The 92,789-nt window shown below is 59.9% G+C and carries 54 protein-coding genes, 1 tRNA gene and 2 pseudogenes; 38 read left to right on the top strand and 19 right to left on the bottom strand.

Features of this window, described 5'->3' with window-relative positions; translation table 11 throughout:
* Nucleotides 1–215: 215 nt before the first annotated feature.
* Complete coding sequence (locus ACILSL_RS15425; protein WP_395732938.1) at nucleotides 216–995, bottom strand: SDR family NAD(P)-dependent oxidoreductase; 780 nt, start codon at nucleotides 993–995, stop codon at nucleotides 216–218.
* Between the two features lie 52 nt (nucleotides 996–1,047).
* Here ACILSL_RS15425 and ACILSL_RS15420 point away from each other — a divergent pair, with 52 nt between their 5' ends.
* From ACILSL_RS15420 to ACILSL_RS15410, 3 genes are read left to right on the top strand one after another with little or no spacing between them, the layout of a single operon-like run.
* Nucleotides 1,048–2,502 carry a sulfatase gene (locus ACILSL_RS15420; protein ID WP_395732937.1) on the top strand — a complete coding sequence of 485 codons (1,455 nt, stop codon included), beginning with the start codon at nucleotides 1,048–1,050 and terminating at the stop codon, nucleotides 2,500–2,502.
* 22 nt (nucleotides 2,503–2,524) lie between these two features.
* A complete protein-coding gene (locus ACILSL_RS15415; RefSeq protein ID WP_395732936.1) occupies nucleotides 2,525–3,895 on the top strand; it encodes a neutral/alkaline non-lysosomal ceramidase N-terminal domain-containing protein in 1,371 nt (456 codons plus the stop codon).
* A gap of 15 nt (nucleotides 3,896–3,910) precedes the next feature.
* Nucleotides 3,911–4,486, top strand: coding sequence for a hypothetical protein (locus tag ACILSL_RS15410; RefSeq protein ID WP_395732935.1), 576 nt, complete (start codon nucleotides 3,911–3,913; stop codon nucleotides 4,484–4,486).
* A gap of 1 nt (nucleotide 4,487) precedes the next feature.
* On the opposite strand, the gene ACILSL_RS15405 is transcribed toward ACILSL_RS15410, so the two are convergent.
* The gene (locus ACILSL_RS15405) at nucleotides 4,488–5,468 is read right to left on the bottom strand and encodes a DUF3500 domain-containing protein (protein ID WP_395732934.1); all 981 of its coding nucleotides are present in this window, start codon (nucleotides 5,466–5,468) and stop codon (nucleotides 4,488–4,490) included.
* 212 nt (nucleotides 5,469–5,680) lie between these two features.
* Here ACILSL_RS15405 and ACILSL_RS15400 point away from each other — a divergent pair, with 212 nt between their 5' ends.
* Together ACILSL_RS15400 and ACILSL_RS15395 are read left to right on the top strand one after the other, a co-directional pair.
* Nucleotides 5,681–6,937, top strand: coding sequence for an NAD(P)/FAD-dependent oxidoreductase (locus ACILSL_RS15400; protein WP_395732933.1), 1,257 nt, complete (start codon nucleotides 5,681–5,683; stop codon nucleotides 6,935–6,937).
* Nucleotides 6,938–6,995: 58 nt separating this feature from the next.
* Nucleotides 6,996–7,598: an SHD1 domain-containing protein gene (locus ACILSL_RS15395; protein WP_395732932.1), complete on the top strand. Its 603-nt coding sequence runs from the start codon at nucleotides 6,996–6,998 to the stop codon at nucleotides 7,596–7,598.
* Between the two features lie 20 nt (nucleotides 7,599–7,618).
* Here the strand turns inward: ACILSL_RS15395 and ACILSL_RS15390 are convergent, their stop codons facing one another.
* Nucleotides 7,619–8,008: a hypothetical protein gene (locus ACILSL_RS15390; RefSeq protein ID WP_395732931.1), complete on the bottom strand. Its 390-nt coding sequence runs from the start codon at nucleotides 8,006–8,008 to the stop codon at nucleotides 7,619–7,621.
* 105 nt (nucleotides 8,009–8,113) lie between these two features.
* Here ACILSL_RS15390 and ACILSL_RS15385 point away from each other — a divergent pair, with 105 nt between their 5' ends.
* Complete coding sequence (locus ACILSL_RS15385) at nucleotides 8,114–9,655, top strand: cryptochrome/photolyase family protein (protein ID WP_395732930.1); 1,542 nt, start codon at nucleotides 8,114–8,116, stop codon at nucleotides 9,653–9,655.
* Nucleotides 9,656–9,709: 54 nt separating this feature from the next.
* Here the strand turns inward: ACILSL_RS15385 and ACILSL_RS15380 are convergent, their stop codons facing one another.
* Together ACILSL_RS15380 and ACILSL_RS15375 are read right to left on the bottom strand one after the other, a co-directional pair.
* Nucleotides 9,710–11,173 carry a DUF1501 domain-containing protein gene (locus tag ACILSL_RS15380; protein WP_395732929.1) on the bottom strand — a complete coding sequence of 488 codons (1,464 nt, stop codon included), beginning with the start codon at nucleotides 11,171–11,173 and terminating at the stop codon, nucleotides 9,710–9,712.
* Nucleotides 11,166–14,081: a PSD1 and planctomycete cytochrome C domain-containing protein gene (locus tag ACILSL_RS15375; protein WP_395732928.1), complete on the bottom strand. Its 2,916-nt coding sequence runs from the start codon at nucleotides 14,079–14,081 to the stop codon at nucleotides 11,166–11,168. The genes ACILSL_RS15380 and ACILSL_RS15375 overlap by 8 nt, the downstream gene beginning before the upstream one ends.
* Nucleotides 14,082–14,184: 103 nt before the next feature.
* Here ACILSL_RS15375 and ACILSL_RS15370 point away from each other — a divergent pair.
* The 8 genes and pseudogenes from ACILSL_RS15370 (at nucleotide 14,185) to ACILSL_RS15335 (ending at nucleotide 19,532) form a co-directional block, all read left to right on the top strand.
* Nucleotides 14,185–14,657, top strand: a pseudogene (locus ACILSL_RS15370) (TspO/MBR family protein).
* Nucleotides 14,654–15,472, top strand: a complete 819-nt coding sequence (locus ACILSL_RS15365; RefSeq protein ID WP_395732927.1) for an oxidoreductase — start codon at nucleotides 14,654–14,656, stop codon at nucleotides 15,470–15,472. The pseudogene ACILSL_RS15370 and the gene ACILSL_RS15365 overlap by 4 nt, the downstream one beginning before the upstream one ends.
* A 2-nt stretch (nucleotides 15,473–15,474) precedes the next feature.
* Nucleotides 15,475–15,954, top strand: a complete 480-nt coding sequence (locus tag ACILSL_RS15360) for a hypothetical protein (protein ID WP_395732926.1) — start codon at nucleotides 15,475–15,477, stop codon at nucleotides 15,952–15,954.
* 48 nt (nucleotides 15,955–16,002) lie between these two features.
* A complete protein-coding gene (locus ACILSL_RS15355) occupies nucleotides 16,003–17,058 on the top strand; it encodes a hypothetical protein (RefSeq protein WP_395732925.1) in 1,056 nt (351 codons plus the stop codon).
* A gap of 75 nt (nucleotides 17,059–17,133) precedes the next feature.
* On the top strand, nucleotides 17,134–17,664 hold the full coding sequence (locus ACILSL_RS15350) for an RNA polymerase sigma factor (protein ID WP_395732924.1): 531 nt from the start codon (nucleotides 17,134–17,136) through the stop codon (nucleotides 17,662–17,664).
* Nucleotides 17,648–17,995 carry a hypothetical protein gene (locus ACILSL_RS15345; RefSeq protein WP_395732923.1) on the top strand — a complete coding sequence of 116 codons (348 nt, stop codon included), beginning with the start codon at nucleotides 17,648–17,650 and terminating at the stop codon, nucleotides 17,993–17,995. Before ACILSL_RS15350 ends, ACILSL_RS15345 begins: the two co-directional genes overlap by 17 nt.
* A complete protein-coding gene (locus tag ACILSL_RS15340; RefSeq protein WP_395732922.1) occupies nucleotides 17,992–18,831 on the top strand; it encodes a Spy/CpxP family protein refolding chaperone in 840 nt (279 codons plus the stop codon). The genes ACILSL_RS15345 and ACILSL_RS15340 overlap by 4 nt, the downstream gene beginning before the upstream one ends.
* A 245-nt stretch (nucleotides 18,832–19,076) precedes the next feature.
* Nucleotides 19,077–19,532: an RNA recognition motif domain-containing protein gene (locus ACILSL_RS15335; protein WP_395732921.1), complete on the top strand. Its 456-nt coding sequence runs from the start codon at nucleotides 19,077–19,079 to the stop codon at nucleotides 19,530–19,532.
* Between the two features lie 46 nt (nucleotides 19,533–19,578).
* Here ACILSL_RS15335 and ACILSL_RS15330 read toward each other — a convergent pair whose 3' ends face one another.
* On the bottom strand, nucleotides 19,579–20,877 hold the full coding sequence (locus tag ACILSL_RS15330) for an MFS transporter (protein WP_395732920.1): 1,299 nt from the start codon (nucleotides 20,875–20,877) through the stop codon (nucleotides 19,579–19,581).
* Nucleotides 20,878–21,027: 150 nt separating this feature from the next.
* Here ACILSL_RS15330 and ACILSL_RS15325 point away from each other — a divergent pair, with 150 nt between their 5' ends.
* The 6 genes from ACILSL_RS15325 to ACILSL_RS15300 all read left to right on the top strand — a co-directional run bounded on the left by ACILSL_RS15325 (nucleotide 21,028) and on the right by ACILSL_RS15300 (nucleotide 55,515).
* Nucleotides 21,028–21,888 carry a hypothetical protein gene (locus ACILSL_RS15325; RefSeq protein ID WP_395732919.1) on the top strand — a complete coding sequence of 287 codons (861 nt, stop codon included), beginning with the start codon at nucleotides 21,028–21,030 and terminating at the stop codon, nucleotides 21,886–21,888.
* Between the two features lie 389 nt (nucleotides 21,889–22,277).
* Nucleotides 22,278–50,987 carry an autotransporter-associated beta strand repeat-containing protein gene (locus ACILSL_RS15320; RefSeq protein WP_395732918.1) on the top strand — a complete coding sequence of 9,570 codons (28,710 nt, stop codon included), beginning with the start codon at nucleotides 22,278–22,280 and terminating at the stop codon, nucleotides 50,985–50,987.
* A gap of 211 nt (nucleotides 50,988–51,198) precedes the next feature.
* Nucleotides 51,199–52,752 (top strand): Gfo/Idh/MocA family protein, encoded by a 1,554-nt coding sequence (locus tag ACILSL_RS15315; protein WP_395732917.1) that lies wholly within the window; start codon nucleotides 51,199–51,201, stop codon nucleotides 52,750–52,752.
* A gap of 101 nt (nucleotides 52,753–52,853) precedes the next feature.
* Nucleotides 52,854–53,216 carry a DUF4870 domain-containing protein gene (locus ACILSL_RS15310; RefSeq protein ID WP_395732916.1) on the top strand — a complete coding sequence of 121 codons (363 nt, stop codon included), beginning with the start codon at nucleotides 52,854–52,856 and terminating at the stop codon, nucleotides 53,214–53,216.
* Between the two features lie 65 nt (nucleotides 53,217–53,281).
* A complete protein-coding gene (locus tag ACILSL_RS15305) occupies nucleotides 53,282–53,782 on the top strand; it encodes a hypothetical protein (protein WP_395732915.1) in 501 nt (166 codons plus the stop codon).
* A gap of 11 nt (nucleotides 53,783–53,793) precedes the next feature.
* A complete protein-coding gene (locus ACILSL_RS15300; protein WP_395732914.1) occupies nucleotides 53,794–55,515 on the top strand; it encodes a prenyltransferase/squalene oxidase repeat-containing protein in 1,722 nt (573 codons plus the stop codon).
* Nucleotide 55,516: 1 nt separating this feature from the next.
* Here ACILSL_RS15300 and ACILSL_RS15295 read toward each other — a convergent pair whose 3' ends face one another.
* From ACILSL_RS15295 to ACILSL_RS15285, 3 genes are all read right to left on the bottom strand, one after another.
* Nucleotides 55,517–60,499: a DNA repair ATPase gene (locus ACILSL_RS15295; protein WP_395732913.1), complete on the bottom strand. Its 4,983-nt coding sequence runs from the start codon at nucleotides 60,497–60,499 to the stop codon at nucleotides 55,517–55,519.
* A 179-nt stretch (nucleotides 60,500–60,678) separates the two neighbouring features.
* Entirely contained in the window at nucleotides 60,679–62,763 is a 2,085-nt protein-coding gene (locus ACILSL_RS15290; protein ID WP_395732912.1) for a flotillin family protein, read from the bottom strand.
* Between the two features lie 24 nt (nucleotides 62,764–62,787).
* Complete coding sequence (locus ACILSL_RS15285) at nucleotides 62,788–63,450, bottom strand: hypothetical protein (RefSeq protein ID WP_395732911.1); 663 nt, start codon at nucleotides 63,448–63,450, stop codon at nucleotides 62,788–62,790.
* Between the two features lie 363 nt (nucleotides 63,451–63,813).
* Here ACILSL_RS15285 and ACILSL_RS15280 point away from each other — a divergent pair, with 363 nt between their 5' ends.
* On the top strand, nucleotides 63,814–64,056 hold the full coding sequence (locus ACILSL_RS15280) for a DNA-binding protein (RefSeq protein ID WP_184344133.1): 243 nt from the start codon (nucleotides 63,814–63,816) through the stop codon (nucleotides 64,054–64,056).
* 106 nt (nucleotides 64,057–64,162) lie between these two features.
* On the opposite strand, the gene ACILSL_RS15275 is transcribed toward ACILSL_RS15280, so the two are convergent.
* Both ACILSL_RS15275 and upp read right to left on the bottom strand, forming a co-directional pair.
* Nucleotides 64,163–65,089 carry a metallophosphoesterase family protein gene (locus tag ACILSL_RS15275; RefSeq protein ID WP_395732910.1) on the bottom strand — a complete coding sequence of 309 codons (927 nt, stop codon included), beginning with the start codon at nucleotides 65,087–65,089 and terminating at the stop codon, nucleotides 64,163–64,165.
* Between the two features lie 57 nt (nucleotides 65,090–65,146).
* Nucleotides 65,147–65,833, bottom strand: a complete 687-nt coding sequence (gene upp / locus ACILSL_RS15270; protein WP_395732909.1) for a uracil phosphoribosyltransferase — start codon at nucleotides 65,831–65,833, stop codon at nucleotides 65,147–65,149.
* Nucleotides 65,834–65,847: 14 nt separating this feature from the next.
* Here upp and ACILSL_RS15265 point away from each other — a divergent pair, with 14 nt between their 5' ends.
* Nucleotides 65,848–66,336, top strand: coding sequence for a hypothetical protein (locus ACILSL_RS15265; protein ID WP_395732908.1), 489 nt, complete (start codon nucleotides 65,848–65,850; stop codon nucleotides 66,334–66,336).
* A 6-nt stretch (nucleotides 66,337–66,342) separates the two neighbouring features.
* Here ACILSL_RS15265 and ACILSL_RS15260 read toward each other — a convergent pair whose 3' ends face one another.
* Together ACILSL_RS15260 and ACILSL_RS15255 are read right to left on the bottom strand one after the other, a co-directional pair.
* Complete coding sequence (locus ACILSL_RS15260; protein WP_395732939.1) at nucleotides 66,343–66,999, bottom strand: DedA family protein; 657 nt, start codon at nucleotides 66,997–66,999, stop codon at nucleotides 66,343–66,345.
* 130 nt (nucleotides 67,000–67,129) lie between these two features.
* Nucleotides 67,130–67,906, bottom strand: a complete 777-nt coding sequence (locus tag ACILSL_RS15255; protein WP_395732907.1) for a hypothetical protein — start codon at nucleotides 67,904–67,906, stop codon at nucleotides 67,130–67,132.
* Between the two features lie 127 nt (nucleotides 67,907–68,033).
* On the opposite strand from ACILSL_RS15255, the gene ACILSL_RS15250 reads away from it, so the two are divergent.
* From ACILSL_RS15250 to ACILSL_RS15205, 10 genes are all read left to right on the top strand, one after another.
* Complete coding sequence (locus tag ACILSL_RS15250; RefSeq protein WP_395732906.1) at nucleotides 68,034–68,519, top strand: phage regulatory CII family protein; 486 nt, start codon at nucleotides 68,034–68,036, stop codon at nucleotides 68,517–68,519.
* Between the two features lie 21 nt (nucleotides 68,520–68,540).
* The gene (locus tag ACILSL_RS15245; protein ID WP_395732905.1) at nucleotides 68,541–68,909 is read left to right on the top strand and encodes a cupin domain-containing protein; all 369 of its coding nucleotides are present in this window, start codon (nucleotides 68,541–68,543) and stop codon (nucleotides 68,907–68,909) included.
* 68 nt (nucleotides 68,910–68,977) lie between these two features.
* Nucleotides 68,978–69,133, top strand: a complete 156-nt coding sequence (locus ACILSL_RS15240) for a hypothetical protein (RefSeq protein WP_395732904.1) — start codon at nucleotides 68,978–68,980, stop codon at nucleotides 69,131–69,133.
* 190 nt (nucleotides 69,134–69,323) lie between these two features.
* A complete protein-coding gene (locus tag ACILSL_RS15235; protein WP_395732903.1) occupies nucleotides 69,324–69,779 on the top strand; it encodes a hypothetical protein in 456 nt (151 codons plus the stop codon).
* Between the two features lie 369 nt (nucleotides 69,780–70,148).
* Nucleotides 70,149–70,403 carry an acyl carrier protein gene (locus tag ACILSL_RS15230; RefSeq protein ID WP_395732902.1) on the top strand — a complete coding sequence of 85 codons (255 nt, stop codon included), beginning with the start codon at nucleotides 70,149–70,151 and terminating at the stop codon, nucleotides 70,401–70,403.
* 65 nt (nucleotides 70,404–70,468) lie between these two features.
* Nucleotides 70,469–71,650, top strand: coding sequence for an acyl-CoA dehydrogenase family protein (locus tag ACILSL_RS15225; RefSeq protein WP_395732901.1), 1,182 nt, complete (start codon nucleotides 70,469–70,471; stop codon nucleotides 71,648–71,650).
* A 3-nt stretch (nucleotides 71,651–71,653) separates the two neighbouring features.
* On the top strand, nucleotides 71,654–72,589 hold the full coding sequence (locus ACILSL_RS15220) for an amino acid--[acyl-carrier-protein] ligase (protein WP_395732900.1): 936 nt from the start codon (nucleotides 71,654–71,656) through the stop codon (nucleotides 72,587–72,589).
* Nucleotides 72,586–73,563 (top strand): DUF1839 family protein, encoded by a 978-nt coding sequence (locus tag ACILSL_RS15215; RefSeq protein ID WP_395732899.1) that lies wholly within the window; start codon nucleotides 72,586–72,588, stop codon nucleotides 73,561–73,563. The genes ACILSL_RS15220 and ACILSL_RS15215 overlap by 4 nt, the downstream gene beginning before the upstream one ends.
* A gap of 5 nt (nucleotides 73,564–73,568) precedes the next feature.
* Nucleotides 73,569–76,073 carry a glycosyl hydrolase 2 galactose-binding domain-containing protein gene (locus ACILSL_RS15210; RefSeq protein WP_395732898.1) on the top strand — a complete coding sequence of 835 codons (2,505 nt, stop codon included), beginning with the start codon at nucleotides 73,569–73,571 and terminating at the stop codon, nucleotides 76,071–76,073.
* Nucleotides 76,063–77,952 (top strand): alpha/beta fold hydrolase, encoded by a 1,890-nt coding sequence (locus tag ACILSL_RS15205; RefSeq protein WP_395732897.1) that lies wholly within the window; start codon nucleotides 76,063–76,065, stop codon nucleotides 77,950–77,952. Before ACILSL_RS15210 ends, ACILSL_RS15205 begins: the two co-directional genes overlap by 11 nt.
* 278 nt (nucleotides 77,953–78,230) lie before the next feature.
* Here the strand turns inward: ACILSL_RS15205 and ACILSL_RS15200 are convergent.
* Nucleotides 78,231–78,307 (bottom strand) — tRNA-Met (locus ACILSL_RS15200).
* A gap of 112 nt (nucleotides 78,308–78,419) precedes the next feature.
* On the opposite strand from ACILSL_RS15200, the gene ACILSL_RS15195 reads away from it, so the two are divergent.
* The 6 genes from ACILSL_RS15195 to ACILSL_RS15170 all read left to right on the top strand — a co-directional run bounded on the left by ACILSL_RS15195 (nucleotide 78,420) and on the right by ACILSL_RS15170 (nucleotide 87,274).
* On the top strand, nucleotides 78,420–79,238 hold the full coding sequence (locus tag ACILSL_RS15195) for a DUF1080 domain-containing protein (RefSeq protein ID WP_395732896.1): 819 nt from the start codon (nucleotides 78,420–78,422) through the stop codon (nucleotides 79,236–79,238).
* 257 nt (nucleotides 79,239–79,495) lie between these two features.
* On the top strand, nucleotides 79,496–80,563 hold the full coding sequence (locus ACILSL_RS15190; RefSeq protein ID WP_395732895.1) for a polysaccharide deacetylase family protein: 1,068 nt from the start codon (nucleotides 79,496–79,498) through the stop codon (nucleotides 80,561–80,563).
* Entirely contained in the window at nucleotides 80,560–81,816 is a 1,257-nt protein-coding gene (locus tag ACILSL_RS15185; protein ID WP_395732894.1) for a glycosyltransferase, read from the top strand. The genes ACILSL_RS15190 and ACILSL_RS15185 overlap by 4 nt, the downstream gene beginning before the upstream one ends.
* A complete protein-coding gene (locus tag ACILSL_RS15180; protein WP_395732893.1) occupies nucleotides 81,813–83,564 on the top strand; it encodes a hypothetical protein in 1,752 nt (583 codons plus the stop codon). Before ACILSL_RS15185 ends, ACILSL_RS15180 begins: the two co-directional genes overlap by 4 nt.
* Nucleotides 83,565–83,572: 8 nt before the next feature.
* On the top strand, nucleotides 83,573–84,799 hold the full coding sequence (locus ACILSL_RS15175; RefSeq protein ID WP_395732892.1) for a GNAT family N-acetyltransferase: 1,227 nt from the start codon (nucleotides 83,573–83,575) through the stop codon (nucleotides 84,797–84,799).
* 9 nt (nucleotides 84,800–84,808) lie between these two features.
* A complete protein-coding gene (locus ACILSL_RS15170) occupies nucleotides 84,809–87,274 on the top strand; it encodes an exopolysaccharide transport family protein (protein WP_395732891.1) in 2,466 nt (821 codons plus the stop codon).
* 6 nt (nucleotides 87,275–87,280) lie between these two features.
* Here the strand turns inward: ACILSL_RS15170 and ACILSL_RS15165 are convergent, their stop codons facing one another.
* The 5 genes and pseudogenes from ACILSL_RS15165 to ACILSL_RS15145 form a co-directional block, all read right to left on the bottom strand.
* Entirely contained in the window at nucleotides 87,281–87,739 is a 459-nt protein-coding gene (locus tag ACILSL_RS15165; RefSeq protein WP_395732890.1) for a PH domain-containing protein, read from the bottom strand.
* A gap of 34 nt (nucleotides 87,740–87,773) precedes the next feature.
* The gene (locus ACILSL_RS15160) at nucleotides 87,774–88,244 is read right to left on the bottom strand and encodes a hypothetical protein (RefSeq protein ID WP_395732889.1); all 471 of its coding nucleotides are present in this window, start codon (nucleotides 88,242–88,244) and stop codon (nucleotides 87,774–87,776) included.
* Nucleotides 88,241–89,227 (bottom strand): ATP/GTP-binding protein, encoded by a 987-nt coding sequence (locus ACILSL_RS15155; RefSeq protein ID WP_395732888.1) that lies wholly within the window; start codon nucleotides 89,225–89,227, stop codon nucleotides 88,241–88,243. Before ACILSL_RS15155 ends, ACILSL_RS15160 begins: the two co-directional genes overlap by 4 nt.
* A 195-nt stretch (nucleotides 89,228–89,422) precedes the next feature.
* Nucleotides 89,423–92,166, bottom strand: a pseudogene (gene acnA, locus ACILSL_RS15150) (aconitate hydratase AcnA).
* 322 nt (nucleotides 92,167–92,488) lie between these two features.
* Nucleotides 92,489–92,789 (bottom strand): hypothetical protein (locus ACILSL_RS15145; protein ID WP_395732887.1); only part of this gene is annotated, 301 nt, incomplete at its 5' end.

Genomic DNA, 92,789 nt, shown 5'->3' with positions numbered 1-92,789 from the left:
GGGCTTGGGCGGGGAAGGGGGGATTTCGGAGATCAACGAGCCTTGCTCATCAATCGTCAATCGTGCGTGCCCATGGTGTCTTGGAGACGGAGGATTGATGATTGAAGAGCCATCGAGTTTTGATTTTTGAAGTATGAGCCGGAGGGTTGAATTTAAACGCGAATGTCGGGAGGAATGACCGCGAATTAACGCGAATCAGAAGAGGGGCTGAAGTTTCACCACAGAAGCTTGCCTCCGTCGATGACGAGGAGGCTGCCGGTCATGTAGCTGCTGGCGTCGCTGGCGAGGTAGAGCGCCAGCGGGCCGATCTCTTCGGGGCTGCCCCAGCGGCCCATGGGGATGCTGGTGGCGACTTCGCCTTCGAACTCGGGGCGCTCGCCGATCCAGCGTTTGTTGGCGTCGGTCATGAAGGGGCCGGGGGCGATGGCGTTGACGGTGATGCCGTGGGCGGCCCAGTCGGCGGCGACGGCTTTGGTGAACATGGTGAGCGCGCCTTTGGAGGTCTCGTAACTGCGGCCACGCATGGCTTTGCCGGGCCAGAGGGCGTTGATGGAGGCGATGTTGATGATGCGGCCCCAGCGGCGCGGGATCATCGCGCCGCCGATGCGTTTGGTGAGGATGAAGGCCTGGGTGAGATTAAGATCGAGGATGCGCTGCCAGTCCTCCAGCGGGAGGTCCTCGGTGGGGGTGTTGATGCGGCGGCCACCGACGTTGTTGATGAGGATGTCGATGGGTGGGTGATCATGGAGGAGGGTGTCGCAGAGGCGCTCTGCTTCCTCGGGTTTGGAGAGATCGGCCTGGATCGAAGTGACATGCAAATCCTCGCTGCAAAGCTCCTCGCAGGCGGTGTGCAGCTGCGCTGCATTTGAACCGGCGATGATGATCTCGGCTCCGGCTTCGCCGAGGGCGCGTGCCATTTCCAGGCCGAGGCCGCGAGAGCCGCCGGTGATGAGGGCGCGGCGGCCGGTGAGATTGAAGCGGTCGAAGATGGGCATGGAACAAAGAATCGGCGGAGTGAAACGACTCTTTCAGGCGTTTCATCCCACTATGATGCGATTCATTCTCCCGGTGTTGTTTTTGGGGCTGACGTGCAGTCTGCACTCGAAGCAGCCAAACATCCTCTGGCTGGTGGGCGAGAACCTCTCGCATGACCTCGGCTGCTACGGTGCGAAGAATGTGCATACGCCCAATCTGGACCGGCTGGCGCAGGAGGGCTTGCGTTTTACAAATGTGTTTTCGACGAATCCGGCCTGCGCGCCGAGCCGCAGCGCCTTCATGCTGGGAATGTACCAGACCACGACGGACACGCATCATATGCGGTCGCATCGGAGCGATGATTTCAAGCTGCCGCCGGGTGTGCGGCCCATGACGCACCGGCTGCAGGATGCGGGCTACACGACGGCGAACCTCAAGACCATCGGGGAGAAAGCTGTGGGCACGGGCAAGCTGGACCTGAACTTTGTGAACGAGGGGCCGATCTATCAGACGGATGACTGGAGCGCGCTGAAGGCAAAGCAGCCGTTTTTTGCGCAGATCAATTCACACGAGGTGGAGTATGACATCTACGATCGACAGAGCGCCAAGAAGGAGCGTGTGGAGTGGGTGGGCGAGCGTGAGCATGTGAAGCATGCCAAGCCGGAGAATGTCACGCCGCCACCTTACTACCCGGATCATCCGCTCGTGCGCGAGGAGTGGGCGCGGTATCTGAACTCCGTCTCGGGCATGGATGTGCGCATTGGGTGGGTGCTGGATCAACTGAGGAAGGACGGCCTGGAGGACGACACGATTGTCATTTTCTTTGCCGACAACGGACGGCTGGACCCACGTGGCATCCACTGGTGTTATGACAGCGGCCTGCGCGTGCCGATGATCATCAAGTGGCCGAAGAATCATCCGGCTCCGGAGGGCTGCACGGCGGGGAGTGTGAATGAGCAGATCGTCAGCCTGATCGATGTGACGGCGACGACGCTTGATTTTGCCGGGATTGCCAAGCCTCGGCTGATGCAGGGGCGTGTGATTCTGGGGCCGCATGCGGAAGGTCCGCGCACCTATGCTTTTGCCGCGCGTGATCGGATTGATGAAACGGTGCAGCGCATCCGCTCGGTGCATGACGCGAGGTTTCACTACATCCGCACGTACACGAACGGGCCCACGTTTGCGTCACTGAACCGGTATAAGGAGAAGTGCTTTCCCATCCTGCCGCTGATGCGTGAGATGCAGGCGCGAGGCGAGCTGAAAGGCCCGCCGCTGGAGCTGATGCAGCGCAGAGGGCCGTGCGAGGAGCTGTATGATTCAAAAGAGGATCCAGATGAGATCCACGACTTGAGCGGTTCGAAGAAACCAGAGCACAGGGAGGCGCTTGCGCGGCTGCGGGCTGCGCTGGACACTTGGATCGTTGAGACGGGTGACCGAGGAGCCATTCCAGAAGCGCCAGAAGTGCGTGCGCCGTTTGAGAAGGAGATGGACGCGTGGTTTGGCACGCCGGATTGGGCCAAGAAATGAGGCGGAGGTGCGTACCTGTGCCATGACCACACGCCTCCTCGCATGCTGCCTGCTTTTCGTTTCCCCAATCCAAGCAGGTGATTTTCGTGTGGGGGCCGCGAGGGTGGAGATCACGCCGAAGGATGGGACGCCGCTGGGCGGGTTCTACAAGTTTCGGGGTTCGGAGGGTGTGCTGGATCCGCTGTATGCGAAGACGCTGGTGTTTGAAAAGGACGGCGTGCATGCGGCCATCGTGGTGCTGGATCTCTCGGGCACGGTGAGGCCGCTGGTGGCGGCGGCGAGGAAGGCGATTCAGGAACAGTGCGGGATCGAGGGTGATCATGTGATGATCTCCGGCACGCACACGCATTCCGGGCCGCAGCAGCCGCGTGGATCGCTGATGGATGACATCACGAAGGTGAACTCGCCACCGGGGGTGGCCTACATCAGCTCGTTGCCGGGATTGATTGCGCATTCGGTGAAAGAGGCGAAGGCGAAGCTCACGCCCGCGAAGGCTGCGGTGGCGGTGGGAAAGGCCGAGGGGATCAGCTTCAATCGTCGCGTGCTGCGGGAGGGGGTGAAGGAGGCGATCTGGCAGCCGAAGAAGATTGATCCGGCGACGGAAAAGCCGGCGGGGCCGGTGGATCCTGAAGTGGGTGTGGTGGCTTTTCATGGCGCGGGTGCGGATGCGGCCCCGCTGGGTGCGCTGCTGAACTTTGCCATGCATCCCACCTCCGTGGGCGCAGGCACGAAGATCTCGGCGGATTATCCCGGGGTGTTTACGAAGCTTGTCAGCGAGCGACATGGACCAGGCATGATTTCGGTGTTTGCGAATGGCTGCTGCGGCAACATCAACCACCGGGACTACATCAACGGAAAGCGGCGCACCACGCTGGAGCTGGGCACCGCGCTGGCGGATGCGACGGATGCTGCGTGGGCGAGCCTGAAGGCTGTCAGCACCTTCGCGCCGCGTGTACGTTCGGAGCAGGTCACGCTGCAGCGGCGCAGCTTCACGCCGGAGCAGATCGCGAAGGCGAAGGACATGGCGGCGAACATGTTCACGAAGAATTTTGGTACTGTGCCGATGGCGGAGACCGTGTGCATCCTTGAGACGGTGGAGAAGCAGAACGTGCCGCTGCTGGCGGAGGTGCAGGTGATCGCGCTGAGTGATGAGCTCGCGATTGTGGCGCTGCCGGGAGAGATTTTTGTGGAGCTGGGGTTGGCGCTGAAGAAGGCCTCGCCATTTAAGACCACGCTGATCGCGGAGCTGGCGAACGGGAGTGTGGGGTATGTGCCGAACCGTGAGGCGTATCAGCAGGGGAACTATGAAATTGTCAGCGCGCGTGGGGAAGTGGGAAGCGGGGAGAAGCTGGTGGAGGTGGCGCTGCGGCTGCTAGGTGAGGTGAAGAAGTGACCTCCGCGTCCAAGCATGTATGCTGTTGCCATGATTCCTTCGGTCACCAGCTTGAACCAATCTAAAGTCTGGATGGCACGACCTCCCACTGTGCGGGTGGTGGGGCAGCGAGTGGAGATGTTTCAAAAAGGCAGGTGGTGGGTGCCTCCGGTACAATGTGGCCTCACGCTGGCAGCGATTTGGCTGCTGTTTGACCATTATTCACTTCCTCAAACCTTCGTAGAACTGTTCATCGGCCTGGCGGGTTTGTTCATCATCATCACCCTCATAATGGCTTTTTGGTTTTGGAAGGAGGGGCCGATTTTGGTTTTTGACGGTGAAAACGAAACCCTGTCGATTCCTGGGCATCGCCTTGCAGTCCCCGTTTCTGCGCTGGAGAATTTTCACCTGCGAGAAATGCAATGTCCCGATGGCGAGGGAGATTATTTGGCAACTGTTCTCGTGTTGGACTCAGAAACATCGCAGGCGCCATACTGCGTGTATGTGTGGCGCGGTGCCAAGCTGAAGGCAGCGTGGCTGCATTTCCGCAGCGAAGTGGAAAAGAGGATGAGCCAGCCCACGCTGCGGATTCAGGGTGCAGGCGCGACGTAACTCACGCCGCCTTCGGCTCCCGGATATGCGCCCAGCAGTGGACGTGGGGATCGCCGCGAAAGAACCAGACCATGTGGGGGCCTTCGATCTGCCAGACGTCCCAGATGCCGTCTTTGCCGACGTCCTGGTTTTTGAAGAAGGCCATGTGGAGATTGTCGTAGCCGCCGGCTTCGATGTACTTCATGGACTCTTCGCGTTCGGACTGGCGGAAGGGTTTCAATAGATCGGCGATGACTTTTTTGACGAGGTCTTTCTGGTCGGCGCTGAGTTCAGAGAGGGGGATGCCTTCGAGGCCTTTGGTTTTGCCGGTGAGCTTGACGGTGTCGTTGCCGTCTTCGTCGCGGGATTCGCCGAGGAGGGCGAGTTCGCGCTGCTTGCCGTCGAGGGCCTGAAAGACGTCGTTGGCGCGCTTGGCCTGATACCAGTAGGCGTTGCCGGGGTGGTCGGGCTTTTCATTGAAGCCCTGGGCGGCATGGCCGTAGAAGATGGGGCCGCCGAAGGCAGCGCCTTTTTCGCTGTCGCCATCGCAACGGCGGGTGCAGTGGCGGCCGGTGAGGACGAACTCGAACTGACTGGTGCCGGGCTCGCCAAAGAGAGCGATGGAGGCGCTGCCGAAGCCGCCGTCGCCTTTGTTGTCCTGATCAAACTGGCGCCAGACTTCGGCTTTGTACTCGTCGCTGTGGAGCTTGTCGAAGATCTCGCGCACGAGGTCCTGCTGATCGGGCTTGAGGACGTCGCGGATTTTCTGCGGGGTGATGTGCCAGTTGTTGTCCACCTTGAGGCGGCGGGGATCGCTCCAGGCGAAGCAGAGGGTTTTGCGCTGGGCCTCATCCATGCTGCCGTAGAGCTGCTGAACGAGGGTTTCGGAGGTGGCAGGGGAGCTGGCACCGAAGGCGGAGCCAAGGAGGCCCGCGGCAGCGACCTGTGCGCTGCGGGTGATGAAGTCGCGGCGGCTGGCCGAGGGAGTGTGGAGCGTGTTCATGGCTGGTTTGTATCAAACGGCGGATGGAGTGGAAAGTTTTGTTTTAGCAGCGCAGGGATCTATCGCTGTACGGCATCAAAACGATGCCAAAGGAGTATGGACGGCATGGGAACAGGCGTCGTATTACTGTGAAGAAGCCCCTGAAAACCAGCAGTTCCGGCTGGCGTTTGGAGGTGACTTTTTGCCAACCCAGTTAAAATTTCCAGCATTCCATGAACACCGAATACGAAGTCATCATCATCGGCGGCGGCCCGGCCGGCACCAGTACGGCAGCCATCCTCGCAGAGTACGGCCATAAAGTGCTGGTGATCGAGCGCGAGAAGTTTCCTCGGTACCATGTGGGGGAGTCGTTGATCCCGTTCACCTTTGGACCGCTGGAGCGGCTGGGGCTGATCCCGACGATGAAGAAGTCGCACTTCATGAAGAAGTTCAGCGTGAGCTTTGTGCAGCCGGATGGGAGGCGCTCGCAGCCCTTCTATTTTTACAATCGCTATGACCGTGAGACGGTGGCGCAGACGTGGCAGGTGATGCGCTCTGAGTTTGACCAGATGCTGATGGAGCATGCCCGCGGCAAGGGAGCCACGGTGAGGGAGGAGACGACGGTGACACAGCTGCTCAAGAACGACAGCGGCCGGGTGATCGGCGTGGCGGTGAAGAACAAGGATGGCACGGAGGAACACCTGCTGGCGAAGCTGGTGATCGACGCCTCGGGCAAGGAGGCGTTTGCCTCGGTGCGCGAGGGCTGGCGCGTTGGGGATCCGTATTTGAACAAGGTGGCGGTGTGGACGTACTACAAGGGCTCGAAGCGTGAGGCGGGCCTGGACGAAGGTGCGACGACGATCGCCTTCGTGCCGGACAAGGGCTGGTTCTGGCACATCCCCATGCACAATGACATGGTGAGCGTGGGGGTCGTGGCTGAAGGCAAGTATCTGAGCCGCGATGGCGTGAAGGATCCGAAGGCGATGTTTGAGCGTGAGATTGGCGAGAACCAGTGGATCAAGGATCACCTTTCGACGGGAGTTTCCACGGGTGAATACTGGATCACGAGCGAGTATTCACGGCACTCGAAGTATGGTGCATCGCCGGGCCTGCTGCTGGTGGGAGATGCGTTTGCGTTTCTGGATCCGGTCTTCAGCAGCGGGGTGATGCTGGCGCTGAAGAGCGGCGTGCTGGCAGGAGATGCGGTGCATGAGGCGCTGGTGGCGGGAGATCTTTCGCCGGAGCGCTTTACCGAATACGCGGAGTTCATGCGCCAGGGAATCGATAACATGCGCAAGCTGGTGTATGCCTTCTACAACCCGAGCTTTTCCTTCAAGGATGTGGTGATGAAGTATCCGGATGCCGGTGACGAGATCACCGACTGCCTGTCAGGGGATGTGAACAAGGACTATTCCTCGCTGTGGACGAAGATTCGTGAGTTCTCCCCGATACCTGACATCCTGCCCTATGGGGTGCCGATGGCGGCGTGAGGGGATAAAATAATTCCTTCTGCAACTTTTTCGTGGCGGCAGGTTTTATGCCACCGCCATGAAAACGCTGATATTGCACACCTGCCTGGCGCTGTGCGCTCTCACTATCCTGCAAGCCCGCACCTGGACGGAGGCGCAGACTGGGAGGACATTGGAGGCTGATTTTGTCCAAGTGCAGGATGGCTCTGTGATCGTCCGAACGACGAATGGCGGGACTTTGCAGCTCCCTCTGGGGCGCCTGAGCGAGGCGGACCAGACGTTTGTGAAAGAGCAGGTGCCGGCAAAGCCAGTGGAGAAGGAGCCCGGCAAGGAGGACGTGAAGAAGCAGCTGATGGGCACCTGGGACGGATACATGGCGGACAGCGACGGCTCGCGGCATGGCGACATCCGGCTTGTCATCACGGGAGACAAGATCACCGCCTCCAATCCGCAGGGCGACCGAGAGATGGGGGCGGGAACGTACAAGATCACCGGCAAGCGGATCGATGCCACCGGTACGGAAGGGCAGTTTGCCGGGAAAAAGTATGAGGGCATCTTTGATCTCGACGGCAAGACCCTGAAGTGGTGCTCAGCGAACGACCGCCCGAGTTCCAGCCGTCCCACCAAGATGCAAACCGATCCACAGGCCGGCCAGTTTCTGATGGTGCTGGAGAAAAAGTGACGTGCCGGCCAGGGAAGGGTTCACCGGGAAGGCAGGGCTTTCGCGCTCCCGACCGAAAGTAGAAAGACGGCGATGAGGCCCGCGCCGGTGGCGTTCTCCCTGAGCGTGGGCGGGAAGATGAGCAGGTAGCCGGCGCTTTTCACGAGAGCGGAGAAACTGGAGACGCAGAAGGGCATCAGAAAGAGGCGAAAGGTGACCCAGCGGTCCGGCCAGACCCAGCGGCCGGAAGCCTGGGTCTGGGTGCTGATGAGCAGCGCGGCGCCGATGATGCCACTGAGGCCGACGGAGGTGAGCCAGATGCGGGGGGTGCTGTCGAAGTGGTTCACAATGCTGAGCGCCCACCAGATGAAGTAGCACCAGAGGATGGTGCGGCCGGTGGAGAGGTTTTGCAGGTAGCGGATCAGAGGCATGGCGGGAGAGGCTTCCTATGAAGCGCATCCGAGCAGGGGGCAAATACGAAGGCCAGACATGATGGTGCGGCCAGAGCACCGCAGGGTACGTAATGCGCATGCGCCATGCCATCCCGACCCCGACTTGTGCTATTGCTGGGAGACCAGCTAGATCTTCACTCCGCCGCTTTTGACGGCTTTGATCCGCAGCGGGATGTGGTGTGGATGGCGGAGGTGGCGGCGGAGTCCACCAAGGTGTGGAGTGTGAAGGCGCGCATCGCGGTTTTTCTCGCGGCCATGCGGCATTTCCGTGAGGCGCTGCGGGAGAAAGGGTGGCGAGTGGTTTACCATGAGATGGGAGCGTATGGGGATTTTGCAGAAGCGTTGCGCGCCAGTGTGATTGAACTGCAGCCTTCTGCTCTCGTGATGGTGCAGGCGGGGGAGTGGGGCGTGCAGCGTGATCTGGAGGCGGCCGCTGCGGAACTGGGGGTGGCTTTGGAGGTGCGGGAGGACCGCCACTTTCTCTGCACTGCGGCGGAGTTTGCGGAGCATGCCAAGGGGCGAAAGCAGCTGCGGATGGAGTTCTTTTACCGTGAGATGCGCCAGCGTACTGGGGTGCTGATGGAGAATGGGAAGCCGACGGGCGGGCAGTGGAATTATGATCAGGACAACCGTGGTGCTTTTGGCAAAGAAGGGCCGGATCTGCTGCGTGTGCCGCCGAGGAAGTTCGTGCCGGATGAGATCACGCGGGAGGTCATTGCGCTGGTGGAGGAGCGTTTTGCGAAGCACCCCGGAACGCTGAAGGATTTCGACTGGCCGGTGACGGCGGCGCAGAGTGTGGAGGCGCTGGAGGATTTCATCGCGCATCGGCTGGCGCAGTTTGGGCAGTACCAAGATGCGATGTGGGTGAATGAGCCGTGGCTGTATCATTCACGGTTGAGCGCAGCGATGAACCTGAAGCTGCTGGACCCGAGGCTGGTGATCGCGGCGGCGGAAAAGGCGTGGCGTGAAGGCAAGGCACCGCTGGCGGGGGTGGAGGGATTCATCCGGCAGATCCTGGGCTGGCGGGAGTATGTGCGCGGGATCTACTGGCTGAAGATGCCGGGGTATGTGCGACTGAATGAAATGCAGGCGCACGAGGCGCTGCCGGGTTTTTACTGGACGGGGGAGACGGACATGAACTGCCTGCGGGATGCTCTTTCACAGACGCTCCGCTACGGCTACGCGCACCACATTCAGCGGCTGATGGTGACGGGATTGTTTGCGCTGCTCTACGGGGTGGATCCGTATCAGGTGCACGAGTGGTATCTGGCGGTGTATGTGGATGCGGTGGAGTGGGTGGAGTTGCCGAACACGCTGGGCATGAGCCAGTATGGGGACGGCGGCCTGATGGCCAGCAAGCCGTATGTGGCGAGCGGCAAATACATCCAGCGGATGAGCAACTACTGCAAGGGGTGCAAGTATGATCCGGCGCAGGCGACGGGGGCGAAGGCGTGCCCTTTTACGACGCTGTACTGGGAATATCTGCTGCAGCATGAGGTGAGGCTGCGGGGGAATCAGAGGATGGCGATGCAGCTCAAGAATCTGGGGCGACTGAGTGCGGAGCAGAGAGGGGAGATTCAGGAGCAGGCGCGGCGGGTGCGGGAGGGGTGCGGTGGGACAGTGTGATTGCGAGCTGAAGGATCGAGGACGAGTTCGAGTAGGAGGACGAGGACGATCTGGCTAGGCGAGCACGTCCTTCACCACCTTCGCAGGTTCCACGCCAGTGAGGCGGAAGTCGAGGCCTTGGGCGCGGAAGGTGAAGCGTTCGTGGTCGATGCCGAGCTGGTGCATGACGGTGGCATGGAGATCGCGGACGTGGACGGGGTTTTCGGCGACGTTGTAGCTGAAGTCGTCGGTGGCACCGTAAGTGATGCCGGGCTTGATGCCGCCGCCGGCCATCCACATGGTGAAGCAGCGGGGATGGTGATCGCGTCCGGCTTCGGGGCTGTCCCACTTGCCCTGACCGGCGACGCCGCGGCCGAATTCGCCGCCCCAGAGCACGAGGGTGTCGTCGAGCAGGCCGCGCTGCTTGAGGTCTTTGATGAGGGCGGCGCTGGGCTGGTCGGTATCGCGACAGCGGGCGGTGCACCAGCTTGGCAGGCGGCTGTGGTGATCCCAGTCGGGATGGAAGAGCTGGATGAAGCGGACGCCGCGCTCGGCGAGGCGGCGGGCGAGGATGCAGTTGGCCGCGTAGCTGCCGGCACGGCGGGAATCGGGGCCGTACATTTCGAAGACGTGATCGGGTTCGTCGCCGAGGTCGGTCAGCTCGGGTACGCTGGCCTGCATGCGGTAGGCCATTTCGTACTGGCGGATGCGGGTGGTGATTTCGGGGTCCTGGGTTTGCTCAAAACGCATCTGATTGAGCTCGGCGAGACCGTCGAGCATGCCACGGCGCAGGTGGCGCGGGAGGCCTGCGGGATCGGTGAGGTAGAGGACTGGGTCTTTGGAGTTGCGGAGCTTCACGCCTTGGTAGCGCGAGGGGAGGAAACCGCTGCCCCAGTAGTGGTCATAAAGCGGCTGGTCGCTGGGGCGCTGCATCTTGGAGATGAGCACGAGGTAGTCGGGCAGGTTGCGGTTCAGGCTGCCGAGTCCGTAGCTGACCCAGGAGCCGAGACTCGGGCGACCAGGGAGCTGATGGCCGGTGAGGAATTGCGTCATCGCTGGGGCGTGATTGATCTGATCTGTCGTCATCGACTTGATGAAGCAGAGGTCATCGGCCACGCCCTGGAGATGAGGGAGCCATTCGCTGATGGTGGCACCGCTTTGGCCGCAGCGGGAGAACTTGGTGAGGCCGGGCAGGATGAGCTGCTTCTGACCTGAAGTCATCGTGGTGAGGCGCTGGCCCTGGCGAACGGATTCCGGCAGCTCTTTGCCCGCCCAGGGCATCAGGCCGGGCTTGTGGTCGTAAAGTTCGAGCTGTGAGGGGCCGCCTGAATGGGTGAGGAAGATGACGCGCTTGGCCTTGGGAGCGAAATGGGGAAGGGAGGGAAGGCCGGTGGTTTCCAGAGACTGAGCGGCATTGGAATGCCGCGCTCCCAGGGTTTCCTGCTGGGCCATCGAGTGGAGGGCCATGGCACCGACGGATACGCCGGTGCATTGACCGAGGAAGTAGCGCCGGGTGGTGTTGAGGGAGGATTCACTCATGGGTGATGGCTTCGTCGAGGTTGAGGACCAGGCTGGCGACCAGGGTGTGCGCGGCGAGTTCGGGTGTGGTTTGCAGCTTGCGGGCGTCTTCGGGATGGGCGCGATAGTGAGCGAGGGCGCGGTCGAGTTCGCGCTGGAGAACTGCGAGTTCTTTGGGGGCGGCATCACGACTGAGGACGGACTGGTAGAGGAGCTGGAGACGGTCTGAGGATGGTGAGCCAAGCATGCGTTTGGCGAGGGCGCGGGAGGCTTCCATCATGGTCTCGTCATTGAGGAGGGTGAGGGCTTGCAGCGGGGTGTTGGTGCGGGTCATGGCGACTTCGCAGACGCGGCGCTGGGCGCTGTCGAAGAGGAAGGTGGGGGCGATGCTGCGACGCCAGAAGGCGTACAAGCTGCGGCGGTGCTGAGCCGCGCCCTGGCTGGGCTCATAGGTGAAGCGGCCCATGAAGATCTCCTCCCACACGCCTTCGGGCTGGTAAGGGCGCACGGGTGGGCCGCCGAGGGCGGGATTGAGCAGGCCGGAGGAGGCGAGCGCGGCATCGCGGATCATCCAGGCGGGCAGGCGGAAGCGGGGGCCGCGTGAGAGGAGGAGGTTTTGAGGATCGGAAGGAGAGGTGTGGTCGGAGGACTGCTGGTAGGTCTCGCTGGTGACGATGAGCTTGATGAGTTTCTTCACGTCCCAGCCGTTCTCCATGAAATCGACGGCGAGCCAGTCGAGCAGCTCGGGGTGGGAGGGGCGCTGGCCTTGCAGGCCGAAATCATCGGGGGTGCGGACGAGCCCTGCCCCGAAGAGCATCTGCCAGACTTGATTTACGAAGACGCGGGCGGTGAGCGGGTTGTCTTTGGAAGTGAGCCACTTCGCGAGACCGATGCGGTCCTTCACGGTGCCTGCGGGCCAGGGGGCGATGGCGGCGGGGACATCGCGCTGGACGACATCGCCTTTTTTGTCCCAGACGCCGCGCACGAGGACGTGGGTGTCGCGTGGTTCTTTGCGCTGGGCGAGCACCATGACGTTGAGTTTGCCGGCGGCGGCCTGCACTTCCTTGAGCTGGGCATTGGCGCGATCGAGTGAGGCCTTCGCGAGTTGGTAAGGTTCGTGATCTTCCAGGAATTGATCGAGCAAGCGGTGGCGGTCGGGTTTGCCAGCGACGAGCTGGTCGAGGGGTGTGGGGCCGAGTTCGCGCACGGCGGGGCCGGGCTGATCCGTGGCGGAAACGCGGAAGCTGGCGATGTTGGCGTCGCCGTTGGTGGAGCGGTGGCGAAGTTCGAAGATGAGTTCCTCATCACTTTCGAGCACGAGTGGTTCGGCGAGGCCGTAGAGGGCGGTGTGCGGCTGATCTTTGGGGAAGCCTTTGGTGGTCCAGCCGTTGCGGGGATCATCGTCGAGGGTGCCTTTGACATCGCCGTATTCGCGGGCCTTGGCTTCGGTCTTGGTATCGGCGACGGCGTATTTGACAAGGATGTCGCGGATCTGGGAGCTGCCCTTGCGGCGAACCTGGACCTTGATGTCGGTGAGGATGAATTCGCCGTCCTTGCCGCGTGAGAGCGCGCCGTTTTGCGGCAGCACTTCGAGTTTCAGGCCGGTGAGGCGGGGGAGATGGAGGGCTGAGATGAGGCGGTAATCGTCCTGTTTGGGATTGGGGCCGCTGACGGTAATGGTGCCGTCTGTGGACTGAGCGAGTTTGGAGCCTTCCTGGGATTCGACTGCGCCGTGGAGGATGTGCCAGGCCTGGAAGCCGCCTTTTACGGCGGTCTGATGCTCCGCGAGCCATTGCTCGAAGGGTTTGGCGGCGTCTGCTTTGGCTTTGGCTTCGATGGGTTTGCGGGCATCGACGAGTTTTTGGGCTTCATCCACGGCGCGTTTGGCGTGAGGCGACTGGTAGCTCAGGTAGGGCTTGGCAGCCGTGCCGGCGGCACCGTCTTCGTCGATGCTGTTGAAGAAGGCGTGGAGGCTGTAGTAGTCGTGCTGGGAGATGGGATCGAATTTGTGCGAGTGGCACTGGGTGCAGCCGAGGGTGAGGCCCAGCCAGACGGTGCCCATGGTGTTTACGCGGTCGATGACGTAGTCGATGCGGGACTCTTCTTTGTCGCGACCGCCTTCGCCGTTGGTCATGTGATTGCGGTGGAAGCAGGTGGCGAGTTTTTGCTCGGGCGTGGCATTGGGGAGGAGGTCGCCGGCGAACTGCTCAAGCGTGAACTGGTCGAAGGGTTTGTTGGCATTGAAGGACTCGACCACGTAGTCGCGCCAGGGCCAGTTGGTGCGGGAGGCGTCGGACTGGAAGCCATCGGTGTCTGCGTAGCGCGCGGCATCCAGCCAGTTCATGGCCATGCGCTCGCCGAAGTGGGGGGAGGCGAGGAGGCTGTCGATGGTTTGACCTGATGCCGGAGGGAGGCCGGTGAGATCGAAGGAGAGGCGGCGGAGGAGAGTATGAGCGGGGGCTTTGGGGGAGAGCTTGAGGCCTTCTTGGGCGAGGCGGGCTTTGACGAAAAAATCCACGGGATGGCCTTCGACTTTGGCTTTCACGGGTTTTTCGAGGGACCAGTGTTTGCCCCACTTTGCGCCCTCGGCGATCCAGCGTTTCAGGAGCGCGACCTGCTCGGGCTTGAGGGCGGGCTTGTGGGACTTCGGGGGCGGCATGATCTCCTCGGGATCCGTGGTGACGATGCGAGCCATGAAATCGCCGGATTTGAGCACTTCGCGTGCGCCTTCGGGAGTGTCGAGGCGGAGGTCGGCTTTGCGATGGCCGGCGTCCTGGCCGTGGCAGGAGAGGCAGTTGTCCGAGAGCAGCGGCATGACCTCGCGGCTGAAGCTCACCGGGTCCGCATGGGCGGAGAGGGGGAGGGCAAGGAGGAGCAGCAGATGTTTCGGCATGAGACGCAGCATGCAGAAACCAACGCGGCTGGACATGCAAGGTGCAGGCATCTGCTATGGAGAATCCTGAGATTTTTGCGCGGGACAGCCTGCGTAAAAGCAGGCGAGAGGGCGGCGAGCGGCGTAACCGAGGGCAGTTATGAGCACCTCGACCTCCAAACCACGCAGCGGCCTCGCTCTGGCGGGCTTTATTTTTGTCACCTTCTGCGCGCCGCTGCTGAGCGTGGGCTCCATGCCGGGCGTGTGGTATGCGGCTCTGCAAAAGCCGTCATGGAATCCGCCGGCGTGGTTGTTTGGCCCGGCGTGGACGCTGCTGTACACGCTGATGGCGATCGCAGCGTGGCTGGTGTGGAAGCGGGTGGGCTTTTCACGGCCGCTGGGGCTGTATTTTGTGCAACTGGCGCTGAATGCAGCGTGGACGCCGATTTTCTTTGGGGCGCATCAGCTGGGCTGGGCGCTGGCTGAAATCGTGCTGCTGTGGAGCGCGATTCTGGCGCTGCTGAGCTTTCGTCGTGGAACAGGGCAGCCGGATGGCTGTTTGTGCCGTATTTGGCGTGGGTCACGTTTGCGACGGCCTTGAACTTTACACTTTGGAAATTGAATCCCGCATGAATCAAAAAAAATGGCTGATCACAGGATGTTCGAGCGGCTTTGGCCGGGCGATTGCGGAGGCGGCGCTGGCGGCGGGGCAGCGAGTGATCGCCACAGCACGGGATGTGCGGAGCATCGCGGATCTGGAGCGGGCGGGAAGCTGTGAGGTAATGGCGCTGGACATCACGGATGCGGAGAACGTGCGCGAGGTGATGGCAGCAGCGGGAGCGCTGGATGTGATCGTGAACAACGCGGGGTATGGTCTGATCGGTGCGGTGGAGGAGTGCGGCGACGAGCAGATCCGCCGCAGCGTGGAGACGAATTTTTTTGGGCCGCTGAATGTGATCCGTGCGGTGCTGCCGATGCTGCGGGCGCAGAAGAGCGGGCACATCGTGAACATCAGCGCGGCGGCGGCGATTTCCAACTATCCGGGATTTGGCATCTACGGCGGAGCCAAAGCGGCGCTGGAGATGATGAGCGAGAGCCTGCGGCTGGAACTGGCTCCGCTGGGCATTCAGGTGACGCTGGTGCAGCCGGGGCCGTTTCGGACGGACTTCATCGCGCGGGGTTTGGAGAAAGCTGAGGGAGAGATCGTGGACTATGCGGGCAGTGCGCGGAAGTTTGCCACGTTTCTGGAAACGGTGAACGGCAAGCAGCCGGGAGACCCGGTGCGTGCGGCGGAAGCCATCGTGAAGATGGTGCTGGATGGCCAGGCACCGCTGCGGCTGCCGCTGGGCAAGTATGTGGTGAAGAAGATGAGGGACAAGGCGGCGGCGCTGACGCGTGAGGTGGAGCAGTGGGGAGAGGTGGCGGTGAACACGGACTTTCCGAACTGATCATGGCCGTTCACACTTTGCACACGAAGCAGATCATCCGGGCGACGCGGCAGGAGGCGTGGGATTTTTTCTCGAACCCGAGGAATCTGGCGAAGATCACGCCGCCGGAACTGGGGTTTGAAATCATTTCGCCGGATCTGGCGCCGCAGGTGCGGGAGGGGATGATGATCGCCTACCGGGTGAGGCCGCTGCTGGGACTGCCGATGACGTGGCTCTCGGAGATCACACTGGTGGAACCCGGGGTGCGGTTCATTGACGAGCAGCGGGTGGGGCCGTATGCGGTGTGGCACCATGAGCACGAGTTTCATGATCTGGGCGATGGCCGCATCGAGATGGAGGACAAGGCGACGTATGTGCTGCCCTTCGCCCCGCTGGGAGATCTGGCGCATGGGTTGATCGTGCGGCCGCAGCTGGAGCGCATCTTTGCGTACCGGGAGAAGGTGGTGAGGGAGCTGTTCGACCCTAGCCTGAGCAAGGGATGATCGAGTGTTCGACTTGAACATGGTTGCCGTTTATTAAACCACCCCTGCATGAAGATTCCTGTTGCTTACGAACTGAACGGACGCCGACGCTTTTTGCTGGTGCAGGACGGGGAGACGATCAGTGTCGGGTGTGGCGAGGCTTGCAGCATTCGACTCGGGAGTGATGAGGCGCAGGAGGTGGAGCTGACGGCGCAGTTTGTGAATGGCTGCCAGTTCCTCGTGGTGCATCCTGCCAATGGCAGCGTGCCTTATGCGCAGCCGCTGCCGTGGAAGGTCACGCTGGCGGGGGCAGAGCTGGAACTGCAACGTCCTTTCAGAGCTGAGCAGGGCAAGGCCGTGCGCGAGCTGGTTTTGCAAGGTCTGAGCGCGGCGGAAACCCGGCTGGTGCTGTCATCGGACAAGCCGTTGCTGCTGGGCGCGAGTGATGCCTGCGAGGTGGTCATTCCAGATGCAGGCTGTCCGGATGTGCTGCTGGCTCTTTGGGCGGCAGGGAACAAGGTGCGGGTGCAGGTGCTGGATGAGTCCGCTGTGGTGGGCTGGGTCGGGCGTGCGGGTGAAAACGAGGCTGAGCTGGAGCTGTCGGTGAGTTTGAGCATTGGCGGCAGAGTTCTGCTCTTTCGCTCTGGCGAGGCAGCGGCAATGACGCATCCCGCGGCCAAGCCGATGGTACCTGTGGCTGCCGCGCCGCATGCGCCATCCATTTTGGCGAAGAACGCTGAGTATGCGCCCAAAATAGTGGCGCGGCAAGGCAGTGAGGAAGGCGGGGGCAATCCCATGAAAAAGGCGGAGCAGCCGGGCAAACCGACGATGCAGGCGCCGTCTTTCACGGGACGTCCGCTGGTCCTGCCGCCGCCCTCAGTTCTTTCTGCGGATGAAGGAGTGCCGATCATGACGATGGAGGAGGCGGTCAATGCGCATCCCCAGCCCTACACTCCCAAGATGTTCATTCTCATGAGCTGGCTGCAGGTGGGGCTGATTTTTGCCGTGGCGCTGCTGCTGAAGCAGGGCCTGCTGACGACCGAGCAGATCCTTCAGCTGTGGTATGCCGCAGGTGGCATGCTGATCCTGACACTGTTGCTGGGTCTCGGGGTGCTGCTCAAATGAGGCGTGGATGCGGCTGGTTTTTTTGAGGAAGGTGTCATACAACGCGGCGTCTCCGCATCACTCAGCGGGAAATGAATGGAACGCGCCATTGCCGACCAGCTCGAAGCCCTGCATCCCGACGCCTTTGGCTGGGCGCTGCACTGCTGTGCCGGCGAGCATGGGCGGGCGGAGGATGTGCTGCAAAACGCGTATCTCAAACTGGCCCAGCAACGGGCGCAGCACGACGGGCGCTCCAGCTTCAAGACGTGGTGGTTTGGAGTGATCCGCTTCACGGCGCACGAGGAATTCCGGCGGCTGCGCTACCGGGAATCCCTGCTGGGCAAGCTGCTGCTGCAACTCACGGGCGATGCCCACGATCCGCAGCCGTCACCTGTACGAAAGATGGAGCTGGACGAACGCAGGGCCGAACTGCGGCGCTGCCTGGCGCAACTGCCGGCACGGCAGGCGGAGGTGCTGCATCTGGTGTTTTACCAGGATCTCACGCTCAACGAGGCGGCGGAGGTGATGCGAGTGAGCATTGGCTCCGTGCGCCAGCATTACGAACGCGGCAAAGCGCGCCTGCGCACGCTGCTGCAACCCGACCACCTGCATGAAACCGCCGTCTGACGATGACCTGCTCGAGATTTTTTCGCGCGCGCGCCGGCGTGACCGGGAAGAGGCGCCTGCCTGGCGTCCGGAGCTGCTGGAGAGGCCTATGCAGAGGCGCGTTACCCCGTTGCGGTGGATTCCGGCGGCGCTGGTGGCGGCCAGTGTGATCGTGGTGGCGGTTTTCTTCACCCATGCGCCGACGCGTGAGCCGCGACTGAGCGAGGCGCTGCCGCCGTTGTTTGAGTCTCAGCCAGGCGAGCTGTTTGCCAGCATGGAGCCGTCACTCATGAGCTTTGAAGCGCCGTCAGATTTTCTTTTGCCTGATCATTTCAACCCATACAACCCATGAAAAAGCTCCTTTGCTGTCTGTTTCTCACCACCGCCAGTCTGCCTGCTGCTCAAGTCGAAGACTGGCTGAAAAGCGGGCTGCTGCATCCGGACCTGATCGCCTCGGTGCGTGAGAAACTGGCCCTGACCGAAGAGCAGCAGTCCCAACTCAACTCCCAGCTCAGCGAGGCGCGTGCCCAAGCGGAGCCGCTGGAGCAGGCCGTGCAGGAGCAGAAGAAAGCACTCAATCATCTGCTGCAGGACTCAAGCGCCAGCGCCGACGTGGCGGCGGCGCAGCTGAGCAAGCTTCTCGATGCAGAAGCCGCGATCAAACAACTGCAGCTGCGGACGCTGTTGGGGGTGCGTGATGTTTTGACGCCGGAACAGCTTGCGCAGGTGAAAAAACTCGGGCCGCCGAAGCTGGCTGCAAATGACGGATTGGAGGCGAAAGTGAAGGAGAAAGCCGGCAAGCTCAGGGCTGCGGTGGATGCTCTGGGCGTACCGCCTACCGAGGCGATGAAGTATCGTGGCGGCGAAATCGAGACATTGATCAAGAGCAGTCAGTTTGCCGAAGCCAACAAGGAACTGGATGAGCTGATGGAGGACTCGCATTTCAAGGAACTGGAAGCCGAAGTGGTGAAGGTGGATTTTTCGAAGTTCGAGCCTGGCGGCACCGATGTGGAAACTCTGCGGGAGCGCTATGAAAGCGTGCAGGCGGCAGGGCAGGAAATCATCTCCCTGCCGCTGCTGCGCGAGCTGCTGCAGGCCAAGACGGCCTTTGAAGCCGCGAAGGAAGCCCAGGATGCCGACAAAGTGGGGCGCATTCTTACCTATGTGGAAGGCAAGTTGAAGAAGTAACCCGGGTGGGAAATTAGATATAAGCGGGCAAAAGCAGTGCTCCGCCTGATGGTGCCCTCGGGCTGGAACCGTAGAAAAGTTTCGTTTGCCTTTGGCCAGTTTCCGGCGATAAGACGCTGTAAGTCACCTGTTAAGGGTCAGGCTCAGTCGTTCATCAGGTGATTTTGAATCCGTTGGTGTTCATATACCGATGATCGGGGCTGGTTCTGACACGAGGCAGAGGACGGCACCCAACAACGAAAGATATGAATACCAAGATGTACGTGGGCAATCTGCCCTTCGCCGCTCAAGAACAAGACATTCGTGAGCTGTTTTCACAATACGGTGGTGTCACCGAAGTCTTCCTCCCGATGGATCGCGAAAGTGGTCGTCCGCGTGGCTTTGCCTTCGTGACCATGGACTCCGCAGAAGCCATGAATGCTTCGATCAACGCGCAAAACGGCCAGGAATTCATGGGCCGCAAGCTTGCCATCAATGAAGCCCGCCCACGTGAAGAACGTCCGGCTGGCGGCGGCGGTGGTGGCGGACGCGGTGGCTACGGCGGTGGTGGCGGCGGCGGCGGTGGCCGTGGCGGCTACGGCGGTGGTGGCGGCGGCGGCGGTGGCCGTGGCGGCTACGGTGGCGGCGGCGGCGGCAAGCGCGGTGGCGGCGGTTTCGACCGTGGCAACCGTGGCGACGGCGGCGACGGCGGCGGCTGGTAACACCTGACCCTGTTTTTGACTTTACGCCCGTGGTTCGGTGAGAGCGTTATGCGCCCTCCTGAATCACGGGCTTTTCTGCGTTTACGAACAGAGCAAAGAGGCCGGCCAGTACGAACGCCGCGGCACACATCCAGACGCCCTCGTGGAAATCGTGGTTGGTGTCATAAGACTTGAGCACCAGCGTGAAGAGCATGGGCATGATGGCCGCGCCGAAGTTTCCCCACATGTTGGACCAGCCAAAGAGCTGGGCCTGATTTTTGCCGCTGATGTCCTGCATCGTGGTCCACATGGCAGGCAGGCCGATGTCGCCAAAAAACGCGGCAAGACCAAAGGCTGCGGCCATGCCCCAGGATGAGTCCGTCCACAAAGCCAGGATGTAGCAGCCGGCGGCGGCGAATTTGGTCACTGACATGGGGAGCATGCGGCCCATGCGCTTGCCGTGATGGCGTGTGATGTAGTCGGTGATGAAACCGCCGAGGGGGAGGGCCACGATGCCAATGGAGAGCGCGCCGGTGGTGATGAGGCCGGCCAGACCTTCTTCCAGATGCATGACCTTCTTGAGATAGTCGGGGAGAGAAAGGATGAGGAATGCCCAGCCGATGTTGGTGAAGAACTGCACGGCATTGGCCATCCACAGATTGGTGCTCAGGCAGGCTGCCTTGAGTGGGAAACGCCGTGGCGGATCTTTGATGGGTTGGAAGTCACCGCGCCCCTCAGCCAGCAGGTCGATCTCCGCTGCGTTGCAGCGTGGGTGCTGGCGGGGGTGTTCACGAAACACACGCCAGTAGCAGATGGCGACGATCACTCCGATCAAACCATAGATCCACCCCGCCCAGCGCCAGTCGCCAGCGCGCAGAATGACAAAGGCGGTCAGACCTGGCGCCACCGCACCCCCGACGCGCCCGCCCCAGGAAATCATGCTGCTGGCAAATCCGCGTGCTTCAATGTGGGCCCAGCGGGTGAGCAGGCCGCTGCTGGCCGGATAGTAGCCTGCTTCGGCGAGTCCACAGCAGAGCCGGGCAATGAGCAAGGTGGTGAAACCCAGGGAAAAGCTGGTGGCGGCGGTGAAGACGGACCATGTGGCAATGTAGATGGTGATCAGCATGCGCGTGCCGAAGCGATCGCTCAGCCATCCGGCGGGGACTTGAGCCAGGGCATAGGCCCAGAAGAACGCGCCTTTCACCCAGTCTATCTGCCAGCCTTCAAGAGCGACACTTTTTTGAAAGGAGTCGGAGGCCACGATCTGAGCCAGACAAATGCGGTCCAGATACATCAGGAAGGCGACCATCGTAGCTGTGGCTAGAATCTGATGGCGAACGATCGTGGGGCGGGTGGTGGAAGACATCGTAGAGACAAGACGCAGAAAATCAGCCAGCCCTAACAGGATTCCAACTTGATGAAGCACTGGAAGGCGTGCATGAGCCGTGTATTGCAGCGCAAAAGCGTCCCAATGAATAGACTTGCGTGCCTCGCAGTCTCAACAATTCTTCTTCTCATGACCGCCATTAAAAATCTTACCGCTCTGCTGGTGCTGAGCTTTCTCGCTTCCGGCGTGCTTGGCTGGTTCCTGTTTCAGTCGCACACGGATCTTGCGACCGCGCATGCAGAGCTGGAGCAGATCAAATCTGCGCATGCCGAAGAGATGAGTGCGAAGGCGGCTGAATTTCAGCGTACGCTGGACACCCAGGCGGCGCAGCATCAGAAAATGATCACCGCGATCAATGATGAGCACGAGAAGAAGATCGACGAACTTCGCACGGGGGAGCGCAAGCGGCTGGCCATCGCTGCGAAGGAGTTTGAAAACATTTTTGAGGGCAACAAGACCACGCTGCAGTACATCGACCTGCTGGAGGACAAGGTGAAGACCGGTCAGGCGCTGTCGAAGGCGGAGGTGGAGAAGCTGTCGATCATCACCACCGGACTCGGCTATCTGAAAAAGCAGTATCAGAAGCCGATGCAGGAGTTTCAGGAGCTGGCGAACTACTTTGACGCCCAGGCCTCCAAGCAAATCGCCAAGCCGAAGGGCGGCTTTTTCAAGCGTCTCTTCAGCAGCGACTTTCGCGATGCCGAGAAGGAATACCTGCGCCAGGAAGGGGCCAAAGAGGCTTTTGAGCAGGCGCAGAGCAAGTTCTCCGGCACCTACAAGCAGGCCCAGAAGGTCATGGGTTCGGTGAATTTGGATGCGGAAGCCCAGATCCAAAAGCTGCATGCTTACATTGACGACAAGCAGCAGATGAACGCCGAAGATCTCTCCTCCTTCTTTGACAAGGCTCGTAAAGCGCTGCGCACCCATCAGGACGTGCTGGACTTTGAGCCGGACGCTGCACGGCTTCCTGCGCCTAAGCCGCAGCCATGATCCACTGGGCAAACTGAGGATATTTAGGTAAAATGCTGGTGGCAATACTGGCCTGAGGCCAAAGACAGCATCGCTGCATGCATGTGTGTTTGCACGGCAGGAAGAGAGCGTGCTCGGGCGGGGGCGTATCGCTGGGGAAATCATGAGCGCGCCGGGGACAAATTCGGGGTCTCATCCGGTAAAAGAGAGGGGAAGTGCGGGTTCTCCGACTTAAGGCTAAATAGGTAAAGATTGCGGTTGGATAAAGGTTCGGCAAATCCTCACTTCAGAACCAAGAAAATCTTGCCTTTTACCTGCTGAATCCTTTAGAAGGTGGGTTCGCCAAATTACCCATTCAAAGATTTATGCTAAAGACTTTGCGTTCACGCCATGTAGCCATCAGCTGGTTGATGATCCTCCTGCTGATGTCATGGCAGGTTGGTCAACCCCTGCGGGCGGCGACACTTTTCTGGGATCAGGACGCCACCACGCTCAACGATGTGACCACGGGCGGGGGGCTTGGAGGCCTTGGCACATGGAATACGACCTCTTCGCAGTGGTGGAATGGTGCCGGTTTGGGATCAAGCACGCTTTTCGCCTGGAATAATGCTGGTAATGACACGGCAGTCTTCGCCGGCACGGCGGGTACGGTGACGCTAGGGACAGCAATCACGCTTGGTGGACTTCAGTTTAACACCACGGGCTACATTCTCGGTGCTGCACCTACTGCGAATGCAAATACGATCACTTTTGGCGCCACGAATGATACCATCACGCTGAACAACATTGCGGCGGCCACGATCAACACCGGGTTTGCCGGTTCGGGGAATGTGACCCTGAGCGGCGGCGTTTTCAACGGCAACACGGCCGGCACGCTGACTTTGTCCGGCACGGGCACCACTGGCGCGGCACTGGCCGGCTGGACTGGAACGACGACGATCAACAACGGCATGACCATGGCCCTGAGCCAGAGCAACGCGGCACTGTCCAGCACGAGCGGCATCACGCTCAATGGTGGCGGCATCACGCTGACCAATGTGGCCGCCAGCACAACTGCCGCCGCAAGTACAACGAACAGCACAACCGTCACCGTTGCCAGTGCCACGGGTATCGCGATCGGTCAGGTTCTCGTGGGTGCGGTGGCCGGTGTTACCGGCAGTCCCACGGTCACCGCCATCAGTGGCACGACGATCACTTTGAGCAGCGCGCAGACGATCACCAATGCTGGCACACTGACGTTTACTGATGCGGCGATCACCCGCGTCAACAGTGCTGCGAGCATTACCTCCAATGGCGGCACGATTACCGTGACAAACCCGGTGAATGTGAACATGGGTTACACGCAGACTTTGGGCAACATCACTCTGAATTCCGGGCGTCTTAACATCACTTCGACAGCTGCTAATACGGGTGGTACACAACTGATCACCCTCGGCACCAGCGGCACGGGCCTCACACAGACTGGAACTGCGGTAGTGGCTTTTTCTGGCGGTACAGGCCTGGGGGCTGCGACCAACCAGATCAACATTTTTGGCCAGTCCAACAGCACGGCCAACACGATTATTGGACCGTGGGCTACTGTCGGTACAGCGGCCAATGCCCAGACGGATTTTGCGGCCTACAATATGTCCGGCGGCACGGCCAACGCGCTTGGAGTGCAGGCCGCCAACATTGCAGGCGTCACGGCGGACACGACTTTCACGACGACTCATGCGAATACGAGCAACTACACCGTGACTGCCGGCTACACGGCTTCGGGAACTGCGCGTAACATCAACACCTTGCGCTACCAGGGTGCAGCAGGCACCATCGCGATGACTTCCGCCCAGTCGATCGGCACGTTTGGGATCCTTAATTCCAGTGCCAGCAGCGGCACTTTCACCATCGGCAACACGGCAGGGACGGGCACGCTCACTCTGCCTACCACGGCGGCGGGCAACCTCTACATAACCACAGGCGGTGGTTTCGGCATCACTGTGAATGCCAATATCACCAACAACACCGGTGCTCTGACGCTGGTGGTTTCTGGAACAAACATCGTGACACTCGCTGGAACGGGCAACTCCTTCACGGGTGGCATCGTCATTAACAGCGGCACATTGGCTGTCACTTCCGATGCCAATTTGGGGGGGGCGGGCAACGGCATCACTTTCAACAACAGTGGTACGCTGACCATTGGCGCAGCCTTCAATCCGGCTGCTGCGCGTGCAATCACGTTGAACAATGGGGCTTTGGCCACGATCGCGAACACCACTTTCGCGACAAATATTCAAGGAAATATCACCGGCACCGGGGGGCTGATCCTGACTTCTTCGACTGGTAATGTCACCCTCTCAGGCAACAACACCTTTACCGGCCCTTTGAACGCCGGCGGTGTCACTGGAGCGGCTCAGCTTATAGCAGGTTCTGCCAACGCATTCGGAAACGGTGCCGCTGTCACCCTGAACAACATCGCGAGTTCAGGCATCACCATGAGCAGCTTTAGTGTTTCTATTGGCTCTTTGTCGGGCGGTGGTACGACCGGTGGCAATATTACCATGGGTACGTCGACCCTGACGGTAGGTAGCAACAACGAAAACACCACCTATGGGGGTGTTATTGGCGTGGGTGGGACGGCAGGTGTCTTGACGAAGGTGGGGACTGGGACACTGACGCTTACTGGGACCAGTCTTTACACCGGTGGCACCAACATCAATGGTGGGTTGCTCAACATCACCGCCTTGGCCAATCTTGGTACGGCAGGGGTTGCTTTCAATGGGGGTGGCGTGCAGTTTGCTTTGCCTGGGGTGGATCTCTCAGCCAGGACGCTGACCTTTTCCGCGGGTGGTGCCACGATCGACACCAACAACAATCAGATCATTTTCGCCAATGCCATCGGAAATAACGGTGCGGGGGGGCTTACCAAAGCTGGCAATGGCGTCTTGGTGCTGGCCGGAGCCAACACCTACACGGGGACCACCAATGTGCGCAATGGAGTGCTCGCTTTGGCGAACGCCCAGGCCTTGGGTACAGGGGCTGCAGCGGTCAGCGTGCAGTCAGGCGCTGCACTTCTTTTGCTTGGGGGCAGTCTCAATTTCGGCACTAAAGCACTGACTTTGAACGGCACCGGCTCCCTAGCAGGTCAAAGTGGGGCCTTGGTCAATGCTACAGGAACGAATATTTATGGCGGTGGACTGGTCCTTGGCTCATCTGCCACTGTTTCTGTTGACAGCGGCACACTCAATCTCAGCAGCACCAATGCAGTCACCGGCGTCGGCGATCTGACGCTTGCAGGGGCGGGCAGTGGCACTCTCGCGGGAGGACTCCAAACTACAGGTTCCGGTGGGCTGAACAAGACTGGCACCGGCACTTGGACTCTCACCGGCACGGGCGGCACCAACACAGGTGCGCTGAGCATTTCGGGCGGCACGCTTAACTTTACAGGCGGTGCGTTTGGCACCCTAAGCGGCACCACCTTGGGTGGTGGCACTTTGAATCTCACCAGCGGCACCCAGGGCATTGGCAACCTGACCGTTGCAGCCGGTGCTGCAAACAATGTCATTGTGGCAGCGGGTGCCACGCTTGCCACTGGTGGTGCTTTCACCCGCAGTGCGGGTGGCACCGTGGTCTTTGACGTTTCGGGTGCGGGCAGTTCCATCACCACCACAGCCACCGGCACGGGTGCCAACAACGTTATCGGCTATGTATCCGTCAACGATGGAACCGCGACGGGCATGGCTCAGATCAGCGGTGGCAACATCGCGCGTCTGACTTCATTCACCACCTTGTTGGACAACAGCAATGACGGCGCAGGTCCGTTCAATGACTACACGACCGCAGGGATGGCCAGCAATCCGCTGTTCTGGAGCAACGGCATCAGCACACGGTCGGTGAACTCTCTTACCTTCGATGCATCCACTGCGAATCAGGTGGTGAGCATGGGGGCGGTGGGCAACATCCTCACTCTCAACAGTGGTGCGATTCAATCTGTGGGCGCATTCGACAGCACTCTGGTGGGCGGACAGCTCGGAGCGAACAATTCAGAAGTCATTGTGCAGCAGAATGGCACGGGCGGGCTTACCCTCATCAGCCCGATCAGCAGTGGCACTGGCAGTCTGGTCAAGATGGGAACTGGCACTGTGACTCTGGCGCCCGTCGTCAAACTGACAGGCGCCACGAATGGCACCACTACGATTTCGGGTCTTTCCAGCACCACCAACCTTTCGGTGGGGCAGGCCATCAAAGGCAATGGCATCCCAACGGGAGCCACGGTGGCGTCCATCGTGGACGGAACGACGATCACCATTTCCACAGCGACGGTGTCATCGCTGACCGGAACGGCTTTTACGTTTGGCACGGGTAATGTGTACAGCGGTTCCACCCTGGTCAATGGCGGTACATTGAAGGCTGGATCTGTGAATGCGTTCAGCGCCAATTCCGCCTTTACCCTGGCCAATGTGGCAGGAACCACACTGGACCTCAACGGCTTCAATCAGTCCATCAAGTCTCTCTCTGGTGGTGGCTCCACAGGTGGCGATGTTATCCTTGGCAGTGGGGCGACGCTTACGGTGGGCGGGTCGAACGCCACGACGAACGTCTTCAATCTGGATGCACGCACCGTTTTTTCCGGCCTGATTTCTGGAACAGGAAATCTGACCCTGACTGGCGGCGGCGTCCTGGCCTTGACCAACAACAACAACAGCTTCTCCGGCCAGGTCAACATCAACTCAGGTACACTGGTTATCAGCAACATGGGCCAGCTGGGCACCGGCACTTCCGCCATTTTCGTGAACGGGACCAACACCATCGGCACACCGAGCGGCATGCTGGTGGTACAGGGGGGAGCGGCAGGTCTTACTTTCAACCGTGACCTGGACCTCTCCAGCCGTGGCAACAACTTGCTCAATGGCGTTGGGTTGTTAAACATCGGTAACAACAGCTATACAGGCCTCATCAGCACCTCACCGAGCGGAGCTGAAAACCGCATCGGCTCCTCATTCGGCACGATGACGATCACCAGTGCCGCCACGATTTTCAATTCAGGCGCCAACCAAGGCCTCCACATGACGGGTGGCCCCGGCAACGTGGTGATTGACGGTTTGATCACGGGCGGTGTCTCGGGTCAGTCGGGGTTCAACAAAAGCAGTCGTGGCGGCCTGAACAACACCTTGTTGGTGACCAACGGCAACAACACTTACATTGGTGACTGGCGCGCGGATTCCGGGACCATCCGTATTTCCAACGCAGCCCAACTGGGCATTGGCACTTCGGCCAGTGTTCTCCGTGGCACCAATGGCAGCTTTGAAATCCGGACGGCGGATCCCACAAGCTTTGCCACCAAAAATGTGAGTCTCACCGACATGAACAGCGGCAGCCTGACGCTCTTTGTGGATCGTGCGATCGGTGGAACCGGCCTCAATCAGACGGTGACGTTTGGCACGTTGTCAGGAGTTCCATCGGCTGCGTCCAATGAGGGGCTGATCATTGCAGGCCGTGATGGTTTTGGAGCCAGCTTCACTTCCTTCAATCCCGCCGGGATCAGCAGCCAGGTGGCCTCCTTGACCATCACCAACAACTCCAACGGTCTTGCGACATTTACGGGAGACATCTGGAGGACCAGCGAAAACGCCGGGCTGCGCAGCTTTACCATGACTGGAGGTGGTGACATCTTGATCACCGGCAGCATCATCAACGGCGCGAGCCGCGGCCACCAGGCCATCAAATCGGGCTCAGGGACTGCGACGGTTCAGGGAACGGCCTCAACTTACCGTGGCGGCACTTTCGTCCAAGGCGGCACATTGGTGATCAACAGCATGGGTGTCCTGAATAATAACGTCACAGGCTCGGGTGCCATTGCAGGTGCCCTTCGTCTTGGTACGACGACCACCTCGGGGACTTTGAGCTATGTTGGTGCGGGTGAGACGACGGCGAAGGTCATCGACCTTGCTGGGACGACTGGCATCAATGCCATCCTCCTCGCCAACCAGACGACTGCGACGGGACTTGTGTTTACCAGCAACCTTACCGCGACGGGGGCGGGAGCAAAGACTTTCGTCCTCGGCGGCAACAGCCCGACGGGTACGATCAATGAGATCCGTGGTGTCATCCAAGACAGCACTGCGGCGACGTCCTTGCTGAAGATCGGTTCAGGCACGTGGTTGTATGATCCTTCAGTTTCCAATTACGCGGCTGCTTCATCCGGTATCACGGTCACAACGGGTGCAGCGAACGTCAATACAATGACTCTCAGCAGTGTCGCCGGCCTCGTTCTGGGTCAGGCCATCACCTTGACACCGACGAATGCTCCTGCGGTAGGCACCGTGATTACAGCAATCGATGCCACGAACAACATCGTGACATTGAGCGCCAATATTGGTGCTACTGCGGTTACGAGCGGAAGCGCGATCACGTTTGGTGCAATTGGCACCGGGTTCACCGGTGGGGTGACCATCGCGGGTGGCAAGCTGCAGTTCCAGCCCACGGCAGCCTCGGGTGTCGGATCCAATCTGATCAGTGACACGACGACCGGCACGCTGATCTTTGCTGCGGATGCCGTGACAGGCAACGGGACAGCTGGTGGCACCTTCCAATACCTGGGCATGAGCGCTGGCAGTTCAGAAACTCTGGGCGGCGCTCTGACGCCAACCGCAGGAGCGGGCACAGTGTTGGTGACAGCAGGCACCAGTGGCACCACGGCGCTTACCTTCGGAAGCTTGGGCACCGTTGCGGCAGGCTCGAGTCTCAACCTCACCACCGACATCACGGGAGGAGGTGCGGCAACCATCACCATCACAGGCCTTGCCACAACGACTGCGACCACGTTGCCTGGAAATGGGCACATTTATTTCAATGGTTCGAACTTCGCCCGTTCAAACGGCGGCCTTATCGTTGCCCCTGTCTATGGTGCTGATGCGGGTTTCGTCACGAGCGCAACGGCGCTGACAGCGGCCAACAACAATCAGATTACCGGTTCGTTTTCCAATGGTTCGGCTGCCATCAGTTCGCTCAAGATCAATGGAGCCCAGACCCTGACCCTGACGGGTCTTTTGACGGTTAACGTGGGAGCGAATACTGCAGGGGGCATTCTGCAAACGGGAGGATCAGGAACGATCACCGGTGCAGGTGGAATCACCACGGCAGGAACAGGGGATTTGGTCATCCGGGTAGATGGAGCCAGCGATGTGCTGACCCTTTCCACCGCCATCACCGCCACCACGACGGGTGGCGTGACCAAAAACGGGGCGGGCACGCTGGTGCTGAATGCGGTCAATGCAGAGACTGCCGCAGGCACCATCGTGATCAATGAAGGCAAGGTTCAGCTTTCCGGAGCCACCACAACACTCGGTGCCGCCAACATGAACCTGACGATGCGCCAGGCCACCTTTCTTGATCTGAACGGCGTCAACATCAGTGCTGCGCCGAACTCCGGCACCGCCAATTTCAGTCTGAACTCATTGAACGGTGGAGGCACCATCCAAAACACCAGCGCCACGGCGGTGACGATGACGGTGGGCAACAACAATGGCACAGGGAACGTCTACGCCGGTCTGATTTCCGAAACCTCGGGTCAGTTTGACCTGATCAAGACGGGCAGTGGCAGTTTTGCTCTGACCAACGCCAATAACAGTTTCTCTCAGTTGAGCATCAACGGTGGTACAGTCCTGGCGACTTCGCTGGCCGACTTCGGCACGAACAGCTCGATTGGTAAAGGAATTGCTGGTAACAATGCAGGCAGTCTTGTTTTTACGGGCGGCACGCTGCTCTATACCGGAGCCAACACCTCGGGCGGCACTGCGCCGCTCAACGTCAACATCTTCCAGACCACCCAAACGCCCTCGGTTTCAATCAACCGCCTCTTCACCATGGCGGGAGATGCCACACTCAATTCCTCCGGCACTTATGGCAACAACATCGTGACCGCAGCGGGTGCCGCGAACAGCGCCGCCCTCATCTTCAATAACACGGCGGATGTGGCTTTCAGCGGCGCGGCCACGGCCCGTCTGCTGACCCTGACCGGCACCTCCATCGGCGACAACGAAATTGATCTGCGCCTGGTCAACAACGGTGCCGGCCTGCTTTCCGTCACCAAGACCGGTGCCAGCCTCTGGATTCTCGGCAATGCGGCCAACGCCTACACGGGTGCCACCACCATCACCGCCGGCCAGTTGCGCGCGACGGACGGTGCCAGCCTGCCAACCGCCAGCAATCTGGTGCTCAACGGCGGTGTGCTGGAAACGACGGCCTTCACCCGGTCCATCGGCACCGGTGCAGGGCAGGTGCAGTGGGGAACAAACACCGCCGGCGGTTTCGCCGCCAGCACCTCCAAACTGACGGTGAATTTCGGCGGTGCCAATGCCCAGGTCGGCTTCGGTGCAGGTACGGGCAGCATCGGCAACGGCACAGGGGCTTTGATCTTGAGTTCCACCACCTCGCTGTTTGATACCGAGATCACCAATCCCATCAGTCTCAATGGCGGTGTCCGCACCGTGCAGGTGGACGACAACACCAGCACCTTCATGGATTATGCCACCCTTTCCGGCGTCATCAGCGGCGGAACGGGCAGCGGTCTCATCAAGACGGGGACGGGCACGCTTTACCTGACTGGTGCCAATACCTACACGGGCAATACGACACTGACTGCGGGCAACGTGCTGGTCATGTCCATCGGCGGTGGTTCGACGGCTGCCAGCGCCTTTGGAGACGGATCGGGCATTCTTTCCCTGAACGGCGGGTATCTGCTCTATGCAGGTGCTGGTGAAACGGTGAACCGCCAGATCAACCTGACGGCCAGCTCGACTCTGGAATCGAGCGGTAGCGGCGCCCTCATCATTACTAATCTGGTCAACGCGACGGCGGGTGCCAAGACCCTCAATCTTGACGGCCTCAGCAATGACGCCAATGAGATCAGATCGGTCCTGGCTGACAATGGGGGCGCTCTGTCTATCACCAAGGCGGTGGGTGGTGGTACCTGGATCTTGTCCGGGGCCAACACCTACACGGGAACCACCACCATCAACGGCGGTTATCTGGGGATTGGCGGTGCGACAACCGGCACATCTGGAACGTCGATCAGCACGGGTCTTCTTGTTCTGAGCAATTCGGGCATCTATGCGACAAATGCGGGAGGATTGACGATCAATAACGCGGTCAGAATCACTCAAGGCACCACGGGCATCTTCAATGGTGTCAACTCAATCACCCTTGGTGGAGCGGTGGATGCCACCACTGGCGGGAATTGGACGATCAGCAACACCATCGCGACTCCGTCCACCTTGACCATCAACGGGAACCTGAACAACAACGACGGCACGAACGCCCGCTTGGTTCTTTTCACTGGCACGGGAAACACCATCATCAACGGCAATCTGACGGCAACAAGCACGGGGGGGATGCTGCTGGGTCTAAACACCTCCGGCACGGTCACCTTTAACGGCACCAATACCTCCACAGCTGTCGGCGGCACCCTCACCCAAGGGACACTCATCGCCAATGGCAATCCATTCAGCGGCGGCACGCTTACCTTCAACGGGGGTGTGCTGCAGGCCAACACCAACATCAGCAACACATCTCTTCCCACCATCAATCTCTTCGGCAGTGGTGGCACTAACAATATCAATTCTGCATTTCCGACTGTGACTGGAAATGGCACGGTCACGGTTGACACACTGGCGATCAATGTCAGCAACAACGGTTCGGGCACGCGCTCATTCTTCAACAACCTGAGTTCGGCTGGCGGGTTTACCGTCAATACTTCCGTCAACTTGATGCAGGCCGGCACAGGGACCGGCACCTTGATCCTGGCAGGGACAGGTACAACCAACTTCAACGGTGTCATAGGCAATGGCACAGGTGGTGCCGGTGTGTTCCAGTATCTGGGCAGTGGCTCCTTGAATCTGACGGCGGACAACACCTACACGGGGGCGACCACTCTCAGCAACGGCACCATCACGCTGAGCGGCAATGGTCGTCTGGGCACCACCTCCGGCATCACGGTGAACCACGGGGCAGTGCTTACCTTGGACAACACGCTGGCAAATCCGGCTGTGGCAGATCGTCTGGGGAACAAACCGCTGACCCTCAATGGCGCCACCTTGAATTTCATCGGCATGACCACCGCTGGTTCCACTGAAGGAACAGCGGGCAACACGCTGACCTTTAATGCCGGACAGTCGGTCATCAACATCACCAACAATGGGGGCACGACGCAGATGAACTTTACGTCAGTGACAACCAATGCAGGTGCCTTTGTGAACTGGACTTCCAATGCCACTCTTGGCACGGCGACCAACCGTGTCATGTTCTCCACAGCGCCGACCCTCACACCGGTGACAACAGGCATCCTGGCCCGCCAGGTGGTTTCAGGCATTGCTGCCGGTGGTGCTGGTTTGATTGAGTTTGCCACTTATGGAGGCAATGGGATCGCGGCTTTTTCGGCTTACAGCTCAGCCACCAACATCAACAACGCTGCGGCCACGGACACGCTCAAGATCGGCACGGCCAACACCACTGTGGATGACATCACGACGGCGGCCAAAACGGTCAATGCGCTGAATATCATTGAGTCTGGCCGCACCATCGGGATGACGAATGTTACGAATGCCACCCTGACCCTTACCTCTGGCGGCATCATCGCCAACTATTCGGGAACGACGATCCTTGCCGTGCCGCGCGTCGCACTGGGTGCAGAAGGTGCCATGCACATTGCTTCCGGAGCCACCCTGAACATGACGGGAGCCTTCACGGGAACCACGGGTTTGAACAAGAACCTGCCCGGCACACTTACCCTTAGCGGCCAGCAGTTCTACACCGGTCAGACCACCGTGAATGATGGCACGCTGAATCTCAGCTTTGGCACCAACACTCTCTTCCCTGCGGCCCAGGCTCTCTCCGTGAATGGAAACGGCGTGGTGAACTTGAACAATAACATTCAATATGTGGGCACACTCAGCGGCGGCACCCAGCCTGGTTCGGGCGGAACCATCAATCTGGGCAGTGGTACCTTAGTGACCAGCATGGGGGGCAACGCCACTTTTGCAGGCTCCATCACGGGCACGGGAAATTTTGTCCGCACCAATGGCAGTACGCTGACGCTTGAAAACGCCTTGTCCTATAGCGGGGCGACGGTCCTGATGGGTGGCGTGACCACCTTGCGTGACAACGCCACGCTGCTCAACACCTCAGCGATCACCATCAACTACGGTACGCTGACATTGGACAACAACGCCAACCTGCAAATCGACATCGCTGACCGTGTGAATGACAATGCCGCCATCACCCTGCGTGGAGGAACGCTCATTCTCACCGGCCGCGCGAGCACTTTCTCCTCAGAAAGCCTGGGGGCTGTCAATTCCGCGCAAGGCGCCAATACAATCACCAACTCTGCCAATGGCAATGCGACCGGGTCCTATGGAGAGAGTGTTCTGACCCTCAGCAGCCTTACGCGTACTGCTGGCACGACAATCAACTTCACCGCCAGCGCTGGTACGCTGGGCAGTCTTGGATCCCATCCACGGATCTTGGTGACAGCGGGCATGACCAATCTCAGCAACAATGTACTGGGAGGCTGGGCCATTGCCAACAGCACGGATTTTGCCGCCTACAATGTCGCGCAGGGCATCGGCGCGGTGGGAGCCGCCGGCTATGCGGGGTATGAGGCCACCTTTGGGAGCGGCTACATCACCAGTATTCTGCCGGCAGCGGCCATCACGACCACCCTGGGTGCTGGCGGGGCGACCACAAGCATGCTGCGTCTGGCGGGTGCGTTTACCAACAACATTGAGTTTGATGCGACGACACCCGGAACGCTGCTCCTCGAAGCCGGCGCCCTGCTGCGCAGCAACAACAACAATGCGTCCAGCATTGGCACGGCCACCATTCGCGGCGTGCTGACCAGCGGTACCAACGAACTGGTTGTTTACAACGCAGCCAACACCACGGGTGCGACCGTCATGACGATCAACTCAGTGATGCAGGGAGCTTTCACCTTCATCAAATCAGGTGCAGGTGTCCTTTCCCTGACGGCGCAGAACACCTACTCGCTAGGAACAATCGTCAACCAAGGCACCCTCGAACTGCGTGGCACGAATGTGAATGATGTGGTCATCCCCGGAGATCTGACCATCAATGGTGGCACCCAGGGGGCCACGGCCACGGTGACGATGTTTACCAATGGTCAGCAGATTGCCTCGTCCAGCAACGTCACCCTCAACGGCCGTGCTTTGCTGACGCTTGCAGGAAACAATACCCTGAGCAGCTTCACGCTGAATAACAACGGTGGTGAAGCGACCCCTCCGACCCTTGCCATTGGTTCCGGAGTCCTGACGATCACCAGCAGCACTCCCTTCACCGCCACGACCAGCAATGCGGCCAGCGCCAACACGGTCAGCGGCGCAGGTTCCATTGTGCTGAGCAATGGAGTGAACACCATCAACGTGGGTGCCATCGCGACCGCAGGCCAGACTTACAACTCGATACTTTCCGGGCTGACGATTTCCGCGATCATCACCGGCGCAGGAGCGAGCACCAGCATCACCAAGAGCGGCGACGGCTTCCTGCAGCTCAGCGGAGCAAACACCTTCGCCGGCGGCATCACCACGACAGGAGCGCTGGGTGGCATCATCATCGGCGCCAACAGCTCTTCAACCTTTGGCGGCGGGCCGCTCGTGAATGGCCCCCTCGGCACAGGCACCCTGACGCTTGCCGCCGGCAGCACTCTGATGGTGGACAACGCTTCCCGCACCGTGGCCAACAACATCGCCTTCGCCAATGGAACACCGACGTTTGACTCGACGGGCGTCACTGCGGCCACGATGACGTTGAACGGCACGCTCTCCTTTGGTTCCGCGACTTCGATCACTGCTTCGATTGCCAATCCAAATCTGACAGTCAGCTTGTTGGGACAGATCAGCGGTATCGGTTCCATGACCTCGATCACCCGGACCGGCCTGGGTACCTTGATCTTCAACTCGGCGGGTTATGCCGGCGATTTTGTCGCCAGCAGTCTGGCCGCCGCGGGTGCTCCGCTCACGATAGCCCATGATGGCGATGGCTATGGCGAAGTGCAGACCATCAGTTTGGGAAATGTCATCTTTGACACCGGCGTGGTCCCGAACATCACCATTCAGCGCGCCGGTGGCACCGCACCGCTCAACCTGGCGCAGAACAAGATTATTACGCTGAGCAGCCTGAACAACCTCAACCTCGGCCTCACGCTGACGAACAGCAACGGCTACGGTCTCTCACTCTCGGATTCCGTTGCACTCACCGGCACACCGACCTTCAGCGTCGCCACAGCCAGCAGCTCCAACGTCAACCAAGGCCTCTACCTCACGGGGGTTCTCAGTGGCACCGGCTTCATCAAGACCGGTGCGGGGACCATGGTTCTCACCAATGCCGGCAACACCTTCACCGGCGGCATCAACATCGGCCAGGGCGTGGTTTCCGCCGGTTCGGATGCAGTTTTGGGCAATTCGACTAATCTGATCCAGCTGAATCCAACCGCTACGACGGCCACGTTCCGTGCCACGGGTACGTACACGTTGAACCATATCATCCAGCTCACCAATACGGCCAATGCGCGCGCCATTGAAGTCACTGCTGGCAACACTCTGACCCTGAGCACCGCATTTGATCTCAATGCCGGAGCCGGCGCGACGGCCGCTCTCGTCAAGGCCGACAACGGTGTGCTGGATTTCGGCACGGTGAACAACACCGGCTGGAGCGGCGGGATGAGTGTCAATGCCGGTGCGCTGCTGCTGCGCACGTCCACCAACCTGGGCACCAGCACCATCACCATCGGTGGCACGGCTGAAGCCGGCGTGCAGTTGACGGGCGGCGTGACCATCAGCAATGCCCTCAGTGTTCCTGCCGCTGGCAGCAGCACACAAAATGGCATCAATGGTGGCGGCACGATTCAGAGCCTTTCCGGCATCAATATCTGGGCTGGCAGCATCACGCAGACAGCTGCTGCGATGAGCCTCGGCGCGGACGTGGGTGCCACCCTCAACATCACGGGCACCTGGTCGGCCACCAACTCTGTCGCCTTCGTTGGCGGCGGCACGATCAATCTCCAGACCGCGCTGCCAGCCTTTGGCACCGGCTTCACCATTCGTGGCGGACTTGCAGGGACGGCTACCACGGTCAACCTGACGACCTCCAGCACGGCATTCATCACCGCGCTTAACATCCGCAACGGCTCGTTCAACATCAGCGGTTCCGGGGTGAAGATCGGAGCTGCTGGCGCGATCACGGTGGATCAAGGCAGCACTCTCTTTGTGGATGATTCTGGCGGGGCGACGGCATCTCGTCTCGGAGGCCGGCCATTGACGATGGAAGGTGGCAACTTCAACTACAAGGTGGCGGCAGCCGGCTCAACAGAAGTCGCAGGCGTCCTCACCCTGAGTTCCGGCCAAACCACCATCAATGTGAACAACAGCCTCGCTGGTACGAGCACGCTGACTTTTGCCAGCCTGACACAGACTGCGGCTGGCAATACGCTGAACTACACCGGCACGGGCAACTTTTTGGGGACGGCAAGCAACAAGATCGTCTACACCACAGCGCCGACTCTCGTGGGCGGGGCTGTGGCTGCCACGAATGGTTTGCTGGCCCGTCAGACGATCACCAGCGGCGGAGTCACTGAATTCGCCACCTATAACACCAATGGTGTCGCGACGAACACCAATGGCATCCAGGCCTTCGCCGGATACACGGTGCAGACGGACATCTCCAGCACGGTGGCTACAGACACCTACAAGGCCACGACGGTGACCTCGAACACGCTTCCGACCTCCCAGACTCTCAACGCCATCACCTTGAGCGGCGGCATTTCGATGGACTCGTTGAATAATGTCAACCCAACGACACTCACTCTGACCAGCGGCGGCATTCTCAACCAGTCGGGGATCAACAGTCTGGACGTTCAGCTCGTGGCCTTTGCTGCGGTGGAAAGCATCATCCATGTGAGCAGCGGCTCCACGCTGAACATTTCCTCCGGGCTGTTCGGCTCGGGCGGCATGACCAAAGACCTGGGCGGCACATTGAATCTGATCCAGCAGCAATACGTCAGCGGCACAACCACCATCAACAACGGGCTGGTCAACCTCCTGGCCAATTCGGTCAATACGCTGCTCTTCAACAATGCTCTGACCGTCAACAACGGCGGCACCCTCAATCTCAACGGGGGATCCCAGTACGTGGGCACTCTGTCGAGCGTGGGCTCCGGGGCGGGTCTGGATGCAGGTGGCGGAACGATCACCAACAGTGTGGTCGGCACATCCACGCTGGTGGCGAACAGCGCCAGTGCCACTTTTGGTGGAACGATCACCGGTGACGCCACTCATGTCATCTCCCTGGTCAAAGCAAACACCGGAGGCACGCTGACGCTGACCAACGCCAACACCTATTACGGTGCCACGACGATCACCGGCGGAACATTGACCCTGCAGGATCGAGGCACCCTCCTCAACACCGCCTCGGTTAACATCAACTACGGCACTTTGAACATCACCAACACGGGCACCTATGACAGTGGCAACCGTATCAACGACAGCGCGGCAGTCACTCTGCGTGGGGGCACTCTCAACTACCTTGGCAGAGTGCAAGGAGTGTCGAGTGAAACGCTCGCTTCGCTAAGTCTTGCCGAAGGCAACAGCCAGATCACCATCACTCCCGGCGGCACAGGAGTGAACTCGGCGGACCTCATCTTCACGGGCGCGCTGACCCGCAGCAATAACGCGACCGTTAACCTCAACACCGCCAATGGCCAGATGGGCAGTGCTGGTCGCATTCTGTTTGGCACGATCAATGGTGTTTCCACCGCAACTCCCGGCGGCGGCTTGATCAATGGCATCATCGGTGGCTGGGCAGTCAGCGGCGGCAATGATTTCCTGACCTATGTGCCCACCCTCGGTCTGGCCGCGCTGGGTGCGGCGGGCGCGCCTGGTTACGACACCACCGGCCTGCCAGCCTCTGGCGGCGGCACCCTCAACGTCAAGCTGAGCTCCGCTTCCTTCGTCATCCCTGACATCAACGTCGGCTCAGCGGGCACCTACTTCCTCAACTCGCTGAATTATGCGACCAGTGTGACTGCGCAGACCCTGAGTTTCGCTGACAATGCTGACACGCTGAACCTGACGTCGGGTGGCTTCAGCAAAAATGGCAACTTCACCGCCAACATCGGTTCGGCAGTGGGGAATGGAATGCTGACGGCCGGTGGTGCCACTGCCACGGGCTCCGGCATTGCGGAACTTTTCATCTTCAACAACGCCACGACGGCCACCACGATCAATTCTGCGATCGTGGACAATGCAGCGAGTGGTGATGCTGTGCGGCTGGTTTACACCCCCTTCAATGGAGCCTCGATCATCCTGGCTGGAACGAACACCTACAGCGGCGGCACGGTGGTCAATGCGGGCAACTCTTTTACCGGCACATTGGTCATTGGTGCCACGGGCACCCTGCCAGGAGGCGGGTTGACCATCAATACCGCCACAGTCACACAGACGGCGGGCGGTGTCATCACCCCGCAGGCGGTCACCATCAATGGTCAGGGAACTTTGACTTTGACGGGCAACAACAGCCTGACGAACCTGGTCTTCAACAATAATGGCGGCGGCACCTCAACGCTTACGCCTGGAGCTGCCACCGATACGCTGACGATCACTGGCAGCATCACTTCCAATCCGACCAATGTGGGCGGCATAGCCACCATCGGAACGGGGAACCTGAATCTGGTCAGTGCCACAAGCTTCCAGATTGCCGTAGATGCGACCAAGGCCAATGGCGTGGATGTGGCCCCATGGCAGGCGGGGCTGATCATCAACTCCGTCATCACCAATGCCGGCACCAACGGCCTCGTGAAGACCGGTGCTGGCATGCTGCAGCTCGGCGGTGCCAGTACGTTCACGACGGGCGTCACCGTCAGTGCGGGCGGACTTATCCTGGGTGCGGACAGCACGCCAAATACGCTGGGTGCAACCGTCACGAGCGGCCCTCTGGGCACGGGCACGTTGACCATGGCCAGTGGCACCAGTCTGGTGGCCTCTGGCGCCCGTCTGATTTCCAACGATGTGAATTTCCTGGCTGACCCGACGCTCACGGTCGGGGGTGTGACCACTGGCTCCACCATTTTCAACGGCGTCAACAACCTGACGCTGAATGGCAACACAACGCTGCCAAACATTTGGAATGTCACGGTGACGGCAGCGCAAATGACGGTCAGCATTGGCAACGTCACGGGCTCTGCACCCACGGACGTGATCAACAAGTCGGGTCTCGGCATCCTCAACTCTCCGGGTGGTTACCTTGGCACCTTGCAGGTGAGCGGTGGTGTCACCATTTCGATGGACGGCAACCTGCGCGGCACGTTGGAAAACTTGGTGGATGGCTCGGCGTATGTGATCACTGCCAACACTTCCCTGACGGTGAACCACTCCGGTGGCGGCCTGACAGCCTTCAACAAAAACATCCAGGAGACCACCCTCAGCATCGGGGCCAGCACCCTGGCGCTGACCAACTCCAGCGGCTACGGGCTTGAGTTTACCGGCACCACCACACTTAGTGACGTGCCGACCCTGAGCGTGGCCAATGCCACCGGCTCCAACGTGGTGCAGGGATTGACCCTCAGCGGCCAGGTCACGGGTGCATTCGGCATCGTGAAATCTGGTTCCGGCACTCTGGTGCTTTCGAATGCGACCAACAACTTCGGTGGTGGCGGAGCCTTGATCGACATCCGCAAAGGTGTGGTGTCAGTCTCCAGCGACGCCCAGCTCGGCGACTCCAGCAACGGGGTCAACCTGAACATCAACGCCACGACTGCGGCGGGCTTCCGTTCGACGGGAACCTTCAGCACCTCCCGCACGTTTACATTGAACCAGCCAAGCAACGCCTTCGAAGTCACCGCTGGCAATGTGCTGACGCTCAGCACGGCGTTCAACCTTTTGGCCACGACCAATGCGATCTTCAAGAATGACAATGGCGTGCTGGAACTCACGGCAGACAACACTGCGGCAAGCTGGTCCAACAGCACGGCTGGCATCACGATCAACGCCGGTGCGGTGCGCCTGAGCAACAGCAACGCGGCCGGCCTGAGCACGAACAAGATCGTCGTCAACAGCGCGATCGGTGCTGCACTTCAGCTGTCTGGCAACGTGACGATTGCCAATGCGCTGATCCTCAACAATGCCTCCAACGAAACCCTCCGCAGCGGTCTGAACAGCGGCGGTGCCTTGCAGAGCGTGTCGGGCAACAACACCTACTCCGGGTTGATTTCGACCGTGAATGACTCAGGCGTGGGTGCCAATGCGGGTGCTACTCTGAACATTACTGGGGGCATTGACAATACAGGTGGCAAGCAGATCACCTTCTACGGAGCGGGAACGATCAACCTCAACAGCGCTGTCATTAACGGACTGGTTTTCCAGTTCAACAAATATGGAACTGGCACGCTGAACATCACCGCCGCGCAAACGCAGACATTTGGTTCCGGCACGACGGGGCTTGGCGTCCAGGTGAACGCCGGCACCCTCAGCCTCAATACTGCGGGCACAGTGGTCACTGCGACAAACGGCATCAATGTCAATCCGGGCGCGACCTTGGTGCTTGACGACAATATCGGCGGCGCGGTCACCGGACGTCTTGGCAACTCAGCCGTTACTATCAACGGGGGCAGCCTTGTCTTCAACGCCGCCTCGGGGGGGTCGTCACAGGCCAGCACGGCGGCACTGAGCACCGCGCTCGGAGCGGCCACGATCACTTCGAATCAGACGGGTGCCGGAGCGGCCTCGCTTACTTTTGGAAGTTTTGGACAGGCGGGGGACACGTCCTTTGTTGCGAACGGTGCCAACCTCGGCACGGCGACCAATACGATCCTCTTCACGACGGCACCGACACTGGTCGGGGGCGCGGTGGCGGCCACGAACGGACTCCTGGCACGCGGTATTGTATCCAATGGAGCCGGAAGCTTTGACTTCGCAACGTATGGGACGAACGGCGCTGCCACCAATGCCTTCGGCCTTCAGGCGTTCACCAACTACAACCCAACTTCTACGACGAACATCAATTCAGCCGCCGCCACGGATACGATCAACGTCAATGCAGGGATGACGACGGCAAGCATCACCGCGAGCAAGACGATCAATGCGCTGAAGATCACCGGCAATGGATTGACGGTTGGCGGCAACAGCCTCACCACCCTGACACTGACGGCGGGCGGCATTGCCGTCACCAACGGTGGCGCTGCGGGAACGAACACAATCAATGTGCCGATTCTCGCCTTTGCAGCCGTGCAGGCGATCTTCCATGTGGATGCTGGTGCAGTGCTGAACCTGAACAGCACCTTGAGCGGCACGGCAGGCTATGTGAAGGCCGATGCGGGTACTCTGGTTCTGAATGCGCCAGCCAACAATCTCGGCATCGGCAACACCACGGCCAATGCCATCTCATTAACCGGCACCGGCAACCTTCTGGGAGGCACGCTGCAACTCGGCACGAACAACGCCATCGTCCAAAATACGTTCCTCCGTGTCGGTCCGGGAGCCGCGCTCGACATGAACGGCAAGATTCAGTACCTGTCGGGCCTCTTCACCAACTCGTCGGTCGCGGAACCCTCGGCGGGAGCGCTGGGCTCTGTCATCAATTCGAGCGGCACCACGGCCAACTTGATCATAAACCAGGACAATGTGGCGCGCTCCTGGTCCGGGGCCATCAGTGGCAGCATCAACTTCACGCGTTCCGGTCAGAACACCTGGAGTGTCTTCAGCAACCAAACCTACACTGGCACGACTCTGATCAACGGTGGTACGACGACCTTGCGTGATGCGGGCGCCCTGTCCGGCACCACGGCCATTGACATCAACTATGCGACCCTCACGCTCGACAACAATGCCGGTCAATTGGATTCCACGGACCGCATCAATGACGCTGCGACGATCAAATTGCGCGGTGGCACGATCAACTTTACTGGACGCACCAACACTGCCTCCACAGAGACGCTGGGTGCCGTGACGCTGGTGGAAGGTGCTTCCTTCATCACTCCGGCAGTCAATGCGGCCATTCCTTTTGTGGGCTCGGCAGATCTTACGCTGACCAGCCTTACCCGTGCGACGGGTGGCGGCACGATCAACTTCACCTCAACCACGGCCGGGCTGATCGGCAACAGCGCCCGCATCCTGATCCCGACGATCAACGGCGTCTCCACGGCGACAGTGGGCGGTGGTCTGACCAATGATATCATCGGCGGCTGGGCCGTTATTGGCACCAGTGACTGGGCCAGCTACATTCCTGGACTGGGCGTGGGAGCCCTGGGGGCCCAAGGCTTTGCCCAATACTCCACGAAGGTGCTCAGTCCGTCGAATCTCGCGACGGAAAACATCAACATCAATTACACGACCACGACCACGGGCATTACGGCCAACACGACGATCAACAGCCTTAAAACGAGCAACATCGTGGTGGCCAGCATTCCGGTGAGCGCCGGAGCCACACTGACTCTGGCGACGGGCGGCTTCCTGAACTTCACCAGCACGGCATACAACGTCGGCAATGTGGTCAATCAGGGCAGCCTCACATCGGGCGGACCTGAGCTGTTCATATACACCCAGGGCAGTGGAACACCGACGATCAACTCCGTCATCACCGGCACAGGCATGAGCCTCGTGAAAAGTGGAGCGAACACCCTCACTTTGGCGGCCACGAACACTTACAACGGCGGCACGTTCGTCAACCAGGGAACGCTGAACGTGGCTGCGACGGGCATCATCCCGCTTGCCTCCAATGTTGCGAACGGCCTCGTCATCAACAGCGCGACGGTGACAATCAATGCGGCAGGAGCGATCAACGCGGGCAACATTGTTACAATCAACAGCAATGCCGCCATCCTGAACCTCTTTGGCAACAACACGCTGGCCGGTGTGGTGTTCGGTGCTGTGGGCGGGACGTCCAATCCTACACTTAATACTTTTGCCGCCGCCTCCATCACCGGCGGTGCCGGTGTCCTGACGATAGGAAGTTCGGGGATTGTCTCCACCTCGTCAGATGTGCAGAGCATCTCCCTGATCTCAGGGCGTGTGGACTTTGGCACTTCGGGCAACACGGTCAATGTGGGGAGCATCGACGTGAACGGAGCCACGGACGTGTCTCCGCTGCAGAGAGGCCTTCTCATCGACGGCATTGTGGGCAGCTCGGGTGGTTTCACCAAAACTGGCTTGGGCAATCTGGATCTGCGTGCGCAGCAAATCTTCACGGGCAGTCTCAATGTCGCCGCCGGTGGCGTCAGGCTCTCTGTTGCGAATGCGGGTTCCCGCTATGGTAATGTGAACCTGAGCACCTCCAACTCACGGCTTGATGTGGCGGGCATCACCACCACCATCGGCTCGCTGACCGGCAACGGCATTGTCTTCAACAGCACCACCACTGCGGCCACGCTGCAAGTGGGCTTTGACAATACAAGCACCACGTTCTCCGGCATCATCGGCCGTTACAATGATGTGACCCTCAGCTCTGTGGGCATCACCAAGATCGGCACGGGTACCCTGCGCATGACGAGTGCGCAAAGCACGACGAATGGCTCGACGGGCACGGTCACCGTCAGTGGCGGAACGCTGTCTTTCGACAATGGGGGGGCCTGGTTCGCTGGAACGACCGCTCCTGCGATTGCAGGCACCTTTACGGTCAATGAGGGAGGGATTCTGCTGCTCGACAACACCGCTTCCAATTTGAACAACCGTCTTGGCCTCAACGCCACAGGAACGCTGAACATCCAGGGTGGTGAACTCGTGATCAATGGAAACAGTGCCGCGAACACCACTGAGCAGATCAACAGCCTGACAGTGGCCAATGGCGGCGGCATGCTCACCCTCAATGCCAATGCCGCTTCGCAGTTAAACATGACCATTGTGACGCTTGGCGCCCTCAATGCCACCGGCAGCCAAGTCTTTCGCGGCATCAGCGGCTCTGTGGCAGCCAATGGCAACGCGACCTTGACGATCACGAACAACAGTCTTCAAGGCGGCCAGGGAGGTGGCAACACCGGAACGACCAACATGAGCATCCGCGCGGACATCCTCGCTGATGCATCTGCCACAGGGCTGGGCACCGGCTTCCTGGTCAAGGACATCGGAACTGGAGGGACCAACCTCTATCGTGCCCTCGGTGGTTCCACAGGCTTTGCTTCGGGTGAGTACAACATGACTCCGACCACCTGGGCGACCGCGCAAAATGCGGGCATCAATGGCAGCGCGCTGACCACTGGCATCAACTTGAGCGCGAACAGCCTCACCGTGGGCGGCACGTCCAGCCTGAGCTCCGCGCTCAACGCCACGGTTTTCGGTGTCTATGGTCCATCTGGTGTGCTCACCGAGACCAACAACACCAGCTCGATCCTGGTGCTCAACGGTGGTGTCTTCACGCAAAACATCGCTTTCAACGGCACTGCTGGAAACACCCTGACCATCCACACAGTTGGCACAGCGTCCTACACGCAGAACGGCTACTTTGGCATCGGCAACACCGGCGGCCTAGTCAAGGCGGATGATGGCACGATGAATTTGAACAATCTGGCGTTCTTCACCGGTGGTGTGACGGTCAACGGCGGAACGCTGAACCTGGGTTCCGGCTCGGACAACACCCTCGCCGTGGTCACGGGTGTGACGACACCCACTGTCAATGCGCTGGCGGTCAACGGAAGCGGCGCCCTTGTGGATCTGAAGAACAAGAACCAGGCGGTTGGCGCGATTTCCAGCATCAATCCTCTCCCGGGTCAGGGCGGCACGATTACCAACAGCGGTGGCACCACGGTGACCCTGACCTCGACCGGTGGCGGTACATTCGGCGGCGCAATCACAGGTGCGATTGCATTCACTCGTGCAGGCAACAACACCACGCTGCTGACAAGCGCCAGCACCTACACAGGTGCCACGATTATCCGCGGTGGCGTATTGCAACTGCGTGACTCGGGCAGCATCTCAAGCACGGCGGGAGTGACGGTGAACTACGGCACGCTGCAGCTCGACCAGTCGGGACTCAATCCACTTGGCAACCTCAACCCAACACGCATCGCGGCTGGGAATCAGGTGACGTTGCTGGGCGGCGGTCTGACCTTGACGCCTGGCGGCTCGGTCGATTCTTCGGCAACGATCAATCTGGTCACGCTGCTTGCTGGTGCCACCACCATCACACCGACCATTCTGGCAACTCAGGGTACCACCAACACCCTGACCATTGGCAACCTGCAGACTGCTGCGCTGATTACTGCGGGGGGCACACTCAACGTGAATGCCGCCGTCGGCCAGCCGGGCATCAACCAGGCGGAACTGATCCTCACCCAGGTCAACGGCAGCACCGTGGCAAACAACTTTGTGTTCGGCCCGAACATCATCGTGAACAATGGTGACTATGGCTCCTACCTGACCACACAGGGCATTGGCGCTCTCGGTTCGACCGGTTTTGTGGCCTATGGCGCGGCTCTGGCGAGCGGTGCCAACACCCCGACCGTCATCAACGCGAACACGGCTGCACTGACCATCGGTGCGAACACCACCACCGGATCCTTGAAATTTGGCACCAACGCCACCACGGCGATGACCTTCACGGCCGGCACGGAAATCCTGACTCTCTCCTTGGGCGGGCTTCTCTCCTCAAACAACGCCAATGCAGTGAACATCGGCACCGCCGCGCTGCGCGGAGTCTTGACAGCGGGAACGACGTCAGCTGCGGCAGATCTGGTGACTTACCAGCCGCAGAACACCACGACGATCGAATCCATTATCCAGAACAATGCTGCTGGCGGCGTCGTGCGCCTCATCAAGTCTGGCGGGGGCACGCTGACCTTGACCGCTGCAAATACCTTCGGCGGTGGCACCATCGTCAACCAGGGCACCCTCAATCTGACCGGGACCACGGCGGGCTTTGTTGTCATTCCTGGTGACCTGACGATCAACGGCACCAACTCCGCCACCAACACCACGGTGACGATGACCGCGAACGCGCAGCAGATCGCGACGACCGCGAACATCACCATCAATGGCGGTGGCACGCTGACGCTTGTTGGCACGAACACCCTCAGCAGCATCACCTTCAACAATGCGGGTGCGATGACGAACCCTTCGGTGGCCACGGCCACGTTGCTGACTTTGTCCTCTGCCAATGCGATCACGGCGACCAATGATTCCCTGGCCACGACTCCAGTCATCTCCGGCACGGCGCTGGCTCTGTCGAACGCGGCACCGGTGATCAACGTCTCCGGCCTCTCCACTAACAGCCTGCAGATCTCAGCCCCGATCACCAGCGCGGGCGGTGCGATCATCAAGAGTGGAGCCGGGGCGCTGTCCCTGACTGGTGCCAACACATTCACCACTGGCATCCTCTTGAATGCCGGCACCCTGATCTTCGGCAACAACGCCGCAGCCGGCACAGGCACTCTGACGATTTCCAATCTCGGAACCAACACCACCCTCATGAGTGATGGCACGATCCGCACCATCGCCAATGCGACGACTGTGAACGGTGACTTCACCGTGGGCGGTGTGACCGCCGGCAACGGTCTCATCCTTTCGGGTGCGATGAATCTCGGCGCTGTCGCCCGCACCATCACCGTGGCAAGTCCGGCGGAAAACCTGACCATTTCGAACGTGATGACGACGACGGTTGCATCTGCCACGGGTCTCACCAAAGCCGGCGCAGGCACGCTGACCATCAGCACGGCGCAGACGGATGCAGCCTTCGGCGGCACCGGAACCACGGCTGGCATCACGGTGGCCGGGGGCATTCTGAGAAACGGTGTTGCCAACGCGATCGCCAACAGCAGCCTGCTCACCATCAATGCGGGTGCAGGCTATGACCTGAATACTTTTGGAGAAATCATCAAGCAGATCGCTGGCGGCGGTTTCATCACCAACTCCAGCACAGCGGCGACGCTTGTGATCGGCGGCACCAGTGTCACGGATGTGACGACCAACCTGAGCAGCACTTTCAGCGGTGCGCTTACGGCAGCCACTCCCGCCAACTTGCTTGTGACCAAAGTGGGTCTCGGATCGTTGACACTCTCGGGTGGTGGTCTGAGCAATTATGCCGGAGCGACGATCGTTGCTGCCGGTTCACTCGTGGGCGGAGCGGACAATGCCTTCTCCCCCGCCAGCATTGTGACGGTTGGCAACAGCACGACGGGTACCAACAATCTGACGGCCACGCTCGATCTGGGAGGCTTCAACCAGACAATCGGTGGCCTTGTTGCCGGCACGCAGACCGTGGGAAGCTCTTCGACCATCAGCATTGCTTCCGGCAAGACCCTGACGGTGAATGGCAATGTCACCCTCGGTTCCAACACGAGCGCCAATGACATCACCAATGTGAACTTCACCGGTGCTGGAAATCTTGTAGTGACCAGCACGGGAGGCATCTTTCAAGTCGGTGGAGCCACGGGCACCACCAACCAAGACTCAGCGATTGTAAACATGTCTTCACTCAGCAGCGTGACCATCAACCTCGGGTCAGCGGGAACCTTCCGTATTGGCGATAGCAATGGTGGGGCGAACTCCTCCGGGACTTCTACGTTGACCTTGGGTGCCACGAACACTATCACCACAGGGACGTTGAGCATTGGTGAGCCGACTACGCAAAACCTCGTCCAGAGTCTCAAACTGGGAAGTGGCGTCAACACCCTCAATGCGAACACCATCAATGTTGGTACCAACACCCAGCGCGGTATCGGCAGCCTGGTCTTTAACAGCGGTTCTGGCACACTCATCGTGCGTGCAGCGGATGGGACAAGTCGTGCGGCTTGGAACATGATCAATGGCGCATCTGGTACAGGAGCGGCCCTTTCCGGCACGGCCACTCTGACAGGACATAACGCGGATCTCCTCCTGAGCACGATGACCATGGCAGCTCGTTCCGCAATGAATGGGGCGGGTGACGCCACGGCCACGTTCTCCTTCGATACGGGCACCATGGATGTCTCGACGCTGGCGATGTCCATCCGCAGCGGCAGCAACACTGCCGGAACAATGTCATCGACTGTCACCATCGGCGGTGGGACGGTGACAATTGGTGCACTGAACATGGCCGCCAACTCGAGCGCCACCAGCACTGCAGGTGGCTCGACGGCTGTTTTGAATGTCGCTGGCGGTGCCGTCACCATCGGGTCAGTCAGCATGACCAACGTGACAGGTGCCGCAGCCAACGTGGCCACCAGCACACTCAATTTCACCGGCGGCAGCGTCATCCTGAATAGTGACATCCTGCGCACCACGACGACGGGGACGCAGAATACCACGCTCATCCTTGATGGCGCAGTGCTGGACATGGTGAACAACGCCATCGGCAGCAGCACGGCCAAGATTGGATCCGGCACCGGCACGATTGCCTTCAAATCCGGCACACTGAAAAACGTGGCGGAAATCAATGGGGGTGACGCACTCACCAAGACCACTGCCGGCACTTTGATCATGGAAGGTAACAACACCTATGCCGGTGGCACCAACATCAATGGCGGCATCCTCCAGGTGAACAGCACCAATGCAGTGGGGACGACCGGTGCCATCAGCTTTGGTGGTGGCACCCTGCAATACACGGCCAATAACACGACCGATTACTCCGGCCGCTTCAGCACTGCGGCAGGCCAGGCCTACAGCATCGACACCAACGGTCAGGACGTGACCTATGATGCCGGACTTGCCAGCAGCACTGGCACCGTGACCAAACTCGGTGAGGGCAGGCTGATCTTTACTGCGACCAGCACCTATACTGGAGCCACCACGGTGAGCCAGGGCACCCTGCAGATTGGCAATGGCACCTCCGGTTCCATTGACGGTTCGTCAGCGGTTTCCACGGCAGCTGCAGCCACCCTCAGCATCAACCTCGCAAACAACGGTGAATTTGCCAATAACGTCTCCAACGCAGGCACCGTGAATGCCAGTGGTGCAAACACCAACATCCTCAGCGGTGTCATCAGCGGTGGCGGTAGCTTCACTCAAACGGGGACTGGCACCACCATCCTCTCCAATGCGAACCTTTACACGGGCACCACGAGCATCAATTCCGGAGTGCTCTCCGTGACTGGTTCACTGGACAAAACGAATGTGACGGTGAATGGCGGCGGTAGGCTGAGCGGCACCGGGACGATCGGCGTGGCTGGTGCTTCGGGTGGCGGCAGTGTCACGGTGGCTGGCAGCGCGACACCTTCCAGCCGCGGCAGCATTGGACTGGTGGATGGCTCCGTCAACACGCTCACTCTGAATGCGATCACCAGCAGTGCCGCTCTGATCTTGGGCAGTGGAGGTCAGCGGGCTTCGCTTGCCTTCGAAATTGGTGCTTCCAATTCGAGCGACACCCTTGTGATTGGTACAGGCGCGCTGGTGGACGCCACGGCTGGTGGTGCTGTGATCGACATCACGGGGCTGTCGGGTGCTGGCATCGGCACGTACAATCTGATCACCTTCGACAGCGGCAACAAGAGTGGTTTCAGCAACTTGAGCCTAGGCACCCTCACGGGACTTGGCGGTGGCGGGTGGAACTTCGCCTTGCAGGAAACCAGCACGGCCTGGCAGCTTGCCGTAACTCAGGCAGCGGCTGGAGCAACGGCCTACTGGCGCGGTGATCAGAGCGGAACATGGAACACCATCACCAACGGCTTCACCAACTGGTACACGGATGCCACCGGGACAACGAACGCAGCCCTGCCAGGTGCTGTGACGGATGTGGTATTCACCACTGACAACATCGCAGGCAACTATTCGACCACCCTGGGGGCGGACGTCTCAATCAAGAGCCTTTCATTCCGTGGCACAAGCACGCCTTCGGCCAGCAACAGCGTGATCATCGCTGGCAGCAGCACGCTCACGGTGGGTGCCGGTGGAATTAATGTGGAGGCAGGCTCGGCCGCCCACACCATCAGCAGCAAAGTGGCTCTCGGTACGAACGAGACCTGGACCAACAACTCCACTGCAGGAACGCTGACGGTGGGCGGTGTGGTCAGTGACGGTGGCAATGGCTATTCCCTGACCACAGCGGGTGCAGGAACGGTCGCCCTTTCGGGTGCCAACACCTACACGGGCGCCACCCTTGTGAGTGAAGGTACGCTGCAGCTTGGAAATGGAGGAGCCACGGGCTCCATCAGCACCACCAGCACGATCAGCGTGGCCAATGGTGCCACCTTTGCGGTCAACGAAAGTGCAGCAGTCAGTCAAGGCACCGACTTCATTGGCACCGGTTCTGGCATCTCCGGCGCAGGAAACTTCGCCCAGACCGGATCAGGCTCCACTGTCCTGAACGGTTCCAACACCTACACGGGCACCACCACGGTGAGCAATGGCCAGGTGCACCTCACGGGCAATCTGACCAGCACGAGCGCTGTTACGGTGAGTGAGTCCGCGGGAACCCTCGGCACCTACAATGCTTCCACGAACACCTTCACGGGTCAAAATGCCGCAGTGCTTTCGGCGAATGACAACGTCACGCTTGGCAGTGCCTCCGGCGCGGTGACGGTGGGCGGTGCCGGAGCGGTGGGCATTCTGGCGCCCGGTGGCAGCTTGGGAGCCGACAATGGATCTCTCACGATCGGCCACGATCTCGTGGTGAGCAGCGGCTCCATGCTGAATCTGGGAATCACGACTCCAACGGTGGCGGCTCCAACCAGCTTTGTTTTCACCAACGGCCAGTATTACCTCAGCAGTGACACCGCCTTCACCAACGGGTATAGCAATGTGCAGAACCTGATCACCGACAATGGCAATGTGGCTCCGCCAGCTGCCAACACGGCGGTTGCCACAGAGGTCAACGTTGCTCCAGCTTCTGGAAACCACGACTACATCAACGTCGCTGGAACTTTGACGCTGAACAGCGGCAGCATGGTGCATGTGTTTGCCAATGGAACTCCAAGCTTCACCTACGGCGAGGTGTTCAACCTGCTTGACTGGACTTCCATCATTAACAATGGATTTAACAATCCTGCCACCTTCACCGCAGGTGGAGCAACGGGAGATTTCTTCCTGCCTGATTTGAGCCTCACCAGCTCTGGCCTCGCCTGGGATACCAGCGCCTTCACCACCTACGGCATCCTCGTTGTGGTTCCAGAGCCATCCCGTGTGCTGCTGCTCCTGTTTGGCCTTCTGGGCCTCGCATGCCGTCGCCGCCGTTCTGCCCGCTGATCCGGCCTGTTTCGGAAGGATCAAATGCAGCACAGCCGCTCGAAGCAAAGGTTGAGCTCCCGCCGGCGAATCACAAACGGCGGGGGTTTGGGCATAAACGGCGGGGAATGAAAGGAAAGGGTTGTCTTTTCGCTGACGTTTTGGCTAGGCTTGATGTATTCCATGCCGCGCTTCCCAGGTGCGGCTGTGCCTGATTCCAACTCTTCATTCCATGCAAACCAAACAAAACCAAACCACCCGCCGAACCTTCCTTCGCGGCACTGTGGCCGGCGCCGCCGGTCTCGTCGCATCCCGAGCCTTCTCCGCACCGCTGGGTGCCAATGGTGACGTTCGTGTCGCGGTCATCGGATTTAACGGACGTGGCGCAGGCCACATCAAGAGCCTGGAGGAAATCCCGGGCGTTCGCATCGTCGCTCTTTGTGACGTGGATGCCAATGTGCTCGCGAAGGGCGTGGCAAATCAGGCCAAGAAAAACAACACTGTCACGGCTTACTCCGACTACCGGAAGCTTATGCTCGACCCTGAGGTGGATGCCGTGACCATCGCCACGCCGAACCACACGCATACGCTCATCGCCATGACGGCCATGCAGCATGGCAAGCATGTGTACGTGGAGAAACCCGTGTGCCACAACATCTGGGAAGGCCGTCAGCTTTTGAATGCCGCTGAGAAGGTCGCGAAAAAGGGACTCGTGGTGCAGCACGGCATGCAGCGCCGTTCCAGCCCCGGCTGGGCGGAGGCCATGGCCTGGGTGAAGGAAGGCCACATCGGCAAGGTGACGCTGTCCCGTGGTGTGAACTACAAGTCGCGCATTTCCACCGGCAAAGTGGCGGTGGCGATCGAGCCGAAGGACGGGATGATCAAGGGGACCTTCCACGATTTGCGCAACGTCAAGACCGACCCGGCCGGAGCGCCGCAGGAAGTGGATGTGGACTACAAGCTGTGGGCTGGCCCCCGTGGCATGCAGCCGGTGCACCGCTCGCAGTTCCACTATGACTGGCACTGGCAGTGGGCTTTCGGCAATGGCGACATCGGCAACCAAGGGCCGCATCAGACGGACGTGGGCCGCTGGGCGCTGGGAGATCCCGAACTGCTGCCCAAGCGCGTGATGAGCTTTGGCGGACGCTGGGGCTACAAGGATGACGGTGAGACCGCGAACAATCAGATGGCCTTCTGGGCCTACGAGCCCGCGCCGCTGCTGTTTGACAACCGCGGTCTGCCTCTGAAGGACATGGACTGGAAGCTGGAGCCCGTTTTCCGCGTGAATGGCAAGACCGCTGCTGCGCGCGTCGGCAACGTCATCCATTGCGAAGGCGGTTACGTCATTGAGGCCAAGGCATATGACAATGAAGGGCAGGCCATCAAGAAGTTCGAGAACTTCAATGACGGCGCTGACCACATGCTCAATTTCATCAACTCGGTGCGTGCCGGCAAGCTCATCAACCCGAACTTGCACGTCTCCCACGGCTTCCACGCCGCGTCGCTGGCCCATCTGGCAAACATCTCCTACCGTCTGGGCAAGGCTGCGAACGTCGCGGAGGTGCAGGAACGCCTCAAGAATGACAAGGCTGGTCTGGAAACTCTGGAGCACTTCGTGAAGAACCTCGAGGACAACAAGATCGACCTCAACGTGGACAAGATCAGTGCCGGCCCCTGGCTGGAATTTGATCCCGTCTCCGAGAAGTTCACGGGTGAGTTCGCCGAGGAGGCCAACAAGCTGGCCACGGAGAACTACGTGGAAGAATTCAAGCTGCCGGAAGTCTAGACGGACGGACAGTTTTGAGTTTGCTTTTTTGTGCGGAGCCGGGAAACCGGCTCCGCATTTGTAATGGGCAGCGAGCCAATTTGGAGTAGTGTTAATGTGCCATGGAATCTCCCGATCCACCTCCCGCACTGCCGTATTCAGCCGTCAGTCAGGATGAAAAGACGCTGGGCATTGTCATGCATGTGCTCTGCCTGGTGGGTTTCCCCATTCTGGGGCCACTCATTGTCTGGCTGGTCAAAAAGGACCAAAGCAGCTACCTCGACCTCCAAGGGCGGGAACTGCTGAACTTTCAGCTCAGCTTCCTGGTGTATGGTTTCCTTTCCTTTTTGCTCTGTTTCATTCTCATCGGCATTCCGCTGCTTTTTGCCGTGGGCATCGCCACGATCGTGCTGACGATCATCGGGATCGTGAATGCCTCGGAAGGAAAGGTTTACCGCTTCCCGCTGACGATTCGCCTGCTGTGAGGCAAAACGGTTGCGACTTCCGTGCCGTGGTGGTAGCAGAGCCACCCGTTTCCACCCCAATCCAGATGCGACCCAACCAACTTCTTCAAGCCATCGGTGCCGAGCTGCGCATGCAGATCATGACTTACATGCAGACCGATCAGCGCGCTGCGTACAAGGCTGTCATTGACTCGCTTGCTCCCGCCAAGCGTCTCCGTCCTGCTTTCATTCTGGAGAAATCCCGTGCCAAGCAGGCCGAGTGGCTGCTGGAGCAGCTGAACACGAAGTCGAACGAAGAAGTGACGGCGCAGATCTTCCAGATCTGGCTGCTGAAGGGCCAGCCGCAGATGCTCATCACTTTCCTCGATGCCGCGCAGATCGCGCATGATGGCAAAGGTGAAGTGACCGAACTCCCTGAAGTGATCGATGACGACAAGGCCGAAGCCGCCGTGGCCGCCTTGCTCGCGGCGTATCCTGCCAAGCAGGTCGCCTTGTATCTCTACATGTTCCAGCAGCAGCGCGAAGGCGGCTGGATTTCGCTCACCAAGGCCATCGATGCCCGTCCAGAGCTGAAGCTCGAAGCCTGAGGTTTTCTGCCATGATGGACGCCCTCGACAGCGCCATCGCCAACACGCAGGCGCATCTGGATGCCCTGCGCCGTGCGAGCGGCCACTGGGAAGGGCGGCTGTCCAGCAGCGCGCTTTCCACCGCGACGGCCATCGTTGCGCTGGCGCTGGTGGATCGTGACAAGCATGCGGTGCACATCGCTGCTGGTGCAGACTGGTTGTGTGATCATCAGAATGCCGATGGCGGCTGGGGTGACACGACGCTGAGCAAGAGCAATCTTTCGACCACACTGCTGTGCTGGAGTGCGCTGCACCTTGTAGGGCGGCGGGCATCGCCAGCCGTTGAATCTGCCAATGGGTGCATCAGCGCGCAGGTGGGTTCGCTTGAGCCTGTGACCATCGCCAAGGCGGTGGTGTCCCGCTATGGGAAGGACAAGACATTCTCCGTACCCATTCTGATGCTGTGCGCGCTGTGCGGCACCTTGGGTGAGAAGCCGTGGAAGCATGTCATTGCGCTGCCGTTTGAGCTGGCTGCGCTGCCGCGCACCTGGTTTGGCGCGGTGGGGCTGCCGGTGGTGAGCTATGCCTTGCCGGCGTTGATTGCCATCGGGTACACGCGTTTTAAAAATGCACCGCCGGCGTGGTGGAATCCGCTGCGGTGGCTGCGGGCGCTGACGTGGCCGCGTATCCGGCCCATGCTCAAGGCGCTGCAACCGAGCAGCGGGGGGTATCTTGAAGCCACGCCGCTGACGAGTTTTGTGACCATGGCACTGGCGGGTGCTGGTGAGTTTGATCATCCTTGCCTGCCATTGGCGGTGGAGTTTCTTGTGAAGTCCAAGCGGGAGGATGGGAGCTGGCCGATTGACACCAATCTGGCGACGTGGGGGACGACGTTGTCGCTGCGGAGCTCCGACTTCAGCGCGCCACCGATTCCGTGGCTGCTGGCGCAGCAGTATCGGGAGGTGCATCCTTTTACCAATGCGCCGCCGGGGGGCTGGGCATGGACGGATCTGCCCGGGGGCGTGCCGGATGCGGATGACACTTCGAGTGCGCTCATTGCGCTCAAGAAGATCGGACATTCCTGTGATGAGGCGATTCAGCAGGGCATCACCTGGCTGCTGGATTTGCAAAATCGGGACGGGGGCATTCCTACGTTTTGCCGGGGATGGGGCACGCTGCCGTTTGACCGCAGCACGCCGGAGATCACGGCGCATGCGCTGTGTGCGTGGTGGGTGTGGAGAGATGAGGCACCGCAAGCTTTGAAGAAACGCATCGATGAGGGAACGCGACAGGCGTTGGCCTACTTGAAGCGGGTGCAGTTGCCCGATGGCTCCTGGATCCCGCTGTGGTTTGGCAATGAACACACGCCGGATGAAAACAATCCGGTGTATGGCACGGCGCAGGTGGTCAATCATCTGAGTGGCAGTGCGCAGCTTGCCAGCAAGTTTGATGTGTTGATTCAGAGCGGGAGGCAGTACCTGCGCAGTGCGCGAAAAGCGGATGGTTCTTTTGGCGGGGATGCGAATGCGCCATCAAGCATCGAAGAGACGGCGGTGGCGCTGCATGCGCTGGGCGGTGGGGCTGACGATGTGAGGAAGAGTGTGCAGTGGCTGATTGCGGCCACGGAGAATGGCACTCGCTTTCCGGCCTCACCGATCGGGCTGTACTTTGCGCGGCTGTGGTACCATGAGCAGCTTTATCCCGTGGTGTGGACGCTGGGTGCGCTGCGGGCGGCCAGGAAGACGCTGGGTTAATTTATTCCTGTTCGACAGTGCTGGAGACATCCACGGGTGACTCACCTGCGGCTTCTTTCTCCACGGGCTGAACGCGGATTTCGACGTTCACGGGGACGGCGCGCAGGCCTTCGATGATGCGCTGGAGGCGTTCGATAGTGACATCGGAAAGGGTGGGCTGGCTGACGGCCTGCTCGATTTTTTCCAGGCCGAGCGTGAAGGCGTTCATGTGGCCGGTGATGCGGTTGATGGGATCGTTTTCGCCTGCGCCTCCGGTGAGCAGGTTGCGCTTGAAGGTGCTCTTGATTTCGGTCCAGCGAATGACATCGGCCTCGGTGGAGAGGGCATTGATCTCGCGCCACTTGAGGAGGTTGGATTCGGCGGCCTGGCTGAGTGTCTGCGCTTCGCCGCGATAGTGATCGGCGATGAGGCTGGCGACTTCGGCATCGGTCATGAGCGGGAGAATTTTCTCCGCGATCTTGTTCATGTTGCGGTAGCTGCCCTGGAGCTTGAAGGGCGGCTCGGTGCGGTAGGCGTCCTCCATGGCGGCGCTGCGCACGTATTCCTGATTCACGCGCAGGATGATCTCGCGCACATGCAGGAGCTTTTCCATGACGGCGACGGCTTCGTTGATTTCTTCGGCGCTGTAGCTGCCTTCGAATTCGACACCTTCGCGGGTGCCGGTTTGCGCCACCTTCAAGATGGCAAGCGCATCGGCGTGACTGCGCGCGGCGATGCGGGCGAGCGTGGCGTTGCTGGTGAGGCTATTCTCAATGTAGCTGTCTTTGAAGGCTTCCTGATGACCGCCGAGGATATCGCCGAGATTGTAGGTGTCAGCGCGGTTGGCGAGCATGTCGGGCACCTGGAATTTGCCGCCGACTTCGGTGTAGGGATTGCCGGCCATGACCACGGCGACTTTGCGGCCGCGCAGGTCATAGGTCTTCGCTTCGCCTTTGAACACGCCTTCGATCTTGCGGGTGCCATCGCATAGGGAGATGAATTTTTGCAGGAACTCGGGGTTCGTGTGCTGGATGTCATCGATGTAGATCATGACGTTGTCGCCCATCTCGAAGGCGAGGTTGAGCTTCTCGACTTCTTCACGTGCGCTGGCGTTGGCGGCCTCGGCGGGATCGAGGGAGGTGACCTTGTGGCCGAGAGCGGGCCCGTTGATTTTCACGAGCGTGATGCCGAGGCGGCTGGCGACGTATTCCATGAGCGTCGTCTTGCCATAGCCGGGTGGGGAGATGAGCAGGAGCATGCCCATGCGGTCGGTGCGAGTGTCCTTGCCTGCGGCACCAAGCTGCTTGGCGAGGTTGGCGCCGATGAGCGGGAGATAGACCTGATCGATGAGGCGGTTGCGGACGAAGGAGCTGAGCACGCCGGCTTTGAACTGATCGAGGCGCAGTTCACGGCGGCGGCTTTCGGCGAGGCGGTGCTTGAGTGCTTGGAAGGCTTCGAAGGAGGGCACGACTTCGGCTTCGTAGCGTTGCAGACGCGTGGTGAATTCGTGGTAGTTGAGTTCGAGCTTCGCTTCGGCGATGCGGGCATGAGTGCCGATGAGGCCGGTGATGGAGGCGTGGGCGGCGGGCTCAGTGGGAATTGCGGCCGGTGGTTGATCGTGGGTGATAACCATGGCGGCGGCTTCGATCAAGACGCCGGGGGCGGTGGTGGGGTTGAGTGCGGTGATCCATTCCAAGGCAATTTCAAAGGCCAGCAGCGGCTGCGCAGCGAGTGAGGTCAGCGTCTCTTCGAAATCCTTGGCGGCGTGTTTGACGGTGAGCTCACGGTGGAAGGCGCGCAGGAGTTCTGTGGCGGCGGCGGAGCGGGTGAAAGGGTGCTTGGATTGGAGTTCGTCGAGGAGGCAGGCGGTGATTTGATGTGACGAAGCCTGCGGCAACCGATTGCCCAGCAGGCGTTCGACCTGCTTCGCCAGTTCATCATCGATGGCGGCATTTGAAACTCCCAGCAGATCACGCATGCGGCCTTTTGACTGCATGCGGGCGAGCAGCGCTTTTTTGGCATCATCCTCCGGCAAGGCACGCCAGAACAAACGGGCGTAGCCGCGGGCGGCGGGGGAATGGCGGAGGAGGCCGAGGGCCTGCTGCATTTCGCGCAGAGGTTTCAGCAGCAACGCGGCGTCGTGATCGTGCACGCCTTTGGTGTAGCCTTCATGATAGCGTTGGGCCATGAAGGTGGAGACGTCATCGCTGGTGCCGGATTTGAGCATCTGCCAGGCGAGATATTCGGCGCGATAGACATCTGCATTTTCGGAGACGACGGCCTGATCCCAGACGCTGCGTTGTGTCGCGAGTTCAGGATTTTCGACGATCTCATAAAAACGCGTGCCGGTGAGGTGGAAGGCCAGGCCATGCTCACGAGGGAGAATGGTGAGCTCCAGCGGCTGCTTGTTCACGCTGAACTGATGCTGGCCGAGCTGGATGAGGTCGCCGCCGCTGACAAAGATTTCCGACTTGTCGCGGATCTGCTTGAGGGAGTCCTGCTGGACGGTCTTGAGGCGGGTCTGCAGTTCGTCGGCGCGGACGCTGTCGCCGAGCTTGCGCAGTTCCTCGATGAGATCGCGCAGCTTGGCGACCATGGCATCGGCGGCGAGCCAGGCGTGGACTTCCTCGGGCTTGGCAAAGTTGGCGAGGCGATTGCGGATGCTGCTGAGAATGCGTTCGGCGGACTGGCCGAGGCTGCCGCAGCGGCGGTTCAGAGCATCGCTGAGGCTCTGGCGGCGTGACTCGAAGGCGGCCTGCACCTCTTCGCGCTTTTTGATGAGTTCGGCGGCGTAGTCGTCGAAGTCGGAGAAGCGGGTCTCCATCTCCTCGATCTGCACGAGAACACGGGTGAGCGATTCATCGCACTTCTCAGGTGTCGTGGCGACTTCGAGGTAGTTCAGCACGCTCTGGCTGAGCAGGCTGAGCTGGGCCTGGAACTGAGCCGCGCCTTCCGTCTTGGCGAGATCATTGCGTCGGTTGCGCAGGACGCTGCGCACCTGATTGAGCTGCGCGAAAAGCGTGGAGATGCCTTCGATGATGCGCGTGGTCTCGGTGGCGTCTTCAATCTTGAGGCCGCTGACAATCGCGGTGAGCATCTCCAGCTCGCTGCTGGATTTGGCGAGGGCCTCTTCGACGGCCTGGGCTTCGGTGACTTTGGCAAGTGTGGGAACGAGGGCCTGCTGCTCGGTGATCTGTTTGCGGTAAGGGTCCAGCGACTCCGGTTTGAGCAGGAAGGTGACGCATTTGGCGGAGAGCTTGTCCGCGCCTTCCGCCACGGCCTTGTCCATGCGGTCGATCTCGGCGGCATCCGTGTAGCGCACATCGCGCAGGGCGATGATCTGGCCGCGCAGCTCACGCAGGGATGTGAGGAGCTGGACGAAGCCGAGAATGTCGGTGGGATCGGTGTTGGAGGCGGAGCCGAGGGCCTTCTGCGCTTTCTCCTGCAACGCGGCGGTCTGTTCTGCCGCCGTTTTGCGCATGCGGCTGACCTTTTCAAACTCGCCCAAGGCGGCTTCGGCGGTGGTCTTGATCTCGACGAGGATGCTCTTGAGGTCGTGGGTCTCCTCGCGTCCGACCCAGAAATAGCTGTCGGCAATGTCGCCGCAGGAGCGGGCGAGTTCGACGTAGAGGCCGGAGAAGGAATCGTCCTTGGAGAGGAGGGTGAGGACGCCGTTGCACTCCGCCATGGCGCGGACGATTTCGGCGTTGCCGATCTTGCTGAGGAAGGTCTGCGAAGCTTTGGCTTCGCTCACATTGGCGGAAACGAAGGGCGTGCGCCAGACCTGGATGACGTGGTGCTTGCGCGGCTCTTCATCCGCCGAAAAGAGCACGAGCTCCCCACTGGGGAAGAGGCTGAAGCCGTGGCAGGGCTGCGGCGTGGCGACGCTCTGCGTGATGAGGTTGTAGCTGAGCAGGAGGTAGGAGCCGCTTTCGAGATGGCTGAAGACAAAGAGCGTGTCCTCACCGTTCGCGGCAGGGATGCGCTTCTCAAAACGCATGGGTGGCAGGCCGGTTTCAAAGCGCCTTACTTCACCGGTCTGCAGCACATAGCCATGCGGGAAGAGAATGCCGTGGTCGTCCGGCAGGAGGACGCAGCTTTCTGCGATGCTGTCGATGCGATGCGCCTGACGCGTGCGCTCATTGAAGACGAGATGCCGCCATGTTTTCTCCTGGTAGGGCAGGACTTTGAGCAGGATGAGATTGCCCACGATGGCGTAGTACACCTCGGCATCGTCGAGGGTCTGGTCCTTGTTTTCGACGGGCTCGCTGTAGATGCCGCGGCCGGTGGCGGTGTTGTTCTCCACCTTCACGGTGAGGTCGCCGCCGATGGTCTCGACGAAGACGCGGTCCTCGATGCTGATGTGCGGGTGGGTGCCGTGGATGTACATGTCCCGCGTGGCACGCTTCCATTCAAACTCCTGCGGGGTGGGGAAGACGAATTCGTGGTCGCTGCGGTTGCCGAGGTATTTGAGCGTGCCCTTGTCATCATCCACGAGCCACTTGAAGGTCTTCACCTCGGTGGCGCGCTGACCGACCTGGAAGCCCAGATAGAGGTGCGGGCCAATGCGGTGGAACTTGAGGAAGGAGGCGTGCTTGTAGTAGTTGTAGAGGTAGGCGAAGTCCTCCGCGAACTGGGGATCGCCGAGCAGGTTGTCCTTGTTGGGATGGAAGCTGTGATCGTCCGGGTGGAAATCATACACCGCGAACACGTCTTCGACGCGCATGGTGCTGCGCAGGCCGAGGTGCACGTTGTAGCCAAAGAGGAAACGATGCGGGCCGATGGCGGCGAGATCGCGCGGCACGCAGTTGTTTTCCGTCGTCAGCCGGGTGGTGGCCAGCAGGGCGGTTTCGATGCCGCCGAACTCCGCCTTGCGGTCAGCGTTCAGCAGGTCCAGCCGGCGTTGGAGTTCCGCGCCGTGCTTGTTGAGACGCTGCCGAATGACTTCGTAAGCGCCGGCTTCGAGCTGCGGGGAGGGTTGGGGAGATGGTGCCGGATCAGCCATGTGTTTCCATCCAGATCAATTTGAGAAATAAGGCGGCGCGCAGAGGTGCGAGAACGCTAAACCAGCCAGGGCCAGAGCAGACATCGACCACTGCCATACCTATCGCCAGCAGTGTCCAAACGGCCTTGCCTGGATTCACCAAGGTGCGTTGCACTGCTGGAGAGGAAGGATTCATCAGCTTACTTCTTCGCCGCCTTGGCTGCGAGCAAGGAGCTGACGGTCTGCTCAGTGAGGCCGAAGCGGGAGGCGGCGCCGAGAATGCCGGTGAGCTTGTTCAGGGTGGTGGCATCGGGATTGAGGCCGATGAGCTTGGAGAAGAGGGCGCTGAGGGTGAGGTTCTTGGTGTCTTCGGAGGTGAGCCCGAACTGATCGATGATGTTTTTGAGCTGGGATTTGAAGTAGTCGGGATCGCCGGTGAAGAAGGTTTCCTTCACGTCGGTCAGGGTGCGGCTGCCTTCGACCATGCGGTCGATGGCGCGGGCGTTGCCGATGGCGGTGGTGATCTTGTCGAAGAACTGGCTTTCACCGCCAATGATCTCGATCTTGGCGGACTTCATGGCCTCGCCAAGCACGTTGGCCTGGGCGGCGGCGATGTCCTTCTGGATGTTGATCTGCGCGAGCTCGATAGCCTTTTCCTTTTCGAGGGTGAGCTTGAACTCCTCGTGTTCGCGTCCGGCGTTTTCGAGCAGCTTCATGGCCTGGGCCTTCTTGGTGATGCCATCGGCTTCCGCAGCGAGTTTGAGCTGCGTGACTTCGGCATCTGCGGTGCCCTGCTTCTGCGAGGCTTCGGCCTTGGCGAGAAGGACCTGGGCTTCTCCGAGGCCGATGGCGGCGGAGCTGGCGGTGCGACCTTCGGCGAGGGATTTCTCGGCGGCGGCATCTTTGGAGGCAGACTCCTGCCGGGCTTCGGCGAGGGTAAGCAATTCCTGAGCGTGAAGCTCCGCAGATTGTTTGGCGGCTTCGGCGGCTTTGATGGAGGTGAAGGCGGCCTGCTCGGCGGCGAGCTGCGCGGCTTGTTTGTGGGCTTCGGCCTCCTTGATTTTCTGGATGAGCTGCTCCTGGGCGTTTTTCTCGGCGTTGGTGAGAGCCACCTGCTTCTCGCGGTCGGCGGTGGCGAAGGCTTCGGCGTCTTTCATCTTCTGCTGCTCGATGACGACGGTCTTTTCCAGGGCCACACGGTCCTTGATGACTTCCTGGATGCTCTTTTTCTCCACTTCGACGGCCTTTTCCTTTTCAATGGCCTTGAGCGTGGTGACGCGCTCGCGGTCGATGATTTCGAGATCGCGATCACGGGTGACGCGCTCGACTTCGACGGCGTCGGTGCGCTCCTTGTTGCGCTGGGCGACGAGGACCTGGCGGTCTTTGTTCTGGGTGGCGACGGCGATTTCTTCGTCGGCGCTGATCCGGGCGCGTTCGGACTTCAGGCGCTCTTCTTCCTGCACCTTCATCATCTCGGCCGTTTCGCGGGCACGGACGCTTTCGACGTCACGTTTCTGCTTGGACTCTGTTTCTGCCAGCTGGCGTTCGAGTTCGAGGATGGCCTCACGTGCCTGCACATCCTGCTGCTTGATGACCTTTTCCTTGTCGCGCTGGATGTTGTTGGAGAGCTTGGCCTGCGCGGCGGTGAGCTCGGTGATTTTCTTGATGCCCTCGGCGTCCAGGATGTTGTCGGGATCAAGGTTTTCGAGCTGCGTTTGTTCGAGGAAGTCGATGGCGCAGTCGTCGAGGGTGAAGCCGTTGAGATCCGTGCCGATGACTTTGAGGATCTCGCTCTTGAAATGGTCGCGCTCATTGTAGAGCTGCACGAATTCGAAGCGCTTGCCCACGGTTTTCAGGGCTTCGGAGAACTTGGCGTCAAACAGCACGCGGATGGTGTCCACGGTGCTGGCACGGGCGCAGCCGATGCTCTGGGCGACGCGCAGTACGTCTTCCGGTGTTTTGTTCACACGGACGAAGAAGGCGACCTTGATGTCGGCGCGGAGGTTGTCTTTGCAGATGAGGCCTTCCTGGGCCTTGCGCTCGATTTCGATGCGCTTGACCGAGATGTCCATGTATTCGGACTGATGCGCCACGGGGATGACGATCATGCCGTTGAAGGTCACCTTGGTGCCGCCGATGCCGTTGCGCACGATGGCCTGGCCCTGCTGCACCTTGCGGAAGAACCGCGAGAACAGAATCAGGATGCCGAGAAAGATGCCGATGATGATGACTCCGACAAGAAGGCTGCCTTCAAGCAGGAGAGCGAGGTGGAGGGATGTGGTCATAAAAGGGAGTGAGAGGTCGGTGAGTTAGTTTTGAGGTGCTGATTCGATCAGGTAAAAAATGTTGTCGGGGCCTGCGGAGATGACTTTGGCCGAGTCGCCGCGTTTCAGCGGAGCCGCATCGGGCTGGGTGCGGACATTGATGAGAAGAGGGACATTGGCGGTGGTGATTTCGAGCTGGCCGTAGGAGGCATCCGCCTCGGTGGAAACCACGATGCCGGTGCGGCCGATGACCTCTTCGGCCTCGGAGTCGGCATCGCCCATGGCTTTGAAGAGTTTGGCGACCGGGAGGGTGACGAGCTTGGTCACGATGAGGCTGCCGAGCAGGTTGGGCAGGAGGAGCCAGGTGGCCTGCAGCAGGCTGCCAGCTTGATTGTACCATTCATTTAGCGCCAAGGAGCCGAACCAGAGAAAGAGGACCAGGAAGCTGAGCCAGACCATGAGAGGCACCTGTGAAAAGCCGAGGAAACGACCCGCCGAGAGCCAGGCGCCACCGGTGCTCATGCCAAGAGCGTTTGAGGAGCCGGCACCGTGGTGGGCATCCCCGTCTGTGCCCAGATCGTCCGGCAGATCAGCCTCGAAATCCAGCGCGCCAAGCAGGACCAGAAGCCAGTAGCAGACGACCAGTGTCAGCAGCAGCGTCAGCAAAAGCTGGTGTGGCAGGATGGCGGCTTGGAAGAGTTCGAACACGTTGGGAGAGTTGGCGGAAAAGTGATGTGCGATATAAGCAACTGACCTGAGTCGAGGCGATTACAATTTTGCAGATCGTATTCAATGCAATTAGACAGATCTAGTTGCGCGCACCCAGGCTGGTAAATAAATTACTGATCGCCGGAGTGGGGGAGGATTGAAAAGCGATCTTTGGAAGATTCTCGCGGGTTATTTTTGTGGCCAGAGGGCCAGAGAGGAATGGTAGATTTCGGGTCTGGAAGCTTTTAGGACGGTGATATGAACCGTGAGAAGCATTGACAACCCCGGCGCTGCTCCTAGAATCGGCATCGAATTCACCCAGAACAAAGTACAGCGAATCGTCAGTTAGTGGAGGTTACCGGCATGAGGAACACAGAATTTGAAGACGAACGGCGTCCGCCTAATCCGCCGCTGCATTCCGAAAAAATCGTCACGGATCGGAAGATTTTCTTCCTCGATCTCAAGGAGAATGACCGCGGCAAGTTCATCAAGATCACCGAGGACGTTCGCGGCCGACGTGACACGATCATTCTGCCGATCGACGCCGCGCAGGAGTTCATGGATGCGATGATGCGCACCTTGGACGCCGCCGGTGTGGATGAGTGAGGTGGAACGAGGCCAAGGCGAATGTCGTCCCAAGCGGTGCGGGCATTCCTTGCCGCAGTTCGAGTATCTCAAGGTGTTCTTTGCGGGCAGGAGTGCCCGCATCACTTCACACAAACCTGATCACATGCTTCTGCCCGTGCTCTTCATGCGCGGGATTGAGCGCGCGCAGTTCGAACTCGGCGCGCTCTGAATTGATGCGGACGATGACCCAGCCGTTCGGGCGTTTGGGATCGAAGGTGTAGGCGACGGGGGGGAGATTGATGAGCGGGAGGCCGGTCTTCTCGTGCTTGGACTTCAGCCAGGTATGCGTGTGACCGTAGATGTAGCCCTGCACTTTGGGATAAGCGGCAAGGAGGTCAAAGAGGGCATCACTGTCTTGCAGGCAGCTGCCTTTGGCTTTCTCGTCCATGCTGGGCTGGGTGGGATTGTGATGCGCCACGATGAAAGTGGGCTTGTTGGGCGCATTGCGCAGTTCGCGTTCGATCCACACGAGCTGGGCTTCACCCAGCAGGCCGGGCGTTTTGTTCACGAGGTTCAGGGAGTCGAGCAGGACCCAGTTCACCTGGGCGCTGGTGACGGTGGCGACGTGCTTGTCCGGCACGTTCATGGGGCGCTCGGCGTTGGGTGGCGGCGGGCCGACGATGGCGTTGAGGAAATTGTTGCGGTGGTCGTGGTTGCCGAGGGTGCAGTGGATCTGAATGGACTGCTCCCGCAGCGCCTGGATGCAGCGGGTGAAGGTGACGTAATCCTCCGTTTTGCCTTCGAGGTAGGCGCAGTCGCCATTGACGATGAGGCCGAAAGGCTTCTGGCCGATCTTGAGCACCTGATTGGCGCAGCGGCGCAGATTTTCCGCCATGCAGGCACCGCGTGCGACGAGCGCCTCGTCCTCGGCGATGTGGGGGTCGGAAAACAGGACCCAGGTCTGTTCAGGGATCTCCAGCGCCGGAAGCTGCGTGGCGAGTGCGCCCAGAGCAGCGGCGGTGCCGTGCTGCAGAAAGTTGCGGCGGGTGAGAGGGGGGAAGGTGATTGGCATGGGAAAGAATGAAACGCAGTTCAGAGGCCGGATCGTGCGAACGGAGGAAGGCAAAATTTAGGTGCCGAAATAGCGGTCTCCGGCATCGCCGAGGCCAGGAACGATGTAGCACCTGTCATTGAGGCCGGAATCGATGGCGGCGGTGACGATGGCCACATCTGGATGAGCGCGCTCCATGGCGGCCAGTCCTTCCGGGCAGCTTACGACGCAGACCATCGTGATGCGCATGGCTCCGGCCTCCTTGAGCTGGCGTGCGGCCTCGCAGGCGCTGCCGCCGGTGGCGAGCATGGGGTCCAGGAGGAAGACATCTGCGTTGGAAAGGCTGGCGGGCAGATTGGCATAGTAGGCATGCGGCAGGGCGGTTTCCTCGTTTCGCCGGATGCCCACATGGGCGACGATGGCGTCAGGCACGAGCGGCAGAATGCCGTCCAGCAAGCCCTGGCCGGCGCGCAGGATGGGTGCGCAGACGAGCGGGCGAGCCAGTTGTGCGCCCACGGTTTGCTTGAGCGGTGTCTGCACATCGATTTCACGCACGGGAAGCTCCCGGGTGGCTTCGAGGAAGAGAAGGCGTGCGAGGTGGTTCAGATGCCGCCGAAACTCATGGGATGGCGTGCCGACGGCACGGATGGCGGCGAGATGGCACTGTGCCAAAGGATGCTGAACGACGACAACGGGCTGCATGCCGGGCATTCTGCCGCGTTTGCCCGTGCTGGCAAAGTTTTCCACCACCGGGTTGACGGTCATGATACCCTGCAGGCATGAAAACACGATTCTGTGTGCCTGCTCTGCTCGCACTTTCACTGGTCGCTTGTGACAGCGCACCGAGGGGGGACGGTTCGAGTTTTTACTATCCGTCTGCCAACCGGCCGGAGGCCGTCCCGCGCAGCAGCCCCAGCCAGAGCATTGCCAGCATGGCGGGCAGCAGCGGTGCTCCCGTGCCGCGTGGCGGGTACGCACCCGGTTCGGGGCCGATGGCGATGCCGCAGGGAAACCAGTTCATGTACCAGCAGAATGTGTCAGGCCCTTTCGGCAGCCGCAGTTCGAGCGGTGTGATCAATGCCTACGGCGGAGTGCAGAGTTATCAGACCCTTGGCGGCATGCCGGTCTATCCCGGCATGGCGGTTCCGTACAACAACCAGCGCTACAATGGCAGGATGCCCACGCAGCCGGTGTATGTGCCCGGAGTCGGCGGCGCTCAGGGCTACTACATGAACCCGAGCACGGGAGCGCGGGTGCCGGGGCCGTAGCCGGGTTTAAGCTTCACCCTCTTTCTCCGCCTGCGCCCGCTTTGCTTCGGCGCGGTGTTTGAGCACTTCAAAGATGATGGGCAGCATGGAGACGACGATGATGAGAACGAAGACCAGCTTGAGGTTGTTTTTGATGATCGGGATGCTGCCCAGGAAGTAGCCGGCGATGCTGAAGCTGAGCACCCAGACCAAGCCGCCACCGAGGCTGTAAACAAGGAAGCGGCGGTAATCCATGCGGCCAAAGCCGGCGGTGAAGGGGGCAAAGGTGCGGACGATAGGCACGAAGCGCGCGAGGATGATGGCCTTGCCGCCATGCTTGACGAAGAAGGCCTCGGTCTTCGCGAGGTAGTCGCGCTTGAACCAGCGCTGGTTCACGATCCAGCCGCCTGCTTTGCGGCCGATCCAGTAGTTCAGATTGTCACCGATGATGGCGGCGCACATGAGCAGGGGAATGATGAGCTCGATGCGGATGAGCCCCTGGGCGGACAGAGCGCCCACGGCAAACAAGAGTGAATCACCCGGCAGAAAGGGCATGATCACCAGGCCGGTTTCGCAAAAGATGATCGCAAACAGCAGCCCGTAAATGAGAGCGCCATGATCCTGCGCGAAGGCTTGCAGGTGTTTGTCGATGTGCAGGACGAAATCGAGGAGCTGGGAGATCATGGGTGGCGAATCTCCGGCTTCAGGGCGGGGCGGCAAACGAAAAGTCATGCCGATCCCGACTGGTTCACAAAAAAACCGGGGCGTGATGCCCCGGCTTTGCTGGATGGGTGCTGTCGATTCGATCGGTGGCTTATTTCAGCTCTGCGGTGACCACTTTTTTGCCCTCGATTTTGAGGCCGTCGACATTTTTGAATTTTTCCGCCACTTCTTCAGGGCTGAGGCCGACGTCAGCCGATTCCATGAAGCCCGCGAAGATCTCAGCGTTGTCCATGATCTTGTCGAACTGGATGTCCATGTAGCTGATCGTGCCATCATTCAGATGGGCGGCATTCGAACTGGCGATGCCATTGGCCCCTTGGACCGCCACTGCCACGCGCATGCCGGCAAACATGGGCTTCATCATCGCCATCTGCGATTTCATCATGGCGATTTGATCCGGGGTCTTCTTCGGCTTGGCTGCATCGCCGCCTTTCTTTTTATCCGCGTCTGGATTGGTGATGGTGAGGGTGGAGCCGCTGAGCGCGAAGGTCATTGGCTGCGTGGTGGAGGGCTTGCCCTCCTGTTCTGGTTCAAACGGCACGTATTTCAGCTTTGAGAGATCAGCCACGGCAAAGACCACTTTCACACCGCTTTTGCCATCGGGTGTCTTCACTTCTTCATGGGATTTGACCGTGACGCCCTCGCCGAGCTTCTTCGCGCGCTCCGCGGCTTTCTCCTTGTCCATGACCAGGCCCTTGAGCTGATCGCCCTGGCCGCCCTGCATCATGGCCGCCAGCTGGGCGCCCAGGAGAACACTCTCCTCGATGGTGGCCGTGCCGTCCTTGCTGACGATCACCGTGGATTTGATTTCAATGCAGGAGGCCAGCACAAAAGCGACCGCCGCGAGGAGGAGGGATGAGAATTTCATGAGGCGGCAGATTAGGCGTGTGGAATTTTCTTCTACAAGCGCAAAGAGTGAGGCGGTCTGACATTTACCATGGCAGAACGGCAAGGATGATGCTTGCCAAATGATTAATTTCTGAAACAAGTCAGGCATGGAATCCCATGAAGTGATCAGCAAGGCCGTTGAGCAAACCAGCTTCAAAGAGGTGGCGGCGCAGATGGGCGTTTCCCTCTCGCTGGCCTACAAGTGGTCCCAGCCGGACGAGCAGCAGGGCAGTGGCACCTCCAATCCTCTGGACCGCGTGCGCCAGCTCTTTGAGATCACCAAGGATCCGCAGCTCATCCAGTGGCTCTGCCACAAGGCGAACGGGGTCTTTGTGCAAAATCCCCCCAGCGGAGGTCCGCGAGGCATGGAGCTGATGCCTGCCACGCAGGAAATCGTCCAGCAGTTTGCGGATCTCCTCACGGCCATCAGCAAGGCGGCTTCTGACAACCGCATCAACAAGGAAGAGGCGGGGCACATCCGTGGCGTATGGGATGAGCTGAAGCGTTTTACCGAAGGCTTCGTCCGCCTGTGCGAGAAGGGCGACTTTGGCCACCTCGCGGATGAGATCAAAACGCATCAGGGACACAAATAACGCACCTGATTATTGGAAGCCATGGCCACCACCGGTCCGCTGCTGATCCGCCATGAGGGCCACACGCCACGTGAGCGCAGCACCTGCGGCTGGAGGGATCGTTTGATCAGCCGTGAAGATGCGGGGCTGTCTCCTGCTGCCTGGGCGCATGCGGTGGACATCGACGGCGCAAAGCTTCACTATCACAAACGATCCACGGAGCTCTACTACGTGCTGGATGGCGGTGGCACTGTGGTGCTGGACGGCGTCGAACAGCCTGTCAGCCAGGGTTCTCTCGTGCACATCCCGCCCGGCGTCGTGCATGGTGCGCGCGGGAAGATGCGCGTGCTTGTTGTTGGCATCCCGGACATCGCGGAGGATGATTATTTCGAGGTGGAGGCAGCGGGCTAAAATCAATTAAACGCACGCCCACACGGAAGAGCTGGGCCGATTGGTATGGAAACTGCCCCTTATATGCCATGGCACTGCTACTACTTTTTGTCGCCCGGCTTTGCCTCAAGCAGCTTGAGCAATTACAGTTCTCCAACGACGATTGGATGGTTTTCTCCTCCGTCATCTTTATTTCTGTCGCCTTGGGCATCAGCCATCGGGTGCATATGATCACCGGTCGCTAGCCTTTTCCCGGGCGGTCCCTGAAGAGGGGGGCTGCTGGAAAGCTCCGTGGTTTTCTGTTCGAAGCACCGGCAATAATAGGCTCTATCGGTAGGCGGTCCGAGTCGACGTGGTGGATGAATTGTGTCGATTTCCTAAACATAAAATCATTGCACAAAAACAAAGCTACTTTAATGATGCGCTACTATGAATATGAAAACACACTCGACAGTGCTTGCTCTATTGGTCACTTTTGGTCTGGGTATGTTCACCAGCGCCGGAGCATCTGACTACGCATCTGATCATGTTTTGAACCATCCCATGGCTGGAATGCGGCCTGCCAAAAATTTCAGAGGGAGCTATCCCACGCTCACCAAGAGCATGCAAGCGGGTCATGTCAGAACCATCACTACGGACAATATCGTCAGCTACGGCCACCCTTTCATCGGCAGATACAATGGGCAGACCTACTGGATGGTCCCCGTTCATTTTCACCTCTACGGTCCGGACACTTCTTATCAACAGATCAGCATGGACGGTCGTCCGCTGCCTCACGTTTCCAGGGCTCGTCCTAGTTATTCGCAGCACTCCGCAGAAGCCTATGCCTGCGTTCGCGCAGGCCGGGTCGAACATTGGATCTACAAAATTTCCAAATCTCCGGTGCGCTGATCGGTTTCTCTAGTCTTGGGCGCTACCCTCTCAGGGCCATGACGGCCGGGCTGTGCCCGCCTTCGGCATGTTTATTTAATCATCACCTGGGTGCTCCAGGTATCTGGGCAAGTCTAGGTCCTGCGGACGGGCATATCATATAGCCCGGGGGTGGCCCCCCCAGGAGGGCATGAATCCTCCTCCTAACGTCTCTCAAGAGCCAACCCACCGAGGTTGTGTTCATTCCTCGCCATGCCCGTGGCCTCATCTCCTATGAGAGATGAAGAAGGCTGAATGGAGGCAGTAGGAGTCTCCGCCCAATAAAAAAATTGGACTAAATAGGATTTACTATGTTTATTATAAATAAAGACATTTACTTTGCTTCTCAATATGAACCCGAACGATCGAAACGCCTTGGTCCCCGATATCCGCGAAGTTCTCTCCCAGCATGCCCGCATGTCCGTGGAAAATTTAGGTGAAGGAGACGATCTTTATAACGCTGGTCTGACTTCTTTGGCCACGGTGGCGGTCATGCTGGCGCTCGAAGACAAGTTCAATGTCGAGTTCCCCGACAATCTGATCGGCCGCCGCACTTTCAAGAGCATTGAATCCATTGCGGAAGCGATCACGAAGCTCGCGGCCTAGATCCGAGCACTGCTGTGCCCCGTTTTGTTCAAGCCCGTACCATCCCCCACCCCCAATCCCATCCTGTGAGCACTCTTTGCAGCACCGAAGTCGATTTTGACGAACTTTTGAAGGAGGTGCATGCGCTGGGCAAAACGGTGCTCCGAGTTCATGCGGCGGATGTGGACAAGAATGCGCGCTTTCCGAGCGAGTCGATCGATGCCATGCGTGAGGCGCGCCTGCTGAGCGCGTATGTCCCTGAAGAGTATGGTGGCATGGGGTTGAACCTCGTGCAGGTCGCGAAGATCTGCGAGACCTTGGGCCAGTACTGCGGCTCGTCAGCGATGATTTATGCCATGCACAAGATCCAGGTGGCGTGTGTGGTGCATCATGCTCAGCAGTCGGAATTCTTCTGCGACTACCTGCGGCGGCTGGTGGTGGAGCAGCGGTTGATGGCCTCGGCGACGACGGAAATCGGCACGGGAGGAGACTTGCGCTCCAGCATCTGTGCGGTGGAGGTCTCGGGTGATGAGTTCAAACTCACGAAGAAGGCTCCGGTCATCTCCTATGGTGACTTCGCCGACGAGATCTTGGTGACCTGCCGCAGTGCCCCGAACGCACCGGCGAATGAGCAGGTGCATGTCATGGTGAGCAAGGGGGAGTACACCACCGTGCCGCTTTCGACCTGGGACACCATGGGTTTCCGCGGCACCTGCAGCTCGGGCTTTGAGCTGACAGCCACAGGCAGTGCGGAGCAGATCCTGCCGCAGCCTTTCAATGAGATTTTGGGCCAGACGATGCACCCCTATTCGCACATCGTGTGGGGCGCGCTGTGGTCGGGCATTGCGATGGACGCCGTAAACCAGGCCCGCGCTTTCGTGCGTGCTGAAGCGCGCAAGACCCCCGGTGAAACACCCATCTCGGCCATCCGCCTCGGTGAGGTCGACCAAGTGCTGCAAATGATGAGGAACAATGTGGTGGCCATGGCGCGTGAGTACGACGAACTGCGCAGCCGGGACTGCCCGGGAGTGTTTGAAGAATTTGGTTTCTCCATCCGCACGAACAATCTGAAGCTGTCCACCTCGCAGCAGTTCGTGGACATCGTCGGCCGTGCGATGCTGATCTGCGGCATCTCGGGTTATCGCAACGATTCCAAATTCAGCATCGCCCGCCATCTGCGTGATGCTTATGGCGCGGCACTGATGGTCAATAACGACCGCATTTTGAAACTGAACGCCACGATGCTGATGGTTCACAAGGAAGGCTGATTTATGACGTGCACTTCGACCGCAACTCTCCCCATCACCGAGGCCTATCAGGCGTTTCTCGACCAAGTCACTGAGGCCGGACTGCTTGTGCCGCTTGGCGTGCGCGGCGTCTATGGCTACAACGGTGTGTTTGAAGGCGTGCTGCAAAGCTTTGACCGCCTTGTCACACGACGCGCCGCACACTTCCAGGCGGACGTCATGCGCCTGCCCGGAGTGCTGAGCCGTGAGCATTATCTGAAGACCAGCCACATCGAAAACTTTCCGGACCTGATGGGTTCCGTGCACAGTTTCATGGGGCGTGATCGCGAACATATGGGCATGCTGACCAAGCGCGAGGGCGGAGAGGAATGGACCGAGGATCTGACGCCTAGCGCACTGATGCTGACGCCGGCGTGCTGCTATCCTTTGTATCCCACGGTGACTGGCACGCTGACGGAGGCGGGCAAGACGGCGGATTTGTTCTCGCAGGTGTTCCGGCATGAGCCTTCCATCGACCCGTGCCGCCTGCAGATCTTCCGCCAGCGCGAATTCGTCCGCATCGGCACCGCCGAGCAGGCGCTGGAGCATCGCAGGCAGTGGATCGAACTGGGCCGGGACATTCTGTCCGAGGTCGGACTCGGGGTTGAGATCGTCGTCGCCAATGACCCTTTCTTCGGGCGTGGCGGACGGGTGATGGCGGCTTCGCAGAAGGAGCAGGATCTGAAGCACGAGTTCACGTTTGCCGTCGCCTCAGAAGAAAAGCCGACGGCCATCGCCTCGACCAACTGCCACATGGATTATTTCGGCAAAGCGTTCGACATCAAGCTGCCGAATGGTGAAGCGGCACATTCGGCATGCATTGGATTTGGGATGGAGCGCATCACGCTGGCCTTGTTCAAGCATCATGGATTTGATCCTGACCGCTGGCCCTATGAGGTGAAAAACGCCCTGGAACTATGAGCCGACCGTTTCCACCCCTTGATCCACAAACTTATGCACGCCATCGCCTGCACATGCAGGAGCGCGAGTGGGCGGAGACGAACTGCTACGTCGATGTGTGGATCGAAGTCCTGCATGCCCGCGGCCTGGAGCCGATAGCGGCCCTGCCGTTTACGCTGGGCATCGACTTTGAGGGCGACCAGTGGACCTTTTTCAAATATCAGCTGACGGACTTGTACGATCTGTACGCACTGGATGTGCAAGAGCTGGCGATCTACCGGCCGCTGACAGCGCACATCGAGGAGCAGCTGTCTCTTGGGAGACCTCTGCTCATTGAACTGGACTCGTTTTATCTGCCTGACACGGCTGGCAGCGCCTACCAGTTGGAGCATGTGAAAACGACGGTGGCCATCGCGGAGATCGACATGGAGCAGCAGCGTCTGGGCTACTTCCACGCGCAAGGCTACTACCATCTGCAGGGGGATGATTTTGCGCATGTGTTTCACCTGCGTGGCGAAAAGAATCCCGCGATTCTGCCGCCCTACTGCGAGATCGTGAAGAGCACGCCCAAGCCGCCTCTGCAAGGTGAGGCGCTTCTACATGCGTCGCTGGGTTTGCTGCGGCGACAGCTGCAGCGGCTGCCGGAAATGAATCCGTTTGTGAAGTTCCGCGCACGTTTTGAGGCTGACATGCAGTGGCTGATCAACGAACCGATTGCCACGTTCCACCAGTACTCCTTTGCCACGCTGCGCCAGTTTGGCTCCTGCTATGAGCTGGCCGGCACCTACCTGAAGTGGCTGCAGAGCCAGGGCGTGGGCGGGCTGGATGGCGCCATTGAGTCGATTCTCCGGCTGTCCACCGGGGCGAAGACGCTGCAGTTCCAGCTGGCACGTGCGATGGCGCGGAAAAAGGCCATCGATTTCACGCCTGTCGATCAAATGGCAGAGCATTGGGCGCAGGCGATGCAGCAACTGAAGGACGCGTTTCCCGCGTAACCACCATGACGTACTCTGTTCACTTTGCGCCGTGGACATGCTGTGCGCAGGCTCCCGGAGCGAGTGCAGAACCCGCAGCGGTGCAGGGAGATTGGATTGCTGCCGAGGTGCCGGGCACGGTGGCTTCGGCGTTGCGTGCACGCGGGCAGTGGAGTCATCAAAACCCACCGGATATCGATGCGCAGGACTGGTGGTACCGCACGGCATTCACTGCGGCAGCAAGAACTGCTGAAGAATCCTGTGCTCTGTGCTTCGATGGGCTGGCATCGCTCGCTGATGTCTGGCTCAACGGCGAACTCATCCTGAGCTCCGACAACATGTTCCGCAGCCATCGCGTGGCAGCAGGGAGCCTCTTGCGCGATGAAAATGAGCTGGTGATCCGCTTTCGTTCGCTCACAGCGGACTTGAAGAAAAAGCGTCCGCGTCCGCGCTGGAAAACCAATCTCGTGAACAACCAGCAGCTGCGCTGGCAGCGCACGAGCCTGCTGGGGCGCATTCCGGGCTGGTCGCCGCCGGTGCCTGCGGTGGGGCCTTGGCGTGCGGTGAGACTGGAGTGCGGGCCAGTGTTGCTGACAAACATACAAAAGACGGCATTGCTGGCGGGAGACGAAGGCGTCGTGAGTTTTCGTGCGCGGGTGGAGTCGTCGATGAAAATCGTTTCGGCGCGGCTGAACATCGGCGGGCATTCTGCCGAGCTTCTGTGTGAGGATGACGTTCTGCGTGGTGAGCTGCGCATTCGACATCCGGAACTGTGGTGGCCGCACACACATGGCGTGCCGACGTTGTACGCCAGCAAGGTGATCGTTGAGACGAATGCAGGCGCGCATGAGTTTCCGCTGGAGCAAACAGGCTTTCGCGGCATCGAGGTCAGCAATGATCCTGGGTTTGCCATTCATGTGAATGGAACGCGTGTTTACTGCCGTGGTGCTTGCTGGACGACGAACGACATTTTCACGCTTGGCGGCGCCGAAGAGTCACTCCGGCATGATCTCGTACTCGCGCGTGATGCTGGCATGAACACGCTGCGCATCGGCGGCACGATGACCTATGAGAGTGATGCGTTTTACCGCCTCTGCGATGAACTGGGCATCCTTGTCTGGCAGGACTTCATGTTTGCCAACATGGACTACCCCGTGGAGGACGCCGCGTTCGCTGAAAACATCACGATCGAGGCCACGCAGCAGCTGGGCCGATTCGCGCAGCACCCCTGTGTGGCGGTGTACTGCGGCAACAGTGAGATCGAGCAGCAGGCGGCGATGCTGGGCATGGCGCGTGAGCTTTGGCGCAACCGCTGGTTTGGTGAGCAGCTGCCAGCGCTGTGCAGCCAGCACCATCCCGGCACGGCCTATGTGCCGTCCTCGCCAAGCGGCGGTGTGCTGCCCTTTCACACGAGGACCGGTGTCACCCATTATTACGGCATCGGTGCGTATCTGCGCTCCCTGCGTGAGCTGCGGCAGGCAGATGTGAAATTCACCAGCGAGTGCCTCGGATTTTCAAACATCCCGGAGACGGACGCCATCGATGAAATCATGGGCGGCCTGATGCCGGTGATGCACCACCCGCGCTGGAAGCAGCGTGTGCCGCGTGACACCGGGGCCGGATGGGACTTTGAAGATGTGCGCGACCACTACCTGCGGGAGCTTTTCAATGTCGATCCGGTGACGTTGCGCTCGTTCGACATGCCGCGTTATCTGGAGCTGAGCCGTGTGGCATCGGGCGAGATGATGGCGCGAACGTTTGCGGAATGGCGCAGCGGGCACAGCCGCAATGCGGGTGCGCTGATATGGTTTTACAAGGATCTGTGGCCGGCGGCGGGCTGGGGCATCGTGGACAGCACGGGTGCTCCGAAGGCGGCGTACTATCAGCTCAAACGCCTGTGGCAGAAGCGGCAGCTGACGATCACGGATGAAGGACTGGATGGGCTGCATTTGCATCTCAGCAACGAAACCACAGAGGCCGTCGAAGGATTTGTCGAGGTGCAGTTGCTGCGTGAGCCGAAAGGTGTCGTCGCCCGGCATGAGATCGCGGTGACGGTGGCAGGGCGCTCGCTGGAAGTGCGAAGTGTGGATGAAATTCTTGGTTCGTTTTTTGATGTGAACTACGCGTACCGCTTCGGCCCGCAGGCGCATCATGTGGTGATTGCGACCTGGTTCAGCGCAGAACGTGAGGTGATCAGCGAGGCGTTTCATCTCACCCGTGCACGAGATCCTGCGGTGCAGCCACTTGCAGGGGAGATGCTGGGAGCCAAGGCGAAAGCACTGGGTGATGGGCGCTACCAGCTCATGCTCAAAAGTGACCGGTTTTTGCACCATGTGCGATTGTCGGCCAAGGGGTTTCTTCCTGACGACAACTACTTTCATCTGGCCCCGGACCGGGACAAGGCGGTTTCCTTTGCGCCTGCCTCAGGGAAGAGCGGGACGTTTGAGGTTTATATTGAGGCCTTGAATGTGGCGGGCGAAATTTCGGTGGAACCGAGCTGTGCATCCCACGCAAGCCATCATGACAACTGAGCCAGAGTCGCACGCGCTTGAAGACGCTTCGTCTGTTGAGCAGGCCGGGCGGAGCGCGTTCTATTTTGAGAGCGGTGGCAGACCGTTGTTTGCATGGCTGCACCGCCCCGCAGGCGCAGTGGCTGAGCATGGGGTGGTGATCTGTTCGCCGCTTGGGCACGAGCAGGTTCATTCACATCGCGCGCTGCGACATCTCGCGGAAAGGCTGGCAGCGCAAGGTTTTGCGGTGATGCGGTTCGACTACCATGGCACCGGTGATTCCGACGGTGCCGAAAATGATCCGCAGCGTCTGGCCACGTGGCAGGCGAATGTGAGCGATGCCGTGGAGTGGATGCGCACTGAGGGGGGCTGCCGGAAGATCAGCCTTGTGGGCCTGCGCCTGGGGGCGGCGCTCGCGGCGCTTTACGCGGAGCAGCACGAAGTGGAAAGCCTCGTACTGTGGGCTCCCATTGTGAAAGGCCGGCGCTATGTGCGTGAGCTCACCGCCTTGAGCCAGACCGCGCAGCTGGCTGCGGGCAGTGAATCAGCAGGCATTGAAGCCATGGGCTTTGTCTATTCGAATGAACTGGCTGGCGAACTCGCGCGGGTGGATCTGCTCGCCCATTCGGTGCGCTGCCCGCAGGTGTTGATCGCATCCAGTGCAAACCCGGCGGGTGATTTGGCGTTGTTGGAGCATCTGAGGAAGCAGGGCGTGTCCGCAGAGGCCATGGCGCTGACCGGGTATGAGGGAATGATGGCCGAACCTCATGACACCCAGGTCCCGCAGGAAGCGTTGCAGAGCATTGTGGACTGGATGAAGGCGAAGGCACAGCCTGTAGTGACAGGCAGGAGCACCGCACTGGCTGCAAGTGCCACCTCGATGCTGACGCGCGGTCCTGACGCGGTGCGCGAGACCATTCTTCAGATCAGCAGCACGCCCGATTTGTTTGGCATCATGACGGAGCCGGTGGCGCGCCCGACGTCACTGCCATGGATCGTGATGATCAATGCCGGCGCGGCGTACCGGATCGGTCCGGGGCGCATTCATGTGGCCATGGCGCGGCAGCTGGCCGCGCTCGGTTATCCCTGCCTGCGGCTCGACATCAATGGCATCGGCGACAGCGTGGCGGCTGATCCGGAAAAGGAAAACGACACCTACGCAGCGACCGCCTTCCGCGATGTGAGTCTGGTGTGTGACTACCTGCATGCGCAGCAGCCGGGCCGCCCGATTGTCCTGCTGGGATTGTGCTCGGGTGCGTACGTGGCCTTTCAGTCGGCGGCGCAGCTGCCACATCCGGCCATCATCGAGAGCATCCTGATCAACCCCCTCGTCTTTTTTTGGAAGGAGGGAATGACGATCAATGACACGAACACCGACCAGCTGGTGGCCTGGCGTGAGTATTGGAATGCGATTTTCAAATGGAGCCAATGGAAGATGCTGCTCACTGGCAGGACGCGCACGGGATTTGCCGGGTCGCTCAAACGTTTCGCAGGTCATGTGAAACCGCGTTTTCTAACTACTCGCAGTCATGCTCCACAGAGGGAAAAGCCTGTGTCCCATGGCGGCTGCGCGCATCCGCTGCGCAAAGATTTGCCCGGAGATTTGAGCCGTGTTGCTGCTGCTGAGCGCACGCTGGCCATGTTTGTTTCCGACAACGATCCAGGGTATTTCCTGCTGATGTACCAGGCGCGGCGCAAAGCCACGCAGCTGATGAAGCAAGGCCGGCTGCAGTGCCGCTTCATCCACCAGGCGGACCACACATTCTCCACCGCTCAGTCGCGGCAGACCTTTTATCAGTCACTCACGGACTACCTGCATCAGCGCTTTGGTTCCGGATTGATCGAGAAGCGGGCAGTGGATGATGACAGCAAACTGCTTGCCCCTTTGCTGACAGCGTGACTCGACAGGGGCTGTGGCCAGGCCCTCATTTCAAAGGCGGAACGCGGAAGATCTTTCCGTTATAGGGGCATTGCGGCATCTGACCCGCGTTGAAATCTCGCACATCGATCAGCCTGCCGCTGGGATCGAACGGACTCTTCACGACGCCACGTTTTCCGGGAGCCCAGGTGGCGTAGGGAATGTCGGCTGGCTTCAGATCTTGCGGCGGATTTTTTCCGGCACATGATCAACAGGCACAAAAAAGCCCTGTAAACCGTTGATTTACAGGGCTTTGAGATTGGTTGCGGGAGTAGGATTTGAACCTACGACCTTCAGGTTATGAGCCTGACGAGCTACCGGGCTGCTCCATCCCGCGATTTGATGAGGGATTAGAATCGGCGGTCTCGCAGGATTGGCAACCTGTATTTACAATACTTCACATCTTGACCTGCAACATCCCCTGCGCCTTCTCGTTTGCAGCTTCCCGCATGAAACACACCGCTACAATCCTCCTGCTCGCTCTGGCGAGTTTTCCGGCCCTGGCTGCCGACTCCAAACCTGCTGCAGCAGACAAACCTTCGCCCATCGGCTACTCTGACACGCCGGTCATTCCTGGCACGAAGTGGAAGGTGCACGACATCGACCGCCCACGCCCGGCCCCCGTGGCTCCTGGCGAAAAGCCCGGCGATGCACCTGCCGATGCGATTGTGATCAATGCCGATGCGCTTCAGGCGAAGGAAAAGGACGCGAAGGGCAAGGAGACCGGGAAGATCATTCCCTGCCCCTGGCCGATCGACAGCGGGGTGATGATGATTTCCGGCGGTGACTGCTGGACGAAGCAGGAATTCGCCAGCTGCCAGCTCCACCTGGAATGGATGAGCGAGCCCAACACGAAGGGCAATTCCCAGAAAAAGGGCAATGCCGGGGTGTTTTTCATGGACCGCTACGAGTCCCAGATGCTGGACTGCGACAACAATCCCACCTATGCGGATGGCATGACGGGCGGTGTGTATGGCCAGACGCCCCCGCTGGTGAATGCAGTTCGTCCCGCCGGCCAGTGGCAGGTCTATGACATCGTCTTCACCGCGCCGAAGCTGGAAGGCGGCAAGGTGGTGGAGCCGGCCTACATCACCACCTTTGTGAACGGCATCTGCGTGCAAAACCACACGAAGATCATGGGACCGACGAAGCACAAGAACATCACTGACTACACGGGTGAATTCCCCGAAAAAGCACCGATCCGCATTCAGGATCACAAAAACGAGCCACCGGTGCGCATTCGGAACATCTGGATCAGGCCGCTCTGAAGCTGCAGAAAGCGTCTTTTTTTTTGAACTCACAAGGCCGGAGGTTGTCCCTCCGGCCTTGTTGTTTTTGTTAGGCAACAAAAAGTCAAAAGTAAGGAAAGCGTAAGAATGATACGGTATTTATGATAATTTCGTTGAAGTTAAATAAATCGTCACTTAAACTCCGCGCACTTGCCGTAAAATAATAATTACCATAACAATCATGCTTATCAGTCATCCGCTGCTGATGGGTCTAGCTTATCTTTAACCTTTTGATTATGCCGCTCGCTCTGCCCACGCGTTCCATCAAAGCCGCCGCCCTTGTAGGCAGTGGGCTGGCGTCGTTCTCGCGCACACGGCGCTCCTCTGAGGCCACGATTTTGACATTTCACGGCCTCAGTGAAAATACAAGGGATCGAGGCGTTCTCGACTGGTCATTGCATCTGCAGGTCGATGCTTTCCGCAGCATCTGCTCCATGCTGGCCAAAGAGTACCACGTGATTTCGCTGGCAGATCTCGTCGAAGCACGCAGCCAGGGTTCTGGCCTGCCTGACAACTCAGTCGTCATCACTTTCGATGACGGGTATGCATCCAACTACGAACTGGCATTCCCTATTTTGCGGGAGTTCGGGCTGCACGCCACGATCTTTGTCGCCACGGGTTTCCTTGACCGGGAGGAAATGTTCTGGTTTCAGCGTGCCGATCTGGCGCTCGGCCGCACGCAAAAGAACCTGCTCGACTGGAAGATTAATGGTAAAAACCTACGCCTCTACCTTGGTACTTACGAGCTGCGTCAGCAGTCCCTCAGGCAGCTGCTGCCAGAACTCAAGGAACTGCCGGACACCGATTTGCTGGGCGAGGTGGACCGCCTGGAGGCGGCGCTGGAGGTCAAAGCGCCTTCATTCGACGATCTGCCCAAGCCCATGCGCCCGTTGACGTGGGAGATGGCGTGTGAAATGTCCCTCAGCGGGCATGTGGACATCGGCGGTCATACGCACACGCATCCCATTCTGGCTCGTTGCGATGTCATGACCATGCGTGCGGAAATTGCCACCTGCCGTGATCGCATTCACGCCGAACTCGGTGAGCTGCCCTCTGCTTTTGCCTATCCCAATGGCGGGCCGGACGATTTTACCCGCGAAACACTCATGCTCGTGCGTGAAGCAGGGTTCAAAGCGGCCTGCACGACCATCAGCGGTCGCGTCCATGACACCGTCTCCATGTACCAGCTGCCACGCTACGGCTGTCCTGAAACCGTGGTGGAGGCGAAAGCCACGGTGTCTGGCGCGTTCGAAACACTCAAAGACTGGCGGCAGAGCTGCCTGAAAGCGATGTCGATGATATGAGGACGATCACGCTTGCCACAAGTCACACGCTGCCGCTGCCCATTCAGCAGCCGATGAGTGCCTTCGTGGCTGCGCCGACCCTGCCTGCGCCCGCACTCGACCGGCGCCCGGTGGTGCTGCACTTTGCCTACAGCATCGGTGGCGGTGGTGCTGAGGCGATGCTGATGAATCTGGCCGAATCGCTCGATCCGGCGCAGTTCCGCACCGTCGTCGTCGCCGTCAATGCCAAGCCCTGGGCACATCAGCTGAAGCGGCTGCAGGAGGCCGGGGTGGTTGTGCATGACCTCGAAAGCACCACCTACCTCAATCCACGCACACTCGCGAGACTGCACGCCGTGCTGCGCGCGGAGCGCCCCGACATTGTGCAAACATGGACTCATCACGCCGATCTTGTGGGCGGCTGGGCTGCACGGGTGGCTGGAGTGCGCAATATCGTCTGGAGCATCCACTGCCGCGAGATTCACCGCAATCCCGGCGACAGCGAAGGCAAGATGTCGCTCTTCCGCCGAGCGCTGGCCTGCAGCTCTCGATTTATTCCGCGGCGCATCATTTCCTGCTCTGCCGCAGCCATCGAAGACCACGCCGCCATTGGTTATCCGCGCGCCAAGATGCGCTGGATTCCCAATGGCATCAACGCTGAACGCTTTGTGCCAGATACGGACACCGGGCTGGACACGCGTGCCGAGCTGAAACTGCCACCTACAGCGCCGGTGATCGGATTCGTCGGGCGCTTTCATGAGATGAAGGATCTCGCGACCTTCCTGCGCGCAGCGGCCCTGCTCCAGACCCGGGTGCCGGAGGCACACTTTGTCTTGTGCGGCGGAGCTGAAGTCGAGCTGGGTGAAGTGGAGCGTGAGCTGCTGGCCATGCTGCCACAGCGTCAACAGGTGCGTTTTGATTCTTTCCGTGCCGACCCTTGGCGTTTGTATCCTGCACTGAGTGTGTTCTCGCTTGCCTCACGCACCGAGGCATGTCCGATGACCATCATTGAGGCGATGTCCTGCGGTGTGCCGTGTGTCACCACGGATGTGGGGGATTGCGGACGACTGCTGGAGGGTGTCGGGCAGGTCGTGCCCATGCAGGATCATTCTGCCCTGGCGAGAGCCTGGGAGCAGGCGCTGCAGCTTGGTGCGGCAGCGCGTGAAGAAATCGCCCGGAAGTCGCGCCAGCGGGTGCTGGAGAAATTTACCATCGCTCATGCTGCACGGCAGTATGCGGAAACCTACGCAGAGCTTTTGGAGGTGAAGTCATGAAAGCGCTTCTGCTGCTTCTGGTCTTGACCACCTGCGCGGCTGCCCAGCCGGTGAAAGTGTCGTTTTGCGATGGCATGACCCGCATTTCCCGTGACGGCGCAGCGCCAACGGCTGCCACGAACACTTTGTATGCAGCGCGCGGAGAGTGGGAGCCTCTGCAGATCATCGTCACCGCCACGCCGGAACAGCTCAAAACGATTCAGGTGATCGCCACGGGCATCGCGAAGAATGATTCAGACGACCTGCTGCCAGCCCCGAAGGTGCTGCGTGAGCACTATGTGCGCGTCTCCCAGTCCACGCCGCGGGCACCGCTGCCGCCGGGAGATTATCCGGATGCACTGGTGCCGCTGGACATGCCTGCGCAGGAGCTCAGCGGTACTGAGGTGGTGAATCAACCTTACTGGGTGGATGTCTTTGTGCCTTACACCGCAGCACCGGGGGCATACACCGGCGAAGTGCGGTTCGAGTTTGCCGATGGGATGAAAGCCATCGCCAGCTACACGCTCAACGTGTGGGATTTTGACCTGCCCGTGGTGCCGAAGCTGCGCACCTCGATCATGACCACAGTACGCCACGTCGCCCAGGTGCATGGCCTGGAGTATCATGACAACGCACCATCACTGGCGCATGCAGGGCTGCTCAATGCCTATTACGACCTGCTCGCCGAACATCGGCTCAGCGTGGATCAAATCTATGGCAGCTATCCTGACGCCAGCACCGGCAGGCTGGATGAAGACAAGGTGGAACGGGCGCTGAGAAAGCACCTGCTGCACAGGCATTGCAACAGCATCGGCCTGCCGATCTGGCCGAAGTGGCCGTTCAAAGATCCCCTGGGCGAAGATCGCGCTGCGGCGATGAGCTATGTCGCGCAATGGATGAAGCTGCTGGCCAAAATTCACTGTGAATCGCGCGGCTATGTGATCATGGGAGATCTCGATGAGCCGAACGACGAGGCGGCTTATGCCACGGTGCGCCGCTGGGGCGAGTTCTTCAACGAGGTGGAAAAAAAGCATGGTGTGCGTGTGCCGCTGCACGTCACCGAGCAGCCGACAGCCGAAAAGGCCGCGTGGGGTTCTCTCGTCGGAGCCGTGGACATCTGGGTGCCGCATTTCAGCGAAGTGTGGAAGGACATGGAATGGGCCGGCGGCAGGCATGACATCGCTCTGCGTCGTCAGGCAGGTGAGGAAGTCTGGGCCTATGCAGCGCTCGTGCAGATGCCGGTGGCGTGGGAAGAGCAGCATGGCAGGCCCGGGCAGCTCGCCAGCAGCTTTCCACCCGTGTGGGCGCTCGATTATCCCCCCATGGCGCATCGCATCGTCGGCTGGTTGCTGCCGAAGCACGGCATCACCGGATTGGATTACTGGGACACGATCTTTGCCGCTGAAGGGGTGGATGTCTGGCAGGATGCGGGCACTTTCAAAACGCCCGATGGTGCGACCTACAATGGTGACGGCTCCTACATCTATCCTGCCACGGAGAAACGCCAGGGCCGCCATGCTCCGGTGGCGTCCATGCGTCTAAAATGGCTGCGTGAGACGGTGGAGGACTACGATTACCTGATGCTGGCGCGTCTACTGGGCCTCGAAGATGAGGCACGCCGTTTGACGGCCGGTTTTGCGCGTGGTTTAGGCGACTGGGATGACAATTCAGGCGTACTACTTAAGGCGCGCCAGCAACTGGGTGCGCTGATTGAATCCGCCCAGCAACGCAAACAGACAGCCGCCGCGCCGACAGGAGGTGTCAAGTGACCACGACCATGTTTCCTCCCCAACCGCGCTGCACGGCCGCCCAATCCATTCCAGCCCCGCGTCGTGGCGTGCTCACCCTCGAGATCGTGCGCGACGAAGCGGGTTTCCATGCGCTGCAGCCTTTTTGGGACCCACTGGTCGAGCAAATGGCCACGCGTTCACCGTTCGTTCGATGGGACTGGATGAGCCTGTGGTGGGAGGAATGCCGTCAAGAGGCGCGGCTGGTCATTGGCGTGCTGCGTGATGCCGAAGGTATTCCGCAGGCCATTGCGCCGCTCATGCTCGCCTCTGAACCGGATTCGGTGCGCAAGCATCTCGTGACCCTGACCTTTCTGGCCGGGTTTGGAGATGCGCATGGCGAGCGGCTGGACCTCATCGTGCCCGCTGGCCGGGAGGATGAACTGACTCCCCAGCTCTGCCGCGTGTTCAAGATGCTGCGGTCTGAATGCGACAATGTCCGGCTCAATCATCTGCTCGAAGAATCTCCCAACAGGCCGCATCTCCTCGCAGCGCTGAAGGACTCATTCAGCCATGCCGGAGTGCTGAACCGCCAGATCACCCGGTATATCAACCTGCCTGCGTCGTGGGAAGACTACGAGGCACGCCACGGCTCCAAATGGCGCAATGTGCTGCGCCGCAGTCGCAGGGCTTTTACGGCAGAGCATGCAGGCATGGCCACGCAAGTGGGTGAGCGCATGACCATTGACGAAGCGATGAAGGAGTTTCGAGTGCTGCATGCCATGCAGTGGGCCGAGGGAATCAGCAGCTTCATTACGGACGCCTCCTGGCGTTTTCACCAGCGCCTGGCGGCGCGCTGGCTGCCGCAGCAGCGTGCATGGATGCCCTTGCTCGAAGCCGACGGCAAACTGGTGGCCGCACTGTACGGTTTCGTTGAGCGGGAGCAGTTTTTTCAGTATCAGTCGGGCTGGGAGAGGTCCCTGGCGAAGATTTCCCCTGGAAAGCTCGTCATTCGGTGGGCGGTTGACTGCTGTATTCAGCGCGGTCTGCAGGTGTATGACATGCTGCCCGGCGACTACGAATACAAACGCCAGTGGTGTGACGGTTCACGCTGGCTGCTCGATCTCGAAGGTTTCAATCCGGCAAGCTGGCGCGCCACCGCTTTTCGTGCTCTGCGTACCGTGCGCCGCTGGTTTCCCGGGTCCAATGCTTCAGGGGTGATCAGTTCCAACGATTCTCAGGAGGGGAATGAAACTGTTCCCCCTCCAGCTGCTTAATTCTTTCATATGGCCATTCCCTACAGCATTCAGCCCTCGAACGCCGCCCCACCGGACGGCTTTGGAGCGATGCTTGCCCTCCCACCAGCGCGTGGCTTGGTTCCAATGGCTCCATCCATGACCATGCCGGCGCATCCGGGCGTGTCACCGGTGTTTGATCCGCGTGCCTTCCTGCCGCCGGTCAATCCGCAGGATTTTGAGGTGCAGTCGCTCATCAGTCTCGTGGATGTCATCGGCTATATCCGCAAGCGCTGGCTGCGGGGTGCGGTGCTGGGCCTCATGCTCGCGGCATTGGCGTTTTACTACCTCGGCATGGGGGTGAAGATCTACGAGGCGGAGTCGCAGCTGCTGCTGCGCATTCAGGATGCCAGTCCCGTTGACATTGATGGCGCGGTCTCACGCGGCCCTGGGGAACTGAGCGCCGTGCAGCTGATCAACAACCACCGTGCGGAGCTGCTGTCCCGGCGCTACCTGAGTTATTTGTTCGACCACTTTCCGGCGAAGGAGCGTGATGCGTTTCTGGAGCGTGAGGCGAATTCCCTCAGCCGCAAGGACGAGCTGATGAAGCTGCTGGGACTGTACAAGCCGGGCAAGCCAGGTGATCCACGTGAACGGTTCATCAACCTGATGATCAGCAATGCGCGCGTGGAGCCGCTCAAGGAATCGCACGTGCTGCGGGTGCAGATTCGCGACCGTGATCCGCAGATCGCCGCCGATCTTGCCAATCACTACACGGAAGAGTACACCCGCTATGTGGCCGAGGAGGAAGGCCAGCTCAGCGCGAACGCCTCCACCTTCCTCGAAACCAAGTCTGCGGAGTTGCTGAAGAAACTGCAGGAATCGGAGCAAAAGCTCGCCGAATACCGCAAAAGCCAGGGGATCATGGAAGACATCGATTCCAAGGATGTCTCCAGCGACAAAGTGCGCCAGCTTAACGTCGCGATCACAGAGGCCGACCTCAAGCTCACCAAGGCGAAAAGTGATCTCAATGATCTGGTGGCTGCGCAGAAGGCGGGGCGTGACCTGACCGAACTTCGGCTGGTTGCCGACAACCCGGATGTGAATTTCATCCGCAAGCAGCTTGATGCAAAGATCGCCGAACGTGCGCCTCTGGAGGCCACCTGCGGCCGCAAACACCCACGCATGATCGGTCTGGCGAATGAAATCGAAACGCTGCGCGGGTCGCTGGCTCGTGCGATCAGCTCCGTGGGTGGGATGATCCAGGCCGAGGTGGAGTCCCAGGAGCGCCAGCTGGCCGACTACCGCCGTCAGCTCGAAGAAGCGCGTGACGTGGCGCTGGACGTCAATGGCAAGAATGTGCAGCAGAGCCTGCTGCGCGACCAGGTGCGGATGGACCGCGATCTCTACGAGAAAATCGAGATGCGCCGCAGCCAGGCAGCACTCACGGGCCAGTTCCGTGACAGCGGCCTGCTGCGTGTGGCGGATGTGGCAACGGTGCCGGAAAAACCTGTGAAACCGAGCAAGCCCATCGCCGCCTTGGCTGCCGTGATGCTGTTTGGTCTGAGTTTGATCGGCCTGCCAGTGTGCTGGGGGATTTTTGACGATCATGTGAAGAAGCTTTTCAGCCCCAAAGTGGCAAAGCCAGCGATGCAGGATCAAACGCAGCACACCGCGTATGGCTATGGCTTTCCGGCTCAGCAGGCGCCGCCGCGTGCTTCTCCGTTCGCCATTGCCAGCTCTGCAGTGCCGGCCTTGCCTGCCACGGAACGCCCGCCGCAGGTGATGAATCGTCCGCCGCCGCCGCCGCCGCAAACCCGTCAGATGCCGTTGATGAAGCCTGCCAATGGTGACACCACCATTCTGGCCCGTCTCCCCCGTGTGCGGGGATCCAGCCCGGAAGCCATGCTGTCGGAACTGCTGAAACCGGAACCCATCGGCGCATCAAGTGCGCTGCATCAGCTCACCAGCACGCTTGAACAACAAGCCATGAACCGCAGCCGCACTGCCGGGGTGATTCTCATCACGAGTGCGGGCACCGGAGATGGCAAAACGCTGGTGGCCGCCGCCCTGGCCGCCGCCTTCTGCCACCAAGGCCGCCGTGTGTTCATGATGGAGTGCAATCCATCATCGCCCACGCTCCACCAGTGGTTTCCGCGTGCCGTGCAGGGCTACGGCGCCTATGCCAGCAACCTGGAGGCGCTGCGCTACGGCCACAGCAATCTCTTCCTGCTGCCCGGCTGCGATCTGCCTGCGCACGCCACCAACGAACTGCTCGACGGCTACCGCAGCTGGATTGAGCGTGCGAAAACGGAAGTGGACTGGATTATTCTCGATGCCTCTCCGCTGCTGAAGAGTTTTGCCAATGTCGCTCCGCTGGCTCCGCTCGCGACGGATGTGCTCATCGTCAACAATCCCGCCAAAACCACACCCGCCCAGCTGCGTGCGGGGCTGGCCCTTCTGCAACCGATGATGTCATCGAGCGCGCTCCGTGGCATGATCGTGAATGGCGGATAATGCCCTTCAAGGCGCATGCTGTTGCCGCAAAGCGTTTATAAGCCCTCCAGGGTCGCTCACACTGAGCATGACGGTGTAGCCCTCCGTCGTCGGAATGCGCGCCACACGGGTGTGATCGGTCACGAAGAGCAGGCCTTTCTCGCCGTTGCGGAGTCTGAACCAACCTGAGGCATAACCGGGCAGCCCGACGCCATTGGTCCGCCATTTGGCCTGATGCTCCTTGTCCGTGCTGAGATTTGTTGTCACCGCTTGATCCAGCATGAGCGACTTCAGCGGGATCAATCGACCATACATGTCTCCCTGAATGCGGAGGCCGACGGGGGAGACGGTGCAGCTCACGTGCCGGGTGGACCAGGCGATGTACCCCATGAGCGCGGCGCTGAGCAGCAGCACCAGCGCAATGACAGCGAGAAACCACAGCGACTTGCCTGCGGCGGGGATGATGGGGAAGACGGCTTCAGTCATGATGACAAAAGCCGAATGAAGAATGACGAATCTATCAGGCAAGGCGGAGCCACTCGCCGAGCTTGGCGAGGTGGGGGCTGTTGGCTTTCACGCAGGCCTGTAAGTAGGCGATTAGGTGCTGACGGTGCTTTTTGGCTTCTTGATGGAGGCCGGTATGCTTTTCGGGCAAACGGTGGTCAGTGGGCTTGATACCGACAGCAGGACCGATGACGTAAAGCCAAGGTTCGAGATCTGGCTGGATTTCGATGAGATGCTTGCCCTCAGCAGGGTGTTTGGACAGCATGAGACCGAGTTTGGCGCTCTCTTCGATGATCTTGTATTGGCGGAGGTAAGGCGGAGGAGGCTGTCCTGGATCTTGGTCAATCAAACCAAAGTCCGTGGGCCGGTTGGAGTTGGACAGTCCTTTTGAGACACGTCCTTTGCCCGCATGGTGCGAAATTTGGCGGATGGGCTTCCCCAACGCTAGCATGAGAGCCTCGTCGTTGTCGCATTCAAGGTGGATCATCTCACTTCTGGCAGCAGCCGGTCGAAATTGAAGAAGGCATCCATGCGCCACTCCTTGAGCTGGTCGATCTGTTCCTGATTGAGCGGATAGGCCTTGGTCTCAAAATTTTCCATGCGGCAGAGAACAACGTTCAGGTCTTTTGCCGACGTCTTCGAGAGGAGTGAATCCAGCATGTAGGGGCTGTGCGTCGTCAGGAAGAACTGATTGCCGCGATCATCGAGCGCGATGCGCTCTGCGAGGGTCTTGGTGTAGGGCGGGAAAGAGTGGGCTTCGGGTTCGTCGAAAACGAGAATCTGTTTGTTGTTCGTCTCAAGTGCCAAACTGTAAAATATCATTCGCCGCAGCGTTTCTGAGCTCCCGTTATAGGGTAGAGAAATCAAAAAATCCTCGATCATCTTGGCGACCTTCAATTCTCTCCCCGACAAGTCGATGTTTAGTTTGAACCCTGTGTTCTGGAAGAAGGCCGAGGCTGTCTGACGAGCCGATTTATTTGAATAGAGCAAATTGAAGAGATTGTCACCAAAAGGTGCAGCCAGCGACTTTACGCCCTCACCTCTGAACTCCTCCAGAGGCTTAAAGAGGTAATAATTGATCGTTTCGGAAAAACGCGAGTCATTCAGGCCAATAGTATTGGGCAACACATCGAGTTGTTTCGTCAGCCGATAAGCTTGATGGCCATTGCCAGTTGGCTGCTGGAAGACGGCTACTATCTCTTGCGGCTCAATTTTGAAGAACAATGGGGACTCATTCAAAGTCACCCGAATGCTGTTATCTACATCCAGATCTAAATACAGATCAGTGAAGGAAGAAATCCTCAGAACTTCGCGAAAATTGGCAAGGCAGCCCGCAGACCGAAGGGCAAGCGACTCCAAAATGTTCGTCTTCCCCGCGTTGGGCTCCCCGATGAACACATTCACCCGGCGGCAATCGAGATCGAGTTCGCGAATGGATTTGAAGTTTCGAATGGAAAGCTTGTGGATCATGGAGGTGCCGTCAAAGACGGCGGGTAAGGGTCTGGAAACAGTAGCGCTCCGAGGGCGACCTCGGCAAGAGATTTACCGAGGGCTGCTTGGGGCGCGGAGTGGGGTGGGCAACGGTTCGTTCCGCGAGGGGCAAAAAGAAGGCCCCAAGGACCTGAGGTCGCTTGGGGCCGTGGAGGGATGGAGACGAGCTACGAATTACGCATTCGCGCGCAGGATCTGGGCGAGCACATACGGCAGGATGCCGCCGGCGCGGTAGTAGTCGATTTCGACAGGGGTGTCGATGCGAACGATGACGGGGACGTCGAAGCTGCTGCCGTCGGCCTTGTGGACGCGGAGGGTGGCTTCGCTCATGGGCTTGAAGTCGTTGCTCAGGCCCAGGAGGTCGAAGGTGGCATCGCTGAGGTCCTTGACCTTGTCGTAGTCAGCCTTGTCTTTGAAGTTGCAGGGCAGGACGCCCATGCCGACGAGGTTGCTGCGGTGGATACGCTCAAAGGACTTCGTGATGACGGCTTTGACGCCGAGCAGACGCGTTCCTTTGGCGGCCCAGTCGCGGCTGGAGCCCATGCCGTAATCTTCGCCGCCAAGGATGATGCTAGGCGTGCCAGCGGCCTTGTAGGCCTCGGCAGCGTCAAAGATGCTCATTTCAGTGCCCGCAGGCTGGAGGAGGGTGTCGCCACCTTCCTTGCCACCCAGCATGAGGTTCTTGATGCGCACGTTGGCGAAGGTGCCACGGGTCATGACGAGGTCATTGCCACGGCGGCTGCCAAAGCTGTTGAAGTCCGCCTGGGTGACACCGTGCTCAAGCAGGAAGCGGCCGGCCGGGCTGGCCTTCTTGATCGCACCCGCAGGGCTGATGTGGTCCGTGGTGACGGAGTCGCCGAAGATGCCGAGGGGACGTGCGCCCTTGATTTCGGTGATGTCTCCGGGAGTCATGCTGAAATCAGCGAAGAACGGCGGATGCTGGATGTAGGTGGACTTGCCGTCCCACTCGAAGACTTCGCCGATGCCGCCCTGGATCTCGTTCCACTTCGGATTCTGCGAAGCGAAGTCGGTGTAGAGCTTGCGGAAGACATCCGGGGAAAGCGCGGAAGCCATGGCGTCACGCACTTCTTTGAGCGTGGGCCAGATGTCCTTCAGGTAGACGCCGCTGCCGGGAACGAGCTCGTCCTTGCTCAGATCGATATCGACCGTGCCGGCGATGGCATAGGCGACGACGAGCGGTGGGCTCATGAGGAAGTTGGCCTTGATGCTCTGATGCACGCGGGCTTCGAAGTTACGGTTGCCGGAGAGCACGCTGGCAGCCACGACATCCTGGCCTTTGACGACGTCTTCGATGCCAGCGTCAAGCGGGCCGGAATTGCCGATGCAGGTGGTGCAGCCGTAGCCGACGGTCTGGAAGCCGAGCTTGTCGAGCTCGACCTGAAGGCCGGTTTTGGTGAGGTAATCGGTCACCACACGGGATCCTGGCCCGAGGCTGGTTTTGACCGCAGGCTTCACGGTGAGGCCCTTGGCATTCGCTTTCTTCGCCAGGAATAGCGGCGAGCATGACGCTCGGATTGCTGGTGTTCGTGCAGCTCGTGATGGCGGCGATGAGCACGCTGCCGTCGGTGATGCTGTCTTTGATGCCACCTTTGGAATCAACGGTGACTTCGTAGGAGGTCTTGTCGGAAACGACATCCACACCGGCTGCTGCGCCGGTGACATCGATGCCGTCCGCTTTGGAGGCGCCGAGGTGTTCGACGACCTGCGAGGTCGAAGCCTTGCCGGCCATGGCTTTCACATCGGCAGCGAGGAAGTTCATTGAACTTGGATTTCAAAGCAGGCACGCTGATGCGGTCCTGCAGGCGTTTTGGGCCGGAAACGCAGGGGACCACGGTGCTGAGGTCCATCTCCATCTCGGTGGTGAATTCGATGCTGCCTTTCTCCGTGGGGATGCCCCACATGCCCTGGGCCTTGTAGTAATTCGTGACCGTGGTGCAGAGCTCTTCGCTGCGGCCGGTGCCGCGCAGGTAGGCGATGGTTTCTTCATCCACGCCGAAGAAGCCCATCGTGGCGCCATATTCAGGAGCCATGTTGGCGATGGTCGCACGGTCGGTGACAGGCAGGCTGACAGCGCCGGGGCCATAGAATTCGACGAATTTGCCGACGACACCGAGCTTGCGCAGCTTCTGGGTGACTTCGAGCACGAGGTCTGTGGCGGTGACGCCTTCTTTGAGCGCGCCTTTGAGGTAAACACCCACGACTTCCGGAACAAGGAAGGTGACCGGCTGGCCAAGCATGCCTGCTTCGGCTTCAATGCCGCCCACACCCCAGCCCACGACACCGAGGCCGTTGATCATGGTGGTGTGCGAGTCTGTGCCGACGAGGGAATCGGGATAATACACGCCGTCTTTTTCGAGCACGCCCTTGGCGAGGTATTCAAGGTTCACCTGATGCACGATGCCGATGCCGGGAGGCACGACCTTGAAGGTGTCGAAGGCCTGCTCACCCCATTTGAGGAACTGGTAGCGCTCCTTGTTGCGCTCAAACTCCAGCGCGAGGTTTTGATTCAGCGCGTTCTGCGTACCGGCGAAGTCCACCTGCACGCTGTGATCGACGACGAGATCCACGGGCACGAGGGGCTCAACCATCTTCGGGTTCTTGCAGTTCGCACCAGCAGGCGCATGGCTGCCAGATCGACGAGAAGGGGAACACCGGTGAAGTCCTGCAGCACGATGCGGGCGACCCGGTGAGGATCTCGCCATTCACCCAGGTTCTTCGTTCAGGTTCGCGAGGTTTTTGACGTCGGCCTCGGTGACCTTCTTGCCATCCAGATTACGCAGCAGAGACTCCAGCACGATGCGGATGGACACTGGCAGACGGGAGACCTTACTACCGGCACCAGAGCAGGAAAATAGGTACCGGGCGCCGGAACCGGTGGTGGTGGTCGGTGTGTTCATTGGAATGGGGTAGCGACCAACGATGGGTAGCGGCCAACGAAATAGCGAACTGGAATAGCACCCTTTTTGACCTCCGTGACACCGCCTTGTTGATTCTGGAAACTGCCCGCCATACGGCTGTCAGGAACCTTGTGTGGAGGGGTGTGTAATAAGGAGTGGTGACAATGGGGATGGTTGTCTTTCCCGTGGCCAAACCTCCGTAGTCAATGCTGCCGCCCCAGATTTGTGCGCGGGATTGGAACGGCGCTGAGGGAATCACGTTATCTGGAGGTGCCGAGCCTCTACGTCTGCATGGCATCGAACTGCTCTAAATGAACGCTCCTTATATAGACTCCCATGTAATGAAGGCATTCCGTTGCTCAGCACATATCGGGTGGAACAAGGCTTTCTTGAGAAGGTGGAATGGGGAGGAAGGCGAAGTTTCGGACTTCTTGGCTCCAAAAACGGTCTGCATGGGCCTCATAGGCATGAAAAGTGAGAGATCGGGACCGCCGATGACCCCAAAATGGGCAGCCAATGAGGTTCTTTGGAAGGGAATTCGAAACAGAATGGCGCGCGCAGCAGAAAATTGAGCCGAAAAGCTCACGGGCACGCGAATTGCACGTTTCAGGAAATTAGGGCAG

The organism is Prosthecobacter sp. (genome assembly GCF_044222345.1).
GTDB lineage: Bacteria > Verrucomicrobiota > Verrucomicrobiia > Verrucomicrobiales > Verrucomicrobiaceae > Prosthecobacter.
The sequence above is the reverse complement of the archived record's forward strand: the minus strand, read 5'-3'. Positions and strand labels throughout refer to the sequence as shown.

Bases quoted from the DNA above. Each gene is read 5' to 3' on its own strand.
- ACILSL_RS15355 (WP_395732925.1), top strand. From the start codon at position 16,003: ATGAAGATTCCTGTTGCTTACGAACTGAACGGACGCCGACGCTTTTTG.
- ACILSL_RS15300 (WP_395732914.1), top strand. From the start codon at position 53,794: ATGATGGACGCCCTCGACAGCGCCATCGCCAACACGCAGGCGCATCTG.
- ACILSL_RS15195 (WP_395732896.1), top strand. From the start codon at position 78,420: ATGAAACACACCGCTACAATCCTCCTGCTCGCTCTGGCGAGTTTTCCG.
- ACILSL_RS15365 (WP_395732927.1), top strand. From the start codon at position 14,654: ATGAATCAAAAAAAATGGCTGATCACAGGATGTTCGAGCGGCTTTGGC.
- ACILSL_RS15310 (WP_395732916.1), top strand. From the start codon at position 52,854: ATGGAATCTCCCGATCCACCTCCCGCACTGCCGTATTCAGCCGTCAGT.
- ACILSL_RS15265 (WP_395732908.1), top strand. From the start codon at position 65,848: ATGAAAACACGATTCTGTGTGCCTGCTCTGCTCGCACTTTCACTGGTC.
- ACILSL_RS15380 (WP_395732929.1), bottom strand. From the start codon at position 11,173: ATGAGTGAATCCTCCCTCAACACCACCCGGCGCTACTTCCTCGGTCAA.
- ACILSL_RS15340 (WP_395732922.1), top strand. From the start codon at position 17,992: ATGAAAAAGCTCCTTTGCTGTCTGTTTCTCACCACCGCCAGTCTGCCT.
- ACILSL_RS15395 (WP_395732932.1), top strand. From the start codon at position 6,996: ATGAAAACGCTGATATTGCACACCTGCCTGGCGCTGTGCGCTCTCACT.
- ACILSL_RS15295 (WP_395732913.1), bottom strand. From the start codon at position 60,499: ATGGCTGATCCGGCACCATCTCCCCAACCCTCCCCGCAGCTCGAAGCC.
- ACILSL_RS15400 (WP_395732933.1), top strand. From the start codon at position 5,681: ATGAACACCGAATACGAAGTCATCATCATCGGCGGCGGCCCGGCCGGC.
- ACILSL_RS15205 (WP_395732897.1), top strand. From the start codon at position 76,063: ATGACAACTGAGCCAGAGTCGCACGCGCTTGAAGACGCTTCGTCTGTT.
- ACILSL_RS15170 (WP_395732891.1), top strand. From the start codon at position 84,809: ATGGCCATTCCCTACAGCATTCAGCCCTCGAACGCCGCCCCACCGGAC.
- ACILSL_RS15260 (WP_395732939.1), bottom strand. From the start codon at position 66,999: ATGATCTCCCAGCTCCTCGATTTCGTCCTGCACATCGACAAACACCTG.
- ACILSL_RS15155 (WP_395732888.1), bottom strand. From the start codon at position 89,227: ATGATCCACAAGCTTTCCATTCGAAACTTCAAATCCATTCGCGAACTC.
- ACILSL_RS15385 (WP_395732930.1), top strand. From the start codon at position 8,114: ATGCCATCCCGACCCCGACTTGTGCTATTGCTGGGAGACCAGCTAGAT.
- ACILSL_RS15215 (WP_395732899.1), top strand. From the start codon at position 72,586: ATGAGCCGACCGTTTCCACCCCTTGATCCACAAACTTATGCACGCCAT.
- ACILSL_RS15420 (WP_395732937.1), top strand. From the start codon at position 1,048: ATGATGCGATTCATTCTCCCGGTGTTGTTTTTGGGGCTGACGTGCAGT.
- ACILSL_RS15165 (WP_395732890.1), bottom strand. From the start codon at position 87,739: ATGACTGAAGCCGTCTTCCCCATCATCCCCGCCGCAGGCAAGTCGCTG.
- ACILSL_RS15305 (WP_395732915.1), top strand. From the start codon at position 53,282: ATGCGACCCAACCAACTTCTTCAAGCCATCGGTGCCGAGCTGCGCATG.
- ACILSL_RS15345 (WP_395732923.1), top strand. From the start codon at position 17,648: ATGAAACCGCCGTCTGACGATGACCTGCTCGAGATTTTTTCGCGCGCG.
- ACILSL_RS15375 (WP_395732928.1), bottom strand. From the start codon at position 14,081: ATGTCCAGCCGCGTTGGTTTCTGCATGCTGCGTCTCATGCCGAAACAT.
- ACILSL_RS15275 (WP_395732910.1), bottom strand. From the start codon at position 65,089: ATGCCAATCACCTTCCCCCCTCTCACCCGCCGCAACTTTCTGCAGCAC.
- ACILSL_RS15290 (WP_395732912.1), bottom strand. From the start codon at position 62,763: ATGACCACATCCCTCCACCTCGCTCTCCTGCTTGAAGGCAGCCTTCTT.
- ACILSL_RS15415 (WP_395732936.1), top strand. From the start codon at position 2,525: ATGACCACACGCCTCCTCGCATGCTGCCTGCTTTTCGTTTCCCCAATC.
- ACILSL_RS15315 (WP_395732917.1), top strand. From the start codon at position 51,199: ATGCAAACCAAACAAAACCAAACCACCCGCCGAACCTTCCTTCGCGGC.
- ACILSL_RS15175 (WP_395732892.1), top strand. From the start codon at position 83,573: ATGTTTCCTCCCCAACCGCGCTGCACGGCCGCCCAATCCATTCCAGCC.
- ACILSL_RS15180 (WP_395732893.1), top strand. From the start codon at position 81,813: ATGAAAGCGCTTCTGCTGCTTCTGGTCTTGACCACCTGCGCGGCTGCC.
- ACILSL_RS15330 (WP_395732920.1), bottom strand. From the start codon at position 20,877: ATGTCTTCCACCACCCGCCCCACGATCGTTCGCCATCAGATTCTAGCC.
- ACILSL_RS15360 (WP_395732926.1), top strand. From the start codon at position 15,475: ATGGCCGTTCACACTTTGCACACGAAGCAGATCATCCGGGCGACGCGG.
- ACILSL_RS15335 (WP_395732921.1), top strand. From the start codon at position 19,077: ATGAATACCAAGATGTACGTGGGCAATCTGCCCTTCGCCGCTCAAGAA.
- ACILSL_RS15210 (WP_395732898.1), top strand. From the start codon at position 73,569: ATGACGTACTCTGTTCACTTTGCGCCGTGGACATGCTGTGCGCAGGCT.
- ACILSL_RS15245 (WP_395732905.1), top strand. From the start codon at position 68,541: ATGGCCACCACCGGTCCGCTGCTGATCCGCCATGAGGGCCACACGCCA.
- ACILSL_RS15255 (WP_395732907.1), bottom strand. From the start codon at position 67,906: ATGAAATTCTCATCCCTCCTCCTCGCGGCGGTCGCTTTTGTGCTGGCC.
- ACILSL_RS15185 (WP_395732894.1), top strand. From the start codon at position 80,560: ATGAGGACGATCACGCTTGCCACAAGTCACACGCTGCCGCTGCCCATT.
- ACILSL_RS15230 (WP_395732902.1), top strand. From the start codon at position 70,149: ATGAACCCGAACGATCGAAACGCCTTGGTCCCCGATATCCGCGAAGTT.
- ACILSL_RS15240 (WP_395732904.1), top strand. From the start codon at position 68,978: ATGGCACTGCTACTACTTTTTGTCGCCCGGCTTTGCCTCAAGCAGCTT.
- ACILSL_RS15160 (WP_395732889.1), bottom strand. From the start codon at position 88,244: ATGATCCACCTTGAATGCGACAACGACGAGGCTCTCATGCTAGCGTTG.
- ACILSL_RS15235 (WP_395732903.1), top strand. From the start codon at position 69,324: ATGAAAACACACTCGACAGTGCTTGCTCTATTGGTCACTTTTGGTCTG.
- ACILSL_RS15250 (WP_395732906.1), top strand. From the start codon at position 68,034: ATGGAATCCCATGAAGTGATCAGCAAGGCCGTTGAGCAAACCAGCTTC.
- ACILSL_RS15425 (WP_395732938.1), bottom strand. From the start codon at position 995: ATGCCCATCTTCGACCGCTTCAATCTCACCGGCCGCCGCGCCCTCATC.
- ACILSL_RS15220 (WP_395732900.1), top strand. From the start codon at position 71,654: ATGACGTGCACTTCGACCGCAACTCTCCCCATCACCGAGGCCTATCAG.
- upp (WP_395732909.1), bottom strand. From the start codon at position 65,833: ATGACCGTCAACCCGGTGGTGGAAAACTTTGCCAGCACGGGCAAACGC.
- ACILSL_RS15350 (WP_395732924.1), top strand. From the start codon at position 17,134: ATGGAACGCGCCATTGCCGACCAGCTCGAAGCCCTGCATCCCGACGCC.
- ACILSL_RS15320 (WP_395732918.1), top strand. From the start codon at position 22,278: ATGATCCTCCTGCTGATGTCATGGCAGGTTGGTCAACCCCTGCGGGCG.
- ACILSL_RS15325 (WP_395732919.1), top strand. From the start codon at position 21,028: ATGACCGCCATTAAAAATCTTACCGCTCTGCTGGTGCTGAGCTTTCTC.
- ACILSL_RS15410 (WP_395732935.1), top strand. From the start codon at position 3,911: ATGTATGCTGTTGCCATGATTCCTTCGGTCACCAGCTTGAACCAATCT.
- ACILSL_RS15405 (WP_395732934.1), bottom strand. From the start codon at position 5,468: ATGAACACGCTCCACACTCCCTCGGCCAGCCGCCGCGACTTCATCACC.
- ACILSL_RS15390 (WP_395732931.1), bottom strand. From the start codon at position 8,008: ATGCCTCTGATCCGCTACCTGCAAAACCTCTCCACCGGCCGCACCATC.
- ACILSL_RS15280 (WP_184344133.1), top strand. From the start codon at position 63,814: ATGAGGAACACAGAATTTGAAGACGAACGGCGTCCGCCTAATCCGCCG.
- ACILSL_RS15190 (WP_395732895.1), top strand. From the start codon at position 79,496: ATGCCGCTCGCTCTGCCCACGCGTTCCATCAAAGCCGCCGCCCTTGTA.